The following is an 81,087-nucleotide window of genomic DNA, read 5'->3' as shown; positions in this document are numbered from 1 at the left end:
GGCCTCGTGCTGTCGGGTGTCGATGTCACAGGAGTGAGTGGACGCCCGGCGGGTGGAACTCAGCGCGTCACTTGACGCGGCGACGGGTGAGGAACACCGCGGCGCCACCGACGGCGAGGAGCACAGCGCCTGCGCCGAGGGCCGAGAGCTCGGCACCGGTGCGGGGGAGTGCCGACGGGTCGGACTCGTCCTCGGTGGATGCCTCGTCGGTGGTGTCCTCGGAACCGCCGGCGTTGGCCTCCTCGGTCGACTCCTCGGAGGGCTGCGGGGCCGGAGCCTCGGTGGTCTCGTCGTCGGACGGAGCCTCGGTGGTGGGCTCCTCGGACGGGGCTTCCGTCGTCGGCTCCTCGGACGGCGCCTCGGTGGTGGGCTCCTCGGACGGGGTCTCCTCCGGAGCCGGGTCGCCCACGGTCACCGTGGTGGTTGCGAGACCGTTGCCGGCGCCGTCCTGCAGGGCGACGGTGTACTCGCCCTCGGGGACCTCGGTGCCGTCGGCGGCCCAGGTCACGGGGTTGAGTGCGCCCTCGGCGTTGGAGGAGGCCGCGAGGTCGAGGGTTTCGAAGCCCTCGGGACCGGAGACGATGAGGTGGTAGCCGTCATTGTCCGCGATGAGCGGGTCGGAGTCGGCAGTCGTGGAGAACACGAAGTTCTCTGCGCCGGAGTTGAAATCCTCGACAGAGATCTGATCGGTGTTCACCGACAGGGTCGGCGCGACCTGGGAGACGATGAGATCCGAGGAAGCGACGACATCACCGGCGGGGTTCACGAGGTCGATGTTCCAGGTGCCGACGAGGTTCTCGGCGGTGGCCGGGTTCTCGGCCACGATACCGCTCGCGATCCGACCGTAGGCGTCGGCGTATTCGGGCCACTCGCTCGAACGCGAGTCGTCGCCCTCCATGGTTGCGCGCACGGTGTATTCGGCGAACGGTTCGAGACCGCGAGCGTTGAGGTCCGAGCCGCCCTCGGCTTCGAGCTCTGCGACGGTCGCGGTCTGCGGCGAGATGCCGAGCTGCGGGTTGTACGCGATCGCATCGACGGTGAGGGTCCGGGAGACGACGGTGGTGCCGGCCTCGTCCACGACGGAGATTGTGTGGTCGCCGGCCCAGTCGTTGATGCTGTCGCGGTCCGGGTAGATGCTGAAGGTGTTGTCCGCCTCGGCTCCGGTCTCGTCGGTGAAGATGCTGCCGGAGACGACGGCGCTCGACGGGTCGTCCTGGACGCCGGGGGCGGTGCTCGAGAACTCGACCGTGTAGAAGGTTTCCGGGGCGAGTCCCGAGATCGACCAGGACGTGTCGATGTCACCGGTGTAGAGGTGGCCGACATTGAGGTTCGACACGTCGCCGACGAAGGTGATCGCGGGATCCGCAGCCGGTGCGGTGGCGGTCGCCGTCGCGGTCGGGGTGGGTGCCGGAGTGGTGGCGGCGAGTGCGGGGGCCGCGCCGAGTCCGGTGATTGCCACGGCGACTGCCGGAGCAAGGAGCATGCGCTTCTTCACGAGTTCCTCTTTCGCTTTCGAGCTTCGGTCGTTTCTCCCGCCGTGGAGGCGGCACACACGAAGTATGGAGACAACTGCCGAAAACCTAAGGGTGACTGTGAAGTAGGAAAAGCCGCAGTGGCAGTTTGTTGCGGGACTGCTACGGCAAGATCACGAAAAAAACGCTGGTGGGGCCGTGTGTAGGCCGAGAATCCCGGGATGCGACCCGAATCGCGATCGTTATCGTTTCGTGACGTTACTTTTCGGTCCGAATGTGCTTCCCGGTGAACCGTGCACGCAACGCCGTGAATCCACTCCGGTGAGGTCCGACCTATGCCGGCATCCCGAACGGCCAGCCGTCGAGGCGGATGAGTCGCTGCTGTTCCGCCGTGGGGATCCGCATGACGAGGGCAAGAGGATCGACCTCCATCTCGAGGTAGGTCGTCTCCCCGTGTGCATCGCCGTCGAACTGCACCTCTATCGGGGTCTCCGACTCGATGACGATGCGGGCGCACTGGTACACCTCGGTGTGCAGGCCCTTCTTCCCGGCCCGCCCGAGGATCGACATCCCGACGCCCAACCACTCGACGATGTTCTTCGGCGAGAGCACGAGGACGTCGAGCACGCCGTCGTCGACCTTCGCCCCCGGCACGAGCTCGATGCCGCCCTGCACCTTGCTGCAGTTCGCCCCGAGCACCGACCGGATCCGTGCGGTGAACGGTTCCTGGTCGTCGAGCGTGACCCGCACCTTCGTGCGCGAGCCCTTGAGTTTCCGGGATCCGGCCTCGAGGTACGCGAGCCAGCCGGCCTTCTTCTTGAGCCCGGCGTCGGTGTCCGCCATGACGTCCGCGTCGTACCCGATCCCCGCCATCACCATGAAGACGTGGTCCCCGCGCGTGTCCGGAGCGCGCGTGTCGGGCGTGCCTTCGGCTCCCGACGGCGTCCCGCTGTCCGAGCTCCCTGCTCCTTCCGCCCGGTCGTCCTCCGCCCGTCCGTCCTCCGCGCGTTCGTCCACTGCGGAACCCACCACCGCCACGTCCGCGCCGGCTTCCGTCGGCGGCTCGAGGCGGGCGTGCACCGCGTCGAGCCGGTGGTCCCGACCCCACAGCGCCACCCGGAGTGCCCATTCGGGCTTCTCGATCGGCAGCCCCAGGTTCCTCGCGAGGAGGTTGCCGGTGCCGAGGGGCACGATGCCCATCGGGGTGTCGGTGCCCGTGAGCACCTCGGCGACGTGCCGGACGGTGCCGTCGCCCCCGGCCGCGATGACGAGGTCGACCCCCGCCGCGAGTGCTTCCTGCGCCATCGCCTCGCCGGGATCGTCCGCGGTGGTCTCGATGACGAGCGGGGGCGCCCAGCCCTCCTGCCGGCTGATCGCCCCGGCCGTGGCGCGGAGATCGGTCGCGCCCTCCTTGATCGGGTTGAGTACGAGCGCGGCCCGCGGCAGCGCCGTGCCGGTCCCGGACCCCTCCTCGCCCTCCGCACCCGAGGCGCCCCGCGCCTCGGCGTCCGAACGCTCCTTCTCCGCCCGGCGGCTCCCGAAGGCGGTGCCCACGCCGAACGCGATGAACAGTGCGACGACGACCAGCACGACGATGAAGAGGACCTCGGTACCCGTACCCATGCTCATGGCCTCAATCTAGCCGTTCGACACGTGCCGCAGGAGCCGTGCCCGGGGCGGGGATCGGGGCGCCTCCGCGCCGTGGGTTCGCGCGGTAGGCTTGGCAACCGTGATCGATCTTCAGCAGCTCAGAGAGAACCCGGAGGTCTTCAGGGCCTCGCAGCGCGCACGCGGCGACGACGAAGCACTCGTCGACACCATCCTCGCCCTCGATTCCTCCCGCCGGGCGGCGATCACCGCCTTCGAGGAGGCGCGCGCCGAGCAGAAGGCCTTCGGCAAGAAGGTCGCCCAGGAGAAGGACAAGGACGCCAAGGCCGCACTCGTCGCGGAGGCGAAGGCGCTGTCCGACCGGGTGAAGGCGCTGCAGGCGGAATCCGAGTCCGCGGAGTTCGACTTCGACACGACCGTCCGCAAGCTCGCGAACCTCATCATCGACGGGGTGCCCGCCGGCGGCGAGGACGACTTCGTCGTCGTCAAGGAGGTCGGCACCGCGCGCGACTTCGCCGCCGAGGGCTTCGAGCCCAAGGACCACCTCGCGATCGGTGAGGAACTGCGGGCGATCGACACCGAACGCGGCGCCAAGGTCTCCGGTGCGCGTTTCCACTACCTCACCGGATTCGGCGCGCGCCTCGAACTCGCGCTCCTCACTCTCGCGCTCGACACCGCGGAGAAGCACGGATTCCGGGCGGTCGTCACTCCGACGCTCGTGAAGCCCGACGTCATGCAGGGCACCGGGTTCCTCGGCGAGCACGCCGACGAGGTGTACCGCCTCGAGGCCGACGACCTGTTCCTCACCGGCACCTCCGAGGTCGCCCTCGCCGGCTACCACATGGACGAGATCATCGACCTCTCCGACGGCCCCGTCCGCCTCGGCGGGCTGTCCTCCTGCTACCGCAAGGAGGCCGGGTCCTACGGCAAGGACACCCGCGGCATCATCCGCGTCCACCAGTTCCAGAAGGTGGAGATGTTCTCCTACGTCCACGAGGACGACGCGGAGGCCGAGCACGCGCTCATGCTCTCCCTCCAGGAGGAGATGCTCACCAAGTGCGGTCTGCCGTACCGCGTCATCGACACGGCCGCCGGCGACCTCGGCGACTCCGCGGCCCGCAAGTACGACTGCGAGGCGTGGGTGCCGACCCAGGGCAAGTACCGCGAGCTCACCTCGACCTCGAACTGCACGACCTTCCAGTCGCGCCGCCTGCGCATCCGCGAGCGCACCGAGGACGGCACGCAGTACGTCGCGACGCTCAACGGCACGATGGCGAACACGCGCTGGCTCGTCGCGATCCTCGAGAACCACCAGCAGGCCGACGGCTCGGTCACTGTGCCGGAAGCGCTCCGCCCCTACATGGGCGGCATGGTCGCCTACGGACCGGAAGGACCGCGGTACGACTCATGACCGAACCGCACCTCGTCGCCCTCGACATCGACGGCACCGTCGTCGACTACGACGACCGGATGACCGAGCGCGTGCGTGAGACCGTGCGCGCGGTCTCCGCCGCCGGTCACCACGTGACGATCTCGACCGGTCGTGCGCTCGCGGGGGCGCTCGAGGTGGCGAACCGCCTCGGGCTCGTGACCGGGTACGTCATCGCCTCGAACGGCGCCGTGATCGCCCGCCTCGATCCGGAGCTCGAACGCGGGTGGGAACTCTTCCACACCGTCACCTTCGACCCGAAGCCCGCGCTCGAACGGATGCACGAGGCGCTGCCCACCGCGATTTTCCTCGTCGAGGATCCGGACCTCGTGCGGTGGGCCACCGGCGAGTTCCCGGACGGGGAGCTCAACGAGGACTCCGAACTCAACATCGTGCCCTTCCACGAACTTCTCGAGAAGGACGCGGTGCGTATCGTCCTGCGGGAACTCACCGGGACGACCGAGGAGTTCGAGAAGGCGGTCCACGCGAGCGGCCTGCACGGGGTCACCTACAACGTCGGCTGGAGCAACTGGCTCGACATCTCCCCGGAGGGCGTGTCGAAGGCGAGTGGGCTGGAGATCGTGGCGGAGCGCCTCGGGGTCCCCGCCGAGCGCACCGTCGCCGCCGGTGACGGGACGAACGATCACGAGATGCTCGACTGGGCGCACCACGCGATCGTCATGGGGCAGGCCAAGGAGGAGACGAAGGCGTTCGCGACGGTGATCGCACCGCCGGTGTCCGAGGACGGCCTCGCGATCGCCCTCGAGGAGTACTTCACCCTGTCCTGAGCTCGGGACGCCGTTCCGCGGTCGGGTTCCGCGTGCGTCTCCCGCGTGTCCGTGGTCCCGCATAGGGTGGAGACATGCGAGCCATCACGATCCCCACCCCCGGCGGCCCCGAGGCCTTCGTCGTCGATGACGTCCCGGTTCCGGCCGTGCCCGCGGGTTCCGTCCTCGTCCGTGTCCACACCGCCGGCATCAACCGTGCCGACGTCCTCCAGCGCAAGGGTTTCTACGATCCACCGGCCGGGTCCACCCGGATCCCCGGCCTCGAGGTGTCCGGCACCATCACCGAACTCGGTGAGGGGGTCGAGGGCTGGAACGTCGGAGACCGGGTTGCCGCGCTGCTCACCGGAGGCGGCTACGCCGAGTACGTCGACGTCCCCGCCGGGCAGCTGCTGCCGGTCCCGGAGAACCTCTCCCTCGAGGACGCCGCGGCACTGCCCGAGGTCCTCTGCACCGTGTACTCGAACGTGTTCATGGGTGCCCGCCTGCAGCCGGGCGAATGGTTGCTCGTCCACGGCGGCGGCTCCGGCATCGGCACCGCAGCGATCCAGCTCGCGAAGCACTTCGGGGCGAAGGTCGCCGTCACCGTCGGATCCGAGCGCAAGGCGCAGTTCTGCCGCGACCTCGGGGCGGATGCCGTCATCAACTACCGCGACGAGGACTTCGTCGAACGGATCGAGGAGATCACCGCGGCGGATGCGGAGGCTGCGGGCCGCACCCCGGGTGCGAACGTCGTCTTCGACATCATCGGCGCGAAATACCTCGAACGGAACATCAAGGCCCTCGCCCACGACGGCCGTCTCGCGATCATCGGCCTGCAGGGCGGTGTGAAGGCGGAGATCAACCTCAACGAGCTCATGCGCGCCCGCAAGACCGTCATGGCGACGACCCTGCGTGCCCGCCCGGCCGCACAGAAGGCCGCGATCGTCGCCGCGGTCTCGCAGGACGTGTGGCCCGCGGTCGCGGACGGCACGATTCGCCCGATCATCCACAGCGTGCACCCGCTCGCGGAGGCAGGTCCCTCCCAGGAACTGTTGGAGAATGGGGAGTCGATCGGCAAGGTCCTACTGTCCGTTTCAGAGGAGAACGCATGAGCGAGAACACCCCACTCGAGCCCACGCTCCCCGACGAAGCCGAGGAACACGCACCCTCGGCCGAGGCACCCACCCGTCACGACCTCGTCGCCGGGGTTCCCGGTGCGGGTCCGGCCGGTGCGGCGGATTCCGAGGACGAGGAACCCGCGGTGTCCGAGCCGGGCAAGCTCCTGCGCCTCGGCACCATGGCGAAGCAGCTCCTCGAGGAGGTGCGCCAGACCGAGCTCGACGAGGGCGGTCGCGAACGCCTCGCGGAGATCCACCGGCGTTCGGTCGAGGAACTCGCCGAGGGGATGTCCCGGGAGCTCGCGGACGAACTCCGCGGACTTGCGCTGCCGTTCGACGAGGACGAGGTGCCCTCCACCGGTGAACTCCGGATCGCCCAGGCCCAGCTCGTCGGCTGGCTCGAGGGGTTGTTCCACGGCATCCAGACCGCGATCATGGCCCAGCAGGCCATGGGTCGCCAGGGCGCCCGAGGTGCCCTTCCCCCGGGCATGGTCGTCGTCGACCCACAGTCCGGTCAGGCCCACCCTCCGCAGGGTGCGCTCCACCCCGGTCAGACGCCCGGCGAGGACTCCGGGCATCGTCCCGGCAACTACCTCTGAGCCGGTTTCGCGCCCGTCCCTACCCCGCCCGGCCCCGTCCGGCATCCGTACCGCACAGGAAAGACAACCGAGAAGCCGAATCATGAGTCTGTGGACGAAGGTCCGGGCGGCCTTCGCCGGAACCGAGGAACGACAGCCCGCCGGGCGTGCCCGGTCCGGCGGTGGTGCATTCGCCGGGAACCAGCACCGTACCGGTGATCCCGACGTGGACCTCGGCACGGGGCTGTGGCGACAGCACCACGACCGGTTCGCCAGGGCCGTCGACCGCTTCTACGAGACCGCCGTCGCCGTGCAGAAGGACGCGGACATCGCGGCCGGAAGCACTGCACTGGAAGGGGACAACACGATCGCGGTCGCTCGGGCAGCGGAGACCCTCGCCCGCCTCACGGCAGTGCTCGGCGGCGAGGCGGGGCGGGTGGAGAACCTCGTGGCGGATCTCCACGCCCGCTTCCCCCTCGCCGGCCAGGTGGTCCCCGCCGAGGTGCGCTCACATGTGGGAGATCTGCCCGAACTCCTGTCCCGCGCCGCCCGGACCGCCGCCGAGGCCGGTCAGGCCGCGTCGATGGCACGGGTCGCGATCCGCACGGGCACCGACCCGCTGGGTGCCGCCCGGTCCGCGGAGACGTACGCCGCGAAGGTCGGTGACCTCGTGGAGGCGTGCACGGCCGAACTGCGCGGTGAGGGGGACCGGGAATGACCACGACACCCGCGGGCGCCGCCGGCACACCGGGAGCACCGATCCGGCTCGTCGCGAGTGACATCGACGGCACCCTGTTGCGCCACCCGGAGCCGCTGCCACGGGCCACCGTGGACGCGATCCGGGCCGTTCTCGACGCCGGTATCGACTTCCTTCCCGTCACTGGCCGTCCCATGCGGTGGCTCGACGCGATCACGGACGCGGTGCCGGGACTCGGCCACATCGTGTGCGCGAACGGGGCCGTCGTCTACGACCTCGTGCACGACCGGGTGGAGACCGCCCACACGATCGACGCGGACGCGCTCGGCGGGTTCGTCGACGTCGTCCGCGACCACATCCCCGACGCGCGCCTCGCGTTCGAGACGCTGCACGGCATGTACATGGAGAAGGGGTACGTGCTGCCGGCGCCCAAACGCGCGACCCTCGTGAAGGTCGGCGACTGCTCGCAGGTGCACGACGTCGTCAAGGTCCTCCTGCGGACGGGATCGAGCGACTCCGATGCGCTCCTCGCCCAGGTGCGCAGCGCCTTCGGGGAGTCCCTCCACGCCTCGCACTCGAATCCGGAGAACGGCCTCGTCGAACTGGCCCCGGCCGGGGTGACGAAGGCGCGGACCCTCGCCGCCTATTGCGAGGAGCGGGGGATCGCCGCGGCGGAGGTCGCGGCCTTCGGCGACATGCCGAACGACCTCGAGATGCTCCAGTGGGCCGGTCACGGTTACGCGATGGCCGACGGCCACCCCGAGGCGATCGCGATTGCCCGACTCACCGCGCCTGCCCTCGGCGAGGGCGGGGTCGCCTCGGTGCTCCGTGCGATCGCGCGGGAGGCCCGGGGCGCGCACTGACCGGCCGCTGTTCGAACCGCTGGTGCTCCAACGGATTCGCCGAGGACGATCGATTCCGTTTCCGTTTCGTGGGAAGTCAATCGAATCGATCGACTTGAGCGAATCCGTTGGTAAAGCGGGCGCGGGTCCGCTCAGGAGCACTGCTCAGGTGAAGAGGCGGAACAGCGGGGAGTCCTGATCGACCTTCTCGATCTCGAGAGGGCTCTCCTCCATCCGGTGCAGGAGCGCCGCGAGGTCCTCGGGAGCGCCGAGCGTGATGCCGACGAACGCCGGTCCGGTCTCCCGGTTCGACCGCTTCACGTACTCGAAGAGGGCGATGTCGTCGTCCGGACCGAGCACCTCGTCGAGGAAGCGGCGGAGGGCTCCGGGTTCCTGCGGGAAGTTCACGATGAAGTAGTGCTTGAGGCCCTCGTGGACGAGGGAGCGTTCGAGCACCTCGGGGTAGCGGGATATGTCGTTGTTCCCGCCGGACACGAGGCACACGACCGAGGCCCCCGGCTCCACCTCGACGACCGCACCGGATCCGAGCGGGCCGACTGCGGCCGCGGCGAGGGCACCGGCGGGCTCGGCGATGATGCCGTCGATCTGGTACAGGTGCAGCATCTCCGAGGCCGCGGCACCCTCCGCGATCGGGCGGATGTCGAGCCCGAGGTCCTGGACGAGTCCGAAGGTCGTGTCCCCGGCGCGGCGCACCGCGGCACCGTCGGCGAAGGAGTCGACGGAGTTCAGGGTGACGGGTGCACCCGCCTCGAGTGCGGCGATCATCGAGGCCGCGCCCGCCGGTTCGATGCCGATGACCCGGGTGCGCGGCATGTGCACCGCGGCGTAGGACGCGATTCCGGCGAGCACGCCGCCGCCTCCGACGGGGACGAGGACGTAGTCCGGGTCGGTCGGCATCTGCGCCTTGATCTCCGCGGCGATCGTGCCCTGGCCGGCGATCGTGCGCGGGTCGTCGAACGCGGAGACGAGGAGCGCACCGGACTCCCGCGCGAACTCCTTCGCGAGCGCCGAGGCGTCGTCGTACGTGGAACCGGCGACGACGACGGTGACGTCCTCACCGCCGAAGTGCCGGATGCGGTCGATCTTCTGCTTGGGAGTGGTCTTCGGGACGAAGATGCGTCCGGTGATGTCGAGTTCGTTGCAAGCCCGGGCCACGCCCTGCGCGTGATTGCCCGCCGAGGCGCACACGACTCCGCGCTCGCGTTCGGCTCCGTCGAGCTGGAGCATGAAGTTGAACGCGCCCCGGATCTTGTACGAACGGACGGACTGGAGGTCCTCCCGCTTGAGGTGCACGCGCGCGCCCGTCGTATTCGACAGGCGCTCGGAAATGTGGAGGGGGGAGGTGATGACGGAGCGCGCAATGCGCTCGGCGGCTGCTTCCACGTCGAGCGCGGTCGTGCGCACCCGGGCGGACGGGGTCCGTGTCGTCTCCTCGATGAACATGGCGTTCATTGTGCTCCCGCGGCCGCCGGAGCGACGAACGCAGCGCCGTATTCGTTCACGATGCGGGACGGCGGAGCTGTGATCGTTCGGTGCTCGATCGATCGACTTCCGGAGCGTTCACATCCCGATTGAATGCTGGGTGTCGGCGAAACCCAGCAGTGAAATGCGATTTCGGATGACGCGGCGCAAGGAATCGGAATCTCGAAGCACCCGCGGACACGCAAGAGTTCACCGCGTGGTCCTTGTCACGATGCCTAAGGTGGGGATCATGGACGACATGGCCTCCACCCACTTCAGCCGCATCCCGATCGTCGACCCGCGCCCGCTCGTCGAGGGCGGTGCGTTCCCCGCGAAGGCGATCCCCGGTGAGCACGTTCCCGTCTCCGCCCTCGTGTTCAAGGAAGGGCACGACGTCATCGGTGCGAACGCGTTGCTCCTCGACGACACGGGCCGGATCGTCCATCGGTCCCTCCTCTTCAACACGCCCGAGGAGGTCGACCGCTACAGCGGATTCGTCACCCCGCTGCGGCCGGGCGCTCACACGATCGTCATCGAGGGGTGGCTCGACGACTTCGCGACCTGGGCCCACCGTGCCGAGGTGAAGATCGCCGCGGACACGGACGTGGAGCTCATGCTCGCCGAGGGCGTCGAGCTCCTCGGCCGCTACCTCGCGGACACGAAACCCGCAGGAGAGGCGAAAACGATCCTCACGGACTCGATCGCCGCCCTCGAGTCCTCCGAGGGCACGCCCCTCGAACGCCTCCACGCCGCACTCACCCCGGAACTGCGCGCGGTCTTCACGCGCAACCCGGCCCGGTCCCTCGTGAGCGCCTCGCAGCCCCTGGCGCTCGACGTCCAGCGCACGGCCGCGGGCTTCGCCGCCTGGTACGAGTTCTTCCCCCGCTCGGAAGGAGCTCACCGGGACCCGGAGACCGGCGAGTGGACCTCCGGCACCTTCGGCACCGCAGCGGAGTCTCTCACCCGCGTGGCCGACATGGGGTTCGACGTCATCTATCTGCCGCCCATCCACCCGATCGGCCGGACGAACCGCAAGGGCCCGAACAACACACTCACCGCCGGCCCCGCGGACCCCGGTTCCCCCTGGGCGGTCGGCGCGGCCGAAGGCGGACACGACGCGATCCATCCCGACCTCGGGACCTTCGAGGACTTCGACGCCTTCGTCACCCGTGCACAGGAACTCGGTCTCGAGGTCGCACTCGACCTCGCGCTCCAGGCGAGCCCCGACCACCCGTGGGCGAAGGACCACCCCGAGTGGTTCACGACCCAACTCGACGGGACCATCGCCTATGCGGAGAACCCGCCGAAGAAGTACCAGGACATCTACCCGATCAACTTCGACAACGACTACAAGGGCCTGCGCAAGGAGGTCCTGCGGATCTGCCGTCTGTGGATCGAGCACGGTGTGCGGATCTTCCGCGTCGACAACCCGCACACCAAGCCGCTGCGGTTCTGGGAATGGCTCATCGCGAAGATCAATGCGGAGTACCCGGACGTCGTCTTCCTCGCCGAGGCGTTCACCCGCCCGGCGATGATGCAGTCCCTCGCGAAGGCCGGGTTCCACCAGTCGTACTCGTACTTCACGTGGCGGAACACGAAGGAGGAGATCACCGAGTACCTCACGGAGCTCAGCATCGAGAGCCACGCGTACCTGCGCCCGAACTTCTTCGTCAACACCCCGGACATCCTCACCGAGTACCTCCAGTTCGGCGGTCCCGCGGCCTTCCGCATCCGCGCGATCCTCGCGGCCACCTCCGCCCCGCTGTGGGGCATGTACGCCGGGTACGAGCTGTGCGAGCACGTCGCCCGCCCCGGCGCCGAGGAGTACATCGACAACGAGAAGTACGAGTACAAGGACCGCGACTTCGCCGGGGAACTCGCCGCCGGCCGGTCGCTCCAGCCGCTCATCACCCGCCTCAACGAGATCCGCCGCAGTCACCCGGCGCTCTCGGAGATCACGAACCTCACCTTCCACGAGGCCCTCGACGACAGCGTCCTCGTGTTCTCCAAGCGCAAGGACGACGACGTCGTGCTCGTCGTCCTCAACGTCGATCCGCACGGGACCCGGGAGACGATGGTCCACCTCGACCTCGCGGCCCTGCGTCCCTTCGACGCGCACACCCGTCCCCGCCCCGAGCGGCCCACCGCGGCCCAGTGTGCCGCTGCCGAAGAAGCCGCCGAGGCGCCCTGCGCCTTCGCCCCGGACGGCACCCGGCTGCCGGGCGCCTCGGGAAAGCATGCGGACGCCCCGGAGGCCCACGGGACCTTCCGCGCCCACGACCTCCTCACGGGCGAGGAATGGGAGTGGGGTGCGGAGAACTACGTGCGCCTCGACCCCCGGGAGCGCCCCGCGCACGTGTTCCACGTCCGGTGGTGAGAGCCGCTGCACGAGCGCGGGCGGAAGACCGCGCGGCGACACCGGCGGGAAATGTGAACGGGAGCGGGTCGCTCACCGGGACGCACGCACCCGTTCGGCTCCGCTTCGTGTGCAGAAGCATTCGTTAAGGTTGGGGCAAACAGTCGGACGTCCGAGGGGGAACAGTGGCCATCAGCAGCGAACTCGAGGGGCTGCTCTCCGCCTGGTTGCCGCGCCAGTCGTGGTTCCCCGGACTCGGTGGGTTCCCGGGCGAGGAACCGGACATCACCCCGATGTCCGTCGCCCGCCTCTTCGAGTTCGGGCCGGCGGACACGGAGATCGGCACACCCGATGCGATCCCCGGAACCTCGCTCGAAGGCCCCTCGCTCACCATCCAGGGACACGAGGCGATCATCGAGGTCTCGACCCGTTCGGCCGTGAAGCGCCTCAATGTGCCGCTGAGCTTCCGGACGGTCGAGGACTACGCGCTGCGCCCGCACCTCATCGGTGTCATCGAGGACATCACGCTCGGGACGTGCTGGGTGTACGACGGAGCGGCGGACCCGATCTTCGTCGTCACCCTCGCGCAGGCGATGGCCACCGGTCGCCGGTTCCCCGGCGGGCAGGTGCAATCCGACCGCGTCGGTGAACCCGGAAGCCGCTTCGAGGCGCTCACCTCCGGCCAGATGCTCGTCGCGAAGGCCGGGTCCGTGAAGTTCGGGCTCCTCGAGAACCGGCAGAACGCCTCCTCCGTCGTCATCGCGGACGAGGCCGAACCCTGCGTCCTCACGATCTTCCGCGTGCTCGAACCCGGCAGCGCCGCCGCCGTCACGGTCCCCGTCGCCCTCACCCAGGCCGACTCCGCCGCCGTTCCCCATGTGCTCGGCTGGGCGACCGGCCGCTGGTTCGACGCCGAGACGCTCGAGACGACGAGTGCGCCGATCGGCATGCTCGCCCGCACCGAACCCGATGCCGTCCCCGCCTGGCGGGAGGCCGTCGACACGGTCCTCGAGGTCGACTCCGGGTCGATCGGCAGCTACAACCGGCGTGCCATGTCCCTCGGTGGTCGGGTGGGCGAGCTCCACCTCGAACTCGCCGGGGAGTTCGGCATGGTCCGCAGCGACGGTGAACCCACCGATTCCTGGGTGAAGAAGTGGAGCGACCGCGTCGACTGGGCACTCTCCCGCGCACCGCTCGCCCTCGGCAACCTCCAGGCGCCCCTGCGTGCCCACCAGCGGGCGCTCGCCGCTCTCGAGAACGTCGGTGCTCTCCAACGCATCCACGGTGAACTCACGCTCAACCACGTCGTGAACTCGGCGGTCGGCGGGTTCCAGGTCGTCGATTTCGCGGACTCCCCGCGGGACGATCCGAAACCGCCCTCGCTCGACATCGTCGCCCTGCTGCGGAGCATCGACTACGCGGCCGGGTTCGCCCGGTTGAGACGGACCGGTGCCCTCGAGGAGAACGCGATGCCCTCGACGGTCGGCCTGTCCGGCCTCGACCAGTCGGGGCTGCGGGACGTCGCCGATTCACCCGAGTACCTGTGGTCCTCGCAGGCCCAGAACGCACTCCTCACGGGGTACTCGCACGCCGTCGGCGCGTCCGTCGGACTCCACAACCCCGTGCTCCGTGCCGCGCTCGTCGACCGCCTCCTCGTCGAGGTCGTCACCGAACTGCGGAACCGCCCCACGTGGCTCATCGTGCCGCTCGCGACGCTCTCGCTCCTCCTGAGGGGCAAGCTCGCCCACGATCCCTCGGGCGCCCCCGAGATCCTCGGTGCCGTCGTCGGTACCGAGGCGGCGGGCACCCCGGCCGGGGAGGCCTTCGTGCCGCAGGCCGACGCGCTGCGCCGCGCCGAGGAGTTCGCCCGCACCGAGGCGGCCCGCACCGAGGCAACCCCGACCGGTGCGGCGCGCGCGGGTGCAGTACCCGCGGATGCCTCGCCCGAGGACCCCGAGGCGGTGGTACCGACGCCGGTGCCTTCCGAGGAGGACCCGGCCGGTGAGGCGGATCCCGGCGGTGACGCCGACCCGGCTCCCGAGGCGCCCGCCACGCCGCAGAACGCCGGGGAGGTCCCGGAGAACGATCCGGACTTCGAGGAGCTGCCGGGCGCCTCGGCGGCTCCTGCTCCGCGGGCTGCGACCGATACGCCGTCCGCCGACCCGGACTCGGGTGACGACGAGGACGACGACGAGGTCGACGACGGGGAGATCGACATCTACCCGCCCATGCCCGCGAAGCCCGCAGCACCGCCGAAACCGGCGGCAGCACCGGAACCAGCCGCGGGACCGAAGCCCGCCACGGCACCGAAGGCTGCTGCCGGTCCGAAAGCGGCGGCACCGAAAGCGGCAGGTCCGAAGCCGGCCGCTCCGAAACCGGCGACGCCCCCCGCGCCGCCGAAGCCCGCTGCACAGCCGCAGCAGAAACCGGGAGATCGTCCATGACCACGCTCACCCCCGACCTCGTGCACACCGTCGCCGCGGGCGCTCACTACGACCCGCACGGAGTGCTCGGTGCGCACCTGGTGCGCACCGCCTCGGGGATTCCCGGTGTGCCCGACCGGGAGGGTGTCGTCGTCCGCGTCGTGCGGCACATGGCACTGAGCGTGACGATCCTCGTCGGCGAGGACCGGTACCCCGCGGACCACCTCGACGCCGGGGTGTGGGTGGCACCGCTGCCGCTCACGCAGATCCCCGACTACCGGGTGGAGACCGTGTGGGAGGAGGGGAAGCCGGTCGTCCAGGACGATCCCTACCGGTACCTGCCGACGATCGGGGAACTCGATCTCCACCTCATCCGCGAGGGCCGTCACGAGCGCCTGTGGACCGTGCTCGGCGCGAACATCCAGGAATACCCGAGCGTGCACGAGGGGCCCGACGCGACGATCCGCGGCACCGCCTTCGCGGTGTGGGCACCGAACGCACAGGCCGTGCAGGTCGTCGGCGACTTCAACGGCTGGGACGGCCGGGGCCACGCGATGCGGTCTCTCGGCGGTTCCGGGGTGTGGGAGCTCTTCGTACCCGGCGTCGACGTCGGACAGATCTACAAGTACCGCGTTCTCACCCGCGACGGGCGCTGGATCGACAAGGCGGACCCGCTCGCGAAGGCGACCGAGGTGCCACCGGCAACCGGTTCGGTCGTCACCGAATCGACCTTCGCATTCACGGACGCCGCATGGATCGCCGAGCGTGACTCCCGCCCCGCGGTGCACGGCCCGATGAGCACGTACGAGGTGCACCTGGGTTCGTGGCGCCTCGGGCTGGGGTACCGGGAACTCGCGGAGGAACTCGTCGCGTACGTGCAGGACCTCGGGTTCACCCACGTCGAGTTCATGCCCGTCGCCGAACACCCCTTCGGCGGATCCTGGGGATACCAGGTGACCTCGTACTACGCACCCACGTCACGATTCGGTTCACCGGACGAGTTCCGGTACCTCGTCGACGCGCTCCACGCGGCCGGGATCGGCGTCATTCTCGACTGGGTGCCCGCCCACTTCCCGAAGGACGCGTGGGCGCTCGCGCAGTTCGACGGGCAGGCGCTCTACGAGCACCCGGACCCGCGCCTCGGCGAGCACCCGGACTGGGGCACGCTCATCTTCGACTACGGCCGCAAGGAGGTGCGGAACTTCCTCGTCGCGAACGCGCTGTACTGGCTCGAGGAGTTCCACGTCGACGGGCTGCGGGTCGACGCGGTCGCCTCGATGCTCTACCTCGACTACTCGCGCGAACCCGACCAGTGGGTACCGAACGAACACGGCGGGCGCGAGAACCTCCGGGCGATCGAGTTCCTCCAGGAGGTCAACGGGACCGTCGGTAAGCTCCACCCCGGCGTCGCGATCATCGCGGAGGAATCGACGGCGTTCCCGGGCGTCACCGCACCGACCTCGACCGGCGGGCTCGGGTTCGACCTCAAATGGAACATGGGTTGGATGCACGATTCGCTCCAGTACGTGTCGCACGACCCCATGTACCGCAACTGGCACCACAACGAGATCACCTTCTCGATCGTGTACGCCTTCTCGGAGCAGTTCGTCCTGCCGATCTCCCACGACGAGGTCGTCCACGGCAAGGGCTCCCTGCTGCGGAAGTTCCCCGGCGACAGGGGGCAGCAGCTCGCAGGTCTGCGCGGATTCCTCGGGTACCAGTGGGCGCATCCGGGCAAGCAGCTCGTCTTCATGGGTTCGGAGTTCGGTCAGGAGGCCGAGTGGTCCGAGCAGCACGGCCTCGACTGGTGGCTCGCGGACGACCCGCGGCACGCCGGTGTGCAGAAGCTCGTGACCGACCTCAATACGGTGTACCGCGAGGAAGCGGCCCTGTGGGAGCAGGACACGACCTCGTACGGTTTCCAGTGGCTCGACGGGGCGGATGCGCAGAACTCCGTCCTCTCCTTCGTCCGCTGGGCGAAGTCGGGGCGGGCCGTCGTGTGCGTCGTGAACTTCAGCGGACGCACCCTCGAGGGGTACTCGGTGCCCTTCCCCTTCGCCGGCACGTGGACCGAACGGATCAACACCGACGCCGAGGTGTACGGCGGTTCCGGCACCGGGAACCTCGGCGCGGCGCACGCGGACGGGCCCGGACGGAACGGTTTCCCGTCCTCCGCGGTCATCACGGTCCCGGCGTACGCGGCACTGTGGTTCACTCCTGCCGACTGACGGAGGGTCGGTGACGGTTCTGCCGGCGGCCGCGGGGCCGGCCCGGTCGCGTCCTCCGCTTCCCGGCACCGCGATACATACCCGCAGGGACACATTCACACGGGCGTAACGAAACGGATACGGCCGCGAGTGCCGCGATCACTACGTTCGAATCGTGATGTTGTTCGCCGAGGAACTCCGGAAGGAACAGGGGCGAGGTCGCCGCAAAACGACCCTCGTCCATGACGTCACTCTCGAAATCGGCACCCGTACCGCACTCGGTATCGTCGGGGCGGCCCCCGACTCCGGTGCCTCGGCACTCGCGAAGATGCTCGCCGGCCTCGAGGCCCCCTCGAGCGGAGAGGTCCGCCTGTGCAGCGCCTCGGTCGCCCAGCTCCTGCGGACCCCCGCCGGACGCAAATCGTTCCGGCGCCGGGTCCAGTACCTCGGCAGTGGGGTCGCCACGAGCTTCGATTCCCGTCGGACCCTCGCCGAGGCGGTCTCCGCTCCGCTCAAGACCCTCCGGGGTATGCACGCGGAGGCGGAGATCAAGGAACGTCTCGTGACGGTCGCAGACGAACTCGGGCTCGAGGCGGCCTGGTACCAAATCCACTCGACGCACCTCTCGCCCGAGGAACTCCACCGCTTCGCGCTCGCCCGCGCCCTCGCCGTGGAACCGGACGTCCTCGTCCTCGATTCCTTCGGCACGGACCTCTCCGAGTGCTCCTACGCCGAACTCATGGGCGTCGTGCGGCGCCTGGCCGAGGACCGGGAGTTCGGCCTCGTGTGCGTCGACCGCAGCACTCCCGCGGTGTATCCCTACGTCCGCGAGGTCCTCGTCATGGAAGCGGGGAGGATCGTGCACCGTCAGGAGGTCACCCCGGTCCGGGTGTGAGCGTCACACTTTCCCCGCGAGCAGTTCCTCCCGGACGATCCGTGCGCCTTCCGTGAGTGCGGCGGCCTTGGCCTCGGCGACGCCACGCGGCAGCGGTGCCATCCCGCAGTTCGTGGACGGATACAGCTTGTCCGGGGCGACGAACCCCAGGGCCCTCCGCAGGGTCGCCGCCACCTCCTCGGGCGTCTCCACCGTTTCGGTCGCGACGTCGATCGCGCCCACCATGACCTTCTTCCCCGCGAGGAGAGCGATGAGGTCGACGGGCACGTGCGAGTTGTGGCACTCGAGCGAGACGATGTCGATCGTCGACTGCTGCAGGAGCGGGAACGATTCCTCGTACTGCCGCCACTCGGTGCCGAGCGTGGCCTTCCAGTCCGTGTTCGCCTTGATCCCGTAGCCGTAGCAGATGTGGACAACGGTCTCGCAGCGCAGTCCCTCCGCCGCCCTCTCGAGGGTCTTCACTCCCCAGTTCCGCACGTCGTCGAAGAAGACGTTGAACGCCGGTTCGTCGAACTGGACGATGTCGACGCCCGCGGCCTCGAGGTCCCGGGCCTCCTCGTTGAGGATCCGCGCGAACTCCCACGCGAGCTCCTCCCGGCTGTGGTAGTACCTGTCCGCGAGCGTGTCGATCATCGTCATCGGACCCGGAAGCGCCCACTTGACGGGCCGATCGGTGCGGGCCCGGAGGGCTCTCGCGGCATCCACGAAGACCGGTCGTTCACGTGTCACGGGGCCGACGACGGTCGGGACGCTCGCGTCGTACCGGTCGCGGATCCGGACGGTCTCCCGATTCTCGAAGTCGACCCCGCCGAGGTGCTCGATGAAGGTCGTGACGAAGTGCTGGCGGGTCTGTTCCCCGTCCACGACGATGTCGAGTCCTGCGTGCGCCTGCGCATCGGCGGCGAGGTGGAGAGCGTCGTGCTGTGCTTCGGCGAGTTCTGCGCCGGAGAGTTTCCACGGTGCCCAGAGGACTTCGGGTTCGGCGAGCCATGTGGGCTTCGGGAGACTGCCGACGAGCGTGGTGCGAAGGAGGGAGTGCATGGGTGGGGCTCCGTTTTCCTGTGCGGTGGTCCGAGGGGTGAGTTATGTGCGAGGTGGCGTCATCGGGCCCCGGCCGCGGACCAGCTGTCGAGCTCGGCGCGGTGGGGGACCATGAGGAGGCGTTCGATGAGCTCGCCCTGCTTCCGGCCCAGTTCCGTCCGTTCGACCCTGTCGTAGACGACACCGGTGGTGGAGAAGTCCGGGTTGTCGAGGGTCGGTGCGAAGACCTCGCCGGCGGGCGCCTCGGTGTTGTAGATCTCCGGACGGTAGATCCGCTGGAAGACCTCCATCGTGCTGATGGTGCCGTAGAGCGCGAGGTCGCTGTGGTCCGTGAGCAGATCCCCGGTGAAGTAGAACGCGAGCGGGGCCACGGCGCCGCGGGGCATGAAGAACCGGGCCTGCATCCCCATCCTCGAGAAGTAGTCGTCCGTGAGAGAGGAGGCGCTCTGGCGGTACTCGACGCCGAGGACCGGGTGCGGTGCACCGGCCCGACGGTACGTGCGGCTCGTCGACACGCTCAGACAGACGACCGGCGGCCGGGCGAAGCGGGATCGGTAGGCCTCGGATGCGAGGAAGTCCTGGAACAACATCCCGTGGAGCACCCCGAAATCCTCCGGCACCGCGAATTGCGCCCTCGTCGCATTGAACGCCGGGAGCACGACGCTGAAGTCGTAATCGCGGATGTACGAGGAGAAATTGTTCCCCACGATCCCGGGGATCCGCTCTCCCGTCGCACGGTCGAGGATCGTGACGGCGAGGAACTCGACGAAGGGGAAGGCGGGGCCCGTGCCGTCGGCGTCGAGGAGCAGATCCGCGGTGACGATCTCGAGTCCGAGGGAGTAACGGTCGCTGCGTGTGCCGCTCTCCGTCGTCAGATCGCCGAGGCGCGCGTCCATCATCCGCAGAGCGGTCCGGAGGTTCTCCCGGCGGTTCGTGCCGCGGGCGAGGTTCGCGAAGTTCGTGGTCCGGCGGGAATCCGCTGCCGGGGTGTAGTCCTCGTCGAACGGTGTGGTGGTGATGCGGTAGCCGAATACTGGTGCCATGGGCCGAGGGGTCCTCGCTCTCTCACTCCGGCCGCGGGCCGGTGCCCACGTCGAGATCGCCAGCGTAATAAGACCCCCGAGGCATAGCTTCATTCGATCCGCAGCGGATTAGGGATAGAGGATTCCTATGGGAGGAGTTCGACGTCGAACTCTCCGACGACCTCACGCACGGCGGAGAGGAACACCTCGGCCTGGCCGGAGAGCGGGATGCTTCCGTGACGGATCCACCCGACCTCGATGCGATCGTCGACGTCGAGGGGAATCGCGACGATCGCGGGGTCGAGATCGTCCGACACGACTCCGGTGGAGACCGTGTATCCGCCCAGGCCGATCATGAGATTGAAGATCGTGGCGCGGTCGCTCACCCGGATGTCGCGGGCCACCGACCGGGTGGACAGGATCTCCTCCGCGAAGTGGAAGGAGTTGCGCACCCCCTGGTCGAACGAGAGCCGCTGGAGTTCCGCGAGGTCGTCGAGCGTGACCCGGTCGCGTGCCGCCAGGGGGTTCGTGCGCGCGACGAAGACATGGGCCGTGGCCCGGAACAGGGGTGAGAAGACGAGCCCCGAGTCCCGCAGAAGTCGGTCGATGACGTTCCGATTGAAGTCGCTCCGGTAGATCACGCCGAGTTCGCTGCGGAGCGTGCTGACGTCCTCGATGATGTCCGCGGTGCGGGACTCGCGCAGCGCGAACTCGTACTCCGCGGCCGAGGATTCCCGCACCATCCGGACGAACGCCTCGACGACGAAGGAATAGTGCTGCGCGGAGACCCCGAGGAGGCGGCGGGACGGCGGGCGGGCGAGATACCGCTGTTCGAGGAGCTCGGCCTGTTCGACGACCTGCCGTGCATAGCCGAGGAACTCGATGCCCTCCTCGGTGAGGACGATGCCGCGGACGGAGCGGCGGAGCAGGTCACAGCCCACGCGGCGCTCGAGGTCCTTCATCGCCGCCGACATCGTCGGCTGTGCGACGAGAAGCAACTCGGCCGCCGCGGTGATCGATCCCTCGGTGGCGACCTCGATGAAATACCGGAGCTGCTGGAGTGTGATGCCCCGGATGTTCCGTGCGTCCTCGTGTCCCATGGCCTCACCGTATCCAGCCGAGGGGACGGAGACGGCCCGGAACGACGCACGGGGGCGGTCGGCACATGCTGATCGCCCCCGTTCGACTCCGCGCTGCGCCCGCCTCGCGCGGGGCGTTCGTCGCTCCTGCGTCGGACCGCGAGGGGGCTCAGCCGACCCAGGCGGAGCCGTCGGCACGCGGATCCGAGGCCGCGAGCACCTCGGGGCCCCGGCGGTCGATGACGTTCGCGTGGCCCATCCAGTCCGTGAGCGGAGCCGTCGTCTTCACGTCCTCCGGGGTGGCCGCCGCGAGGACCGCCTGCACCGCAGCCGGCACGTCCTCCTCGATGTTCACCGACCACGGCGTGTCATCCGGCAGACGCACGCCGGAGACCCAGCGGGGGAGTGCGACCGCCTCGTCCGGGGTTCCGCCCTGCACGAGGTGCATGAAGAGTCGGGCGTGGATCTGCGCCTGGCCCTTGCCGCCCATCGTCGACTGCACGAGTTCGACCGTGCCGTCCGCGTCCGTGACGAGCACCGGCATGAGGGTGTGCGGCGGGCGGCGACGGCCGGACACGAACTGCGGGGACGCGGGATCGAGCGAGAACATCGAGCCGCGGTTCTGGAAGACGATGCCGGTCGCGGGATCGAACTCCCAGGCACCGAATCCGGAGTAGAGGCTCTGGACGAGCGAGATCGAGAGGGTGCCGTCGCTCGCTGCGACGCCCACGGTGTCCCCGTCCGCCGGCGGGGTCGGCACGGAGTCGTCGCGCTGCGGCAGGCCGAGGTCCATGAGCGTCTCGTCCGCGACGCCCTCGGTGAGGATCGAGTCGCGCAGCATGTCGGAGCGGGCGAAGGACTCCACCCATGCCCCGGCGATCTGTTCCTCGGTCACGGAACCGGCCTCCGCCTCGGCCCCGAGGTCGAGCTTGAGGCCCTCGAGAAACCGCAGGAAGCTGAAGCCCTGGCACGGCGCGGGACCGGTGTGGACGGTGTGCCCGGCGAAGGTCGTCGAGAGCGAACCGCGGGTGCGGACCTCGTAATCGGACAGGTCCTCGGCCGTCCACTCCGGGCGGATCGATCGCAGGTAGGAGAGCACCGCCGAGGCGAGCTCGCCCTCGTAGAAATCGGCCGGACCCGCAGCGGCGAGGCGCTCGTACGTCGCCGCGAGGGCGGGGTTGGAGAACTCGGTGCGGGTCGCCCAGTCGGGGCCGAAGAAGCCCTCGACGAAACGGAGCCCGTGGTCCCCGGCCTTCGCCGTGGTGTCGATGGCCTTGCGGACCGAGGGGGCGATCTCGAAGCCGTCGCGGGCCGCCTCGATCGCGGGGGCGAGAACGTCCGCCCACGGCAGCGATCCGTAGGTCGAGTGGAGGAACTGCCACCCGCGAGCGGTGCCGGGAAGCGTGATGGCCTTCGGGCCGCGCGCGGGCACCCGCTCGGCGCCCGGGTGCTCGGTGCGCCACGCCTCGGCGTCCACCCCGGCCGGAGCCCATCCGAATCCGTCGACGAGGACGGGGGCGTCGGTGCCCGTGGCGACGAGCGCGATGAGGTCGCCGCCGAGTGAGGTGTTGTGCGGGTAGACGACGGTGAGGACCGCGTCCGCGGCGATCGCGGCGTCCACCGCGTTGCCGTCGGCCTCGTACATGCGGCGACCTGCTTCGGTTGCGAGGGTGTGGGCGGTGCTGACGGCGCGCTGGTTGTTCATGGGGATGTGTCCTTCGGTCCGTGGTGCGGGCGACGGGGTCTCGTCGACGAGGGGGTGCCCGCACCGGGGTGTATACACCTTGTCTATCCTGGCAGGAATCGTACTCGGAAGCGGTCACCTCCACGTGAACTCCCTGCTGAGGCGAGGCGCAGTGCCCGATCGCGGCGCTGTGAGCAGAATCGGATTGAGGAGCACAATGACGTCGACCCATCCCCACCTTCCCGCCATGGCCGTCCTCACGCTCGGGACCGGAGCGCTCGACGCCGCGACGTACCTCGGGCTCGAGCACGTGTTCGGCGCGAACATGACGGGGAACCTCGTGCTGCTCGGGATCTCCGCGGGCACATGGTCGACCGCGCATTTCTTCGGCCCGCTGTGCGCGCTCGTCGGTTTCGTCGCCGGTGCGGCACTCGGTGGTGCGATGGACATCCGTGCGTTCTCCCGGCCCCGGTTCATCACCGCGGCATTCGCGCTCTCGTTCCTGCTCCTCGGTGCCGCCACCGCGGTCGTGGTACTCACACCGCTCACGACGACGGTGATCTGGGTGGTGACGCTGCTCGTCGGCGTGGCGATGGGCATGCAATCGGTGCTCGCCCGCGCGGTCGGGGTCAAGGACGTGACGACCGTCGTCGTGACCTCGACGATCTCCGTGTTGTTCTCCGATCACCGGGCGTGGCGGACGGCCGAGGGGCGGGCTCTCATGGCGAACCGGATCGCGGCGGTCCTCACGATGGGTGTGGGCGCCGCGATCGGTGCGCTCCTGCTCCAGGTGCACCTCGCGGTGGCGATGGCCTTCGCCCTCGTCGCGATGGCGGTGAGCTACGGTCTGGTGCTCGCCCGCAAGGGGTGAGGGACGCCGCCCGACCTCCGGCAGGGGTTTGCTTCGTGCGGGAGGAATTGAACCGCTGCCGGAAAGGCGCAGTGCGGGAACGGTTCCCGTTCGAGGAGTGCGACCCGGTCAGCGGTGCAGGGGGAGGACGTTCGTGCCGTTCTCGGACTCAACACCCGAGGCGGTCGTTCCCGGCACTTCATTGCCCGGCCCTCCCGGGGTGAGTTCGTAGACGAGAGCACCGAGCGGGGGCAGGACCGCCTGTGCGTTCGGCAGGAGCTCGGCGAAGTCCGCGAATTCGGTGGGCGCGTCGTCCTCGACCTCGTCGAATCCGCCGTCGGTGCGGACCGTGTCTGCATTGCCGGATTCACCGATCCCCTCGTCGCCGAGCGCGGAGGTCACGGGGGACATGTCTCCTCCCACCGTCATCGCCTCGGCACCCACCCCGGCAGGAGCGGGCGCCGGGCCGATCCCCGCGAAGGCGTGCGGTTCGAGAAGGACGGTGATGGTCGCGGTGACATCGGCCGGGGCGAGGAAGACGTGCGCGGGACGATCCGTGAGGTTGACCGCGACGCCGAGCGTGCCGTGGAGCGTGTACGCGAGCCAGCCACCCTCCGTCCCGCGACCGACCGCGATGTCACCGAACTCGAGGTCCCGGAACTCCGGGCGTACGGCACGCAACCGGCCGAGTTCGCGGTAGAGCGCGAGGACCGCGGTGTGCGTGCCGGGCACTTCGGCACCGGCGTCCCCCTCACCGGCCTCGGCCCAGTCGAGTTTGGAGCGCTCGAACGTCTCCGGGTCCTGCGGGTCCGGGACGAGCGCCGGGTCCCACCCGTGTCGTGAGAACTCCTCGGTGCGGCCGGTGCGGATCGCCTCCTGCAACCAGTCCTCGCGGTGGTCCGTGAAGAACTGCCAGGGCGTCGAAGCCGCGAACTCCTCGCCCATCCACAGCATCGGCGTCGTGGGCGCCAACAGCGTGAGGGTCGCTGCGAGGGCGAGGCGCCGGGGATCGAGGGACTGGGACAGACGGTCTCCTGCCGCCCGGTTCCCCACCTGGTCGTGGTTCTGACTGCACACGACGAGCTGGTACGGACGCACGCGGTCCTCCGGGATCGGCCGGCCGTGCGACCGTCCCCGGAACGAGGAGAACGTGCCGTCGTGGAAGAACCCGCGCGCCGTCGACTTCGCGAGCGCACCGGGCGCGGCGAAGTCCGCGTAGTACCCGCTCGTCTCCCCGGTGAGGGCGACGTGGAGCGCGTGGTGGAAGTCGTCGCTCCACTGCGCGGTGAGACCGTATCCGCCGTCGGCCCGGAGGGACACGAGGCGTGGATCGTTCGCGTCCGATTCCGCGATGAGATGCGTCGGATATCCGCGCACCGCGGTGACGACGTCCATCCGGAGGCGCATGTCCTCGAGGATGTGGAGCGCCCGGGAGTCGACGAAGGCATGGACCGCGTCGAGGCGGAACCCGTCGACGCCGTAGTCGAGCGCGAACATCTCGAGGTTGTCGAGGACGAAGTCGCGCACTTCGTCGGAGTCCGGGCCGTCGAGGTTGACGCTCTCTCCCCAGGGGTTGCTCGCCGCCTCGTGGAGGTACGGTCCGAACAGCGGCAGGTAGTTCCCGGAGGGGCCGAGGTGGTTGTACACGACGTCCTGGAGCACCCCGAGGCCGAGGTCGTGCGCCGCGTCGACGAACCGCCGGTACCCCTCGGGCCCGCCGTAGCTCTCCTGGATCGCGAACCAGTTCACCCCGTCGTAGCCCCAGCCGTACAGGCCACCGATGGTGTTGACGGGCAGGAGCTCGACCCAGCCCACCCCGAGTGAGGCCACGTGCGGCAGCTTCGCGATCGCCGCGTCGAACGTGCCCTCGGGTGTGAAGGTCCCGATGTGCATCTCGTACACCGGCGAGGCGTCCCACGACCGTCCCGACCACTCCCACTCGTAGCGGAACCAGCCGTCCTCACCTCCCGTGCCGTCCGTGAAGGTGTGTTCGTCCGTGCCCTCGGTCAACGCGAAGGGGGACGGGCTCAGCGTCATGACCGAGGGGCCGTGCGGTCCGTAGGGCTGCCGCAGCGACCGGGGGTCGGGAAGGAGTTCGGGCGCGTCGTCGAGGAGGTACCCGTACTCGACGGTGCGGGTGGGGCGGTCGAGCGCCGGGGCACTCACGTGCCACCACCCGTCGGAGCCGCGCCGCGCCTCGGAGATGCGGAACCCGAGCCCCGCGAGTTCGGATTCCTGCAGCGGCGCCTCGCGGTAGTGCTCGCGGACGAAATCGACGCCGTACGCGGTGTCGACGGGCCGCCAGGCCACGCGGACCCGGGACGGCCGGGGTGCCCATACGGCGAAGGTCATGTCAGTCGATCCTCTCGAGGACGGCGACGGGCAGATCGGACAGGAGCTCACGGAGGTGCAGCCGGGTTCCTCTGTACTCGCGACCGGTGAGAACGTCCCGCCAGCGCACGTCCGGATCCTCGTCCACGGGTTCGGCGCCGCGTGCACCGGAAGCCGCAGGATTGTCCACCGAACCGCTCGGTCCGAGGAACTGCTCCGGGGAGAACGAGTCGGTGGAGTACCCGTCCCCGACGAGCGAATCCGTGAGCGGATCCGCGAGCGGGTCGGTCTCCGCGAGCACCCGCGCGAGGTGCGCCTCCTCGTCGAGTTCCCGCAGCGATCCCGGCGGCACGACGACCACGGTGTCCTGCCAACCACCACGCGCAGTGAGCCCGATCGGCAGGCGGGTCCCGATGAGGAGTACGGTCCCGCCGAAGAGGAAGGACACGCAGTGCTCCCAGGCGCTGCCGTGTGCGCCGACCGGTTCGGGCACGGGCGCGAGGTACCGGTCCTCGGGGACGAACACGTCGCGGTGCTCTGCGCGCAGGTGCAGGAGCCGGGTGACGAGCCGGAGCTTCGCCCGGTCGGGGTCCGTGGCCGGATCCGGGACCTCTCCGTTCGAAGCGTCCGCCGAGGCGCCACCGACGCCGTGCTGCGGGTCGCCGATTCCGCAGCTCACCTCCGCGAGCGCCGCCTTCCGCGCCACCCAGTCCACCGGCCGGCGGTTGTCCGGGTCGACGAGCGAGCGGTCGGTGAACTCGGTGCCCTGGTAGACATCCGGCACACCGGGTGCGAGGAGGTGCAGTGCCTTCGCCACGAGGCCGTTCGAGACCCCCGCCTCCCGGATGCGGGCGTCGAGTTCCTCGAGGTGCCCGCGCAGCTCCGGGTCGGTGCTCACGGCGTCCACCGCGCGCACGAGGCTCTCCTCGAACTCCGTGTTCTGTTCCGTCCACGTCGTGTGGAGACCGTTCTCCCGCGCAGCCTTGAGCGCGTAGTCGCGCAGGCGCTCCGGGGATGCCGGCCAGGCGCCCACGACCGCCTGCCAGAGAAGGATGTCGAAGCTCGCGTCCGCGGTGATCGCGCCCCGGGCCCGTTCGAGGCTCTCGTTGCGTCCGAGCGCACGGGCACCGCTGACCTCGACGTCCGGGGCCTCCGGCACGTACCGGATCGGAACGGCGCTGCGCACCCGAGCGAGGAACGCGGTGAACGCACGGGGCACCTCGGCGAGGGCGAGGATCCGGGCGCGGGTGTCCTCACTGCGCTTGGTGTCGTGCGTGGTGAGCGAGTTGAGCGTGAACGAAGTGCCGGTGGCCCGCCGCTCGAACTCCTGGGCGAGCGCGGCCGGCGCGAGGGGTTCGGCGGGACGCCCACCGACCTCGGCGAGGGCTGTGAGTGCGGCGTACCGGTAGAACGCGGTGTCCTCGACGCCCTTCGCGGTGACCGCCCCGGTCGTCTGCGTGAACCGGCGGAACACCGGGTGGCCGGGGGTCGTGAGGACGGCGCCGAGGTACGCGAGTGCCCGATCGGAGACGATCGAGGACCGGGCCGTCGAGCGCACGTGCGCGATGGCCCGGAGCACGATCCGACCGTCGTGGGACAGTGGTTCGGTCGGGGAAATGTCGATGGGCCCCGTGTCCGTGCTGATGACCTCCCGCGTGCCGGTCGCTCCCGTGCGGGGCTGGTCCCCGAGGAGCGAGAGCGCGTGGAGCCGGTCGGTGGGTCCGGGTGCGTACACCCGGTACACGGGCAGGGACGCGCAGATCGTGCCGAAGACGTCCGCGAGGTGGTCCTCGTCCACGCCCGCGAGCGGGTCCTCCCCGATGACCTCGCGGGTGTGCGCGTCCACGTGTGCCCACCCGATCTGCTTGATCTCCCGGGCGAGGCGGAGCATCTCCCCGGAGAGCGGGCCGAAGGCGAAGTGCGTCTTCGCGGACTGCTCGATCTGGTGGAACAACCCCGTGACCGAGGTGGGATGGCGGGTGAGGTGACGCGCGGACTCCGCGAGGTCGGCGCCGGCGAGGTCACCGTCCTCCGTGAGTTCGCCCCCGGCCACGAGGTGCTGGCGGAGGGCCTCGAACGCGAAGAACCCGGTCCGGTCGGCGAGCGCACCGTCGATGAAGGGCACGATCTCGTACCCCGTCGTACCCGAGGCGCCCACCCGCAGCCACGACTCCGGCACGCTCTCCCGTTCGCCGCGGGCTCCGATCGAGAGGATCTTCTCCGCGACGATGTAGCCCCCGGTCCGCCGCGCGAGCCGGGCCAGGTAGTCACGGGGGTGTGCGAGCCCGTCGATGTGATCGATCCGCAGCCCGTCGACGAGCCCCTCGCGGAACCACGCGAGCACTTCCGTGTGTGTCTCCTCGAACACCCTGGGGTCCTCGACGCGGACCCCGGCGAGCGTCTTGATGGAGAAGAACCGGCGGTAGTTGAGGCTGCGGTCCTCCTCCTTCCAGTGCACGAGCCGGTAGTTCTGGACCGCGTGCGCCTCCTGAGGGCTCATCCCCTCGTGCGTACTGCCGGGGGCGAGGGGGAACACGTGGTCGTAGTACGCGAGAACCCGATTTCCCTCGTGGGTGCGGAACTCGAGCTTCTCCAGGTCGTCCGGTGTTCCGAGGACCGCCTGCACGACCTTGCCGGAGGCCGCGGGCACCCATCCGTCGGCGGGACGGTACGGGGGCGTGTCGTCGGCACCGGCGGCCCAGTCGATGTCGAACCAGTGCGCGAACCGGCTCGCCTCCCCATACATGAGGACGTCCCACCAGTACGGGTTCGCGTGCGGGGTCGCGATGCCCATGTGGTTCGGCACGATGTCGACGAGGACGCCCATGCCGGCGTCGTGCGCCGCGGTGCTGAGGGCCTCGAGGCCGTCGCGGCCGCCGCGGGCCTCGTCGATGCGGGTGGGATCGACGACGTCGTACCCGTGCGTCGAACCGGGTTCCGCTGCGAGCACCGGCGACAGGTACACCCAGTCGACGCCGAGGTCCCGCAGATACGGCACGAGCGCGGCGGCGTCGTGCAGCGTGAAGTCCGCCGTGAGCTGCAGCCGGTACGTGGAGGCGGGAACAGGTGCGGGCCGCCGGGTCACGGTGCGCCCTCGGAGTCGTCGTCCCCGGAGTCATCGGACCCGGAATCGTCGGGACCCGCATCCTCGTCCCCGTGGTCGTCCTCGCCGTCCTCCGCGGCCGAGGCGCCCGTCCCCGCGGGCCGGTCCGTCGCCTCGGGTGCGTTCGCGTCCTCCTCCGCCGGATCGTCCGCCGGTGCGGCGCCGCCCTCGGTCGCAGGCGCGTCCTGCTCCTCGGGTGAGGTGGTGTCCTCGGGGGCGGGCGCCTCGGCGGNNNCGGCATCCTCGCGGGCGTCGCCACCGGCGGTTCCTCCGGTGCCGGCGGCGCCCTCCGCCTCGGCAGGCCTGGCGGCGTTCACCGCGAGGTCCGCCGAGGTGCGCATGCCGGTCACCCACGGGGCCTTCACGGTCGCGGCGCTCTGCCGCCGGAAGCGCTCCTCGAGGGAGGCAGCGGGAGTGTGCTGCTGGGCCTCGTCCTGCTCGTTCTCGATGAGGATGAGCATCGCCTTGCCCTTGAGCGACACCGTCGCTCCCGCCGGGTAGACCTCGGACTCGGAGAAGTCCCCGGCGGTGTCGAGGACCGGCCGCCAGGCCTCCGCGTAGTCGGCGTTCGGCAGGACGAAGTCGACCGCGTTCATGTCCGCGTTGAAGTAGACGAGGAAGTCGGAGTCCGTGATCGCGCGGCCGCGCTTGTCCTGGCCCTGGATCCCGCGGCCGTTGAGGTACACGCCGAGCGCCTTCGCGAAGTACGTGTTCCAGTCCTGAACGATCATCTCGTCGCCGTCGGTGTTGAGCCACACGAGGTCCGGGAGCGGCTGGTCGACGTCGGATCGGACGACCTGACCCTTGAAGAACCGGGACCGGCGGAACGTCGGGTGCTTCTGGCGGAGGTGGAAGACCCGGGACGTGAACTCGGCGAGCGGTTCGTCGCCGTGTTCCCAGTCGATCCACGCGAGTTCGGAGTCCTGGCAGTACGCATTGTTGTTGCCCTGCTGCGTGCGGCCGAGCTCGTCCCCGTGGCTGATCATCGGGACGCCCTGGCTGAGCGCAAGAGTCGCGATGAAGTTCCGCTGCTGCCGCGCACGCAGTTCGAGGATCTCCGGGTCGTCGGTCGGGCCCTCCGTGCCGTGGTTCCACGAGCGGTTGTGGCTCTCGCCGTCGCGGTTGTCCTCCCCGTTCGCGAGGTTGTGCTTCTCGTTGTAGGACACGAGGTCGTGGAGCGTGAAACCGTCGTGCGCCGTCACGAAGTTCACCGAGGCGAAGGGGCGCCGGCCCGAGTTCGCGTAGAGGTCTGCGGAACCGGAGATGCGCGAGGCGAAGTCGCCGAGGGTCGAGGGCTCACCGCGCCAGAAGTCCCGGACGACGTCGCGGTACTTGCCGTTCCACTCCGACCACAACGGTGGGAAGCCGCCCACCTGGTACCCGCCGGGGCCGATGTCCCAGGGCTCCGCGATGAGCTTCACCTGGCTCACGATCGGGTCCTGCTGGATGAGTTCGAAGAAGGTCGAGAGGCGGTCGACGTCGTAGAACTCGCGGGCGAGGGCCGCCGCGAGGTCGAAGCGGAAGCCGTCGACGTGCATCTCCGTCACCCAGTAGCGGAGGGAGTCCATGAGCAACTGGAGGGAGTGGGGCATGCGGACGTTGAGCGTGTTGCCGGTGCCCGTGTAGTCCATGTAGTGCTGCGGGTCCTCGTCGACGAGGCGGTAGTAGTGCGCGTTGTCGATGCCCCGGAAGGAGATCGTCGGGCCGAGGTGGTTGCCCTCGGCGGTGTGGTTGTAGACGACGTCGAGGATGACCTCGATGTCCTGTGCGTGCAGTGCCCGCACCATCTCCTTGAACTCCTGCACCTGCTGACCGCGCTGACCGGCGGCGGAGTACTCGTTGTGCGGTGCGAGGAACCCGATGGTGTTGTAGCCCCAGTAGTTCCGCAGTCCCTCGTCCTGGAGCCGTTGGTCCTGGACGAACTGGTGGACGGGCATGAGCTCGAGCGCCGTGACGCCGAGGCGCTTGAGGTGGCTGATGACCGCCGGATGGGCGACACCGGCGTAGGTGCCGCGCAGTTCCTGCGGCACGTCCGGGTGCAGTTCCGTGAGGCCCTTGACGTGTGCCTCGTAGATGACGGACTGGTAGTACGGGTGGTTCGGGTGCTGGTCACCGCGCCAGTCGAAGTACGGGTTCACGACGACACCGAGCATCATCGAATCCGCGGAGTCCGATTCGTCGTACCCGGCACCTCCGCCGCCGAGGGGGTACGAGAACATCGGCTGACCCCACGTGATCTGGCCGGACACGGCCTTCGCATAGGGGTCGAGGAGGAGCTTGTGCGGATTGCAGCGCACGCCGTTGTGGGGTTCGTAGGGACCGTGGACGCGGTAGCCGTAGAGCTGGCCGGGTTCGATGGTGGGGAGGTAGCAGTGCCAGACGAAGGCGTCGTTCTCCGTCATCGCGATGCGGTCCTCGTTGCCCCACTGGTCGAAGAGGCAGAGCTCGACCTCCGTGGCCGGTTCGGAGAAGATCGCGAAATTCGTCCCCGTGCCGTCGTACGTGGCGCCGAGGGGATAGGGAGTGCCTGGCCAGACCTGCATGGGAGCTCCTTCGTCGCGCGCGGGGGTTCTCCGTGACCGCTGTCACTGTGCAGAACACTACTAAAGACCACGGACACCGCCACGGCCGCCGGGTGAACGCGGTGTGGCGGTGTCCGGGGCGGTACGGAGTGCGCCTCCTCGGTGCCGGCTGCGGCTCAGGCGAAGGAGAACTCCGTCGTCGCCACGTGCGGGACGTCCTTCGGGTTCCCGGGGGACATGCGGGCGACCTTCGCCGCCGGATCGAACTGCACCGTCACGAGGGTGCCGGTGCGCTCGCCGAAGGGCTTGGCCGGATCGATGACGCAGCAGACCGGCGCCTCGTCCCCGCTCGTGGACATGAGGGGGAGGAAGTCGGCGGTGCCGGCGGGCGCCTCGGCGGTGGAGACCCGTTCCTGCAGGAGCGCGTAGCGTGCCTGCGAGGTGCTGCCGACGGGCTTGAGCTCGAGGGCGCCGTCCATCATCTCGTCGCCGATGAAGTGGTTCGTGTGCACACCCCAGCCGTCGATCTCGATGACCTGCTTGTGCTGGGGGCCGATCTCGATCATGACGATCCGGTCCGCGCCCGTGACCGTGATGACGGAGGACGAGGTGGTCTCCGCCGAGAGCACGAGGTCGATGGCCTCCTGCACGGATCCGGCGCGCGCGAGGACGCCCGCGAGGATCGAGTGGACGGGAACGCCCCCGGCGTGGTCCGCCGCGTTCTTGAGGATGTTGAGGTGCACAGCCACGCCCGCGTCGTTCATGCCGATCTTGCCGAGCATGCCGTACTCGGCGAAGCCGGCGTAGGAGCGGCGGCCCTCGGTGCCCTCGACCGAGTGGTAGTGCCAGACGTCGGCGAACTCGACGTGCCAGTCCCAGGTCTGCACCGAGTACGCGGTACCGGCGGCTGCGTCACGGTTTGCGAGGGTCGAGCACTCGTGCGGTTCGACGTCGGCGAGGGTGAGGATCTCGGTGCGTCCGTTCACGAGGCCCACCTGCCACAGCTCGAGCCCGGCACCGGCCGCCACACCCTCGAGCTCGCGGTACTGGGACTCGTCCCACGCCCGGAGCGCCTCGAGGGACTGCTGTGCACCGCGTTCCTGGGCCGCGGTGTCGATGCCCTTCGCGGTGAAGAGTGCGGAGTACGCCTCGAAGGTGCGGGCGATGCCCTCGGCCGCCTGCTCGCCGCGATTGCGACCCCGGGCGGTGGCATCGGGACCGGTGATCGTGAAGTTCTCGGGGGAGACGGAGGCGGGGTCGACGATGTTCGAGGAATCGAACCGGGCGGGGATGTGGGTATCGAGTGACATGTCGCACAGTGTACGACCCGAGATCCGGGGCGGATCGGTGAGAACACCCAGTGCGCCCGGGCGGCCCCGGCCCGGAACGTCAACGGTTTCCCCCACGGCGACCGAATGGGTTGCCGATCCGCGGAACGGCAACCGTTTCGGTCGTCCTCGGTGAAACCGTTGTCGGGCTGGGCCGGTTGCCGCGGCTCAGGCGATCCGGGCGCCCTCCGCGCCGCCGTTCGTCCCCGCGCCCTGTGCACCGACCGGCAGGCCGAGGTAATGCATGTGGGCCGCCGTCTCCGCGAGGGCGGCGAACAGGTTGAAGTCGGAGAGCTGGTCGAACCCGCGCGACCAGTGGAGCCCCTGCGCGATCGAGTACACCGAGTGGTCGTCGGTCGACTCCCACGTGTCCTCGATCTCCTTGAGACGCTCGGCGTGGTGCGCCTTGAGTTCCGCGGTGCGGTCGTGGAGGCCGGAGAACCGGAATCCGTGCGCCGGCAGGACGAGCACCTCGGGGGAGAGGTGGTCCATGCGGTCGAGGGACGACAGGTAGTCGCCCAGGCTCTTCGTGATCCGCGGTGCGTCGAGGCCGATGTTCGGGGTGATCGTCGGCAGGACGTGGTCGCCGGAGACGAAGGCGGAGGCGTCGGGCACCCGGAACGCGGAGTGTCCGTAGGTGTGGCCCGGCGTCCACATCGAGAGGACCTCGCGGCCATTCACCGGCAGGGTCTCGCCCTCCCCGAGGACGACGAGCCGGTCCGGTAGTTGCACCTGCGCGAACGAGGAGCGTCGATTCGGTGCGCCGGCGGCCCGGGGCGGGGACATGACCTCGTGGCGACGGTCGTCGGGGACCCCGTACTCGGTGGCGACGTCCACTCCCTCCTGCGTGCCGGTGCGGAACTGTGTGCGTCCGCTGCGGAAGCCCTCGAGGGTGTCCAGGTCGTGGGCGTGCATCGCGAGCCACATGTCCGGGTTCTCCCGGAGCAGGTACGGGACGAGTCCGATGTGGTCGCGGTGGTAGTGCGTGATGGCGACCCCGCGGATGTCGGCGATCGTGAACCCGATGCCGACCAGACCGTCCGTGAGGGCCTGCATCTGTTCCGGCCCGTCCCAACCGGGATCGATGAGGACGACGCCGGTGTCCTCCGCGATCGCGTAGCAGTAGGTGTAGACGAGCGGGTTGTCCGGGATGGGGACCGGGATCGCCCACATCCCCTCGGCCACCTGCTCGACCGGGGGGAGGGCCCGGTCCTTCCACGCCGTGCGTTGTGCCTCGCTCAGGGACTCGATCGCCATTGATCGCACCTTCTTCTCTCGTCGTCTCGCCGGTGCCGCGGATGACCGGTTCGGCATGCGCGGCATGCTTTCTCTCGGCACTGAACGCTCGTTCGGTCCGTGCAGTCATGCCCACCTTAACCCTCGCCCGTGCGTTCCGAGCCGCATGGTCGTCCGTTCCCTGTGTTGAGCAGTGAGACGCGGGCCGCTCACCGCTCTCATTCCCGCCTCATCCCTCTCATCTGCGCATCACACTGGAGTCGCACACTGAAGACATCAACACAGGGGACGCGGTCCACGGGTGGACCCGAACCCACAGGGAGGCCGGACACGGACACGATTCCCGCACGGCCGGACCGGAGTCCATCCGATCCGGCAGGGAGAAGGCAAGGGGCATCATGAAGCGACACAGCATCGCACTCTGGGCGGCAGTTCTCGGCATCAGCGCCCTGCTCGCCGGCTGCCAGGGCGGCACCGTGGAGCCTGCACAGACCGATCCCGCGGCCCAGGCCCCCGCGGCCGAGGCGCCCTCCGAGGAAGCGCCGGGCGGTACCTCGGCAGGTGGGTCCGCTGCTCCGACCGGCGACGACAACGCCGACGACGAACAGCCGGCGGCTCCTGCCGCACAGTCGGCGGCGGCACCGCAGGCGTCGTCCGCCGGCAGCCTCGATGCGGCGAAGGCCGCGATCGCGACCGCCGAGAAGCAGCACGGTGGCACCGCGGTGTCGATCGACCTCGACGACGACAACACCCGCTGGGAGATCGAGACGGTCGAGGGCGACGGTGAATGGAAGTACACGATCAGCACGGACGGTGCGACCGTGCACTCCCGTGAACGCGACCACGACGACGATGACGACGACCGCCGTGCGGCCCAGGAGGCGTCGATCTCGCTCACACAGGCACTCGAGAAGGCGCATGCGAACACCGCGGGCACCATCGACGGCGGCGAGCTCGACAAGGACTTCCGCCGGTCCGCGTACGACGTCACCATCCGCTCAGGCAGCGAGGAGCGCGAGTTCGAGGTCGACGCGAGGACAGGGGATCTGCGCCTCGACGAGGTCGACCACGACGACTGACCGTTCGTCCACCCGAGAGCGCCCGCCCGGATCCGTCCGGGCAGGCGCTCGCCCTTCCACCGACCGTTCGACCGGCGGTTCCGTCGTACCCGGTTCCGGAGCCCTCCGGCACGATCCCCCTGGCAGGCCGCTCCAGGCCCTCCTGCAGTGGGCGTCACGACCACCGTCGGGAGGCTCCGTGACTGTCATCGGTTTCCCCGTGTCCCACGAACAGCTCGCCCCGGATGCGGCACTCGACGCCCTCCGTGCCGCGGAGAGCGCCGGATTCGCGGCCGCCCTGTGCTCCGATCACGCGAATCCGTGGTCCCGGGCCCAGGGGCACTCGGGTGCCGCCTGGCCGTGGCTCGGCGCCGCACTCGCCACCACCGGACTGCGGATCGGCGTGGTGACCTCACCCGGAGGTCGCTACCACCCGGCGGTCCTCGCGCAGCAGGCCGCCACCCTCGGGCAGATGTTCCCCGCGCGGTTCTGGATGGCACCGGGCACCGGGGAGTACCTCAACGAGAGCATCACCGGCGAACCCTGGCCCCGGCCGGAGATCCGCGGCAGACGGCTCGTCGAGAGCGTCGACGTCATCCGTCGTCTGTTCGCGGGCGAATGCGTCACCCATGACGGGCTCGTCACGGTGGTCGACGCCGAGGTGTGGGACCGGCCGAGCGAGCCCGTGCCGCTCCTCGCCCCCGTCGTCGGGGTGTCGAGCGCGGAGCGTGCGGCACAGTGGGCCGACGGCCTGCTCACCCTCAATCAGCCGGTCGAGGTCCTCCGGGACCTCCTCGCCGCGTACCGCGAATCCGGTGGCCGCGGCCCGGCATGCCTGCAGGTGCACCTGAGCTGGGCGGAGACCGAGGGGCACGCGGAGGCGATCGCGCTCGACCAGTGGAGGAACAACGTCGTCTCCCCGCCGGTGACCTGGGACCTCGCGACCGTCGACCACTTCGAGGCACTCGGTCCGCGCACGACGGCGGACCAGGTGCGCGAATCCGTGCGGGTCTCCGCGGACCTCTCCCGCCACCGCGACTGGATCCTCGAGTACGCGGAACTCGGGTTCGACGAGATCTATCTCCACCACGTGGGGCAGGACCAGAGCGCGTTCGTCGAGACGTTCGGGAACCGGGTCCTTCCCGACCTGCGGGACGAGGAGGTGACGCGATGAACGCGCTCCCGGTGAACGACGTCGACGAATGGTGGAAGGACGCGGTCGTGTACTGCGTCGACGTCGAGAGCTACCTCGACACCGACGCGAACGGGACCGGGGACCTCTCGGGGCTCATCGACCGGATCGACCACCTCGCGGAGCTCGGGATCGACTGCCTGTGGCTCATGCCGTTCCACCCGACCCCCGGTCGGGACGACGGGTACGACATCACCGGCTTCTACGGGGTCGACCACCGACTGGGGAGCCTCGGCGATTTCGCGCAGCTCGTCCGCACGGCCCACCGGCGCGGCATCAAGGTCGTCATCGATCTCGTCGTCAACCACACCTCGATCGACCACCCGTGGTTCCAGGAGGCCCGGTCCTCGGTCGACAACCCCTTCCGGGACTACTACGTCTGGCGCGAGGACGAACCCCCGGACACCTCGGAGATGGTGGTCTTCCACGACGAGGAGAAGGGGATCTGGAGCCGGGACGAGATCACCGGGCACTGGTACCTCCATCGCTTCTACCGGCACCAACCCGATCTCAACCTGTCGCATCCCCGGGTGCGCGAGGAGATCGCGAAGATCGTGGGGTTCTGGGTACAGCTCGGGGTCGACGGTTTCCGGGTCGACGCGGTGCCCCAGCTGCTCACGGTGGGGTTGCGGGACGAGATCGAGAACGAACGGGGTTTCGTCGACCCGCACGGGTTCCTCCGGAGGCTCCGGACGTTCATGAACCGCCGGACCGGGGACGCGATCCTGCTCGGTGAGGTGAACCTGCCCTACGAGGAACAGCGCACCCTGTTCGGCACCGACGGGGAGGGCGAACTCACGCTCGTCTTCGACTTCGTCGCGATGCAGAACATGTACCTGTCGCTCGCCCGCCAGGACGCCACCGCATTCGCCCGCGCCCTGCGCGGAAGGCCCGAGATCCCCGAGTCCGCGGCCTGGGCGACCTTCGTCCGCAACCACGACGAACTCACCCTCGACCAGCTCACGGAGGAGGAACGCGAGGAGGTCTTCGCCGCATTCGGACCCCGGGAGGAGATGCAGGTCTACGGGCGAGGACTCAAACGCAGGCTGCCGCCGATGCTCGACGGTGATCCCGACCGCATCCGCATGGTCTACTCGCTGCTCTTCTCCCTCCCGGGCACACCCACGCTCTTCTACGGCGAGGAGATCGGTATGGGCGAGGATCTCGGGGCCGAGGGGAGGGCGGCCGTGCGGACCCCGATGCAGTGGACCGCGGGTCCGAACGCAGGATTCTCGCCGGTCGCACCGGATGACCTCACGAGCCCGGTCGTGTCCGGCGAGTACGGGCCCGCGCACGTGAACGTCGAGGCGCAGCGGCGCAACCCCGATTCGCTGTGGTCGTTCTTCGTCCGCCTGGTGCGGAGGTACAGGGAGGTCCCCGAACTCGCCCGGGGTGACCTCCGGGTCCTCGACGTCGGTGACCCCCGCGTTCTCGTGCACGTGTGCGAATGGCGGGGGACATCGACGGTGGCCGTGCACAACCTCGGCCCGGCGCCGGTCACACTCGAGGTCCCGGTTCCCGGCGAACGGGTGAACGGCGCGGCGCTCGTCGACGTCCTCGCTCCCGACAGCGAACACCGCATCGACGTGGGGCCCGAGGGCACCGCGGAGATCCGGGTCGGACGCTTCGGGTACCACTGGTTCCGCGTCCTCTGATCCGCCTCCTCCGACCCGTCGTCCGATCGTCGGTCCGGAGATCTCGTCGAGGCGCCCGCACCGGAGTGTTCCGCCGACGGATCGCGCTCGCGCCCCTCAGGTGCGGAAGACCCGAGCGCGGGCGTACGCGTGCACGTCACCGAGGATCCGCTTCTGCTCCCGGGCGTCCTCGAGCAGCCCGTCGAACACCTCGGGCGCGACCCCGAGTTCGGCGGCGTGTTCTCGCATCGTGAGCCAGCCGTGCTCCTTGCCGGTCACGGCCATGAGCATGAACTCGGTCTCGAGCAGGAGCGACGAGGGCGAACGTTTCCCCGGTGGGCGGCCGTAGGGCTTGAACCGGGCGAGTTTCTCCCCGACCCGTGCAAGTGGTGCGGAGACCCCCGGCGCGAGGAAGCCCTGCCGTTCGGTGAGCGCGGTGAGGAACGCATGTTCCTGTCGGATCGCTTCGGCGACGGTGGAGAGGTCGGCGAACACGGGGGTGTCCGCGCACTCCTCCGCCATCGCCGTGATCCGGTCCATCCCACCGGTCGCGCCGAGGATGTGGTCGGACAGGTACTGCCGCAGGAGGGTCGCATCGACCGTTTCCGGGACGACGTGGTCCTCCGGCGGGAGGGCCGTCGGGTCGGCGGGTGCTCCCGTGCGGGGGCGCATCGGGGTCGACGAGGCGCCCCGCCCCTCGGCCATCCCGTCGAGGAGGATCCGCAGGGCGTCCGAACCGCTCACGCGGGCCTCCCACCCGAGTTCCCGCTTCGCCCGGCCGGTGTCGAGGAGCGGGGCACCCATCGCCATGTCGAGCCATCCGGCGTCCATGGGCAGGACGCGAGCCCGGTGCGCGGCCGTGAGGAACGGGCGGATCGCAGCGGGCGGCAGGGGCACCGTCCTGCCGGTGCCGACGATGCCGGCGATCGCCTCGGCGTCGAGGACCTCGTCCGAGCAGATGTTGAAGGGGCCGCGGGCACCCCGGACGATCGCCTCCGCGTAGGCCCGGGCGACGTCGTCGGCGTGGGCGACCTGGGTGCGCACACCCGCCGGGAGGGGGACGAAGGGCGGGCGGACACGGTCGAGGAGCTGGACGGGGACCCAGGTTCCGGCGAAGTAGCGTTGGATCTCCGCGCCGGCGTCCTCCTGGAAGATGAGGCCGGGCCGCAGCCAGGAGAGGGCGACCTCCGGGTGCGTCGCGGCGAACTCCGACAGCAGCCGTTCCTGGGCCGCCTTGTCGACGCTGTAGTGGGAGGAGCGGACTCCCTCGACCGGCCAGCTCTCATCACGGGGTTCGTCGTCGTCCACGGGGGAGTACGCGCCGATCGACGAGGCCACGCAGATCCGTTCGACTCCCGCCTCCGCGGCTGCGGCGAGCACGCGTGCGGTGCCGTCGACGTTCACACGGCGCAGGAGGTCGCGTTTGCTGTTCGGTTGGATGAGCCACGCGAGGTGCACGACGGCGTCGACCCCGGTGAAGGCGTCGACGAGTGTCTCCGTGGACTCCTCGCGTCCGATGTCGACCGTCCGCCACGATGCCGCGGCGTACGGGTCCGCGTCGGTGTCGGGGAGGCGCCGCGCGAGGCCGAGGACCGCGTCGACCTCCTCACGACGGCCGAGTTCGCGCAGGACCGCGGTTCCGACGTTCCCGGTGGCTCCGACGACGGCGACACGCATGGTGGGCTCCTTCTGTTCGGTGTGCGGTGGGGTGTGGCGGGAGAGTCCTCCAAGCGGACCACGATTCCCGAGGGCCCACAAGGGCCCAACCCTGGGTCTTCCCTCCGATCGCCGTGTACATCGCGTCCGAGGATTCAGCCACGGGCGGATATTCGACCCGAGAGGTGTTGTCGGGACGCCGGTGACCGGTACCGTCGAGGAATGGCTACTCTCGAGATCACCAAGGAATCGCTCGCGTCCACGATCGACGACAACGACATCGTCCTCCTCGACTTCTGGGCCGACTGGTGCGGCCCGTGCAAGAACTTCGCTCCCGTGTTCGAGGCAGCCTCCGAGGCCGAACCGGACATCGTCTTCGGCAAGATCGACACCGAGGACCAGCAGGAACTCGCCGCCGGCTTCCGCATCACCTCGATCCCGACCCTCATGGCGTTCCGTGAGGGCGTGCTCGTCTTCTCGCAGGCCGGCGCGCTGCCCGGTCCCGTGCTCGACGACCTCATCTCGCAGGTGAAGGGCCTCGACATGGAAGAGGTCCACGCGAAGGTCGCCGAAGCGCAGAAGGCTCAGGCGGCTCAGGCTGCAGCCGAGGGCGCTCAGCCCGAGGCCTGACCGCTCTCGTTCGCGGGTGCGCCTATCGGCGCACACCGCTCACGACGCCGAGGCGCGCCGCTCACCTCCCCGAGGTGCGGGGCGCCTCGGCGTGTGTGGGGCGGCGGGGCAGCGTCGTGCCCTGCCGAGGACGTCGACACGGGTCAGTGCTCGCTGTATGGTCATTGCATGCTGACCATTGCTACCCGTCTCGAGGTGATGAACCGGATCGGCCGCGCGATGGCGGATCCGACCCGGTCCCGCATCCTTCTGCGACTCGTCGAAGGCGCGGGATACCCCGCCGAACTCGCCCGTGAACTCGACCTCACCCGCACGAATGTCTCCAACCATCTCGCGTGCCTGCGCGATTGCGGGATCGTCGTCGCCGAACCCGAGGGACGGCGCACACGGTACGAGATCGCCGATCCGCACCTGGCCGCGGCGCTGGCCTCCCTCGTCGACGTCGTTCTCGCCGTCGACGAAGCGGCGGAGTGCAACGTCAGCGGCTGCCCGGTGCCCGGCTGCTGCGAACCGGAGGAGGCGCCGTGACCGTCACTCCGACGGAGGCGGCCCGCGCGCCTCTCACCGAGGGCCGGGCGGCCGTGCTCCGGAAGCGGATCCGCATCGTCGTCGCCCTCACGATCGCGTGGAACGTCGTCGAAGCGATCGTGGCTCTCGTCGCCGGTGGCAGGGCCTCCTCGGCGGCGCTCATCGGTTTCGGACTCGACTCGATCGTCGAGGTGCTCTCGGCGGCAGCCGTCGCGTGGCAGTTCGCGGTACCGGACCCGGCGAAACGCGAGCGGACCGCACTCCGCGTCATCGCGGTGGCGTTCTTCGCACTGGCCGCGTACGTGAGCATCGACGCCGTCCTGTCACTGGTGGGTGCCCGTGAAGCCGGGCACTCCACCACGGGTATCGTGCTCGCGGCACTCAGCCTCGTCGTCATGCCGTTCCTCAGTTGGTTCGAGCGCCGGACCGGTCGTGAACTCGGATCGGCGTCGGCCGTGGCGGACTCCAAGCAGACCCTCATCTGCACCTATCTGTCCGCCGCCGTGCTCGTGGGACTCGTCGTCCACCTCCTGTTCGGCTGGGCCTGGGCGGACTCCCTCGCCGCGCTCGTCATCGCTGTCTTCGCGGTGCGCGAGGGGATCGAGGCGTGGAAGGGCGACGCCTGCTGTGCGACGCCGGTGGGAGTGCTCACCGGAGAGCGGACCGGCCCCGCCTGCGCGTGCGGCGACGACTGCTGCCGCTGAGCACCTTCGGTGTGCGGCGCCGCTCACCTCCCGGGCGGCGCCTCGGCGTTCGTGCCGGTGGGAACGCCTCCGTGCAACGGGATCTCCCGGTGCGGCACTTCGTGCTGCACCGGGGCCGTCGTGCGACACAAAATGCCGCAGGGGTCGATCCCGTTGAAGTGACTCCCGCGCGAGGAGGAAAAGAGGGTTCAAGGCCGAAATGTGTGTACGGGACAGGCCTCTAGCCCAGTAGCTCGTAGGGCAAAACCTTCGTGAACATGCCCTGTGAGCATGTTCGGTGCCAGATCCTCGGAATCAGCTCCGCCATGATGTCCGTGCCGCCGCGCCGGAAGCAGCCCCTCGCACCGCCGGAACTGCCGTGGTTCCGACGTGGTACACGCCGAACCCGACCGTGCACCACGGCAGCGGCGTCGACTGCTCGACGCTGCTTCGACCACCTCAGGTCGCAATCGGGTGCGGATGCCGTTGGTCGGATCGCGATCGAGGGTGGGGTTTCCGCGAGATCGCGCAGCCGATCGCGATCCGAACCGCTCAGTCGCAGCCGATCGCGATCAGAACCGCGCAGCCGCAGCCGATCGGGATCCGAACTGCAGAGCCGCAGTCGCAGCCGATCGGGATCTCGATCTCGATGCATGGCCCGGCTCATGCAGGGGCGAGGATTCCGAAGACAGGCCGGACCGGGCTGCCCCGCGCACTATCCCGTAATTATGTGTGCGATCCGGCACGATCCAGCCGCCTGAAACCGTGCCGAAGTGCGCAGCTGATTCCGGAATCGTGCGAAAGTGCGCAGCTGATTCCCTCCACCGACACTCACATGGGGGGACGAGGAGGAATTCGGTCGGGAGGACGGTCACGGGAGCCGGCAAGGCCGGGGCGGACGACGACGGTGACACCACGGGCTGTACACACGTTTTGAGCATTCACCCGGAAAAGACGAAGTCCCGAGACATCGAGGGAACGATGTCTCGGGACTTCACACTGCGGTGACTGTGGGATTTGAACCCACGGTTGGGGGTTACCCAACAATGGTTTTCAAGACCATCGCGTTCGGCCGCTCCGCCAAGTCACCATGTTGCGGGGTCGAGTATCCCACAGCGGGCGGAGCGGGCTCCAATTCGCGAGGGTACGGCGTTGCTGGTCAACGGATTTCCCGAGATCCATCGATTCCGTTTGCGTCCCGTGAAACGGAAACCGATTCGATGGGTCGATCTCGAAACCGTTGGAATTGCAGGGGCGGCTGCCCCAGCAGACCCTCACCCCAGCGAGGGGTGCTTCCGGTGGAAGTCCGTCACTTGCTGGAACGCATGACCGGCGGCGAGGAGCAGCTGTTCGGACCAGGGCCCGCCGACGAACTGCACACCGAGTGGGGTACCGCCGTCGGTCCAGCCGGCGGGAAGGGTGAGTGACGGCAGGTTCGCGTTGTCGATCGGGGCGACGGGTAGTGAACGCAGGCGCGAGTCCGCCGGGTCCGCGGTGGCCGCGTCGATCTCGGCCCATGTCGGAGACGCCTCGCCCACCCCGGGCAGCAGCAGGATGTCGATGCCGGCGAAGAGCGCGTGCATGCGCCCCGTGAAGGCGCGGCGGCGTTCCATCGCGGCCTGGTACTCGACGGCCGTCGCTCGCAGCCCGTCCTCGATCCGGCCCGTGAGCACGGACGCGTACTCGTCCTTCCGCGCCGGATACGTGTCCCTGTGCGCGTGGGCGACCTCGACGCCGACGAGCAGCGGCCAGTCGGCGTTCGCGCTCACGAAGTCCGGAAGTTCGACGTCGACGACGTTCCAGCCGAGGCCCCGGGCAACCGCGGCGGTGTTCGCGACGACCGCGCGTGTCGCCTCGTCGAAGTACCCCATGAGCGCCGGGGCGACGCCGACCGTCGGGACTCGGTCGAGAACGAGCTCCTCGTACGCGGGTACCGGACGCGGTTCGACGGTCGGATCATTCACATCGGGGCCGGCGATGACGGACAGCACGATCGCCGCGTCACGGGCGCTGCGGCACATCGGCCCGATGTGGTCGAGCGAGGGCGCGAGGTCGAAGGCCCCGTACCGACTCACGAGACCCCAGGTCGGCTTGAGCCCGGTCACCGCGTTCTGGGCCGAGGGAGTACGGATGGATCCGCCGGTGTCCGTGCCGAGCGTCGCGAACGCGAGGCCCGCAGCCGCCGCCACGCCCGAACCGCTCGAGGAGACGCCCGTCCACGTGTCGGCGTCCCACGGGTTCACGGGGGTGAGGAGATCGGGGTGGTGCTGCGACAGCGCCCCCTCCGTCATCGTGAGTTTCCCGAGGATCACCGCACCGGCCGCACGCAGGCGGGCGACGACGGTTGCGTCGAACTCCGGGCGGAAGTCCTTGTACACCGTCATTCCGGCGCCGGTCGGGGCATCGACCGTGAAGAAGAGGTCCTTCACCGCGATCGGCACACCGTGGAGTGCTCCGCGGTACCCGCCGCGTGCGATCTCCTGGTCGGCCCGGTCGGCCGCTGCGAGTGCGGACTCGCGCATCACCGTGGTGTAGGACCTCAGCTGCGGGTCGAGCCGGTCGATGCGGGCGAGCATCGCTTCCGTGAGGGCACGGGACGTCGTACGGCCCGAGCGCAGGAGCTCGGCGACCTCTCCGAGCTCGAGGTACGCGAAATCGGCCGGGAGGCCCGCTGCGTCGACGGCGTGGGCTGCGGACTCGAGGGCGGTCGGCCCGGTGCGCGGCGCCTCGGTGGTGGCGGGGGTTGCGGTGGAGCCGGGCGCTGTCGGTTCGGGGGATTCGGGAAGGACGGTGCTCACGGGGATCTCCTCGGGGGAATCGGGGGAGGGGGTGCTCCGACTCTATCGAGCCGGCGGTTCCGTCGGTGTTTCCGGCTCGGCCGCCCCCCTGCGCTCCCGAGGCGCCACCCACCGCACGAGCACCAGTGCGGCGACCAGCCCCACGAGGTCCGCACACCAGTCGAGCGGGTCGCCCGATCGCCGCGGGACGAGGAAGTCCTGGAGGAGTTCGCTCACGACGCCGTACCCGGCCATGACCGGGAGGACGAGCCGCGCCCGGAACCCCAGGGCGAGAAGCGGCAGCGCCATGCCGAGGAAGATCCCGAAGTGCGCCACTTTGTCCGACCCCGGTGGCAGGGTGCTCCCGCCCTCGGAACCCGGGGTGTAGAGGCCCCACAGGTGAACGAGGAACACGAGGGTGAGGACGGCCCACCAGAAGAATCGACGTCGCATGATTCCCCTAATGTAGTGACGGCGCACACTGCGCCACCGATTGGGCCCCCGGTCCCCATGAACCCCCACGACGACGTGACACGAAGGAGACGCCCGTATGACCGAGGCGACCGCACCCATCGATATCGACCACCTGAGGCAGTGGGTCGGCAGATCGATCGAGACCACCGACGTGGCGACCGCGTCGAAGTCCGCCGGGTTGCGGGCGACGCTCGACCACACGGAGGACCCGTGGGGCGGCGTGTACTTCCCGCTCGGTCACTGGGTGCTGTTCAACCCCGACGCCGCGCAGTCGGAACTCGCCGTCGACGGTCATCCGCACAAGGGTGGATTCCTCCCGCCGGTCCCGCTGCCGCGACGCATGTGGGCGGGTTCGTCCGTCACCTTCCACGCACCGATCCCGGTCGGCTCCGAGGTGCGCGAGGTCCAGACGATCAAGGACGTGAAGCACAAGTCCGGACGCAGTGGCGAACTCGTGTTCCTCACGGTCGACCACGAGGTGTTCGTCGGTGACACGCTCGCCGTCACCGACGTCCAGACGATCGTGTACCGCGAGGCCGCGGAGAAGACCCGGGCGACCGAGCAGTCGGCGGCCGAACGTGCGGCCTTCGAGCCCGCGGATACGAGCGGGTGGGACTACTCCTACGTCGTCCGCCCGGACGAACCCCTGCTCCTGCGGTACTCCGCACTCACCTTCAACGCGCACCGGATCCACTACGACCGCGACTACTGCCTCGAGGAGGAGGGCTACCCGGGCCTCGTCGTCCACGGCCCGCTCTCGGCGACCCTCATGGTGGAGGCGTTCATGCGGAACCACCCGGGCGTGCCGCTGAAGACCTTCTCGTTCTCTGCACGCACACCGATCTTCGACCACACACCGGTCGCGTACGTGGGGCGCGTGAAGAAGGACGAGTCCGGGGCGGAGGTCCCCGGCACCTACGAGGTCGGCGCCCTCGATCCCTCCGGAACCGTGTGCCTCACGGGCGAGATCACGGTCTGACGGGAGGAGTTCGGCCCGTTCCGGCGGCGGGCGGGGCAACGGAAACCCTGGCCGTCCGGATCGAACCGATCATCTTATGTCCGGATTGTAAAACCGCGGGAAACTGCCGTGCAGCCGTTCAGAATCGACATTGCGGCATATGACGCATGCCTAATATGGTCGCGTGAGTGATGCGTGCCACCGTCGCCCTCACCCGGTCGACGGTGGCACGTCTCGTCCACCCCGATCCCCCACTCCCGTACCGAGGTCGCCGGACACCCACCGGCCGGACCGACGCACGGGGCCGATCCCCGCACAGAAGGGCCTCCCCTCATGCTCCTCGCCCAGGGCGCCGGCAGCGGAAGTATTCCGTCGTTGGCGAACATGCCGATCCTCTGGATCATCGCGTTCGCGGTCCTCGCCGTGATCCTCCTGCAGTCGACGATCTACCTCCTGGCGGTGCGCAGGAACGCCGCCGCCGCCGATATGTCGAAGCACGAGGTCAACCAGTCGTTCCGGGCCGGTGCGGTCTCCGCGATCGGCCCCTCGCTCGCGGTCGTCCTCGTCTCCATCTCGCTCCTGCCGCTGTTCGGTACCCCGCCGGTCCTCGTCCGCGTCGGCCTCATCGGCTCGGCCGCGACCGAGGTGGCCTCCGCGGAGATCGCCTCCGGCACCATGGGTGCCTCGCTCGGCTCGGACACGTACACCCAGTCGGTGTTCCTCGTCGCCCTCTTCGCGATGAGCCTCTCGGGAGCGGGCTGGATGCTCTGTACGCTCATCCTCACCCCGATCCTCTCGAAGGGCTCCTTGAAGCTCACCAAGGTGAACCCGGCGCTCATGGCGATCGTGCCCTCCGCGGCACTCCTCGCCGCTTTCGCCGCGCTCACCGTGAGCGAGGTCCCGAAGTCCATGGTCCACGCGATCACCGTCATCGCCTCCGCGATCGTCATGGCGCTGTGCATGTGGGTGGCCAAGGCCGCGAAGGCGGACTGGCTCAAGGAATGGGGGCTCGGGATCTCCGTGGTCGTCGCCCTCGTCGTCGCCGGATTCGCCCACTACTCCGGTCTCGGACCGGCCTGATCGCGCGGAAGGACCACTTCTCATGACTGCAGTGACCACGGCCGACACCTCGGCCCTCGATCGCAACTACACCCGCACCACCACCGTGTGGGGCAACGCCACCCTGTTCGCCGGTTTCCTCCTCGCGACGTACCTGCCCTTCCACGTCCTCCTCTTCACCGACGTCCCTGTCACCTTCGCCCAGATCCTCACCGCGTTCATCGCGGTGGCAGCGGCCTACGGAGTGTTCTGGTTCGTCGAGCCGATCACGTACTTCCCGATCCTCGGACCCGCCGGTATGTACCAGGCGTTCATGATCGGCAACATCTCGAACAAGCTCCTGCCGGCGGCGATCGTCGCCCAGTCGACGATCGGCGCGAAGCCGGGCACGAAGAAGGCCTCGTACGCCGCGACCGCCGCGATCTGCGGTGCCGCCTTCGTCCACGTCGTCTCGATGCTCGTGTTCGTCGGCATTCTCGGTTCGTGGATCGTCACGATCCTCCCGCCGCCCGTCACCGCCATCGCCCAGTCGTACATCCTCCCGGCGATCCTCGGTGGTGTCGTCGTCCAGCTCATCGGCACGGTGAAGAACCTCAAGTCGACGTTCGTGGCGATCGTCGTCGGCATCGTCGTCGTCTTCGCGATCATGCCGTTCGTCCCGGTCGTCGTGCAGGGCTTCAAGATCGCGATCTGTGTCGTCCTCACCGTGGTCGTCGTCTGGTTCACCCGCAACAAGCAGGAGCGGGTCGACGAGGACGACGAGGTCTTCATCAACTGACCCACAGGGTTTCTCGGCCCCACCCGGCCGCGCGGCGCCTCGGCGGTTCCCCACCTCTCCCACCCCTCCTCCCCGACAGAAAGCAGCTGCAGCCCCATGGCTCTCGACCCGACCCTCACCTCGGCCCTGTCCTCCGACATGCCCGCCCTCGTCGACACGTACCGGTGGTTCCACGCGAACCCCGAGCTCTCGATGCAGGAGGTGAACACCGCCGCCCGCATCACGGAGATCCTGGGCGGGTACGGCATCGAGACCTTCCCGTGCGGTGGCACCGGCGTCGTCGGCGTCCTCCGCAACGGCGACGGACCCGTCCTCGCGTACCGTGCGGACACCGACGGTCTGCCGATCGAGGAGGCGACGGGCCTGCCGTACGCCTCGACCGCCTCGGGCACCCTCCCGGACGGCACCCCCGTCAAGGTCATGCACGGATGCGGGCACGACTCCCACATCGCTTCGGCCCTCGAGGTCGCGAAGCTCATGAGCGAGCACACCTCCCTCTGGTCCGGCACCGTCGTCTTCCTCTTCCAGCCGGGTGAGGAGACGAGTGCGGGCGCGGCCGCGATGCTCGCCGACGGCCTGTGGGAGAAGGCCCCGAAGCCCGTCGCCGTCTACGGTCAGCACATCTGGGCGGGTGTCGCCGGCGGCATCGAGGTGTCCGTCGGCACCGCGATGGCGATGGCCGACTCGCTCCGGGTCACCGTCCGCGGCAAGCAGGCGCACGGTTCCCAGCCCGAGGCGTCGATCGATCCGATCGTGCTCGGCGCCGCGATGATCACCCGCCTCCAGACCGTCGTCTCCCGGGAGATCTCCGCCCGGGAGATGGCCGTCGTCACGATCGCGACCTTCCACGGCGGGCTCAAGGAGAACATCATCCCGGAGTCCGCGGAGTTCACCGTGAACGTCCGGACCTTCGACCAGGGGGTCCGGGAGACCGTTCTCGCCGCGATCGAACGCATCATCAAGGGTGAGGCGATCGCCGCGGGCGCCCCCGAACCGGGCATCGAGTTCATGTACGAGTTCCCGCGCTGCTACAACGACCCGGAGCTCGCGGAGGGCCTCGTCGGGGCGTTCCGGGAGGAGCTCGGGGCGGACAACATCGTCGTGCGCGACGCCGTCACCGGCTCCGAGGACTTCGGCCGCTTCGGCGACGAGATCGGCGTGCCCTACGTCTACTGGTTCTTCGGCGCCTACTCCGCGGACACACTCGCCTCGGAGGAGCCGGTCTACGGCAACCACTCGCCGTACTTCGGCCCCGATGCGATCGAGGCGAGCCTCGACGCGGCGGTCCGCACGGGCCTCACGGCCCTGCTGTCCCACCTCGGGAAGTGACCGGAGCGGCCGGGCCGGCCGAGCCGCGGACCGTACTCCCCAACGGCACCGCACCTCGCTAGGGTGAAGGTGCGACAGGACGCCGAGGCGCCGGCCGCCTCGGCGTCCTTCGTCCACTCCCGCATATTCCCCCTCCCCAAGGAGTCCCCTCGTGCCCACCGAACTCACGTGGTTGTCCACCCGCGAACTCGCCAGGAAGATCGCCTCGGGGGAGGTGAGTGCGGTCGAGGCCCTCGACGACCATCTCGAGCGCATCGATGAGGTCAACCCGCTCATCAACGCCGTCGTCACCCTCGACGTCGACGGGGCGATGGAGCGCGCGGTCGCCGCCGACAAGGCCTTCGCGGCGGGCGCGAGGCTCGGGCCGCTCCACGGAGTGCCGATGACGCACAAGGACACCCACGACACCGCGGGAATCCGGACGACCTGGGGTTCCCCGGTGTACGAACACCGTGTGCCCGAGGAGAACGCGCTCATCGTGGAACGTCTGCAGGCAGCCGGGGTCAACACGACGGGCAAGACGAACGTGCCCGAGTTCGCGGCGGGCTCCCACACCTTCAACCCGATCTTCGGCACCACCGTGAACCCCTACGACCGCACGAAGTCCGCCTCGGGCTCCTCCGGTGGCGTCGGTGCGGCGCTCGCGGCGGGGATCCAGGCGTCCGGCGACGGCTCCGACATGGGCGGTTCGCTGCGCACTCCGGGGTCCTTCAACAACGTCGTCGGGTTCCGCCCCTCGATCGGGCGGATTCCGTCCGTCCCGCCGAAGAACCCCTGGTCGTGGCTCTCGACCTCCGGGTTCATGGGGCGCACGGTCGGTGACGTCGCGCTCCTCATGTCCGTCGGGTGCGGTCCGGTACCGACGAGTCCGACCTCGATCCCGGAACCCGGCAGTGTCTTCGATCTGCCCGAGTTCACGCTCGAGGGGCTCTACCAGCCCTCGCTCGCGGGCGTGCGCGTGGGCTTCGCCCCCGACTTCAACGGTCTCATCGACATCGAGTCCGAGGTCCGCACCGTCATCGAATCCCAGTACGGGGTCTTCGAGAGCCTCGGCGCGCACATGTCCGATGCGAGCCCGGACCTCTCCGATGCCGACGAGGTCTTCTCCGTCCAGCGTGCCTACGACTTCGCCGCGAACTGGGGCGAGATCCTACGGACCCAGCGGGAGAAGGTGAAGGAATCGGTCATCTGGAACACCGAGAAGGGCTTCGGGCTCACCGTCGACGAACTCGTGTCGAAGGACGCCGCACGCGTGCGGATGCTGCAGAAGCTCCAGACCTTCTTCGCCGACCACGACGTCCTCGTGACGACGATGAGCCAGGTGCTGCCCTTCGACGCCTCGATCGAGTACCCGACGGAGATCAACGGGAAACCGATGGGGGACTATCTCGAGTGGATGCGCGCTGCGACGCTCATCTCCCCGACCGGATGCCCCGCGGTGTCGGTGCCCGCCGGGTTCTCCGCGAGCGGTCTGCCGATCGGCATCCAGATCGTCGCCGCCCCGGGCAAGGACGTCGAACTCCTCAAGGTCGCGCACGCCTTCGAGGCCGCGACCGGCCACCACGCCCGTCGCCCGGTGTTCCCCGAAGCGAGCTGCTGAGCCGAGAACACACGCTGAGTCGAGAACACACGTCGGGCCGCCTGCCGATCGGCAGGCGGCCCGACGTGTGCGTGGTGGGCAGTGCGGGGGAGCCGGGCCCGGCGCCTCAGAGGGAGTCGAAGGCCCCGGTGAGTGCTGTGGGATCCGTGAGGGCGCGGCGCAGCAGCTGCCACGGGACGAAGGTGCGCTCGGCCGTGCCGATCACGAGCACGTACGGCTGCCCGGCCCGCGGGTCGTCGCCGGTGACATCGGCTCCGTAACGCCAGATCGCCTCGGCGCCGCGCGCGTTCGCCTCCCGGCGCAGGGTCTCCCCGAGGTACCGGACGGCTCCGTTCACCCAGAAGGAGGAGCGCTCCGCGGCGAGCCCCTCGGCATCCTCGAGCCGCGCGGGCACCTGCTTGCCGAGGCGCTCGAGCGCCTCCCGGCCGAACTCCCAGCCGGCCGGGTCGGCCTGATCGCGCACCCACGCGGCGATCGCCGGCTCGACGGTGCCGAGGAAGGTGCCGAGGAACTCCTCCTCCGCCGCCGAGAGTGCGCTGCCGTCCGCGTTCGTCACCTCGATCCCGGTGCACGTGCGGAAGGGTGCGCCCTCGGGACCGAAACCGATGAGGGTGTCCGCGAGCGCCTGGACGAAGACCTGGCCGTTGCGTTCACGCACCGCCCGGACGAGGAGGTCGACGAGGGACACGGGGGCGCCCGCAGCCTCGCCGTCCTTCGAGTCGGGGCGGACGAAGGGCATGCCGTTGCCGGTGGTGGCACCGCTCGGATCCGCGTCCCACTCGCCGCCGAGCGACCGGAGGAACACCTCGCCGACGTACCGCATGACGCCCTCGGAGAACCGCTGGTTCTCCGGCTTCGCGATCGCGGCGGTGTCCGGATACCGGGTGAGGGCGAAGGCCTCGACCCAGGGGAGGGAACCGGGCGAGTAGTCCTTGAGGAAGGAACGCTCGCCCCCGTCCTTCGTGGAGACGGCGGCCGGGAGATCGGCCTCGACGAAGGCGGGCAGCTTCACGGGCATGTTCGCGAGGAACGCGTGGAACTCCGGATTCGCGGTACGGGTGGTGTCAGACATGCGCACCAGACTAGTGGCCCCGAGCGGTCACCCGAAGCCCGGTCACGTTCAGCCCGGTCACTCGAAGTCGACGAAGGCGAGGAGCACCCGGATCGTCTTCCGGGGGTCGGTCGTGTGCCGGCCGTCGGGGTCGGGGCGGGAGACCGCCTCGAGTTCGGCGGCCTTCGTCACGTCGGCGAGGAGTGCGACGAGTTCGTCGAGCGGGATCCGGGACACGCCACCGAATGCGCTGAGCGCGTGTTCGATGACGGCGGCGATCTCCGTGATGTGTGTGGAGACGAGTTCGTCGAACTTCGACTGCAGTTCGGGGACGCGGCGGACGTAGAGCTCGATCTGCCGTTCGGCGAGGATCTCCTGCGGGTCGAGTGCCTTCGCCGCGAACACCGAGGTGATCGCCTCGGTGACGGCGTCGCGCCGATCGGCGACGGAGACGGGCGTGGGAGAGGATCCGATGAGCCCCGCCGACCGCTTCATCGGGTCGCCCTCGACGATCGAGTGCACGTGGGACAGGCCCGCGGAGATCTGCCGATCGATGATCGCCAGGAGCAGGTCGTCCTTCGTCGAGAAGTTCGAGTAGAAGGCGCCGCGGGTCATCCCGGCGGCTTCGCTGATGCATTCGATGGACGCACCGGCCACGCCGTCCTCGGCGATCACGGGGAGCGCCGCCTCGATGAGGCGCTCGCGCGTGCGCTGTCTGCGTGGGGTGATCTCCACGTCCCACCTCGCATTCCTGTCACGTTCCATCGTGCGGCAGTTGCAATGTCCGCCGCACCGGAGAACAATACACAACTGTATCCAATACAGGACTGTATCCAAAGCGATCGAAAGTGGTGCTGTGTCCTCATTCCTCTACGAGCTCGGGCGGACGGCGTTCCGGAAACGCTGGACGTTCATCGGGATCTGGTTGGCCGTGCTCGTCCTCTTCGGGGCGCTCGGCGGCCTGCTCATGAAACCCTTCGACGACAACTTCACGCTCCCGGGCTCCGAGGGACAGGAAGCGATGGACTCGCTCTCCCTCACGTTCCCGCAGGTGAGCGGCTCCTCGGCCTCGATCATCGTCGTCGCCGCCGAGGGTGACGACGTCACTGCGGCCCCGTACCGCGGGGTCATCGAGGACACGGTCGACGAGCTCGAGGAGTACGACCACGTCTCCGCGGTCACCTCCCCGTTCTCCGAGATGGTCTCCGGCAACCTCAGCGACGACGACCGGGCGGCGATCATCAACGTCCAGTACGACCTCGCGACCGCGGACCTCCCTGACACCGTCGCCCCCGATCTCCAGGACGCTGCCGATGCGATGCTCGCCGAGCTCCCCGCGGGCACCGAGATCAGCCCCGGTGGTGACATCTTCCAGGTGACCGGCGTCCACATCTCCTGGGTCGAGGCGGTCGGCGTCCTCATCGCCTTCATCGTTCTGTTCTTCACGTTCGGTTCGATGCTCGCCGCCGGGATCCCCCTCGTCACCGCGATCGTCGGCGTCGGGATCGGCATGACGCTCATCCTGCTCTCGACCGCGGTCGCCACCGTGAACTCGACCACCCCGATGCTCGCGCTCATGCTGGGCCTGGCGGTCGGCATCGACTACGCGCTCTTCATCGTCTCCCGGGCCCGGCAGATCATGACCGAGGGCCACGACGCGGAGGAGGCCGTCGCCCGCGCCGTCGCGACCTCCGGGTCCGCCGTCGTCTTCGCCGGCGTCACCGTCATCATCGCGCTCGTCGGCCTCGGCGTCGCCGAGATCCCGTTCCTCACCGTCATGGGCGTCGCCGCCGCCGTCACCGTCGCGATCGCCGTCATGCTCGCGCTCACGATGCTCCCGGCGCTCCTCGGCCTCATGGGCGAACGCCTGCGTCCGAAGGCGAAGAGGACGCGCACGAAGGCCGCCGAGGCGCCGGCGCCGGAAGCGCAGGCGGCCGGTTCCGCCGCCGCGGCACCGGCGGCTGCGAAGCCGTCCCTCGCGCAGCGGTTCTTCGGCGGCTGGGAAGCGATCGCGACGAAGGTGCCGGCGCTCACCGTCGTCATCATCGTCGTCGGGCTCGGTCTCTTCGCGTTCCCGGCCTCGCGCCTCGAACTCGCACTGCCGAACAACGGCTCCGCGGAGGAGGGCAGCCCCGCCCGCGAGACCTACGACCTCACCGCCGAGTACTTCGGGCCGGGCTTCAACGGCCCGCTCGTCATGACCGTCGACATCCTCAACTCCTCGGACCCCCTCGGGGACATGGACAAGGTGAAGGAGGACGTCCTCGACGTCGACGGTGTGAAGACCGTGCTCCTGGCGACCCCGAACGAGAACGCTGACACCGGCATCGTGCAGATCGTGCCCGAGTTCGCACCCGACGACCCGCGCACCACCGAGGTCGTCCACGAACTGCGTGACCTCGAGCAGCACTTCTCGGACGACTACGGTTTCTCGACCGCGGTCACCGGCAACACCGCCATGGCGATCGACGTGTCCTCGCAGCTCGGTAAGGCACTCCTGCCGTTCGGCATCTTCGTCGTGGGACTGAGCTTCGTGCTCCTCATGATGGTGTTCCGATCGGTCGCGGTGCCGATCAAGGCGACCGTCGGATACCTGCTCTCGGTCGTCACCGCGTTCGGAGCCGTGGTCCTCGTATTCCAGGACGGGTTCCTCGCCGACGCGATCGGCATCGAGCAGACCGGCCCGCTCATCAGCTTCCTCCCGATCATCCTCATGGGCATCCTCTTCGGACTCGCGATGGACTACGAGGTCTTCCTCGTCTCCGGCATGCGGGAGGCGTACGTGCACGGTGCGGATGCGAAGACCGCGATCCGCCGGGGATTCACGAACTCCGCGAACGTCGTCACCGCGGCCGCCGTCATCATGTTCTCGGTGTTCTTCGCGTTCGTGCCCACGGGCGAGGCGATCATCAAGTCGATCGCACTCGCGCTCGCCGTCGGCATCTTCGTCGATGCGTTCATCGTCCGCATGACCCTCGTGCCCGCCGTCATGGCGCTCCTCGGCGACAAGGCGTGGTGGCTGCCGAAGTGGCTCGACCGGGTCATGCCGCACTTCGACGTCGAGGGCGAGGGCCTGTTCCACCAGGTCGCGCTCAAGGACTGGCCGGAGCCGAACTCGCCGTACGTGGTGTACGGCGAGGGCATGGGCCTGCACACCGCGTCCCGCGCGGTGTTCGAGAACGTCGACGTCGCCGTGAAACCGGGCGAGGCCCTCGCGGTCACCGGCCGAGGCGCCGGTGCGCTGCTCCTCGCCCTCACCGGGCGTGCGGGGCTGGATTCCGGCGAACTCAAGATCGGCGAATACGTGATGCCGGAGCAGGCGGTCAAGGTGCGCCTGCGTACCCCGCTCGTCATGCTCAACCCGAAGGAGGACGAGCTCGCGGTCCCGGAGTCCGTGCTCCGTGATCTCGCGGCGAATCCGCCGGAGCTCCTCGTCATCGACCACGCGGATCAGCCGCGCACGCACGAGGTGGCGGACCTCGTGAAGGACCTCGTCGCCGCAGCACTCGACGCCGGAAGCGCCGTCGTCCTCGGTCTCACGACGGAGGACGCGGACTGGATGCTCCCGCCCGGCACTCCGTACTCGCTCCTCGACCTCGATTCCCGGGCGGAGTCCGCGGGGTCCGCCCGTGCCCGGTCCGCGGAGTCCGGTAACACCGAGGACGTTCCCACCCAGCCGCTCGCGGCACCCCTGACCACTCTCGGAGGACAGCACTGATGGCACTGTTCGAACGTGCGGACACCGGCAAGAAGGTCACGTGGCTCTCGATCCTCGGCCTCGTGCTCGTGCCGGTACTCATCGGCGCGGGCTTCGTGCTCGCGGTGTGGAAGGCGGACGACCGCCTCGACTCCGTGCAGGCGGCCATCGTCAACAACGACGAGGGCGCGGAGGTCGACGGGCAGACGGTCCCGCTCGGTCGCCAACTCGCGGCCGGACTCGTCGACCCCGATGTGGAGACGAACATCGACTGGGTGCTCTCGGACGACGAGGACTCGGAAGAGGGCCTGCAGTCCGGGAAGTACGTCACCGTCGTCACCATCCCCGAGGGCTTCTCCGAGGCGGTGATGTCCTCGAGCAACGACGACCCGATGTCGGCTGAACAGGCGACTCTGCAGGTCGAGAACTCGAAGGTGTCGCCCTTCGCGGATGCGCTCATCGGGCAGACGATCGCGCAGACCGCGCGGACGGTCTTCAACCAGGAGTTCGCACAGCAGTTCGTCGACGGCGTCTTCGTCGGCTTCAACGACATGGGTGAACAGTTCGGTGAGGTCGCCGACGGTGCCGCGGAACTCGACGACGGTGCCTCGCAGCTCGCTGACGGCACGACCGAACTCGACGAGGGCATGGGGCAGTTCGTCGTCGGCCTGAACGAACTCGATGCGAACGGCTCCACCCTCGCCGACGGCGCGGACCAGCTCGCCTCGGGCGCCGGTGACCTCGTGAGGGGCATCGGTGAGCTCGACGCAGGTGCGTCCGCGCTCTCGGACGGTCTCGGACAGCTCGACGAGGGTGCTTCGGCGCTCCCGGAGTCCACTCAGCAGCTCGCCGACGGTGCGGGGGCGCTGTCCGACGGTGTCTCCGAGCTCGATGAGGGGGTCGCGGCGCTGCCGGAGTCCACTCAGCAGCTCGCCGACGGCGCCGACCAGTACACCTCCGGGGTCGACACCCTCGTGTGCACGCTCGCGGGCGACGGGGTGACGGACACCGACTACGCGGAGTATTGCCGGGGGCTTCTCGAGACCGCGGCAGCCGGTGGCGCCGACGGTGCGGGAGCCGGTGCCGGTGGCGCGGGCGGGCTCACGGATCCCGCTGCGCTCACGCAGCTCACGGACGGGGTCGTCGCCTCCGCGGACGGAGCCTCGACGCTGGCCGAGGGACTCGCCGCCTCCGGGGAGGGCGCTGCCGGACTCGCCGACGGGCTCGTTGCCTACCGCGACGGGCTCGAGGGACAGTCCGCACAGGTCGAACAGGCCGGGATCGACGGACTCGTCGCCTCCGGGCAGATGACGCAGGACAAGGCCGACGCCCTGTGCGCGGACATCCCCGAGGGCGCGGATCCGAACGGTCAGATGTGCGCGGGTATCCAGCAGGCGTTCGTCGCCGGCATGTCCGCGGGGCTCACCGGTGCTGCCGACGGGCTCGGGACGAAGGACCCGGACACCGGGCAGTCGCTCGTGAGCGGCGCGCAGGCACTCGCGGACGGGATCGGCTCCGGGGACGACACGGCCGAGGACCGGACACTCGCCGGTGGTGCGAACGCACTCGCGGCGGGCCTCGGGAGTGCGGACGACTCCGGCGAGGACGGCACGCTCGCCGGCGGCGTGAACGCGCTCGTCGACGGCGTCCGGCAGATGATGGGCGGCTCGCTCATCCCCGCCGACCAGGCCACGCAGCTCCTCGGTGGTGGTGCGGGGCTCCGGGACGGCACGCAGCAGCTCGCGGACGGCATCGCTCCGCTCGCGGACGGGATCGGCGCACTCGACGAGGGTGCGTCGCAGCTCGCGGACGGCACGCAGCAGCTCGCGGACGGCATCGCCCCGCTCGTGGACGGGATCGGCGCCTCGGCGGACGGAGCCTCGCAGCTCTCCGACGGCGTGGGTCAACTGAATTCCGGCGCCGGGGAGATGTCCTCGGGAGTCGGTGAGTTCGCGGACGGCGTGGGTGCGTACACCGACGGTGTCGGCCAGGTCGCCGAGGGTGCCGGTGAGCTCGGCGAGGGCGTGTCCGGACTGTCGGACGGCGCCTCGCAGCTCGCGGACGGTACCGGTCAGCTCGCGGACGGGCTCGAGGAGGGCAAGGACCAGCTGCCCTCCTACTCGGAGGACGAGCGCGAGCACCTCGGTGAGGTCGTGACCGCCGCGATCGGTGGTGACGACGAGGACCTGCTCTCGGGCATCAACACCGCGTCGACGATCGCGTTGCTCCTCGCGATGGCCCTGTGGATCGGTGCGCTCGTCACGTACACCGTGATGCGGGCGGTGTCCGCCACGGCGCTCGTGTCGCGGAAGACCTCGCTCGCGATCATGCTCCGGGGACTGCTGCCCGGCGCGGTCGTCGGGTTCGTCCAGGCGATCGTGCTCTCGGCGATCAGCCTCCTCGTGCTCGACACCGGGTTCTTCGACACCCTGCGGCTGTTCGCGTTCGCACTCCTCGGCGCGGCGGCGTTCGTCGCGGTCAACCATGCACTCGTCGCATGGTGCGGGGGCGTCGGTCGCGTGATCTCGGTGGTGTTCGTGGTGCTCGCGGTCGCCGGCTCCGTGCTCGGCGCAGTACCCGGCTTCTACCACGCGGTCGCGCCGTACCTGCCGCTCACACCGTTCATGGACGGCATCACGTCGATCGCAACGGGAGTCGGTGGCATCGGCGGTGCAGCGGCCTCGCTCCTCGTGTGGGCGCTCGTGGCGATGGCCGCGTCCGTCGTCGCGGTCGCGCGTCAGCGGACGCTGAGCCCCGCCGCGCTCGCCGCCCGCACCCGCTCCGCCCTGGCGTGATCGGGGTGTAGCGCGGCGTTCACTGTCGCCGATCGTGCTGGTTTCGACCGGTTTCTCGCACGATCGGCGACAGTGAAGCGTCGTCCGAGCACCTTCTGCGGCTTTCTTCGGTGTCGAGATCGCGATAGAGCGCGCCGGTCTCGTTGAAGTCCCGATTCATTGCTGGGTTTCCGCGGAATCCAGCATTCGAGTGCGATGTCAACGCCGAGGGCCGCAGGGAATCGCGACTTCGAACCGCTGGACCGCTAGCGATCGCGATCCGAACGGCTCGATCCCCGGAATCCAGTAGGGCGGGAGCACGTTCGCTGCCGTCGATCGTGCTGATTTCGACTGTTTTCCAGCACGATCGACGACAGTGAAGTGTCGTCCGCACCTGAACGGGCAGCTACGAGGCGTCGCCGCCGATGCCGTCGCCGCTCCCGTCGTCACTTCCGAGCCCGAGGAGATCCTCGACGAGGGCGTGGGCGTCGCGCAGCATACGGGCGCCGCGTCCGGGATTCGCCGCGATCGCCAGCCCCATCCGGACGGCGGACAACTGGATGGAGTGGACATACCGGTGGGGGTGGGCGCGTCCGCGGGAGTCGACCGTGTGCATCGCCGGGCCCTCGACGAGCAGACCGGACGACACCTGCTCCACGCCGTCGACGTCGACCCGGGCCGGGACGACCTGCCCGGACTCGAGCATCCCCGCGAGCAGCACGTCGTCCGCTCGCGTCACGCGGTTCGCCGGGGACGAGGCGTCGACGAGTGCACGCGCCTCGACCACCTCGTCCGGGACGGCCGGCGAGGTCGCACGGAAGAGTGCGGGTTCGCCCGCCCGGCCGGTCGTGATGCGCACGTCGGGACCGACGAACCGCACGATCCCGGCCTCCGCGAGCGCGACGAGCTCGGCGAACCGTTGGGGAGGCGGCCCGTCGCAGATCCCGGACACGAAGTCCTCGAACCAGCCACGCACCTCGGACACATAGCTCGCCTCGTCGATCCGCGCCTCGGCGACGAGCTCCTTGACGAGCAGACGGGCCTCCCACAGCACGGCGAAGAGCGCCTTCACCGGGGCCCGCTCGGGTCCGGCGAGGGAGTCGGCGAGGTCGCCGCGGATCCAGTCGAGCATCCATGCGTGAAGTGAGTCCTCGGGCAGTTCCGCTCCCGAGGCGCCCCGCCCCGCGTCCATCACTTCGTCCCTGCCACCTGCAGCACCGGTGCCGGCGTCCCGCGCGGGCGCAGGGGTACGCTCCGCCCCGCGTTCGTCCCCACCGCGGCATGTGAAGGTCCGCCCCTCGAGCGGCCGCAACAGTGCATGCAGATCGAAGTCCGCCGGGGCACCGCCCGCGGCCCGCCAGGCATCCTCCAGGTCGGAGAGGACGAGGGGCCACACGTCCTCGTCGAAACGGAGAACGCGGTCGGGAAGCGCGGCACGCGTGAAGTGTGTGAGCGGGGACGGGCGCATCGGGTGGTCCGGCCCGATCGGCTTGCTCCGGTAGGGGACACCGCGCCGCGAACTCGGGACGAGGATCGGTTCGCGACCGCTCGGCACATAACGCAGCCGTCCGTCCTGCTCGACGAACCGGCCGCCGCGGCCCACCGTGAGAAGGGCCTGCTGATCGAAGTAGTTGAGTCCGAAGCCCCGGAAGATCACCGGTTCACCGGGCGCGAGTGCGGTGAGATCCGCCTCGGCCGGCAGACCCGGCGGCACGTAGGTGAGCCGTTCGGGTCCGGCGGATCCCGCGTACTGTGCCCAGTCGGCGCGTTCATCGCTCAGCCGGGCCGGAATGTGCCCGAGGCACAGGACGACCGCCCGCGCCGCGAGCGTCCGCCCGTCCTCGAGCCGGACGTACTGTCGTTCCCAATCGGTGCCGGTGGGCTCGAGGAGCCCGGTGGCACGCGTCGCGTGATGAACGACCGTCACGTTCTCCGGCGCGAGCGCCCGGAGCCGTTCGTACGACCACCGCAGGTACTCGCCGTAGAGCGCACGCGAACCGAAGACGGCGTCGACCGGTACGGAGTTGTCGTGCGTACGCCGGTACCACTCGCCCATATCGGGCCCGAGCGAGTGCGGTGAGACCCCGCACGAGGCATCGGGGAACACTGTCTGTTCAGCGATCGTCGTGTTCATGAGCAGCTCGGCGGGCTGGTCGGTGCGCCAGACGATGCCCGCTCCGGGCGGGTAGGGGTCGACGAGGTCGACGTGGATGTCCCCGTCGTACCGAGGTGCGAGCGCGACGATCCGCTCGAGGATGCCGAGGCCGCGGGGGCCTGCCCCGATCACCGCGACGGTGAGCGGGGACGTGTGGGTGCTCATTCCTCCGCGTCGGGACCCGGGTACCCGGGCCATCCGCTGCCGGGGACGTAGCCCTTCGGGTAGCACTTGCCGTCGGCGGTCATCCCGCCCTCTGCGGCCGCACCGTCCGTGGCCGAGGCGTCCTCACCGGCGCCGTCCGCGGCACCGCCCTCGAGGTCGCCGGAGGTCCCCGCAGCCATGAGCGAGGTCGCGAAGAGGTCGAGCGTCGCGAGTTCGGAGGACGTCGCCGCGGCGGCGGTCGCCGAGGTGCCGGTGACCGTTCCGCCGGCGTTCGCCTCGTCGTCGGAACCGCCGGTTGCGCCCTCGCCCGTACCGTTCGCCCCGGCATCCCGGTCCGCACCGTCGGCACCTGCTCCGTCCGAGCCCTCGGCACCTGCTCCGTCCGAGCCCTCGGCACCTGCCCCGTCGATCTGCTGCCGGACCCATTCGTGCAGCTCGTCGTAGTCGGGTGCGTACGTCGGGGTGACGTCGTTGTTGATCTGCGGCGCTTCCATCTCGCCGGTCTGCATCTTCGCCGCGAGTTCGACGAAGGCACTCAGCTCGTTCTGCGGGATCGAGGTCTGGATGTGGCTGCCGAGGGACGAAGCGAGCTTCGGGTAGGCGACCGCGAGTTCCTGCGGATTCATCTGGCCCAGGGTCGTCTCGATCATGCGCTGCTGACGGCACATCCGGTCGTAGTTGTCCGCGCCTTCGCGGGACCGGACGTACCAGAGGGCGTGCTTGCCGTCGAGGGTCTGCATGCCCGGGTCGATCCAGTCGTAGATGGGGTTCGGTGCGCCGGTGTTCGCGTTCTTGCCACCACCGAGCGGGATGGGACGTTCGACGTCGATCTCGACTCCGCCGAGTGCGTCGACGAGGTCCTCGAAGCCTTCCATGTCGACGGACGCGTAGTAGTCGAGGTCGATGCCGAGCGACCCCTCGACCGCCTGCATCGTCGCGAACATGCCCGGTTCCAGACCCTGCGGATCGGAGATCGCGCTCGGCTCCTCCTCCGCCCACGTCCACACCGCGTTGATCATGCTCTGTTCGGTGCCGTAGTACTGGAAACCGTTCGGCCAGCGCTCGGCGAGTTCGGAGCCCTCCGGGAAGATCGGCATCGCGAGATTGCGGGGGATGGAGATGACGGTCGAGTCACCGGTCCTCGGGTCGATCGAGGCGACGAGCTGCGTGTCGACACGGGTGCCGGTACGGCCCTCGCCGGAGTCGCGGCCGATGAGGTACACGGTGACGCGTTCCTGATCCGCGAAGAGGGTGTCGGCGTCGGTGACCGGGTCGTTCCGGCCGTCGCCGTCGAGGTCCTGCCCGCCGCCGAAGACGGAATCGATCGTCTGCCCCTGCACGCGGGCATAGGTCGCACCGATGCCCAGCGGCACCCCCACGACGATCGCGAGGGACGCCACGAGCACTCCGCCGAGAGCCTTCTGGACCCGGTTGAACTGCTGGTGGCGCTTCATCGTGAGGTACTGGACCACGATGACCGCGAGCCACACGACGAGGCCCACGGCGAGCAGCACCGCGAGGGCATCGAGGATCGTCGGGCTCGAGATGACCCGGGCGACGGCCTTGATCGGACCGCGCCAGAGCACCCATCCGACGATCGTGACGATGCCGAGGACGAATCCTCCGAGGAGTACCCAGCCGAGTGTCGTGAACTTCCGGGCGCGCAGGAGTGCGAGGCCGGGAAGGGCGGTGCCGAGGCTCGTCCACCCCACGACCGAGGGGAACGCGTCGTAGTGGGCGCGCGCGTGTCGGGCGACGAGGTGCTCGAGCTCCTGGGGCGGGTGCGTGATCGAGTCGAAGGACGGGGCAGTGGCACCTGCGGTGCCCGGAGCGGGAAGCGCCGAGGCGCCTGCCGGGGGAGCCACCGGGGCCCCGGCCGCAGGCGTCGGCATCTCACCGGCTGCTGCGCCGGCCGACGGAGCGTCGTCGGCGGGGGAGCAGTCCCCGCGGATGACCCGTTGGTGACGAGCGGGTGTCGTGGGCGCGGAGTGTGCGGTGTGACCCGCGCCGAGGGGCGCGGAGGGGAGGAAGACGTCCTGGCCGGAGGGCGCCTCGGCGACGGTTTCGTGGACGGAGGTGTCGGAGGACTCCATTGCGCGTTCGGCACGGCGGGCCTCGGCCCGGGTGCGCGGCTCGAAGTTCTCGAGACCCGCACCGGCGGCGAGTGCGCTTCGTTCGCTGCGCAGACGCGGTCGGGACGATGCCGAGAAGACCGAGCGCGGGGTGCCGTCCGGATTCTGCTCCGGGGAAGCGAGCGCGCTGGGGTCGTGCTCTGACACCGATGTACTCCTGACGTCGACGAGTGCTGGCCGCGATGCCGCGCGACCGGTTCGGGCCGCATCACGGCGGACGGCACAGAAATGCCGTCCGTGCGCAGCAGTTTACGGCCCGATTCTGGTGACTTCGTGCAGATCCGCGGGCGGACGCACAGCGGCGGTTCAGGAATCGCGCTGTGACCCGCGTCGACCGTTTTGCCCGGGCGGGCGGCGGACGGGTACGCTGGACGCGGTTGCCCTCGGGTGACCGGCCGGATCGCTTCGCTGTTCTCGCAGTGTGCAGTCCTGGAGTCGTGGCTGAGCGGCCGAAAGCACCACCCTGCTAAGGTGGAGTCCCTTGAACTGGGGACCGTGGGTTCAAATCCCACCGGCTCCGCGTTGTGACGAAAGCCCGCTTCCCCTTGTAAACACTGGGGAGGCGGGCTTTCTCGCATTCACTCGCAGCCGACTCCGTCGTCGTCGCGGTCGAGGTGCGGACCGTACCCGGGGTCACCGCGATGGACAGGAGCTGCACCTGCGGCCCGGGCGGCGGAACAGTTCTCGAACGCGCCGGACGCTCCGTTGTTCCCGTGGTCGGGAGCGGGTTCGGGCGCGGGCTCCGGTGCTTGGGCAGGCTCCGGTGCGTACACCGGCGCGGGCTCGGAGGCGACATCGCCGTCGGAGGTGGCAGGCCACGGGTCGTCGTCGATCGCGGGTTGGCCCTCGCAATCGAGAAGCAGGCCCTCGATCGCGTCGAACTCCGGCTGTGTCACCCAGAGCCCGTACTTCGACTTCACCGAGACCTGACGTGCGACGTACTCGCACCGGTAGGACCTGAGGGGAGGGAGCCAGGTGGCCGCGTCACCATCGCCCTTCTGCGCGTTCAGTCCGGATTCCGTGGCGAGGAGGTTCAGCGGGTCGTTCCCGAATTCGACTCGTTCCTCGGCCGACAGTTCCTGGGCCCCGGTCTGCCAGGCATTGGAGAGTGCGACGACGTGGTCGATGTCGATGTTGTTGCCGTCGCCGCGGACGAAGTCGAATGTGTCGCCGCTGTATGCCGAAGTGAGCGTGCCGTCGAGGACGACGCATCCGTCATCGGCCAGCTCGATGTCGACGAGATCACGGCGCAACACGTCGTTGCGGGTGTCGCATCCGTTGTGGTCGACGTCGTCACGCCAGGCGAAGAGGTCACGGTCGTAGCCCGTCTTCGGTGCCCGGCCCTTGAGCTCGAGCGCGTAGAGCAGGGCCAGAGCGGTGCCGTCCTCGGCGGGCTCCTGCAACTCGACGGACTTCTCGGCGGGGGCTGCAGGGCGTGTCGCTGTCGCCGAGGCCGGAGCGGCGGTGGGAAGGATCTCCGGTGACGTGGCCGTCCGGGTCGGCGCGGCCTCGGTCGTCGAGTCCGGTCCGGTGCTGTGGGTGGCGACGACGGACGGAGCGGCCGGTGTCTCCGCCGGGTCCTCGTTTCCTCCATCGACGAGGATCCCGAGGACGAGGAGGACGACGAGTACAAGGCCGCCGTATCCGGCGAGAGCGCCGACCCTCGGCGCCTTCCGTCCACCTTTCGGCGGGGTGTTTCCGGCTGCGGTGCGTACTCGGTACTTGGGTGGGAGTGAACGGGACATCGCGCGCGGACCGGCTTTCGGGACGGAGGGGGTACGGCAGTTCGGAGCGGATCGGTGATCCGCTCCGATGGTAGGGACACTCCGTCGGGCCGGACGCTGTCGTCGACGTGGCGATGTGGGCCGGTCTCACGAGGCGGACGACGGCCGTCGACAGGAGAAGCGGGTGCCGCCCTGGCTCAAGGGCGACACCCGCTTCCGGGGGGACCGGGCGCCTCGGGAGGCTCACCGGTCCGTGCTGGAGGGTGAGGGATGCAGCCTCACGTCACCAGACGTATATGGAGGTCGGGCACGGTGCGGCGCGACCGGTTGTGGTGGAACGCGTGGATCAGAGCCCCATGCGCTCGCGCAGCTGGGCGACCTCGTTCTTGAGTTCGGCCGGGACGTGATCGCCGAGTTCCGCGTACCACTCCTCGATCGACTCGAGTTCCGTGGCCCACTCGTCGGGCTTGATGGAGATCGCCTCGGCGAGCATCTCGGGGGTGAAGCCCTCGAGTCCGTCGATGTCGAGGGAGCCCTCTGCCGGCGAGAAGCCGATCGGGTTCTCCACGGCCTCCGCGGTGCCGGCGACGCGCTCGAAGACCCACTTGAGCACGCGCGAGTTCTCCGAGAAGCCCGGCCACAGGAAGCCACCCTCCTCGTCACGGCGGAACCAGTTGACGTAGAAGATCTTCGGCAGCTGCGCGCCCTCAGTGGCGCCGATGTTCAGCCAGTGCTGGAAGTAGTCACCGACGTTGTAGCCGATGAAGGGGCGCATGGCCATGGGGTCGCGGCGGACGACGCCGACCTGGCCGACAGCGGCCGCGGTGGTCTCCGAGGAGAGCACCGAGCCCATGAAGACACCGTTGGTCCAGTCGCGGGTCTGCATGACGAGCGGCATCGTCGTCTTGCGGCGGCCGCCGAAGAGGATCGCGGAGATCGGCACACCGTCCGGGTTCTGCCACTCGGGAGCGAGGGTCGGAACGTTCGAGATCGGGGTGCAGAAGCGCGAGTTCGGGTGTGCGGCCTTGGCGCCGGACTCGGGGGTCCAGTCGTTGCCGCGCCAGTCGGTGAGGTGCGCCGGGGTCTCCTCGGTCATGCCCTCCCACCAGACGTCGCCGTCATCGGTGAGCGCCACGTTCGTGAAGACGTTGCCGCCGGCCTCGATCGCGTGCATCGCGGTCGGGTTGGTGTCGTAGCCGGTGCCGGGAGCGACACCGAAGAGACCGAACTCGGGGTTGACGGCGTAGAGCTGCCCGTCCTCGCCGAAGCGCATCCAGGCGATGTCGTCACCGAGGGTCTCGGCCTTCCAGCCGGGGATCGTCGGTTCGATCATGGCAAGGTTGGTCTTGCCGCACGCGCTCGGGAAGGCTGCGGCGATGTACTTGACCTCGCCCTCCGGGTTCGTGAGCTTGAGGATGAGCATGTGCTCGGCGAGCCAGCCCTCGTCGTGGGCGATCGCCGAGGCGATGCGCAGCGCGTAGCACTTCTTGCCGAGGAGGGCGTTGCCGCCGTAACCCGAGCCGAAGGACCAGATGGAGCGCTCCTCCGGGAAGTGGGTGATGTACTTCGTCTCGTTGCACGGCCAGGCGACATCGGCCTGTCCCTCTTCGAGCGGAGCACCGACGGAGTGCACGCACTCGACGAACGTGCCGCCGTTGCGGTCGATCGCCTCGAGGACCGGGGTGCCGGTGCGCGCCATGATCATCATGGAGAGGACGACGTACGGGGAGTCGGTGATCTCGATGCCGAACGCGGGGTGCGTGGCGTCGATGTGTCCCATGACGAAGGGGATCACGTACATCGTGCGCCCCTTCATCGAACCGGTGAAGAGTCCGTTGAGGATCTCCTTCATCTCGGCGGGGGCCATCCAGTTGTTGAGGGGGCCTGCGCCCTCCTCGGTCTCGGAGCAGATGTAGGTGCGGTCCTCGACGCGGGCGACGTCGTCCGGATCGGACTTCGCGTAGAAGGAGTCCTTTTTCTTCTTGAGGCGGACGAGGGTGCCGGCCTCGACGAGCTGATCCTCGATCGCGGTGCGCTGGGCGTCCTCGCCGGTGATCCATTCGATGCGATCCGGCGTCGTGAGCGTGGCAATCCTCTTGATGAAGGCGAGCACGTTCTCGTTCGAGGTCGGTGCACCCTGCAGAAGGTCTTCGACTGAGCCAGTGTCGAGGACGGTCATGAGATCTCTCCGATCGGTGGGGGTTTTCAGTGGTTCCACCGTAGGAATTCGACGCGCTGTAGAACCGGGGGAAATGGGCCGCCCACCTGTGCATTGCCTCACAGGACCCTGGTCGATGACGGGAGTGGATCAAATGAATGGCGGATTCTGCCATAAGAGTGATCGATTCTTCCACGGTAATTGAAAGCGGTTGCAAACCCCGAGAACTCGGCGGTTCCGCGCCGCTGTCGAGTGCTGTGACGCAAAGCACGCCCAAAACGGCCGATCTCGATTTGGCGTCCCCTCGAGGACCTGCGTATAGTTATTCGAGTCGTCAGGGCGAACAGCCCGGAAAGCGGCGAGAAACAACAGAATATGCGCCACTAGCTCAACGGATAGAGCATCTGACTACGGATCAGAAGGTTGGGGGTTCGAATCCCTCGTGGCGCACCGAACAGAGGCCCTCACCGCATCGGTGAGGGCCTCTCTCGTTCCTCCGGGCGAGCACCCGTGCGAGGCCCGGGGAACCGGAGAAAGCAGCGGTTCGCTCCGAAGAACGGGTTTCGAACCCGTGGATCACGAGCGAACCGCTGCTTTCGTGAGTCGGACGATCAGACGGCGCGCATGACGCCGTGACCGCGGCCCGGGTGGTCGGCGCCCTTCACGACGCCCTTGCCCTTCCCTGGGAAGTTCTCGTCCTTCTGCAGACCCTTGCCGTTGCCCTTGCCGGGGTGACCGTCGCCGGTACCCGGAAGCTCCGGGCCCGGCACCTCCGGTTCGGTCGGCTCGGGTTCGGTCGGCTCCTCGGTGCCCGGGTCCTCGTCGGACGCACCCTCGACCGTCATGCCGACGAGCAGCGGGTCGTGGTCGGAGGACCGGAACGCGGACTCGTCGTAGAGGTCGACGACGTTCGAGTTGAAGCGGCTGTACTCGAGGCCGATCGATTCGACCGAGTTGATGTTCCAGACGTCCGCGCCGGTGAGGTCCTCGAACGCCGCGGGCGAGGCGAGGACGTGATCGAGCGAACCGGTGCGGCCGTCGTAGAGGTACGTCGCCTCGTCGGTGAGTTCGCTCCCGACGTTGATGAACCCGGCTTCGTAGAGGACCTGCATCGGGTCCTCCTGCGTGTAGGCGTTGAAGTCACCGAGGAGGAAGACCTTCTCGGTATCGGCCTCCGCGGTGAGGGTGTCCGCGAACCCGACGAGCGCCGCGGCCTGGCCGACGCGGTCCGCGTTCGACGCGCCCTGGCCGTCGCCGGTGTCCTCGTTGCCCGGGCCGGAGCCCGAACCCTTCGACTTGAAGTGGTTGACGATCGCGAGGAACTCCTCGTCGACGACCGGTGCACCCGAGTCGTCGAGCGGCGCGAACTCCTGGGCGAGCGGCTCGCGGGCGTTGTCGAAGTTCTCCTCGTCCACGAGGATCTGCGATTCCCCGACCGGGGCGACGGATGCCGGCTGGTAGATGAACGCGGTCCGGATGACGTCCTCGTCGGTCGGCAGTTCGGCGGGGGAGGGGACGAACGCCCACTTCTCGGAGCCCGCCTTCGCGTTGAGCGCGTCGACGAGGGTTGTGAGTGCCTCGTCCCGGTCCTTGCCGAACGCCGCGGAGTTCTCGATCTCCTCGAGCGAGAGCACGTCCGCGTCGAGGCCCTCGATCGCCTCGACGATCTTCACCTGCTGGCGGGCGAGGTTCTCCGCGTCGTAGGCGCCGCGCGGTTCGCAGTAGTTCGTCGTCGTCGGGTTGCCCTCGCGGTCCGTGTAGTAGTCGCAGTCCGCGAACTCCTCGCCGAGGGTCGTGAAGTAGTTGAGCACGTTGAAGCTCGAGAGCGTGAGGTCCCCGCCGACGTCCTGCGGGCGCTCCTGGCGCGTGTTCTCGATCGTCACCGGCGACACCTCGTCCGCGTTGTCCGCAGTGAGGTGCGTGAGCGGCTGGAGGCGCCACTGGTCGTGGCCGTACCCGAGGACCACCGGCGAGGTGAAGGCCACCGGAGCGCCGACGCGCACCGGCTCCTCCGTCGACAGGTAGGGCAGCGGCACGTCCGAGGCGCCGCGCGTGTAGTCACCGGTCGAACCGTCGTCGAGGACATAGGAACGGGCGACGTTCTCGGCCTCGAGGGCCTGCGCCTCGGCGCCGGGTGCGACGACGTCGGTCGCCTGCGGGAGGGTCTCCTCGCCGTTCACGATCCCGATCTCGCCGTAGCGGTTCGTGGGGTACGTGTCGGTCACGGTGATCGGGCCGGTCGGCTGCACGAGCATGCCCTCGAGGGACTCGCGGGCGGCCGGATCGGTCGGGAATTCGCCTTCGTAGGGCTTGGGAGCGACCGCGGGCTCGTCGAGCACCCGTGCGTCGCCGGTGGCGACCGTGATCTGCGTCTGGCCGTAGTACTCGGAGACCGTGCCCGTGACCTCGACGTGGTCGCCGATCGCGACCTCGCCCACGGTGTCGGACGAGTACACGAACAGCCCGTCCGAGGCGCCGGAGGGCTCCTCGCCCCCGGTTCCCTCGGTCTGGATGTAGTAGCCGTTCAACCCGCCGGTCGGGTACGCCGCGGTGACAACACCGCGGGTGGTGACGGTCCGTCCGGCGAGCGGTGACGTCTCGCCCTCGCCCTGGATCCCGGCGATCGCGACGGGCTCGGTCGGCGCGGTCGGCTCCGTGGGCTCCGGTTCGGTCGGCTCCGCGGAACCGCCCGGCAGCGGGAGCGGATCGCCCGTGCCTTCGGTCGGCAGGGATCCGGGGGTCGGTTCGCCCGCGGTCCACGTACCCTCGACGAGCGCGATCGAGGACCCGGCGTCGGCGGTGGCCGCGGTGGCCGCCGCCTCGATCCCGGCGATCTCCTCGGGAGCCGAGGCGACGACACCGGCGCCTCCGGCGATGCCGCCGATCATCGGGAAGTCGACGACGTCGCCCTCCGGGGACACGAGGAATGCGGAGGAGCCGTAGGAACCGTCGGCGCGCGTGCCCGAGTTCACGGAGTTCGTGATCGGCAGCGGGAACTCGAACGCCCCGGACTCGTCGACGACACTGCCGTCGGGCAGCACCGTCACGTGCGCGTCGGACTGGGGGCTGCCGCCACGGTTGACGGTGCCGACGGTGTAGCCGGACAGATCCGTACCGGCGGCTGCGGCGATCTCGACGAAATCGGTGTCATCGGCACCGGCGTACGCGATCTCGGACACGAAGGGGAGCTCGGCGGCGTGGACGACCGCCGGTGGGAGGAGAGCGGGCGTGGCGAGTGCGGGCAGCACGACGCCGAGCGCGAGCGCTCCGGAGGTGAGGGCTTTCATGGGTCTCCTCGGTCGGGAGGGAGGAAAGGACCAGAGAAGCCTATGGAGCAGGACGCGGATTCCGGTGTCGGCCGGTGGAACTCCACGTGTCGGCACGATGAACGGCGCCGGGGTGACTCACCCCGACGCCGCTCACTGTGCCGTGTCCCCCACCGGGGACGTCAGGACGCGACCGCGGTGCGTCCCTTGAACTCGATCTCGACGAAGGCGAACTCCGCGTCCGTGTCGTTGATGACGTTGTGCGCGCTGCCGGCACCGCGAGTGTAGGACTGCCCGAGCACGATCGGGTTCTCGAAGGTCTCCGTCTCCGTCACGATCGTCATCATTCCGGCGATCGTGGGGACCACGACGTAGTCCATCTCGTGGACGTGGAAGGTCGTCTCCGTGCCGGGCGGGAAGCGCCATTCGGTGACGCGGGAGAACTCGTTGTCGATCTGGACCGTCGCGGTCGCGGGCTGGTAATCGCTCATGGGGTGAGCGTAACCACACCGCGAGAACGGGACGTAACAGGCCCGTCCCCACGGTGCGGTCGACCGCGCGGACGCCGCTCAGGCGTGGCCGACGCCCATGAGCTCCTCGCGCAGCAGCGTGAACTCGCGGCTCGGGTTGCCGAAGCGGTGCATCGTCATCGACACCGCCTGTTCGTTCACGTAGTACCTCTGTTCGACCCGTCCGGACACCGTCACCGGGTCCGTCACGACGGCGACCTCCGGCCGAGGCGCCACGGCCTCGTGCAGACCGTCCTCCACCGTGCCGATCACCCGGACGCGGGTGCCGACCGTGTCGTCGTACGCGCCGGAGGCGACGCGGTGGACGAACTCCTGCGCCGACTCGTCCTCGACGTGTGCGGCGGCGAGTTCTCCGGAGGCGAGGGCCTCGCAGATCTCGGCCGGCGCCTCGGGGGCCAGCGACCAGTGGAGCGGAGCGCCGACGGTGGCGGCGGCATGCGCCGCGCGCCGGACGTGGACGGGCGCGGCGTCCGCGGTGACCCGGAGGACCGTGGTGCGCGGACGGTACCGGAGGATGTTCGCCTCCGCGTGCAGCCCCGAGGGGTCGGCCGGCGCGCCGAACTCGGTGGCGAACGCCTCGGCGTCGCTCTCCCGTGCCGCGGCGAACCAGGCCTCCGGATCCCGGGCGTCGAGCCCGTTCGTGTCGTCGTTCCACGCGCCCATGAGCATGAGGTAGTTCGGCCCGCCGGCCTTCGACCCCAGGCCGACCGAGGACTTCTTCCACCCACCGAACGGCTGGCGGCGGACGATCGCACCGGTGATGCCGCGGTTGATGTAGACGTTGCCCGCCTGCACGCGGTCGAGCCAGGTGCGGACCTCGTTCGAGTCGAGGGAGTGGATCCCGCCGGTGAGACCGAAGTCGACGGCGTTCTGCATGTCGATCGCCTCGTCGAGGTCCTTCGCGTGCATGAGGCCGAGGACGGGTCCGAAGACCTCGGTGCGGTGGAAGAAGGAGCCCGGCTTCACACCCGTCTTGATGCCGGGACGCCACAGGTGGCCGTCCTCGTCGAGCTGCTGGGGTTCGAGCAGCCATTCCTCTCCCTCGTCGAGGGTGGTGAGGGCCCGGAGCAGTTTCTCCGAGGGCAGTTCGGTGAGCGGGCCGACGACAGCGCGGAGGTTGGTGGGCACGTCGACCGTGAGGGACTTCGCCGCATCGACGAGCTGCTTGCGGTAGCGCGCGGAGTCGTACGTCGACCCCACCATGATCGCGAGCGATGCTGCGGAGCACTTCTGTCCCGCGTGCCCGAACGCCGAGTTCACGAGGTCGGCGACGGCGAGGTCACGGTCGGCCGCGGGGGTGATGACGAGCGCGTTCTTCCCGGAGGTCTCCGCGTTGATGTGGAGCGCGGGGTTGAATTCCTTGAACAGCGCCGCCGTCTCCGAGGCACCCGTGAGCAGCACGCGGTCGACACCCGGGTGCGCGACGAGTGCACGCCCGAGGTCCCCCTCGACGGGGGCGACGAGCTGGAGGACGTCACGGGGTACTCCCGCCTCCCACAGGCACTCGACGAGGAGCGCCGAACACAGCGGCGTCGGGGCCGAGGGCTTGTGGACGACCGAGGCGCCGACCGCGAGCGCGGCGACCGTCGATCCGGTGGGGATCGCGACGGGGAAGTTCCACGGCGGGGTCACGAGGACGAGGGCGTCCGGGGCGAACCGGGCACCGTCGATCTGTTCGAGTTCGACGGCACGGTCCGCGTAGTAGCGGATGAAGTCGATCGCCTCGGACACCTCGGGGTCGCTCTGGGCGAGCGTCTTCCCCGCCTCCGCAGCCATCGTCGCGAGGAAGTCACCGCGGCGGGCGGCGAAGATCTCCGCGGCCCGCAGGAGGATCTCGCCGCGCGCTCGGGCCCCACGGGCGTGCCATTCGGCCGAGGCGGACCGGCCGGTCGCGACGACCTCGTCGACGTGGTCCGTGTCGCGCAGCGGCGCGGGCGTGGGACGGTCTGCGAGCCACGCCTCGTCGGTCGCCCGATCGATGATCGATCGGGCCCATGCCTGGTTCGCCGGCAGCGAGGGGTCGGTGTCCGGTTCGTTGTCGAAGCTGCCGAGGGCGTGCGGGACGCGGTTCTCCGGTCCCGCGGTCTCCTCGGCCGTCCGGTCCTGCCGTCGGTTCGGCAGCGGTGCGGTGTCCCCGTGGGCCGCGAGCGCCTCGGCGAGGTCGTCGAGGGAGGCCCGGAAGCGCGACTCCTCCCGGTCGAACACCGCATTCCCGTTCCGGAGTTCGAAGATCCCGGACATGAAGTTCTCGGTGGCGGCGTTCTCCTCGAGGCGGCGCACGAGATAGGAGATCGCGACGTCGAACTCGTCCGGGTGCACGGCCGGGACGTAGAGGAGGAGGTCGCCGACGTCCTCGCTCACCGCGGCGGCCTGCTCGGCGGCCATGCCCTGGAGCATCTCGAACTCGACGCGGCCTTCGACGCCGCGGTCCTTCGAGAGTTCGTGGGCGAACGCGATGTCGAAGAGGTTGTGGCCGGCCACGCCGATCCGCAGACCCTTCATGCGTTCGGGGGTGAAGAGCCAGTGGAGCACGCGCTTGTAGTTGGCGTCCGTGGCCTGCTTGGACTCGCAGGTGGTGAGTTCCCATCCGGCGATCTCCGCGTGTACGCGTTCCATCGAGAGATTCGCGCCCTTGACGAGGCGCACCTTGATCCCGGCACCGCCGGCGGCCACCCGCTCCGAGGCGAAGGCGGCGAGGCGCTGCATCGCACCGAGGGCGTCCGGCAGATAGGCCTGGAGGACGATGCCGGCCTCGAGGTGGTGCATCTCCGGCTCGCTCAGCAGCCGGGTGAACACCTCCATCGTGAGCTCGAGGTCGCGGTACTCCTCCATGTCGAGGTTGATGAACTTCGAACCCGCGGGAGCGGCCGCCGCCTCACGGTAGAGCGGGCGGAGGCGGTCGACGACGTACTCGACGGTCTCCTCGTAGGCCCACATCGTGAGCTGGGAGGCGATCGACGAGACCTTGATGGAGACGTAGTCGACGTCCGGGCGTCCGACGAGCCGATGGGTCTCCTCGAGGTGGTGGACGGCCTCCTCCTCGCCGAGGACCGCTTCGCCGAGCAGGTTGATGTTGAGACGGTGACCGTCCGCGGTGAGGTGGGCAACTGCCTTCCCGAAGGGTTTGTCGCGGGCATCGACGACCATGTGCCCCACCATGCTGCGCAGACGGGCACGTGCGGCGGGTACGACGACCTGCGGGAGGAACGGTGCGAGCGCGGCCCCGGCGGTGATCTGCGCCCGGTCGAGGCGCGACAGGGTCTCCGGGGCCAGCTGCGCGATGTCGCGGAGCGCACCTGCGGCCGCGACGGGATCGTCGGTGCGGATGACGCGGTCGACGAAGCCGACGGTGAAGTCGAGTCCGTTCGGATCGGACAGCACCGCGCTCAGGCGTTCGGCCGAGGGGTTCTTCGCGACCGAGGCGCTCGCCGAGGTGCGCAGCCAGCGGCGCACGGTGGCGACCGCGGAATCCGCGAGCCGGTCGAGGTCGGCACGGGGTGTGTCGCCGAGTGCGGCGGGGGCGTTCGACGCAGTGGCAGCGTTCGACTGCGTGACGGGAGAGGGCGTGGTGTGGAACGCGGAACCGTTGTCTGCGGGGTCGGTGAGCACGGTGTCCTCCTCACGAGGGATTCGGGGGTTGTGGGGTGATCCCGGCAGGCCGACCGGCGACGCGGTGGAGGCGGTCGGTGCCGAGGTGATGGCCGCAAGTATCTGCGGTCGACGCCCGGTCGCGGGACGGGAGCGGATGGTTCTGCGGGCATACACTGAGTCGGAAGAGATGCGCGGTTCCCGGTGGGGAGACCCGGGACGGGCGCGCCCGCGTTCACGGGCTCCCGCAGGGTGCGTTGTCGAGGTGGGCCGGGAGGTGACGTGGCAGGTCGATCGGTGGACGTCGCGGTCCGTAATTCCGCGGTCGGTGCGGTGTTCGCGGGCACCCCCATGACGGAGGTGGCCCGGGACGTCGGAGTCGCCCATTCGACGGTGCGTCGATGGGTGGCGCGTGCGGCGCGGGGAGAGCCCCTCACGGAGCGTCCTCGGCCGGGCCGGCCGCGTATCCAGGACACGGCCGATCACGTCGTGGCGGCCGTCCTCGCGACCGCCGGTGCGCGGATCGATTCCCAGGACTTCTCGACGCGGGGCGTGGCCACCGCGACCGGTCTGAGCCAGAGTGTCGTCTCCCGTTCCGTACGGTCGTTCGCGGGGGAGGCCGCGAGGCCGGGTACGGGGCGTGGTGCCGACAACCCGGCACGGGGCCACGTGTTGTCCCTGGTGGCGGTCGGGTATCCGGTGCTCGTCGTCGGGCTGGACCGCGTCCCGGGAACCGTGGGGGCCGCGCGGTCGGCACGGGCATTGCGCAGGCGCAGCGCGGCTGTCGTCGCGGCCGTGCACGCGGCGGGGATCGACGGTTGGGCGGACCGGACGAAGTCGGATCATCGGCAGGTGCAGGAGGAGGAGATCCTCCGTCTGTTGCGTTCGGCGGATCCGGATCGTTGGCTCGCGTTCGACCCCCACGGGGACCTCGCCGAGGACGACCTCGAGGAGTTGTCGGGAGAGGGTGCGGTGCACGCGCATCTGGACGACTTCGTCGCACACGTGCAGACCGTGCTCGGCTCGGTGGCGGATGTCCCCGGTTCCCTCCTCGACCTGCTCGCGGCACGGGTCTCCCGGGGGCTCGAAGGAGTGCTGTGGTCGCGCGGTGGACAGGTGCCGCGATCCACAGAATCCAAGACTTTCGAATCAACAGGGCTGGTGCCGGACTCGCGCTGGCTCCCGCGCGAGAACCTGTCGATGACCGAGCAGCTCGCCTATGCGCTGCGGCAGGAGATCATCGATTCGGGGTACCGCTCGGGGGACCGGATCCGGGTGCGGGTCCTCATGCACCGCCTCGGGGTCCCACGCAGCGCCCTCGATGCGGCCCTCCGGCGCATGGTCGACGACGAACTCCTCGACGGTTCCCGCGGCGGCTTCCGGATCCCGACGATCACGGCGCGCGACGTCCTCGACCTGTACGTGGCCCGACAGGCGCTCGGCACGATCCTGCTCCGCGGCCTCGCCGAGGCGCCCCGCCGGAACCTCGTCCCGGTCCGGCAGGCATTCCGCCGGATCGAGGCGGTCGCCCGGACGCGCCGCGGTGACGAGGTCGAGGACGCGGACCTGCGGTTCCAGCAGGAGATCGCGCGCGCCTCGGGGCTCGATCAGACGGCGCGGACCTTCGAGTCGCTCACCCGGCGCCTCCGGATGTACATCTCCGTGCTCCGCCTCGACTACGCACCGGCGACCGAGCGCATCCTCTACGACGACCGTCGGATCCTCTCCCGACTCGAACAGGGTGACGCGGCGGGCGCCGTCGACGCGTGGCGGGGCAAGATCGACAACGCGGTCCGTCACATGTCCGGCACGGCAGCTCACCGGCGGTTCGACGTGGCACTGTGGCAACGGCTGTCGGCACCGAGGTGAGTCCGGTTCCCTCCGTGCGCGGTCCTGAACCACTGGGCCGGCCCGTCACCGTCTGCGGCTGCTGAGGACGAGGGCCGCGACCCCGGCGCCGATGAGGAGGAGCGCCGCCGCGACGAGGGTGCGAGAACCGACACCGGTGCGGGGGAGCGTGCCGGTCTCCGGTGCATCGCCGGTTCGTGCGGTCGCATCGGTTGCCTCGGTTGCTCCGTTCGCCTCGGAAGATGCGGGTGGCACGGATTCGTCGGTGGCGGAGCTCGTCACGACCGCTGATACCGCGGAACTGCTTGCCGCTTCCTCCGGAGTCTCCGACGTGGACCCGTCTCCGGGCGGCTCGACGGTGTGAGCGGGGCTCGGAGTGGTTTCCGCGACCGGCGTGGAGGTTCCGGGGCCCGGTGCCTCGTCCGACGGTGTGGGAGCGTCCGTGCCTGTGGTCTCCTCGGGGGAGCTGTCCTCGGTCGCGCCGGCCGTGGGAGTGGGTGGAGAAGACTCGGCTGTGCGGGTCGGCGAGGGACGTGCCGTCCCCGGGCTCGACGGTGCGGGTGTCCCCGGCACAGTGACCGTGGGGGTCGTGACCGGCCGGGACACGGATGGCACCGACGTCGCCGGAGCAGTGACAGCAGGACTCGTGCCCGGCGTCGGTGAGAACTCCGGTGTCGTCGGCTCCTCCACCGGCTCGGCGGTTGCCACCGGTTCATCGGATGCCTCCGGCTCACGGGTCTGTGCCGGTACGGGAGTTGCCTCCGTTCCGCTCGGGCGAGCAGCCGTCGGACGGGGCGCTGCCGGCTCGTCCCCGCCTGCCGCACCGCCTCCCACCTCGGCTCCGTCTTCCGCGTCGGCCTCACGCTCCTCGCCGCCCGCCTCGGTCCCACCGATCGGTTCGGCGGCTCCGCCCTCGACGACCGTGCTCGTGTCGCGGTCCTCGAGGTCGATGAAGAGGTTCTGGTGGAGCGCCGTCCCGGGAGCCGCGGTCACGACGTTCTGAGTGCGGTCGCGCGCCCTGCGGTCGGCTTCGTGGAACTCGACCTCGGTGGAGGCGAGGTCGGTGACGAGGACTTCGACATCGAGCCCGGTGACGCCGGGATCGGGCTCGACGGGGATCGCGAGTGCGGTCCGGCCGGTGTGCAGAGTGGAATCCGGCGCCGAACCCCCGCGGACGGTGAGATCGACGGCGGCGTCCGGGACCGGGAGACCCTCCCGCCCGACCACGGTGACGGACAGGGTGACGGGGCGGGGCGCCTCGGCGGAGGTGTCCTCCCGGTCGACGTCGACGCGGAGGCTGTACGGGCCGGCGAAGGACCGCGCATCCCGCGAGAGCTCGGTGAAACGGGCTGCCGCACCCGCGAACCGCGGCCCGAGGTCCTCGAGCGGCAGCGGCTCGACCGCGTGGCGGTGCGGGATCGCGACGTGGTCGCGGAGGAAGGCCGAGAGCGCCGCCTGCTCGTCGGGATCCGAGGAGCGGGACCAGGTGTGGAGGGCCCAAGCCGCCTGTGGCGCCTCGACGAGGCGTTCGGGTGCCTCGTCGAACAACGCGGCGAACGGGCTGTCGAGTCCGGCGTCGACGCAGTACGCCGCGTGCGAGGGACCTCCGACGACGGAGGAACCCGCGAAGGTGCGGTACGAGCCGTACCACGTGGCCTGCCCGGAGGAATCGCGGTGGACGATCCCGGTGCCGCGCAGGACCGGTTCGGCCGCCATCGCCGCAGTGACGGGGACGAGTACGAGGAGGAGGACGAGGAACAGGACGCGGAGGACGCGGGAGGAGGAGGTCATGGGCCCAGCACACGCGCCTCGGCGGTGGGCGACCAGGCCTGGGCGACTCCTGTGGACGGTCGCCTCCCCGTCCACCGCCGGAGGCACCGAGAACGGCGGACGGATTCACAGCCTCCGGCGCACAGGTGAGCGTCCCGAAAACCCGCCCCGATTCAGAGCACGGCCGCGTGACGAGTAAAGTCGGGTCCGGAAACCCGCGCCGTCGTCCTCCTTTCCTGCACCGATACGCGTGTGACAAGCACGCGTGATGCAGGCGGAGCCGTGACGGCACCAGCTGAACGATCCGAGGGATGAGATGTCGTACACCAAGGAAAGCGTGGACGTAGTCCTCATCGGTAGCGGAATCATGAGCGCGACGCTCGGCGCCCTGCTCACCGAACTCCAGCCCGATTGGGACATCCGCGTCTACGAGCGTCTGGACTACGTGTCCCGCGAGAGCTCCGACCCGTGGAACAACGCAGGCACCGGACACGCAGCTCTCTGCGAGCTCAACTACACGCCGGCGGGCGCCGACGGTTCCGTGGACATCACGAAGGCCGTCAACATCAACGAGCAGTTCCACGTGTCCCGCCAGTTCTGGTCGTACCTCGTCGACGAGGGCATCATCACCGACCCCTCGACCTTCATCAACCAGGTGCCGCACGTGTCCTACGGTCGTGGCGAGAAGGGCCGTGACTACATCAAGGCCCGTCATGCCGCGATGGTGAAGAACCCGCTGTTCAAGGACATGGAGTTCTCCGACGACCCGGCGAAGCACGCCGAGTGGCTGCCGCTCATGTTCGAGAACCGTGGTCCCGGCCAGGTCAACGGTGTCTCCCGTACCGAGCTCGGCACGGACGTCGACTTCGGTTCGCTCTCCCGTCAGCTCCTCACCCACATCGGTGGCAAGGGTGCCCAGATCCGCACCGGTCACGACGTCACCGACCTGCAGCGCACCGCCGATGGCTGGAAGGTCTCCGTCAAGGAAGCCGCCTCGGCCGAGTCCTTCGACGTCAACGCGAAGTTCGTCTTCATCGGCGCCGGCGGTGGCGCACTCCACCTCCTCCAGAAGTCGGGCATCGCCGAGGGCAAGGGCTACGGTGGCTTCCCGGTCTCCGGTCTCTTCATGCGCACCTCGAACCCGGAGCTCGTCGCGAAGCACAAGGCGAAGGTCTACGGCCAGGCCGCGATCGGCGCTCCGCCGATGTCCGTGCCGCACCTCGACACCCGTGTCATCAACGGCAAGCAGTACCTCATGTTCGGCCCCTATGCCGGCTTCACCCCGAAGTTCCTCAAGAACGGTAAGTTCACGGACCTCCCGTTCTCGGTCAAGGGCGACAACCTCGCGACGATGCTCGGGGTGGCGAAGGACAACTTCGACCTCGTGAAGTACCTCGTCGGTGAGCTCGCCGCCTCGAAGAAGGCGAAGTACGGCTCGCTCGAGGAGTTCATCCCCGAGGTGAACCCGGCCGACTGGGAGTTCATCACCGCCGGGCAGCGCGTCCAGGTCATGAAGAAGCAGGGCAAGGGTGGTGTCCTCGGCTTCGGCACGGAGGTCATCTCCGCCGCCGACGGTTCGCTCGCCGCACTCCTCGGTGCGTCCCCGGGTGCCTCGACCGCGGCGCCGATCATGCTCAACCTCATCAAGACCTGCTTCCCGCAGCAGTACTCCGGGTGGGAGAGCAAGCTCAAGAGCATCGTGCCGTCGCTCGGCCGCAAGCTCCACGAGGACGAGACCCTCCTCGACGAGCTCTCCGAGTACACCGCGCGTACCTTGCAGATCGCACGCTGATCCGGCGCGGACCGCTGGGTCCGCTCCCTGCTCCGTCGCCGAGGCGCNNNGCCGGCTTCCCAGCCGACCGGCGCCTCGGCGCATCTCGCCGTTGCCACGCTCCCCGGGCTCCCCGGAAGGGGAGGCGCTGTGGCAGCGGGCGCGGCGTTCCGGAACGGCGACCGTTCCCGGGGGTGTTCGGGTCGTCGTCTGACTAGGCTGGGCACATGTCGAGAACGAGGTGCGCATGAGTTTCGATCCCCACACCGGTGAGCGGGTTCCCGGAGTGACCGTGCCGAGCGGCCCTGTGCCGGTCGACGGTGGTCGGCCCGGACATCCCGGCGGTCCCGGCGGCGTGCACCCCGGTGGCGCGGGCCGGCCGCAGCAGACGCCGCAGTACCCTCAGCCGCAGGTCCCGGCGCCGGCTCAGCGCCAGTACGCGCAACCGCGCCTGTCGCCGACGGTGACGCAGGAGATGCGGATCCGGGCGCAGGTGCAGCCCTTCGGCGGATCGCCGGTGCAGGACGAGTGGTCGACACAGGCGATCGTGCGGATGCCGCGTCCTGACCCGACCGCGAGCGGGAACACCGTGCGGACCGTCCTCATCTGGGGACTCATCGGCGTACTCGGACTCATCCTGGTCGGTGCCCTGTTCCTCGCCGGTTTCTTCATGTCCGGCGGTGCCCCGGCGATCATCCTGTCGCTGTTCCCGCTCACGTGGATCACGCTCACGGTCATCTGGTTCGACAAGTGGAAGCCGCAGCCGAAGGCCCTCCTCATCGGGTGTGTCCTGTGGGGTGCGGTGGCCTCCGTCATCGCGACCTTCGCACTCACGGCTGTGCTCGACGGGACCCTCAACGCACTCTTCGGCTTCGGGCTCAGCGCCGATCCGATCCTCGGCCCGGTCGTGAGTGCCCCCATCACCGAGGAGATCACGAAGGGCATCTTCCTCGTCGTGATCGTGCTCGCCGCGCGCCGCTGGTTCGAGGGTCCGCTCGACGGGTGGATCTACGGCACGCTCATCGGTGCCGGATTCGCCTTCACCGAGAACATCCTCTACCTCACGTCCTCGCACGCCCAGGGAGCGGAGATGGGGCAGGGTACGCAGGCGCTCCTCGTCACGTGGGTCATGCGATGCGTGTTCAGTCCCCTGCTGCACTCGGCGTTCGTCGCGTGCGCGGGTGTGACGATCGGCCTTGCGGCTCGTCGAGGTCGCTGGTGGGCGACCGTTCTCATGTGGTTGCCCGGACTGTTCCTCGGCATGATCGTTCACGGCCTGTGGAACGGAGTCGCGACATGGTCGAGCTCCACGGAGAACATCCTCATCATCATCGGCACCGCGATCCTGCTCTCCCTCCTCCTGTCCGGCACCTGGTTCGTCGTCGGTCTGGTGCTGCGCCACAACGAGGCGCAGCACACCCGGCAGATGCTCGGTGACTATGCGAACGCCGGCTGGATGACGCACAGTGAGGTCGACATGCTCGGCACCTGGCGCGGTCGCCGGGCCGGCAAGCGATGGGCGAAGCAGTACCCCGGCGCCAAGCAGGCGATGAACCAGCTCATCCGCACCGCAGCCCTCCTCGCGACGACGCGCGAGCGTGTCCTCGCGGGCGTCGGCGGTGACAAGGAGCGTGAGGTCGAGACGTACCTTCTCGAGGCCCTCACGAAGCAGCGGACGCTGCTCATGTACAAGGTGAACAAGGCGATCCACGGGTTCGGCGGCCCCGGTGGTGGGATGCAGCGCGGTCCGGGTGCCGGCGGACCCGGAGGGACGCCGGGCGGTCCACAGCATCCGGGCGGTCCCGGCTTCCGCCAGGGTCCTCCGGCGCCCGGCCCGGGAATGCCGCCGATGCAGGGTCGTCCCGGATCGCAATACCCGCAACCCGGCTATCCACAGCCCGGAGCACCGCAGTACCGCGGCGGCCGTCCGCCGGGGTACTGAGAATGCGGGTGCCGAGCCTGTGGTCGGCACCCTGCCCTTTCACACCAACCGGCCCGAGGCGCCGGCCGGGCTCTCGCGGAGCCGGGCCGG

Annotated in this window: 50 protein-coding genes, 3 tRNA genes and 2 pseudogenes; 29 read left to right on the top strand and 26 right to left on the bottom strand. The window is 69.4% G+C overall.

The genetic code is table 11. The features are described from left to right. Nucleotides 1-67 precede the first annotated feature (67 nt). Together ABD172_RS02145 and ABD172_RS02140 are read right to left on the bottom strand one after the other, a co-directional pair. On the bottom strand, nt 68-1,495 hold the full coding sequence (locus ABD172_RS02145; protein ID WP_344306516.1) for an LPXTG cell wall anchor domain-containing protein: 1,428 nt from the start codon (nt 1,493-1,495) through the stop codon (nt 68-70). A gap of 310 nt (nt 1,496-1,805) precedes the next feature. Beyond that, on the bottom strand, nt 1,806-3,101 hold the full coding sequence (locus ABD172_RS02140) for a diacylglycerol/lipid kinase family protein (protein ID WP_344306515.1): 1,296 nt from the start codon (nt 3,099-3,101) through the stop codon (nt 1,806-1,808). A 100-nt stretch (nt 3,102-3,201) separates the two neighbouring features. On the opposite strand from ABD172_RS02140, the gene serS reads away from it, so the two are divergent. The 6 genes from serS to ABD172_RS02110 all read left to right on the top strand — a co-directional run bounded on the left by serS (nt 3,202) and on the right by ABD172_RS02110 (nt 8,532). Next, a complete protein-coding gene (gene serS / locus ABD172_RS02135; protein ID WP_344306513.1) occupies nt 3,202-4,491 on the top strand; it encodes a serine--tRNA ligase in 1,290 nt (429 codons plus the stop codon). Then, the gene (locus ABD172_RS02130) at nt 4,488-5,297 is read left to right on the top strand and encodes an HAD family hydrolase (RefSeq protein WP_344306511.1); all 810 of its coding nucleotides are present in this window, start codon (nt 4,488-4,490) and stop codon (nt 5,295-5,297) included. The genes serS and ABD172_RS02130 overlap by 4 nt, the downstream gene beginning before the upstream one ends. Nucleotides 5,298-5,371: 74 nt before the next feature. Continuing rightward, nucleotides 5,372-6,388, top strand: coding sequence for an NAD(P)H-quinone oxidoreductase (locus tag ABD172_RS02125; protein WP_344306509.1), 1,017 nt, complete (start codon nt 5,372-5,374; stop codon nt 6,386-6,388). Beyond that, nucleotides 6,385-6,993 (top strand): proteasome activator, encoded by a 609-nt coding sequence (locus tag ABD172_RS02120; RefSeq protein WP_344306507.1) that lies wholly within the window; start codon nt 6,385-6,387, stop codon nt 6,991-6,993. The genes ABD172_RS02125 and ABD172_RS02120 overlap by 4 nt, the downstream gene beginning before the upstream one ends. Before the next feature lie 82 nt (nt 6,994-7,075). Beyond that, on the top strand, nt 7,076-7,690 hold the full coding sequence (locus tag ABD172_RS02115) for a hypothetical protein (RefSeq protein ID WP_344306505.1): 615 nt from the start codon (nt 7,076-7,078) through the stop codon (nt 7,688-7,690). Next, on the top strand, nt 7,687-8,532 hold the full coding sequence (locus tag ABD172_RS02110; protein ID WP_344306503.1) for an HAD family hydrolase: 846 nt from the start codon (nt 7,687-7,689) through the stop codon (nt 8,530-8,532). The genes ABD172_RS02115 and ABD172_RS02110 overlap by 4 nt, the downstream gene beginning before the upstream one ends. A 144-nt stretch (nt 8,533-8,676) precedes the next feature. Here the strand turns inward: ABD172_RS02110 and ilvA are convergent, their stop codons facing one another. After that, nucleotides 8,677-9,975 (bottom strand): threonine ammonia-lyase IlvA, encoded by a 1,299-nt coding sequence (gene ilvA, locus ABD172_RS02105; protein WP_344306579.1) that lies wholly within the window; start codon nt 9,973-9,975, stop codon nt 8,677-8,679. Between the two features lie 250 nt (nt 9,976-10,225). Between ilvA and ABD172_RS02100 the strand changes: the two genes are divergently transcribed. The 4 genes and pseudogenes from ABD172_RS02100 to ABD172_RS02085 all read left to right on the top strand — a co-directional run bounded on the left by ABD172_RS02100 (nt 10,226) and on the right by ABD172_RS02085 (nt 17,874). Further along, the gene (locus ABD172_RS02100) at nt 10,226-12,370 is read left to right on the top strand and encodes an alpha-1,4-glucan--maltose-1-phosphate maltosyltransferase (protein WP_425546640.1); all 2,145 of its coding nucleotides are present in this window, start codon (nt 10,226-10,228) and stop codon (nt 12,368-12,370) included. 164 nt (nt 12,371-12,534) lie between these two features. Further along, nucleotides 12,535-14,793, top strand: a complete 2,259-nt coding sequence (locus tag ABD172_RS02095; RefSeq protein WP_344306500.1) for a maltokinase N-terminal cap-like domain-containing protein — start codon at nt 12,535-12,537, stop codon at nt 14,791-14,793. Continuing rightward, nucleotides 14,688-17,000, top strand: a pseudogene (glgB, locus tag ABD172_RS02090) (1,4-alpha-glucan branching protein GlgB); the annotation flags it as partial. The gene ABD172_RS02095 and the pseudogene glgB, both read left to right, overlap by 106 nt. 157 nt (nt 17,001-17,157) lie before the next feature. Then, on the top strand, nt 17,158-17,874 hold the full coding sequence (locus ABD172_RS02085) for an ATP-binding cassette domain-containing protein (RefSeq protein WP_344306577.1): 717 nt from the start codon (nt 17,158-17,160) through the stop codon (nt 17,872-17,874). A 3-nt stretch (nt 17,875-17,877) separates the two neighbouring features. Here ABD172_RS02085 and ABD172_RS02080 read toward each other — a convergent pair whose 3' ends face one another. The 4 genes from ABD172_RS02080 to ABD172_RS02065 form a co-directional block, all read right to left on the bottom strand. Further along, nucleotides 17,878-18,915, bottom strand: coding sequence for a methionine synthase (locus ABD172_RS02080; protein ID WP_344306498.1), 1,038 nt, complete (start codon nt 18,913-18,915; stop codon nt 17,878-17,880). 59 nt (nt 18,916-18,974) lie between these two features. Beyond that, nucleotides 18,975-19,958: a putative oxygenase MesX gene (locus tag ABD172_RS02075; RefSeq protein WP_344306496.1), complete on the bottom strand. Its 984-nt coding sequence runs from the start codon at nt 19,956-19,958 to the stop codon at nt 18,975-18,977. Between the two features lie 125 nt (nt 19,959-20,083). After that, nucleotides 20,084-21,037 (bottom strand): LysR family transcriptional regulator, encoded by a 954-nt coding sequence (locus ABD172_RS02070; RefSeq protein WP_344306494.1) that lies wholly within the window; start codon nt 21,035-21,037, stop codon nt 20,084-20,086. A 148-nt stretch (nt 21,038-21,185) separates the two neighbouring features. After that, entirely contained in the window at nt 21,186-22,721 is a 1,536-nt protein-coding gene (locus tag ABD172_RS02065; protein ID WP_344306492.1) for a gamma-glutamyltransferase, read from the bottom strand. A gap of 196 nt (nt 22,722-22,917) precedes the next feature. Here ABD172_RS02065 and ABD172_RS02060 point away from each other — a divergent pair, with 196 nt between their 5' ends. Beyond that, nucleotides 22,918-23,571 carry a YoaK family protein gene (locus tag ABD172_RS02060; protein WP_344306491.1) on the top strand — a complete coding sequence of 218 codons (654 nt, stop codon included), beginning with the start codon at nt 22,918-22,920 and terminating at the stop codon, nt 23,569-23,571. A gap of 108 nt (nt 23,572-23,679) precedes the next feature. Here the strand turns inward: ABD172_RS02060 and treZ are convergent, their stop codons facing one another. From treZ to ABD172_RS02035, 5 genes and pseudogenes are all read right to left on the bottom strand, one after another. Beyond that, nucleotides 23,680-25,902 carry a malto-oligosyltrehalose trehalohydrolase gene (gene treZ, locus ABD172_RS02055; RefSeq protein WP_344306490.1) on the bottom strand — a complete coding sequence of 741 codons (2,223 nt, stop codon included), beginning with the start codon at nt 25,900-25,902 and terminating at the stop codon, nt 23,680-23,682. A 1-nt stretch (nt 25,903) separates the two neighbouring features. Next, the gene (locus ABD172_RS02050; protein WP_344306489.1) at nt 25,904-28,966 is read right to left on the bottom strand and encodes an alpha-amylase family glycosyl hydrolase; all 3,063 of its coding nucleotides are present in this window, start codon (nt 28,964-28,966) and stop codon (nt 25,904-25,906) included. Nucleotides 28,967-29,382: 416 nt separating this feature from the next. Further along, a pseudogene (gene glgX, locus ABD172_RS02045) lies at nt 29,383-31,527 on the bottom strand (glycogen debranching protein GlgX); the annotation flags it as partial. Nucleotides 31,528-31,682: 155 nt separating this feature from the next. Then, a complete protein-coding gene (locus ABD172_RS02040) occupies nt 31,683-32,816 on the bottom strand; it encodes a C45 family autoproteolytic acyltransferase/hydrolase (RefSeq protein ID WP_344306485.1) in 1,134 nt (377 codons plus the stop codon). Between the two features lie 186 nt (nt 32,817-33,002). Further along, nucleotides 33,003-34,091 carry an MBL fold metallo-hydrolase gene (locus ABD172_RS02035; RefSeq protein WP_344306483.1) on the bottom strand — a complete coding sequence of 363 codons (1,089 nt, stop codon included), beginning with the start codon at nt 34,089-34,091 and terminating at the stop codon, nt 33,003-33,005. A gap of 377 nt (nt 34,092-34,468) precedes the next feature. On the opposite strand from ABD172_RS02035, the gene ABD172_RS02030 reads away from it, so the two are divergent. The 3 genes from ABD172_RS02030 to ABD172_RS02020 all read left to right on the top strand — a co-directional run bounded on the left by ABD172_RS02030 (nt 34,469) and on the right by ABD172_RS02020 (nt 37,975). Then, complete coding sequence (locus ABD172_RS02030; RefSeq protein ID WP_344306482.1) at nt 34,469-35,149, top strand: PepSY domain-containing protein; 681 nt, start codon at nt 34,469-34,471, stop codon at nt 35,147-35,149. A 178-nt stretch (nt 35,150-35,327) separates the two neighbouring features. Beyond that, nucleotides 35,328-36,302 (top strand): TIGR03885 family FMN-dependent LLM class oxidoreductase, encoded by a 975-nt coding sequence (locus tag ABD172_RS02025; RefSeq protein ID WP_344306480.1) that lies wholly within the window; start codon nt 35,328-35,330, stop codon nt 36,300-36,302. Then, nucleotides 36,299-37,975 carry an alpha-amylase family protein gene (locus tag ABD172_RS02020; protein WP_344306478.1) on the top strand — a complete coding sequence of 559 codons (1,677 nt, stop codon included), beginning with the start codon at nt 36,299-36,301 and terminating at the stop codon, nt 37,973-37,975. The genes ABD172_RS02025 and ABD172_RS02020 overlap by 4 nt, the downstream gene beginning before the upstream one ends. A gap of 96 nt (nt 37,976-38,071) precedes the next feature. Here the strand turns inward: ABD172_RS02020 and ABD172_RS02015 are convergent, their stop codons facing one another. Next, nucleotides 38,072-39,631, bottom strand: coding sequence for an NAD-dependent epimerase/dehydratase family protein (locus ABD172_RS02015; protein WP_344306476.1), 1,560 nt, complete (start codon nt 39,629-39,631; stop codon nt 38,072-38,074). A 201-nt stretch (nt 39,632-39,832) separates the two neighbouring features. Here ABD172_RS02015 and trxA point away from each other — a divergent pair, with 201 nt between their 5' ends. The 3 genes from trxA (at nt 39,833) to ABD172_RS02000 (ending at nt 41,472) form a co-directional block, all read left to right on the top strand. Beyond that, complete coding sequence (gene trxA, locus ABD172_RS02010; protein WP_486303311.1) at nt 39,833-40,240, top strand: thioredoxin; 408 nt, start codon at nt 39,833-39,835, stop codon at nt 40,238-40,240. Nucleotides 40,241-40,408: 168 nt separating this feature from the next. Next, nucleotides 40,409-40,768, top strand: a complete 360-nt coding sequence (gene cmtR, locus ABD172_RS02005) for a Cd(II)/Pb(II)-sensing metalloregulatory transcriptional regulator CmtR (protein ID WP_344306473.1) — start codon at nt 40,409-40,411, stop codon at nt 40,766-40,768. Continuing rightward, nucleotides 40,765-41,472: a cation efflux transmembrane domain-containing protein gene (locus tag ABD172_RS02000; protein WP_344306472.1), complete on the top strand. Its 708-nt coding sequence runs from the start codon at nt 40,765-40,767 to the stop codon at nt 41,470-41,472. Before cmtR ends, ABD172_RS02000 begins: the two co-directional genes overlap by 4 nt. A gap of 981 nt (nt 41,473-42,453) precedes the next feature. Here ABD172_RS02000 and ABD172_RS01995 read toward each other — a convergent pair. From ABD172_RS01995 to ABD172_RS01985, 3 genes are all read right to left on the bottom strand, one after another. After that, nucleotides 42,454-42,541, bottom strand: a tRNA-Ser gene (locus ABD172_RS01995). A gap of 184 nt (nt 42,542-42,725) precedes the next feature. Continuing rightward, a complete protein-coding gene (locus ABD172_RS01990; protein WP_344306471.1) occupies nt 42,726-44,249 on the bottom strand; it encodes an amidase in 1,524 nt (507 codons plus the stop codon). Nucleotides 44,250-44,291: 42 nt separating this feature from the next. Continuing rightward, nucleotides 44,292-44,681: a VanZ family protein gene (locus tag ABD172_RS01985; RefSeq protein WP_344306469.1), complete on the bottom strand. Its 390-nt coding sequence runs from the start codon at nt 44,679-44,681 to the stop codon at nt 44,292-44,294. Nucleotides 44,682-44,778: 97 nt separating this feature from the next. On the opposite strand from ABD172_RS01985, the gene ABD172_RS01980 reads away from it, so the two are divergent. The 5 genes from ABD172_RS01980 to ABD172_RS01960 all read left to right on the top strand — a co-directional run bounded on the left by ABD172_RS01980 (nt 44,779) and on the right by ABD172_RS01960 (nt 50,426). Next, nucleotides 44,779-45,681, top strand: a complete 903-nt coding sequence (locus ABD172_RS01980; RefSeq protein ID WP_344306467.1) for an HTD2 family dehydratase — start codon at nt 44,779-44,781, stop codon at nt 45,679-45,681. Between the two features lie 312 nt (nt 45,682-45,993). Continuing rightward, nucleotides 45,994-46,740: a DUF5058 family protein gene (locus tag ABD172_RS01975; protein ID WP_344306466.1), complete on the top strand. Its 747-nt coding sequence runs from the start codon at nt 45,994-45,996 to the stop codon at nt 46,738-46,740. Between the two features lie 22 nt (nt 46,741-46,762). After that, nucleotides 46,763-47,497: a hypothetical protein gene (locus ABD172_RS01970; protein WP_344306464.1), complete on the top strand. Its 735-nt coding sequence runs from the start codon at nt 46,763-46,765 to the stop codon at nt 47,495-47,497. A 96-nt stretch (nt 47,498-47,593) separates the two neighbouring features. Further along, nucleotides 47,594-48,826 carry an amidohydrolase gene (locus ABD172_RS01965; protein ID WP_344306462.1) on the top strand — a complete coding sequence of 411 codons (1,233 nt, stop codon included), beginning with the start codon at nt 47,594-47,596 and terminating at the stop codon, nt 48,824-48,826. 151 nt (nt 48,827-48,977) lie between these two features. Further along, complete coding sequence (locus ABD172_RS01960; RefSeq protein WP_344306461.1) at nt 48,978-50,426, top strand: amidase; 1,449 nt, start codon at nt 48,978-48,980, stop codon at nt 50,424-50,426. A 106-nt stretch (nt 50,427-50,532) separates the two neighbouring features. Here the strand turns inward: ABD172_RS01960 and ABD172_RS01955 are convergent, their stop codons facing one another. Together ABD172_RS01955 and ABD172_RS01950 are read right to left on the bottom strand one after the other, a co-directional pair. Next, nucleotides 50,533-51,498, bottom strand: coding sequence for a hypothetical protein (locus ABD172_RS01955; protein ID WP_344306459.1), 966 nt, complete (start codon nt 51,496-51,498; stop codon nt 50,533-50,535). A 57-nt stretch (nt 51,499-51,555) separates the two neighbouring features. Beyond that, nucleotides 51,556-52,212 (bottom strand): TetR/AcrR family transcriptional regulator, encoded by a 657-nt coding sequence (locus tag ABD172_RS01950; RefSeq protein WP_344306458.1) that lies wholly within the window; start codon nt 52,210-52,212, stop codon nt 51,556-51,558. A 121-nt stretch (nt 52,213-52,333) separates the two neighbouring features. Between ABD172_RS01950 and ABD172_RS01945 the strand changes: the two genes are divergently transcribed. Further along, nucleotides 52,334-55,195, top strand: a complete 2,862-nt coding sequence (locus tag ABD172_RS01945) for an MMPL family transporter (protein WP_344306456.1) — start codon at nt 52,334-52,336, stop codon at nt 55,193-55,195. Further along, entirely contained in the window at nt 55,195-57,969 is a 2,775-nt protein-coding gene (locus tag ABD172_RS01940; protein ID WP_344306454.1) for a YhgE/Pip family protein, read from the top strand. The genes ABD172_RS01945 and ABD172_RS01940 overlap by 1 nt, the downstream gene beginning before the upstream one ends. A 385-nt stretch (nt 57,970-58,354) precedes the next feature. Here ABD172_RS01940 and ABD172_RS01935 read toward each other — a convergent pair whose 3' ends face one another. Together ABD172_RS01935 and ABD172_RS01930 are read right to left on the bottom strand one after the other, a co-directional pair. Continuing rightward, nucleotides 58,355-60,268, bottom strand: a complete 1,914-nt coding sequence (locus ABD172_RS01935; protein ID WP_344306452.1) for an FAD/NAD(P)-binding protein — start codon at nt 60,266-60,268, stop codon at nt 58,355-58,357. Further along, nucleotides 60,265-62,547 carry an LCP family glycopolymer transferase gene (locus ABD172_RS01930; RefSeq protein WP_344306450.1) on the bottom strand — a complete coding sequence of 761 codons (2,283 nt, stop codon included), beginning with the start codon at nt 62,545-62,547 and terminating at the stop codon, nt 60,265-60,267. The genes ABD172_RS01935 and ABD172_RS01930 overlap by 4 nt, the downstream gene beginning before the upstream one ends. A 284-nt stretch (nt 62,548-62,831) precedes the next feature. Here ABD172_RS01930 and ABD172_RS01925 point away from each other — a divergent pair. Beyond that, nucleotides 62,832-62,920, top strand: a tRNA-Ser gene (locus ABD172_RS01925). A 58-nt stretch (nt 62,921-62,978) separates the two neighbouring features. Here ABD172_RS01925 and ABD172_RS01920 read toward each other — a convergent pair. Continuing rightward, nucleotides 62,979-64,145 (bottom strand): GmrSD restriction endonuclease domain-containing protein, encoded by a 1,167-nt coding sequence (locus ABD172_RS01920; RefSeq protein ID WP_344306448.1) that lies wholly within the window; start codon nt 64,143-64,145, stop codon nt 62,979-62,981. Nucleotides 64,146-64,470: 325 nt separating this feature from the next. Next, nucleotides 64,471-66,303: a phosphoenolpyruvate carboxykinase (GTP) gene (locus tag ABD172_RS01915; protein ID WP_344306446.1), complete on the bottom strand. Its 1,833-nt coding sequence runs from the start codon at nt 66,301-66,303 to the stop codon at nt 64,471-64,473. A gap of 356 nt (nt 66,304-66,659) precedes the next feature. Here ABD172_RS01915 and ABD172_RS01910 point away from each other — a divergent pair. Beyond that, a tRNA-Arg gene (locus ABD172_RS01910) sits at nt 66,660-66,732 on the top strand. Between the two features lie 161 nt (nt 66,733-66,893). Here ABD172_RS01910 and ABD172_RS01905 read toward each other — a convergent pair. The 3 genes from ABD172_RS01905 to ABD172_RS01895 form a co-directional block, all read right to left on the bottom strand. Continuing rightward, nucleotides 66,894-69,569: an ExeM/NucH family extracellular endonuclease gene (locus ABD172_RS01905; RefSeq protein ID WP_344306444.1), complete on the bottom strand. Its 2,676-nt coding sequence runs from the start codon at nt 69,567-69,569 to the stop codon at nt 66,894-66,896. 161 nt (nt 69,570-69,730) lie between these two features. Beyond that, nucleotides 69,731-70,039 (bottom strand): cupin domain-containing protein, encoded by a 309-nt coding sequence (locus ABD172_RS01900; RefSeq protein WP_344306442.1) that lies wholly within the window; start codon nt 70,037-70,039, stop codon nt 69,731-69,733. Between the two features lie 78 nt (nt 70,040-70,117). Further along, a complete protein-coding gene (locus tag ABD172_RS01895; protein ID WP_425546638.1) occupies nt 70,118-73,687 on the bottom strand; it encodes a bifunctional proline dehydrogenase/L-glutamate gamma-semialdehyde dehydrogenase in 3,570 nt (1,189 codons plus the stop codon). Nucleotides 73,688-73,948: 261 nt separating this feature from the next. Between ABD172_RS01895 and ABD172_RS01890 the strand changes: the two genes are divergently transcribed. Beyond that, nucleotides 73,949-75,535: an FCD domain-containing protein gene (locus tag ABD172_RS01890; protein ID WP_344306440.1), complete on the top strand. Its 1,587-nt coding sequence runs from the start codon at nt 73,949-73,951 to the stop codon at nt 75,533-75,535. Nucleotides 75,536-75,580: 45 nt separating this feature from the next. Here ABD172_RS01890 and ABD172_RS01885 read toward each other — a convergent pair whose 3' ends face one another. Next, nucleotides 75,581-77,305, bottom strand: a complete 1,725-nt coding sequence (locus ABD172_RS01885; RefSeq protein WP_344306438.1) for a hypothetical protein — start codon at nt 77,303-77,305, stop codon at nt 75,581-75,583. Between the two features lie 295 nt (nt 77,306-77,600). Between ABD172_RS01885 and ABD172_RS01880 the strand changes: the two genes are divergently transcribed. Continuing rightward, complete coding sequence (locus tag ABD172_RS01880; protein WP_344306436.1) at nt 77,601-79,076, top strand: malate:quinone oxidoreductase; 1,476 nt, start codon at nt 77,601-77,603, stop codon at nt 79,074-79,076. Between the two features lie 226 nt (nt 79,077-79,302). Beyond that, on the top strand, nt 79,303-80,997 hold the full coding sequence (locus ABD172_RS01875) for a PrsW family intramembrane metalloprotease (RefSeq protein ID WP_344306434.1): 1,695 nt from the start codon (nt 79,303-79,305) through the stop codon (nt 80,995-80,997). The last annotated feature ends 90 nt before the right edge of the window (nt 80,998-81,087 follow it).

Source organism: Brevibacterium samyangense, assembly GCF_039529845.1.
Taxonomy (GTDB): Bacteria; Actinomycetota; Actinomycetes; order Actinomycetales; family Brevibacteriaceae; genus Brevibacterium; species Brevibacterium samyangense.
The sequence above is the reverse complement of the archived record's forward strand: the minus strand, read 5'-3'. Positions and strand labels throughout refer to the sequence as shown.

What these genes read in the sequence shown, in the direction of transcription:
- ABD172_RS01920 (WP_344306448.1), bottom strand. Translation starts at nt 64,145, where the DNA reads ATGTCCCGTTCACTCCCACCCAAGTACCGAGTACGCACCGCAGCCGGA.
- ABD172_RS01900 (WP_344306442.1), bottom strand. Translation starts at nt 70,039, where the DNA reads ATGAGCGATTACCAGCCCGCGACCGCGACGGTCCAGATCGACAACGAG.
- ABD172_RS02075 (WP_344306496.1), bottom strand. Translation starts at nt 19,958, where the DNA reads ATGGCACCAGTATTCGGCTACCGCATCACCACCACACCGTTCGACGAG.
- ABD172_RS02065 (WP_344306492.1), bottom strand. Translation starts at nt 22,721, where the DNA reads ATGAACAACCAGCGCGCCGTCAGCACCGCCCACACCCTCGCAACCGAA.
- ABD172_RS01875 (WP_344306434.1), top strand. Translation starts at nt 79,303, where the DNA reads ATGAGTTTCGATCCCCACACCGGTGAGCGGGTTCCCGGAGTGACCGTG.
- ABD172_RS01880 (WP_344306436.1), top strand. Translation starts at nt 77,601, where the DNA reads ATGTCGTACACCAAGGAAAGCGTGGACGTAGTCCTCATCGGTAGCGGA.
- ABD172_RS02030 (WP_344306482.1), top strand. Translation starts at nt 34,469, where the DNA reads ATGAAGCGACACAGCATCGCACTCTGGGCGGCAGTTCTCGGCATCAGC.
- ABD172_RS01965 (WP_344306462.1), top strand. Translation starts at nt 47,594, where the DNA reads ATGGCTCTCGACCCGACCCTCACCTCGGCCCTGTCCTCCGACATGCCC.
- ABD172_RS02115 (WP_344306505.1), top strand. Translation starts at nt 7,076, where the DNA reads ATGAGTCTGTGGACGAAGGTCCGGGCGGCCTTCGCCGGAACCGAGGAA.
- ABD172_RS02020 (WP_344306478.1), top strand. Translation starts at nt 36,299, where the DNA reads ATGAACGCGCTCCCGGTGAACGACGTCGACGAATGGTGGAAGGACGCG.
- ABD172_RS01885 (WP_344306438.1), bottom strand. Translation starts at nt 77,305, where the DNA reads ATGACCTCCTCCTCCCGCGTCCTCCGCGTCCTGTTCCTCGTCCTCCTC.
- ABD172_RS01985 (WP_344306469.1), bottom strand. Translation starts at nt 44,681, where the DNA reads ATGCGACGTCGATTCTTCTGGTGGGCCGTCCTCACCCTCGTGTTCCTC.
- ABD172_RS02110 (WP_344306503.1), top strand. Translation starts at nt 7,687, where the DNA reads ATGACCACGACACCCGCGGGCGCCGCCGGCACACCGGGAGCACCGATC.
- treZ (WP_344306490.1), bottom strand. Translation starts at nt 25,902, where the DNA reads ATGACCTTCGCCGTATGGGCACCCCGGCCGTCCCGGGTCCGCGTGGCC.
- ABD172_RS01940 (WP_344306454.1), top strand. Translation starts at nt 55,195, where the DNA reads ATGGCACTGTTCGAACGTGCGGACACCGGCAAGAAGGTCACGTGGCTC.
- ABD172_RS02125 (WP_344306509.1), top strand. Translation starts at nt 5,372, where the DNA reads ATGCGAGCCATCACGATCCCCACCCCCGGCGGCCCCGAGGCCTTCGTC.
- ABD172_RS02060 (WP_344306491.1), top strand. Translation starts at nt 22,918, where the DNA reads ATGACGTCGACCCATCCCCACCTTCCCGCCATGGCCGTCCTCACGCTC.
- ABD172_RS01915 (WP_344306446.1), bottom strand. Translation starts at nt 66,303, where the DNA reads ATGACCGTCCTCGACACTGGCTCAGTCGAAGACCTTCTGCAGGGTGCA.
- ABD172_RS02040 (WP_344306485.1), bottom strand. Translation starts at nt 32,816, where the DNA reads ATGTCACTCGATACCCACATCCCCGCCCGGTTCGATTCCTCGAACATC.
- ABD172_RS02070 (WP_344306494.1), bottom strand. Translation starts at nt 21,037, where the DNA reads ATGGGACACGAGGACGCACGGAACATCCGGGGCATCACACTCCAGCAG.
- ABD172_RS01980 (WP_344306467.1), top strand. Translation starts at nt 44,779, where the DNA reads ATGACCGAGGCGACCGCACCCATCGATATCGACCACCTGAGGCAGTGG.
- ABD172_RS02080 (WP_344306498.1), bottom strand. Translation starts at nt 18,915, where the DNA reads ATGCACTCCCTCCTTCGCACCACGCTCGTCGGCAGTCTCCCGAAGCCC.
- ABD172_RS01935 (WP_344306452.1), bottom strand. Translation starts at nt 60,268, where the DNA reads ATGAGCACCCACACGTCCCCGCTCACCGTCGCGGTGATCGGGGCAGGC.
- cmtR (WP_344306473.1), top strand. Translation starts at nt 40,409, where the DNA reads ATGCTGACCATTGCTACCCGTCTCGAGGTGATGAACCGGATCGGCCGC.
- ABD172_RS02100 (WP_425546640.1), top strand. Translation starts at nt 10,226, where the DNA reads ATGCCTAAGGTGGGGATCATGGACGACATGGCCTCCACCCACTTCAGC.
- ABD172_RS02130 (WP_344306511.1), top strand. Translation starts at nt 4,488, where the DNA reads ATGACCGAACCGCACCTCGTCGCCCTCGACATCGACGGCACCGTCGTC.
- ABD172_RS02015 (WP_344306476.1), bottom strand. Translation starts at nt 39,631, where the DNA reads ATGCGTGTCGCCGTCGTCGGAGCCACCGGGAACGTCGGAACCGCGGTC.
- ABD172_RS02085 (WP_344306577.1), top strand. Translation starts at nt 17,158, where the DNA reads ATGTTGTTCGCCGAGGAACTCCGGAAGGAACAGGGGCGAGGTCGCCGC.
- trxA (WP_486303311.1), top strand. Translation starts at nt 39,833, where the DNA reads ATGGCTACTCTCGAGATCACCAAGGAATCGCTCGCGTCCACGATCGAC.
- ABD172_RS01975 (WP_344306466.1), top strand. Translation starts at nt 45,994, where the DNA reads ATGCTCCTCGCCCAGGGCGCCGGCAGCGGAAGTATTCCGTCGTTGGCG.
- ABD172_RS02120 (WP_344306507.1), top strand. Translation starts at nt 6,385, where the DNA reads ATGAGCGAGAACACCCCACTCGAGCCCACGCTCCCCGACGAAGCCGAG.
- ABD172_RS02140 (WP_344306515.1), bottom strand. Translation starts at nt 3,101, where the DNA reads ATGAGCATGGGTACGGGTACCGAGGTCCTCTTCATCGTCGTGCTGGTC.
- ilvA (WP_344306579.1), bottom strand. Translation starts at nt 9,975, where the DNA reads ATGTTCATCGAGGAGACGACACGGACCCCGTCCGCCCGGGTGCGCACG.
- ABD172_RS01955 (WP_344306459.1), bottom strand. Translation starts at nt 51,498, where the DNA reads ATGTCTGACACCACCCGTACCGCGAATCCGGAGTTCCACGCGTTCCTC.
- ABD172_RS02035 (WP_344306483.1), bottom strand. Translation starts at nt 34,091, where the DNA reads ATGGCGATCGAGTCCCTGAGCGAGGCACAACGCACGGCGTGGAAGGAC.
- ABD172_RS01970 (WP_344306464.1), top strand. Translation starts at nt 46,763, where the DNA reads ATGACTGCAGTGACCACGGCCGACACCTCGGCCCTCGATCGCAACTAC.
- ABD172_RS01905 (WP_344306444.1), bottom strand. Translation starts at nt 69,569, where the DNA reads ATGAAAGCCCTCACCTCCGGAGCGCTCGCGCTCGGCGTCGTGCTGCCC.